This window comes from Alteribacter populi (assembly GCF_002352765.1).
In the GTDB taxonomy this organism is placed as follows: Bacteria; Bacillota; Bacilli; order Bacillales; family Salisediminibacteriaceae; genus Alteribacter; species Alteribacter populi.
On sequence record NZ_KZ293963.1, the window covers coordinates 4,102,643 to 4,217,985 of the forward strand.

At 40.4% G+C, this 115,343-nt stretch carries 105 protein-coding genes, 1 pseudogene and 2 riboswitches (2 of these 108 running past the window's edge); of the genes and pseudogenes, 82 read left to right on the top strand and 24 right to left on the bottom strand.

Going from position 1 to position 115,343, the window contains the following annotated elements:
* The 8 genes from CDZ94_RS18940 to CDZ94_RS18975 form a co-directional block, all read left to right on the top strand.
* Positions 1-2,012: the 3' portion of a ribonucleoside-diphosphate reductase subunit alpha gene (locus tag CDZ94_RS18940; protein WP_425352547.1), read on the top strand. It extends 184 nt beyond the left edge of the window; 2,012 of the gene's 2,196 nt are visible here — the last part of the coding sequence; its start codon lies off the left edge, out of view; the stop codon is at positions 2,010-2,012.
* A gap of 22 nt (positions 2,013-2,034) precedes the next feature.
* A complete protein-coding gene (locus CDZ94_RS18945; protein WP_096439800.1) occupies positions 2,035-3,075 on the top strand; it encodes a ribonucleotide-diphosphate reductase subunit beta in 1,041 nt (346 codons plus the stop codon).
* A gap of 367 nt (positions 3,076-3,442) precedes the next feature.
* The gene (locus CDZ94_RS18950; RefSeq protein ID WP_096439802.1) at positions 3,443-4,987 is read left to right on the top strand and encodes an AbgT family transporter; all 1,545 of its coding nucleotides are present in this window, start codon (positions 3,443-3,445) and stop codon (positions 4,985-4,987) included.
* A 240-nt stretch (positions 4,988-5,227) separates the two neighbouring features.
* Positions 5,228-6,436 (top strand): M20 metallopeptidase family protein, encoded by a 1,209-nt coding sequence (locus CDZ94_RS18955; RefSeq protein ID WP_096439804.1) that lies wholly within the window; start codon positions 5,228-5,230, stop codon positions 6,434-6,436.
* Positions 6,433-7,779, top strand: a complete 1,347-nt coding sequence (locus CDZ94_RS18960) for an amidohydrolase (protein WP_096439806.1) — start codon at positions 6,433-6,435, stop codon at positions 7,777-7,779. Before CDZ94_RS18955 ends, CDZ94_RS18960 begins: the two co-directional genes overlap by 4 nt.
* Complete coding sequence (locus tag CDZ94_RS18965; RefSeq protein ID WP_096439808.1) at positions 7,763-9,010, top strand: M20 family metallo-hydrolase; 1,248 nt, start codon at positions 7,763-7,765, stop codon at positions 9,008-9,010. Before CDZ94_RS18960 ends, CDZ94_RS18965 begins: the two co-directional genes overlap by 17 nt.
* A 2-nt stretch (positions 9,011-9,012) precedes the next feature.
* Positions 9,013-10,317, top strand: a complete 1,305-nt coding sequence (locus tag CDZ94_RS18970; protein WP_096439810.1) for a helix-turn-helix domain-containing protein — start codon at positions 9,013-9,015, stop codon at positions 10,315-10,317.
* Between the two features lie 627 nt (positions 10,318-10,944).
* Complete coding sequence (locus CDZ94_RS18975; RefSeq protein WP_096439812.1) at positions 10,945-12,570, top strand: glutathione ABC transporter substrate-binding protein; 1,626 nt, start codon at positions 10,945-10,947, stop codon at positions 12,568-12,570.
* 428 nt (positions 12,571-12,998) lie between these two features.
* Here the strand turns inward: CDZ94_RS18975 and CDZ94_RS18980 are convergent, their stop codons facing one another.
* On the bottom strand, positions 12,999-14,189 hold the full coding sequence (locus tag CDZ94_RS18980; RefSeq protein WP_096439814.1) for a M14 family metallopeptidase: 1,191 nt from the start codon (positions 14,187-14,189) through the stop codon (positions 12,999-13,001).
* A gap of 275 nt (positions 14,190-14,464) precedes the next feature.
* Positions 14,465-14,923, bottom strand: a complete 459-nt coding sequence (locus CDZ94_RS18985; protein ID WP_096439816.1) for a hypothetical protein — start codon at positions 14,921-14,923, stop codon at positions 14,465-14,467.
* Positions 14,924-15,107: 184 nt separating this feature from the next.
* Between CDZ94_RS18985 and CDZ94_RS18990 the strand changes: the two genes are divergently transcribed.
* From CDZ94_RS18990 to CDZ94_RS19005, 4 genes are all read left to right on the top strand, one after another.
* A complete protein-coding gene (locus tag CDZ94_RS18990) occupies positions 15,108-15,707 on the top strand; it encodes a YpjP family protein (protein WP_096439818.1) in 600 nt (199 codons plus the stop codon).
* 185 nt (positions 15,708-15,892) lie between these two features.
* Complete coding sequence (locus CDZ94_RS18995) at positions 15,893-17,023, top strand: NAD(P)/FAD-dependent oxidoreductase (protein WP_096439820.1); 1,131 nt, start codon at positions 15,893-15,895, stop codon at positions 17,021-17,023.
* A 179-nt stretch (positions 17,024-17,202) separates the two neighbouring features.
* On the top strand, positions 17,203-17,970 hold the full coding sequence (locus CDZ94_RS19000) for a MerR family transcriptional regulator (RefSeq protein WP_096439822.1): 768 nt from the start codon (positions 17,203-17,205) through the stop codon (positions 17,968-17,970).
* Between the two features lie 136 nt (positions 17,971-18,106).
* Positions 18,107-18,967, top strand: coding sequence for an MBL fold metallo-hydrolase (locus CDZ94_RS19005; protein WP_096439824.1), 861 nt, complete (start codon positions 18,107-18,109; stop codon positions 18,965-18,967).
* Positions 18,968-19,188: 221 nt separating this feature from the next.
* Here CDZ94_RS19005 and CDZ94_RS19010 read toward each other — a convergent pair whose 3' ends face one another.
* Positions 19,189-20,478, bottom strand: coding sequence for an acyl-CoA thioester hydrolase/BAAT C-terminal domain-containing protein (locus tag CDZ94_RS19010; protein ID WP_096439826.1), 1,290 nt, complete (start codon positions 20,476-20,478; stop codon positions 19,189-19,191).
* Positions 20,479-20,902: 424 nt separating this feature from the next.
* On the opposite strand from CDZ94_RS19010, the gene CDZ94_RS19015 reads away from it, so the two are divergent.
* Together CDZ94_RS19015 and CDZ94_RS19020 are read left to right on the top strand one after the other, a co-directional pair.
* Entirely contained in the window at positions 20,903-21,214 is a 312-nt protein-coding gene (locus CDZ94_RS19015) for an antibiotic biosynthesis monooxygenase family protein (protein ID WP_096439827.1), read from the top strand.
* Positions 21,215-21,389: 175 nt separating this feature from the next.
* Entirely contained in the window at positions 21,390-21,872 is a 483-nt protein-coding gene (locus CDZ94_RS19020; protein WP_321196098.1) for a DUF5366 family protein, read from the top strand.
* A 443-nt stretch (positions 21,873-22,315) separates the two neighbouring features.
* Here the strand turns inward: CDZ94_RS19020 and CDZ94_RS19030 are convergent, their stop codons facing one another.
* Positions 22,316-23,323, bottom strand: coding sequence for a transglycosylase domain-containing protein (locus tag CDZ94_RS19030; RefSeq protein WP_425352571.1), 1,008 nt, complete (start codon positions 23,321-23,323; stop codon positions 22,316-22,318).
* Entirely contained in the window at positions 23,265-23,693 is a 429-nt protein-coding gene (locus tag CDZ94_RS21445) for a transglycosylase domain-containing protein (RefSeq protein ID WP_100832138.1), read from the bottom strand. The genes CDZ94_RS19030 and CDZ94_RS21445 overlap by 59 nt, the downstream gene beginning before the upstream one ends.
* Before the next feature lie 164 nt (positions 23,694-23,857).
* Here CDZ94_RS21445 and CDZ94_RS19035 point away from each other — a divergent pair, with 164 nt between their 5' ends.
* On the top strand, positions 23,858-25,753 hold the full coding sequence (locus tag CDZ94_RS19035; protein ID WP_096439833.1) for a PrkA family serine protein kinase: 1,896 nt from the start codon (positions 23,858-23,860) through the stop codon (positions 25,751-25,753).
* A 73-nt stretch (positions 25,754-25,826) separates the two neighbouring features.
* On the opposite strand, the gene CDZ94_RS19040 is transcribed toward CDZ94_RS19035, so the two are convergent.
* Entirely contained in the window at positions 25,827-26,420 is a 594-nt protein-coding gene (locus tag CDZ94_RS19040) for an exosporium glycoprotein BclB-related protein (protein ID WP_096439835.1), read from the bottom strand.
* Positions 26,421-26,900: 480 nt separating this feature from the next.
* On the opposite strand from CDZ94_RS19040, the pseudogene CDZ94_RS22015 reads away from it, so the two are divergent.
* The 3 genes and pseudogenes from CDZ94_RS22015 to lepB (CDZ94_RS19055) form a co-directional block, all read left to right on the top strand.
* Positions 26,901-27,251: pseudogene (locus CDZ94_RS22015) on the top strand (YheC/YheD family protein); the annotation flags it as partial.
* 32 nt (positions 27,252-27,283) lie between these two features.
* Positions 27,284-27,655 carry a YheC/YheD family protein gene (locus CDZ94_RS21770; protein WP_245415760.1) on the top strand — a complete coding sequence of 124 codons (372 nt, stop codon included), beginning with the start codon at positions 27,284-27,286 and terminating at the stop codon, positions 27,653-27,655.
* A 355-nt stretch (positions 27,656-28,010) separates the two neighbouring features.
* Positions 28,011-28,610 (top strand): signal peptidase I, encoded by a 600-nt coding sequence (lepB, locus tag CDZ94_RS19055; RefSeq protein ID WP_245415761.1) that lies wholly within the window; start codon positions 28,011-28,013, stop codon positions 28,608-28,610.
* 183 nt (positions 28,611-28,793) lie between these two features.
* Here the strand turns inward: lepB (CDZ94_RS19055) and CDZ94_RS19060 are convergent, their stop codons facing one another.
* Positions 28,794-30,302: a glycine betaine uptake BCCT transporter gene (locus CDZ94_RS19060; RefSeq protein ID WP_096439841.1), complete on the bottom strand. Its 1,509-nt coding sequence runs from the start codon at positions 30,300-30,302 to the stop codon at positions 28,794-28,796.
* Between the two features lie 531 nt (positions 30,303-30,833).
* Here CDZ94_RS19060 and yhbH point away from each other — a divergent pair.
* The 8 genes from yhbH (at position 30,834) to CDZ94_RS19105 (ending at position 38,311) form a co-directional block, all read left to right on the top strand.
* Positions 30,834-32,000, top strand: a complete 1,167-nt coding sequence (gene yhbH / locus CDZ94_RS19065; RefSeq protein WP_096439843.1) for a sporulation protein YhbH — start codon at positions 30,834-30,836, stop codon at positions 31,998-32,000.
* Between the two features lie 224 nt (positions 32,001-32,224).
* On the top strand, positions 32,225-32,608 hold the full coding sequence (locus tag CDZ94_RS19075) for a DUF2188 domain-containing protein (protein WP_232735799.1): 384 nt from the start codon (positions 32,225-32,227) through the stop codon (positions 32,606-32,608).
* A gap of 265 nt (positions 32,609-32,873) precedes the next feature.
* Positions 32,874-33,761, top strand: a complete 888-nt coding sequence (locus CDZ94_RS19080) for a phosphate/phosphite/phosphonate ABC transporter substrate-binding protein (RefSeq protein WP_096441012.1) — start codon at positions 32,874-32,876, stop codon at positions 33,759-33,761.
* Between the two features lie 416 nt (positions 33,762-34,177).
* Positions 34,178-34,954 (top strand): phosphonate ABC transporter ATP-binding protein, encoded by a 777-nt coding sequence (gene phnC / locus CDZ94_RS19085; RefSeq protein ID WP_096439847.1) that lies wholly within the window; start codon positions 34,178-34,180, stop codon positions 34,952-34,954.
* Positions 34,951-35,769 carry a phosphonate ABC transporter, permease protein PhnE gene (phnE, locus tag CDZ94_RS19090; RefSeq protein WP_096439849.1) on the top strand — a complete coding sequence of 273 codons (819 nt, stop codon included), beginning with the start codon at positions 34,951-34,953 and terminating at the stop codon, positions 35,767-35,769. Before phnC ends, phnE (CDZ94_RS19090) begins: the two co-directional genes overlap by 4 nt.
* Positions 35,769-36,581, top strand: coding sequence for a phosphonate ABC transporter, permease protein PhnE (phnE, locus tag CDZ94_RS19095; RefSeq protein WP_232735798.1), 813 nt, complete (start codon positions 35,769-35,771; stop codon positions 36,579-36,581). Before phnE (CDZ94_RS19090) ends, phnE (CDZ94_RS19095) begins: the two co-directional genes overlap by 1 nt.
* Before the next feature lie 98 nt (positions 36,582-36,679).
* The gene (locus CDZ94_RS19100) at positions 36,680-37,483 is read left to right on the top strand and encodes an inositol monophosphatase family protein (RefSeq protein WP_096439851.1); all 804 of its coding nucleotides are present in this window, start codon (positions 36,680-36,682) and stop codon (positions 37,481-37,483) included.
* Positions 37,484-37,771: 288 nt separating this feature from the next.
* The gene (locus CDZ94_RS19105) at positions 37,772-38,311 is read left to right on the top strand and encodes an LOG family protein (RefSeq protein ID WP_096439853.1); all 540 of its coding nucleotides are present in this window, start codon (positions 37,772-37,774) and stop codon (positions 38,309-38,311) included.
* A 69-nt stretch (positions 38,312-38,380) separates the two neighbouring features.
* On the opposite strand, the gene CDZ94_RS19110 is transcribed toward CDZ94_RS19105, so the two are convergent.
* Positions 38,381-38,623: a hypothetical protein gene (locus CDZ94_RS19110; protein ID WP_096439855.1), complete on the bottom strand. Its 243-nt coding sequence runs from the start codon at positions 38,621-38,623 to the stop codon at positions 38,381-38,383.
* A gap of 411 nt (positions 38,624-39,034) precedes the next feature.
* A complete protein-coding gene (locus tag CDZ94_RS19115) occupies positions 39,035-39,679 on the bottom strand; it encodes an SDR family oxidoreductase (RefSeq protein ID WP_096439857.1) in 645 nt (214 codons plus the stop codon).
* A gap of 161 nt (positions 39,680-39,840) precedes the next feature.
* On the opposite strand from CDZ94_RS19115, the gene CDZ94_RS19120 reads away from it, so the two are divergent.
* The 16 genes from CDZ94_RS19120 to CDZ94_RS19190 all read left to right on the top strand — a co-directional run bounded on the left by CDZ94_RS19120 (position 39,841) and on the right by CDZ94_RS19190 (position 59,085).
* A complete protein-coding gene (locus CDZ94_RS19120; RefSeq protein ID WP_096439859.1) occupies positions 39,841-40,731 on the top strand; it encodes a DUF1028 domain-containing protein in 891 nt (296 codons plus the stop codon).
* 282 nt (positions 40,732-41,013) lie between these two features.
* Positions 41,014-41,592, top strand: coding sequence for a hypothetical protein (locus CDZ94_RS19125; RefSeq protein ID WP_096439861.1), 579 nt, complete (start codon positions 41,014-41,016; stop codon positions 41,590-41,592).
* Positions 41,593-42,138: 546 nt separating this feature from the next.
* Positions 42,139-43,374, top strand: coding sequence for an NCS2 family permease (locus CDZ94_RS19130; protein ID WP_096441016.1), 1,236 nt, complete (start codon positions 42,139-42,141; stop codon positions 43,372-43,374).
* Between the two features lie 197 nt (positions 43,375-43,571).
* Entirely contained in the window at positions 43,572-44,516 is a 945-nt protein-coding gene (locus tag CDZ94_RS19135) for a polysaccharide deacetylase family protein (RefSeq protein ID WP_096439863.1), read from the top strand.
* Between the two features lie 548 nt (positions 44,517-45,064).
* Positions 45,065-46,399: a short-chain fatty acid transporter gene (locus tag CDZ94_RS19140; RefSeq protein ID WP_096439865.1), complete on the top strand. Its 1,335-nt coding sequence runs from the start codon at positions 45,065-45,067 to the stop codon at positions 46,397-46,399.
* 90 nt (positions 46,400-46,489) lie between these two features.
* Positions 46,490-47,083, top strand: coding sequence for a class I SAM-dependent methyltransferase (locus tag CDZ94_RS19145; protein WP_096439867.1), 594 nt, complete (start codon positions 46,490-46,492; stop codon positions 47,081-47,083).
* 23 nt (positions 47,084-47,106) lie between these two features.
* Positions 47,107-47,268 (top strand): hypothetical protein, encoded by a 162-nt coding sequence (locus CDZ94_RS21450; RefSeq protein ID WP_157911786.1) that lies wholly within the window; start codon positions 47,107-47,109, stop codon positions 47,266-47,268.
* Between the two features lie 263 nt (positions 47,269-47,531).
* The gene (locus CDZ94_RS19150) at positions 47,532-49,376 is read left to right on the top strand and encodes a PAS domain-containing sensor histidine kinase (RefSeq protein WP_198520865.1); all 1,845 of its coding nucleotides are present in this window, start codon (positions 47,532-47,534) and stop codon (positions 49,374-49,376) included.
* A gap of 137 nt (positions 49,377-49,513) precedes the next feature.
* Positions 49,514-49,942 carry a hypothetical protein gene (locus CDZ94_RS19155; protein WP_210421734.1) on the top strand — a complete coding sequence of 143 codons (429 nt, stop codon included), beginning with the start codon at positions 49,514-49,516 and terminating at the stop codon, positions 49,940-49,942.
* Between the two features lie 308 nt (positions 49,943-50,250).
* On the top strand, positions 50,251-51,336 hold the full coding sequence (gene eutH / locus CDZ94_RS19160) for an ethanolamine utilization protein EutH (protein WP_096439873.1): 1,086 nt from the start codon (positions 50,251-50,253) through the stop codon (positions 51,334-51,336).
* Positions 51,337-51,873: 537 nt separating this feature from the next.
* A complete protein-coding gene (locus tag CDZ94_RS19165; protein WP_321196094.1) occupies positions 51,874-52,524 on the top strand; it encodes an ABC transporter permease in 651 nt (216 codons plus the stop codon).
* A gap of 17 nt (positions 52,525-52,541) precedes the next feature.
* On the top strand, positions 52,542-53,507 hold the full coding sequence (locus tag CDZ94_RS19170) for an ABC transporter ATP-binding protein (protein ID WP_096439875.1): 966 nt from the start codon (positions 52,542-52,544) through the stop codon (positions 53,505-53,507).
* Between the two features lie 14 nt (positions 53,508-53,521).
* A complete protein-coding gene (locus CDZ94_RS19175; RefSeq protein WP_096439877.1) occupies positions 53,522-54,259 on the top strand; it encodes an ABC transporter permease in 738 nt (245 codons plus the stop codon).
* A 151-nt stretch (positions 54,260-54,410) separates the two neighbouring features.
* Positions 54,411-55,334, top strand: coding sequence for a glycine betaine ABC transporter substrate-binding protein (locus CDZ94_RS19180; protein WP_096439879.1), 924 nt, complete (start codon positions 54,411-54,413; stop codon positions 55,332-55,334).
* Positions 55,335-55,558: 224 nt separating this feature from the next.
* Positions 55,559-57,682: a PAS domain-containing sensor histidine kinase gene (locus CDZ94_RS19185; protein ID WP_096439881.1), complete on the top strand. Its 2,124-nt coding sequence runs from the start codon at positions 55,559-55,561 to the stop codon at positions 57,680-57,682.
* A gap of 14 nt (positions 57,683-57,696) precedes the next feature.
* Positions 57,697-59,085, top strand: coding sequence for a sigma-54-dependent transcriptional regulator (locus tag CDZ94_RS19190; RefSeq protein WP_096439884.1), 1,389 nt, complete (start codon positions 57,697-57,699; stop codon positions 59,083-59,085).
* Positions 59,086-59,207: 122 nt separating this feature from the next.
* Here the strand turns inward: CDZ94_RS19190 and CDZ94_RS19195 are convergent, their stop codons facing one another.
* The gene (locus CDZ94_RS19195; protein WP_096439886.1) at positions 59,208-59,495 is read right to left on the bottom strand and encodes a hypothetical protein; all 288 of its coding nucleotides are present in this window, start codon (positions 59,493-59,495) and stop codon (positions 59,208-59,210) included.
* Between the two features lie 272 nt (positions 59,496-59,767).
* Here CDZ94_RS19195 and CDZ94_RS19200 point away from each other — a divergent pair, with 272 nt between their 5' ends.
* The 5 genes from CDZ94_RS19200 to CDZ94_RS19220 all read left to right on the top strand — a co-directional run bounded on the left by CDZ94_RS19200 (position 59,768) and on the right by CDZ94_RS19220 (position 66,236).
* Positions 59,768-60,784: a LacI family DNA-binding transcriptional regulator gene (locus CDZ94_RS19200; RefSeq protein WP_096439888.1), complete on the top strand. Its 1,017-nt coding sequence runs from the start codon at positions 59,768-59,770 to the stop codon at positions 60,782-60,784.
* Between the two features lie 239 nt (positions 60,785-61,023).
* On the top strand, positions 61,024-63,111 hold the full coding sequence (locus CDZ94_RS19205) for an amylo-alpha-1,6-glucosidase (protein WP_096439890.1): 2,088 nt from the start codon (positions 61,024-61,026) through the stop codon (positions 63,109-63,111).
* Between the two features lie 41 nt (positions 63,112-63,152).
* Positions 63,153-64,415 (top strand): ABC transporter substrate-binding protein, encoded by a 1,263-nt coding sequence (locus CDZ94_RS19210; protein WP_096439892.1) that lies wholly within the window; start codon positions 63,153-63,155, stop codon positions 64,413-64,415.
* A 66-nt stretch (positions 64,416-64,481) separates the two neighbouring features.
* Positions 64,482-65,384, top strand: coding sequence for a carbohydrate ABC transporter permease (locus CDZ94_RS19215; RefSeq protein ID WP_096439894.1), 903 nt, complete (start codon positions 64,482-64,484; stop codon positions 65,382-65,384).
* A 27-nt stretch (positions 65,385-65,411) separates the two neighbouring features.
* Positions 65,412-66,236, top strand: coding sequence for a carbohydrate ABC transporter permease (locus CDZ94_RS19220; RefSeq protein WP_096439896.1), 825 nt, complete (start codon positions 65,412-65,414; stop codon positions 66,234-66,236).
* Positions 66,237-66,369: 133 nt separating this feature from the next.
* Here the strand turns inward: CDZ94_RS19220 and thiO are convergent, their stop codons facing one another.
* From thiO to CDZ94_RS19245, 5 genes are all read right to left on the bottom strand, one after another.
* The gene (thiO, locus tag CDZ94_RS19225; protein WP_096439898.1) at positions 66,370-67,485 is read right to left on the bottom strand and encodes a glycine oxidase ThiO; all 1,116 of its coding nucleotides are present in this window, start codon (positions 67,483-67,485) and stop codon (positions 66,370-66,372) included.
* Positions 67,486-67,636: 151 nt separating this feature from the next.
* Positions 67,637-68,419: a thiazole synthase gene (locus tag CDZ94_RS19230; protein WP_096439900.1), complete on the bottom strand. Its 783-nt coding sequence runs from the start codon at positions 68,417-68,419 to the stop codon at positions 67,637-67,639.
* 5 nt (positions 68,420-68,424) lie between these two features.
* Positions 68,425-68,622, bottom strand: coding sequence for a sulfur carrier protein ThiS (gene thiS, locus CDZ94_RS19235; protein ID WP_096439902.1), 198 nt, complete (start codon positions 68,620-68,622; stop codon positions 68,425-68,427).
* A complete protein-coding gene (thiE, locus tag CDZ94_RS19240; RefSeq protein ID WP_096439904.1) occupies positions 68,623-69,255 on the bottom strand; it encodes a thiamine phosphate synthase in 633 nt (210 codons plus the stop codon). It abuts the gene before it with no gap.
* 97 nt (positions 69,256-69,352) lie between these two features.
* Positions 69,353-69,461: riboswitch (TPP riboswitch) on the bottom strand.
* Positions 69,462-69,576: 115 nt separating this feature from the next.
* Positions 69,577-69,975, bottom strand: coding sequence for a response regulator transcription factor (locus CDZ94_RS19245; protein WP_096439906.1), 399 nt, complete (start codon positions 69,973-69,975; stop codon positions 69,577-69,579).
* 647 nt (positions 69,976-70,622) lie between these two features.
* Here CDZ94_RS19245 and CDZ94_RS19250 point away from each other — a divergent pair.
* From CDZ94_RS19250 to CDZ94_RS19305, 11 genes are all read left to right on the top strand, one after another.
* Positions 70,623-71,714: a BMP family lipoprotein gene (locus CDZ94_RS19250; protein ID WP_096439908.1), complete on the top strand. Its 1,092-nt coding sequence runs from the start codon at positions 70,623-70,625 to the stop codon at positions 71,712-71,714.
* A gap of 168 nt (positions 71,715-71,882) precedes the next feature.
* Complete coding sequence (locus CDZ94_RS19255; RefSeq protein WP_096439910.1) at positions 71,883-73,412, top strand: ABC transporter ATP-binding protein; 1,530 nt, start codon at positions 71,883-71,885, stop codon at positions 73,410-73,412.
* On the top strand, positions 73,412-74,467 hold the full coding sequence (locus CDZ94_RS19260) for an ABC transporter permease (protein ID WP_096441020.1): 1,056 nt from the start codon (positions 73,412-73,414) through the stop codon (positions 74,465-74,467). Before CDZ94_RS19255 ends, CDZ94_RS19260 begins: the two co-directional genes overlap by 1 nt.
* Positions 74,468-75,430 carry an ABC transporter permease gene (locus CDZ94_RS19265; protein WP_096439913.1) on the top strand — a complete coding sequence of 321 codons (963 nt, stop codon included), beginning with the start codon at positions 74,468-74,470 and terminating at the stop codon, positions 75,428-75,430.
* An 818-nt stretch (positions 75,431-76,248) separates the two neighbouring features.
* A complete protein-coding gene (locus CDZ94_RS19275) occupies positions 76,249-76,713 on the top strand; it encodes a chemotaxis protein CheX (protein WP_096439917.1) in 465 nt (154 codons plus the stop codon).
* 219 nt (positions 76,714-76,932) lie between these two features.
* Positions 76,933-78,468, top strand: a complete 1,536-nt coding sequence (locus CDZ94_RS19280; RefSeq protein ID WP_096439919.1) for a bifunctional GNAT family N-acetyltransferase/carbon-nitrogen hydrolase family protein — start codon at positions 76,933-76,935, stop codon at positions 78,466-78,468.
* A 134-nt stretch (positions 78,469-78,602) separates the two neighbouring features.
* On the top strand, positions 78,603-79,067 hold the full coding sequence (locus tag CDZ94_RS19285; protein WP_096439921.1) for a hypothetical protein: 465 nt from the start codon (positions 78,603-78,605) through the stop codon (positions 79,065-79,067).
* A 266-nt stretch (positions 79,068-79,333) separates the two neighbouring features.
* Positions 79,334-79,897, top strand: a complete 564-nt coding sequence (locus CDZ94_RS19290) for a glycerol-3-phosphate responsive antiterminator (protein ID WP_096439923.1) — start codon at positions 79,334-79,336, stop codon at positions 79,895-79,897.
* A 248-nt stretch (positions 79,898-80,145) separates the two neighbouring features.
* Positions 80,146-81,882: a phospho-sugar mutase gene (locus CDZ94_RS19295; protein ID WP_096439925.1), complete on the top strand. Its 1,737-nt coding sequence runs from the start codon at positions 80,146-80,148 to the stop codon at positions 81,880-81,882.
* 254 nt (positions 81,883-82,136) lie between these two features.
* Positions 82,137-82,328, top strand: a complete 192-nt coding sequence (locus tag CDZ94_RS19300; RefSeq protein ID WP_096439927.1) for an aspartyl-phosphate phosphatase Spo0E family protein — start codon at positions 82,137-82,139, stop codon at positions 82,326-82,328.
* 150 nt (positions 82,329-82,478) lie between these two features.
* Positions 82,479-83,081, top strand: coding sequence for a pentapeptide repeat-containing protein (locus CDZ94_RS19305; protein ID WP_096439929.1), 603 nt, complete (start codon positions 82,479-82,481; stop codon positions 83,079-83,081).
* A gap of 391 nt (positions 83,082-83,472) precedes the next feature.
* Here CDZ94_RS19305 and CDZ94_RS19310 read toward each other — a convergent pair whose 3' ends face one another.
* On the bottom strand, positions 83,473-85,017 hold the full coding sequence (locus CDZ94_RS19310) for a peptide chain release factor 3 (RefSeq protein WP_096439931.1): 1,545 nt from the start codon (positions 85,015-85,017) through the stop codon (positions 83,473-83,475).
* A gap of 146 nt (positions 85,018-85,163) precedes the next feature.
* Between CDZ94_RS19310 and CDZ94_RS19315 the strand changes: the two genes are divergently transcribed.
* From CDZ94_RS19315 to CDZ94_RS19350, 8 genes are all read left to right on the top strand, one after another.
* Positions 85,164-85,421 (top strand): hypothetical protein, encoded by a 258-nt coding sequence (locus CDZ94_RS19315; RefSeq protein ID WP_096439933.1) that lies wholly within the window; start codon positions 85,164-85,166, stop codon positions 85,419-85,421.
* 24 nt (positions 85,422-85,445) lie between these two features.
* Complete coding sequence (locus CDZ94_RS19320; RefSeq protein ID WP_096439935.1) at positions 85,446-85,697, top strand: hypothetical protein; 252 nt, start codon at positions 85,446-85,448, stop codon at positions 85,695-85,697.
* 245 nt (positions 85,698-85,942) lie between these two features.
* Positions 85,943-86,341 carry a GntR family transcriptional regulator gene (locus tag CDZ94_RS19325; RefSeq protein WP_245415762.1) on the top strand — a complete coding sequence of 133 codons (399 nt, stop codon included), beginning with the start codon at positions 85,943-85,945 and terminating at the stop codon, positions 86,339-86,341.
* Positions 86,334-87,224: an ABC transporter ATP-binding protein gene (locus CDZ94_RS19330; RefSeq protein WP_096439937.1), complete on the top strand. Its 891-nt coding sequence runs from the start codon at positions 86,334-86,336 to the stop codon at positions 87,222-87,224. Before CDZ94_RS19325 ends, CDZ94_RS19330 begins: the two co-directional genes overlap by 8 nt.
* Entirely contained in the window at positions 87,221-87,925 is a 705-nt protein-coding gene (locus CDZ94_RS19335) for a hypothetical protein (RefSeq protein WP_096439939.1), read from the top strand. The genes CDZ94_RS19330 and CDZ94_RS19335 overlap by 4 nt, the downstream gene beginning before the upstream one ends.
* 329 nt (positions 87,926-88,254) lie before the next feature.
* Positions 88,255-89,718, top strand: coding sequence for a SulP family inorganic anion transporter (locus CDZ94_RS19340; RefSeq protein ID WP_245415763.1), 1,464 nt, complete (start codon positions 88,255-88,257; stop codon positions 89,716-89,718).
* 17 nt (positions 89,719-89,735) lie between these two features.
* Positions 89,736-90,155 carry a universal stress protein gene (locus CDZ94_RS19345; protein WP_096439943.1) on the top strand — a complete coding sequence of 140 codons (420 nt, stop codon included), beginning with the start codon at positions 89,736-89,738 and terminating at the stop codon, positions 90,153-90,155.
* Positions 90,156-90,373: 218 nt separating this feature from the next.
* Entirely contained in the window at positions 90,374-91,453 is a 1,080-nt protein-coding gene (locus CDZ94_RS19350) for a M42 family metallopeptidase (protein ID WP_096439945.1), read from the top strand.
* A 191-nt stretch (positions 91,454-91,644) separates the two neighbouring features.
* On the opposite strand, the gene mgtE is transcribed toward CDZ94_RS19350, so the two are convergent.
* Entirely contained in the window at positions 91,645-93,006 is a 1,362-nt protein-coding gene (gene mgtE / locus CDZ94_RS19355) for a magnesium transporter (RefSeq protein ID WP_096439947.1), read from the bottom strand.
* Positions 93,007-93,239: 233 nt separating this feature from the next.
* A riboswitch (M-box (ykoK) riboswitch) is annotated at positions 93,240-93,401 on the bottom strand.
* Positions 93,402-93,540: 139 nt separating this feature from the next.
* Between mgtE and CDZ94_RS19360 the strand changes: the two genes are divergently transcribed.
* The 3 genes from CDZ94_RS19360 (at position 93,541) to crcB (ending at position 96,898) form a co-directional block, all read left to right on the top strand.
* Positions 93,541-96,012, top strand: coding sequence for a penicillin acylase family protein (locus tag CDZ94_RS19360; protein ID WP_157911787.1), 2,472 nt, complete (start codon positions 93,541-93,543; stop codon positions 96,010-96,012).
* Between the two features lie 108 nt (positions 96,013-96,120).
* Entirely contained in the window at positions 96,121-96,525 is a 405-nt protein-coding gene (locus CDZ94_RS19365) for a fluoride efflux transporter FluC (protein WP_096439951.1), read from the top strand.
* Positions 96,518-96,898, top strand: a complete 381-nt coding sequence (gene crcB / locus CDZ94_RS19370) for a fluoride efflux transporter CrcB (protein ID WP_232735795.1) — start codon at positions 96,518-96,520, stop codon at positions 96,896-96,898. Before CDZ94_RS19365 ends, crcB begins: the two co-directional genes overlap by 8 nt.
* Before the next feature lie 61 nt (positions 96,899-96,959).
* On the opposite strand, the gene CDZ94_RS19375 is transcribed toward crcB, so the two are convergent.
* Complete coding sequence (locus tag CDZ94_RS19375; RefSeq protein ID WP_232735794.1) at positions 96,960-97,664, bottom strand: YczE/YyaS/YitT family protein; 705 nt, start codon at positions 97,662-97,664, stop codon at positions 96,960-96,962.
* A 26-nt stretch (positions 97,665-97,690) separates the two neighbouring features.
* A complete protein-coding gene (locus CDZ94_RS19380) occupies positions 97,691-98,107 on the bottom strand; it encodes a MarR family winged helix-turn-helix transcriptional regulator (RefSeq protein ID WP_096439953.1) in 417 nt (138 codons plus the stop codon).
* Between the two features lie 197 nt (positions 98,108-98,304).
* On the opposite strand from CDZ94_RS19380, the gene CDZ94_RS19385 reads away from it, so the two are divergent.
* Together CDZ94_RS19385 and CDZ94_RS19395 are read left to right on the top strand one after the other, a co-directional pair.
* Complete coding sequence (locus CDZ94_RS19385) at positions 98,305-99,738, top strand: SpoVR family protein (protein WP_425352548.1); 1,434 nt, start codon at positions 98,305-98,307, stop codon at positions 99,736-99,738.
* A gap of 618 nt (positions 99,739-100,356) precedes the next feature.
* Positions 100,357-101,340 (top strand): S66 family peptidase, encoded by a 984-nt coding sequence (locus CDZ94_RS19395; protein ID WP_096439957.1) that lies wholly within the window; start codon positions 100,357-100,359, stop codon positions 101,338-101,340.
* Positions 101,341-101,820: 480 nt separating this feature from the next.
* Here the strand turns inward: CDZ94_RS19395 and CDZ94_RS19400 are convergent, their stop codons facing one another.
* Positions 101,821-102,027 carry a hypothetical protein gene (locus CDZ94_RS19400; RefSeq protein ID WP_096439959.1) on the bottom strand — a complete coding sequence of 69 codons (207 nt, stop codon included), beginning with the start codon at positions 102,025-102,027 and terminating at the stop codon, positions 101,821-101,823.
* Between the two features lie 221 nt (positions 102,028-102,248).
* Between CDZ94_RS19400 and CDZ94_RS21455 the strand changes: the two genes are divergently transcribed.
* Complete coding sequence (locus CDZ94_RS21455; protein ID WP_157812030.1) at positions 102,249-102,422, top strand: hypothetical protein; 174 nt, start codon at positions 102,249-102,251, stop codon at positions 102,420-102,422.
* Positions 102,423-102,687: 265 nt separating this feature from the next.
* Entirely contained in the window at positions 102,688-103,155 is a 468-nt protein-coding gene (locus tag CDZ94_RS19405) for a hypothetical protein (RefSeq protein ID WP_096439961.1), read from the top strand.
* Between the two features lie 109 nt (positions 103,156-103,264).
* Here CDZ94_RS19405 and CDZ94_RS19410 read toward each other — a convergent pair whose 3' ends face one another.
* The 3 genes from CDZ94_RS19410 to CDZ94_RS19420 form a co-directional block, all read right to left on the bottom strand.
* On the bottom strand, positions 103,265-103,444 hold the full coding sequence (locus CDZ94_RS19410; RefSeq protein ID WP_096439963.1) for a small acid-soluble spore protein H: 180 nt from the start codon (positions 103,442-103,444) through the stop codon (positions 103,265-103,267).
* Between the two features lie 502 nt (positions 103,445-103,946).
* The gene (locus tag CDZ94_RS19415) at positions 103,947-104,390 is read right to left on the bottom strand and encodes a CBS domain-containing protein (RefSeq protein ID WP_096439965.1); all 444 of its coding nucleotides are present in this window, start codon (positions 104,388-104,390) and stop codon (positions 103,947-103,949) included.
* Between the two features lie 94 nt (positions 104,391-104,484).
* The gene (locus CDZ94_RS19420; protein ID WP_096439967.1) at positions 104,485-105,810 is read right to left on the bottom strand and encodes an N-acetylmuramoyl-L-alanine amidase; all 1,326 of its coding nucleotides are present in this window, start codon (positions 105,808-105,810) and stop codon (positions 104,485-104,487) included.
* Between the two features lie 181 nt (positions 105,811-105,991).
* On the opposite strand from CDZ94_RS19420, the gene CDZ94_RS19425 reads away from it, so the two are divergent.
* Positions 105,992-107,317 carry a S8 family peptidase gene (locus tag CDZ94_RS19425; protein ID WP_096439969.1) on the top strand — a complete coding sequence of 442 codons (1,326 nt, stop codon included), beginning with the start codon at positions 105,992-105,994 and terminating at the stop codon, positions 107,315-107,317.
* Between the two features lie 70 nt (positions 107,318-107,387).
* Here CDZ94_RS19425 and CDZ94_RS22020 read toward each other — a convergent pair whose 3' ends face one another.
* The gene (locus CDZ94_RS22020) at positions 107,388-107,705 is read right to left on the bottom strand and encodes a CBO0543 family protein (protein WP_425352572.1); all 318 of its coding nucleotides are present in this window, start codon (positions 107,703-107,705) and stop codon (positions 107,388-107,390) included.
* Positions 107,706-107,710: 5 nt separating this feature from the next.
* On the opposite strand from CDZ94_RS22020, the gene CDZ94_RS19430 reads away from it, so the two are divergent.
* The 8 genes from CDZ94_RS19430 to CDZ94_RS19465 form a co-directional block, all read left to right on the top strand.
* Positions 107,711-108,676 carry a sensor histidine kinase gene (locus tag CDZ94_RS19430; protein WP_096439971.1) on the top strand — a complete coding sequence of 322 codons (966 nt, stop codon included), beginning with the start codon at positions 107,711-107,713 and terminating at the stop codon, positions 108,674-108,676.
* Positions 108,673-109,305, top strand: a complete 633-nt coding sequence (locus tag CDZ94_RS19435; protein ID WP_096439973.1) for a response regulator — start codon at positions 108,673-108,675, stop codon at positions 109,303-109,305. Before CDZ94_RS19430 ends, CDZ94_RS19435 begins: the two co-directional genes overlap by 4 nt.
* A gap of 193 nt (positions 109,306-109,498) precedes the next feature.
* Positions 109,499-110,431 carry an ABC transporter ATP-binding protein gene (locus tag CDZ94_RS19440; protein ID WP_096439975.1) on the top strand — a complete coding sequence of 311 codons (933 nt, stop codon included), beginning with the start codon at positions 109,499-109,501 and terminating at the stop codon, positions 110,429-110,431.
* 14 nt (positions 110,432-110,445) lie between these two features.
* Positions 110,446-111,717, top strand: coding sequence for an ABC transporter permease (locus tag CDZ94_RS19445; RefSeq protein WP_096439977.1), 1,272 nt, complete (start codon positions 110,446-110,448; stop codon positions 111,715-111,717).
* A 2-nt stretch (positions 111,718-111,719) separates the two neighbouring features.
* Positions 111,720-112,826, top strand: coding sequence for an ABC transporter permease (locus CDZ94_RS19450; RefSeq protein ID WP_096439979.1), 1,107 nt, complete (start codon positions 111,720-111,722; stop codon positions 112,824-112,826).
* Between the two features lie 456 nt (positions 112,827-113,282).
* Positions 113,283-113,678 carry a VOC family protein gene (locus CDZ94_RS19455; protein WP_096439982.1) on the top strand — a complete coding sequence of 132 codons (396 nt, stop codon included), beginning with the start codon at positions 113,283-113,285 and terminating at the stop codon, positions 113,676-113,678.
* 154 nt (positions 113,679-113,832) lie between these two features.
* On the top strand, positions 113,833-114,447 hold the full coding sequence (lepB, locus tag CDZ94_RS19460) for a signal peptidase I (protein WP_232735793.1): 615 nt from the start codon (positions 113,833-113,835) through the stop codon (positions 114,445-114,447).
* Positions 114,448-114,750: 303 nt separating this feature from the next.
* Positions 114,751-115,343, top strand: the start of a protein-coding gene (locus CDZ94_RS19465; RefSeq protein ID WP_096439987.1) for a methyl-accepting chemotaxis protein. The gene runs 1,411 nt beyond the window's last position; the window shows 593 of its 2,004 coding nt (coding positions 1-593); it begins with the start codon at positions 114,751-114,753; its stop codon lies off the right edge, out of view.

Consider the following 115,343-nt stretch of genomic DNA (forward strand, 5'->3'; position numbering starts at 1 on the left):
ACCGTTTACACGAATTATACGGATCCATTGCAGACGAGCGTAACTGCACAGTAGATGACATCTACAACCGTTTTCCGGAAATGATCGAGCGTTTAACTGCTGAAGGGATATATGATCCGCGGCTATTACAAACGTATAGTTACGAGGAACAACAAGAATTCATGCAGGCCATCAATCCGAAATTGGACGAGCAATTTAGCTTTTTAGGATTACATACATTTATTGACCGTTATTTGGCGAAAAACTTTGCTAATGAACAAGTGGAACTTCCTCAAGAACGCTTTATGGTTATCGCGATGATACTCATGCAAAACGAGCCAAAAGCTAAGCGGGTCACGCTAGTTAAAGAAGCCTATTGGGCAATGGCTAATCTTTATATGACAGTAGCAACACCGACGCTTGCTAATGCCGGAAAAACGCACGGTCAGCTATCGAGTTGTTTCATAGATACGATGGATGATAGTTTGCGAGGGATTTTTGATTGTACGACAGATGCGGCAACGCTTAGTAAAAATGGAGGCGGTATCGGTATTTATCTCGGCAAAGTCCGCTCGAAAGGATCTTCTATTAAAGGGTTTAAAGGAAATTCCTCCGGTGTACTTCCGTGGATGAAGCAGCTAAACAACACCGCAGTGAGCGTCGATCAATTAGGTCAGCGTCAAGGTGCGATTGCTGTATATTTAGACGTTTGGCACAAAGATATTTTCTCATTTTTAGATGCGAAGCTTAATAATGGTGATGAAAGAAAACGAACGCACGATTTGTTTACAGGTGTTAGTCTCCCGGACTTATTTATGGAAAAAGTTGAAGCGCGTGAAGATTGGTATTTGTTTGACCCTCACGAAGTCCGGCGAACGATGGGCTTTTCATTGGAAGATTTTTATGATGAAAAAAGCGGAAGCGGAAGTTTTCGTGAAAAATACGAAGCATGCGTGAACCATTCAACGCTTTCAAAAGAACAAATACCGGCCATCGAAATTATGAAACGGATCATGATTTCCCAGCTTGAAACAGGGACACCGTACATGTTTTATCGTGATGAAGCAAATCGAAAAAATCCGAATGCTCATAAAGGGATGATTTACGGATCGAATCTGTGTACTGAAATTATGCAAAACATGAGTTCGACAACTGTTAAAGAAGAAGTGACTCAGGATGGCAACATTATTATCACAAAAGATGCCGGTGATTATGTGGTCTGTAATTTAAGCTCGATCAATTTGGCAAAAGCCGTTCGGGAAGACGTGTTGCAAAGGTTAATTCCTGTCCAAGTAAGAATGCTAGATAACGTGATTGATGTGAACGACCTTGAAGTACCCCAAGCACGTTTGACAAACGAGAAATATCGGGGGATCGGCCTCGGAACATACGGATGGCACCACCTTCTAGCTCTTGAAGGAATCCGTTGGGAAAGTGAGGAGGCTGTCGCCTATGCTGAAGAGGTCTACGAAAAAGTCGCTCAGCTTACGATTCAAGCCAGTGCAGATCTAGCAAAGGAAAAAGGAGCTTATCCGGCGTTTCAAGGGTCTGACTGGTCCAAAGGAACTTATTTTGAAAAAAGAGGCTATGAGAGTGAGGCTTGGCAAAAAATCGCTACCGATGTACAGCAAAGTGGCGTTCGAAATGGATATTTGATGGCAGTAGCGCCGAATTCATCAACAGCAATTATTGCGGGTACGACAGCATCCATCGATCCGATTTACCGAAAAGAATATGCTGAAGAGAAGAAAAATTTCCGAATCCCTGTGACAGCTCCAGACTTATCAAGTGAAACGACGTGGTTTTACAAATCAGCACATGATATCGACCAGCATTGGAGCATTCGACAAAATGCAGCCCGTCAGCGCTACATCGACCAAGGCATTTCGTTTAATTTGTACGTCAAAAATACAATTAAAGCGAAGGAACTGTTGTCACTACATTTGGACGCCTGGCATGAAGGGTTAAAAACAACGTATTATGTCCGTTCGACTTCAAGTGAAATTGTAGAATGTGAGAGTTGCTCAAGTTAAACGCCAAAAGGAGTGAGTTGTGATGGACAAACCATTACAGGAAAGAAAACTTTATGATGCATCAGCACCCAACGCATCTACTGGGATTATCAACGGGGAAAGTTCCAATGTTTTAAACTGGGACGATACGCGCTTTACTTGGGCGTATCCCCTTTATAAAAATATGCTCGCAAACTTTTGGACGCCATTTGAAATCAATATGTCTAATGATGTGAAGCAGTATGAGACGTTATCTGAACAAGAAAGGGAAGCCTTTAACAAAATCATCGGCTTACTCGCTTTTCTAGATAGTATCCAAACGGATTACTCTATGCACGTAGCCCGTTATTTAACAGATTCAAGTTTGTCAGCGCTCATGACCGTTCTTTCATTTCAAGAAGTTGTCCACAACCAAAGCTATTCGTACGTGTTATCAAGCGTAACGGATAAAGCGAAACAAGATGAGATCTTTGAATACTGGAAGCACGACCCTGTTCTACGGGAACGGAACGATTTTATTGCAGAAGGATACGAGGCTTTTGTAAACAATCCGACGCCGCAAACATTTCTCGAATCGATTGTGTATGATGTCATTTTAGAAGGATTGAATTTTTATTCAGGCTTTAGCTTTTTCTACAATCTTGCACGAAATCAGAAGATGGTTTCCACTTCTACGATGATCAATTATATTAACCGGGACGAGCAGCTGCATGTACATTTGTTTGCGAATATCTTTAAGGAATTGATGAATGAGTATCCGGAGCTAAATTCGGAAAAAAATCATCGGTTCGTCCAGGAAACATTTGTTAAAGCAGCAGAGCTTGAAATTAACTGGGCCCGCTACTTGTTTAAAACGCCAATAGATGGGATTCGTCTTGAAGATCTCGAGGATTACATCAAGTTTATGGCTAATAAACGTGTAAACGAACTTGGGGTTGAAAGGCCGTTTGAGGGATATCGAAAAAATCCAATGCGTTGGATCAAAGTTTATGAAGACGTAAACAGCGGTAAAACAGACTTCTTTGAACAAAAATCCCGCCAGTACACAAAAGTCGGTGCTGATAATGGGTTTGATGATTTATAAAAAGAAGAAGAGAGACTCTTGGTGGTGAATGAAATTTCTACGTTAATTGTGGAGAAAGGAAAAGTAGTATAGATATAACGTTCAATAAACCAAAAATCATCTTAAATGGAAAAGCTTGAGGCCAAGGCCCCTCAAGCTTTTTTTGCATGTAAATTAATGTGTGATTGATGCTATACTTTCTCAACAAACAGGTCTCAGCTCAATTAACATAAGAGACTTTATCACACCACCGTAGTGGGGGACTGTCCCCTGAAAATTTCTGAAAATATAAAATATATCGTTTACTTTCGACATTTCATGTGGTACTTTTTCTATAACGGTATATATAAAGAAAATGTCCGAAAATAATAAAGGGAGTGATTTTAGTATGAGTGTCTCTCATGGGAGTCAGGAGAAAAAGGGATTTTTCACAAAATTTCTTGATTTGGTTGAGCGTGCAGGAAATAAATTGCCTCATCCTTTTATGTTGTTTGTATATTTAGCCCTTGGGGTTATCGGATTGTCAGGGATTATTGGATTATTCAATGTCTCATTTGAACATCCTGGTTCAGGAGAAACGGTGGAAATTCAAAGTATGCTTTCAGCAGAAGGGGTCGAATATATTATTTCGTCCATGCTCGGCAACTTTACTGGTTTTGCACCATTAGGATTAGTTCTTGTGATGATGTTCGGGATTGGTCTTGCTCAAAAAGTGGGGCTAATTGAAACATTTATGAAAAAGACTATTTTGAATGCTCCTAAGAAACTTGTAACGTACGCCATTATTGCTACTGGTATCATGGGGAACTTAGCTTCTGACGCGGCTTTTGTTATTGTTCCACCACTTGCAGCAATGGTATTTTATGCATTAGGACGACACCCCTTAGCCGGTATGGCAGCAGGGTTTGCTGGTGTTGGAGCCGGTTTTACAGCAAACGTTATTATTACGGGAACCGATGCACTACTTTCTGGAATATCAACCGAAGTGGCAACCTCAATCAATTCTGAGGCACTCGTCACTCCAGTCGATAACTGGTTCTTTATGATATTCTCTGTATTAATGCTTATGTTTGTTGGAGCTTGGGTTACGGAAAAAATTATTGAGCCAAGACTAGGGAAATATGATCCTTCACTTGGAGATGGAGAAGTAACAAAGCAACAATTAGAAGAAATTACTCCGGAAAAAAATAACGGACTACGTAACGCTGGACTTGGAGGCTTAGTTTATCTTATTTTAGTTAGTTTTCTAATTGTACCGGAAAATGCAATCTTAAGAGGTGAAGGTGGCGAGATTGTACCATCTCCATTTTTAACTAATATCGTCCCAATTATATTATTTTTCTTCATTGTCGTTTCGGTTGCATATGGTTTAACTGTCAAAGCGATTAAGTCAACGAGAGATGTACCGGAGTATATGGCTGATGCGATGAAAGATATGTCAGGCTACATTGTGCTGATTTTTGCAGCTTCACAATTTATTGCTTATTTTGAATGGACAAACCTCGGAGCATTCATTGCCGTTTCAGGTGCCGAAACGCTTACGAACTTAAACTTCACAGGATTGCCGGTCATTGTTGGGTTTATTTTGCTCACTGCTGTGCTCAATATGTTTATCTTTAGTGGATCCGCTCAATGGGCGCTTATGGCTCCTATCTTTATCCCGATGTTTATGATTCTTGACTACAATCCGGCATTCGTACAGCTTGCCTATCGTATTGCCGATTCGTCAACAAACATCATTACACCATTAAACCCGTATGTTCCAATGGTCCTTGCGTTTATGAAACGATATGACAAAGGAGCAGGGTTTGGAACGCTATTTGCAATCATGCTTCCGTATGCGTTGATTTTCCTTGTTATTTGGATTGTCATCTTCATCATCTGGACGCTAATTGGGTTACCGATTGGCCCTGGTGTAGGCCTGAATATTTAACTTAACGAAATATGAGATGATGGGGAAAGGTAGTTTTAATCGGCAGAGTACTCTTTCCTCTTTATTTGGATTTTCAGTTTCACTTGTGCCCTGGGGTGAAAGCGTCCGCCTGTATTGAATTCGAACGAAGATTTTATCTTATCAAAAAACAATAATCTTTTTAGGAAACTGCTTTAACAAAAGACCGCTATGCAGTTTTTTTTATAACAGGTAACTTTACAACAGAGGAGTCGCTTTAAAATGGAGATAACGATTAAAGGTCGCGGAAAAAAAATTGAAGAGACGTTAATTTATTATCGAAGGCATTTTCATCAATATCCTGAACTAAGTCAAGAAGAAAGTAAAACGTCTAAAACAATTCAAAACTTCTTAAAAGAGGAAGGCATTCCTTTTGAGACTGGTTTTGCAGAACATGGTGTTCTTGCGATTATTGAAGGAGAAAATCCTGGTAAAACAGTCGCTTTACGTGCTGATATTGATGCATTGCCGATCAAAGAAAAAAATGATGTTGCGTATGCTTCGAAAGTCAATGGGAAAATGCATGCATGCGGCCATGATGCTCATACTGCGATGTTAATGGGAACAGCCCTGCTATTAAATAGTATGAAGTCAGAGATACCTGGAAAAGTCTTACTTGTATTTCAACCTGCCGAAGAAATGGCCCCCGTAGGAGGGGCAGGTCAAATGATGAAAGACGGTTTGTTTACGAAGCATAAACCGGATGCTATTTTTGCTCAGCATATGTGGCCGGACCTTGAGGCGGGAGAAATCGGAGTCAAGTCAGGCGCTATTATGGGGAATTCTGATCGGTTTACGGTAATAGTTAAAGGAGCCGGTGGGCACGCAAGTATGCCTCATCAAGGAAAAGACGCGATTGTTATCGCCGCTCAAGTTATCAATCACCTGCAAACGATTGTAAGTCGAAATGTCGATCCGATGCAATCAGCCGTTGTGACGTTTGGTGAAATTTCCGGCGGGGAACGCTATAACGTTATTGCTAGTCATGTCACTTTAGAAGGAACAGTTCGAACGAATGATGATGAGGTTAAGAAAAAAGTAAAAGCCCGTTTAGAAAAAACACTCTCTGGATTAGCCGGTGCAAACGAAGTGACAATTGAATTAGATTACAAAGATGGTTATCCCGCAACGATTAATTCTGAGGAGTGGGAAGAAACGGTAAGAGCATCTGCGCATAAATTACTTGGTGAAAATTCCACACCACGAGTTAATTCGAGCTTGGGCGGCGAGGATTTCGGAAGATTTTTACTTGAATATCCAGGGTTTTATTTTTGGCTCGGAACGGCAATACCGTCCCGAAAATTACAAAAACCACTTCACGATGCCGAATTTGATATTAACGAGGATTCCTTAGCCATCGGAACAGAGATGATGACGCAGCTTACGTTTGATGCTTTGGAAAAGTTAAATAAAGAGGAGAACAACTCATGATAAAACGTCCCAAAATTAATGTAGATGAGTGGGCTGAGGACATGTTTTTGAAGCTGGTGGAATGGAGGAGATTGTTTCATCAGGTTCCCGAAGTAGGTTGGACCGAATATGTAACGACAGATCGCATTTACAAAGAGTTAGCTCAGCTTGGTTTTACACTTTATACAGGAAAAGATGCTATCGATTCGGAAGCACGGATGGGCGTACCAGAACAAGAAGAGCTTGAGAAAGGGCATAAAAGGGCAAAACAATACGGCGTTGCTGATCATTTACTAGAAAAAATGACAGCTGGTCATACCGGGGTTGTCGCACAACTAAATACAGAACGTCCTGGCCCTCATATCGCATTTCGTTTTGATATCGATGCTCTGCCTATACATGAGGCAGAGCTTTCATCTCATTTCCCTAAATCTGAAGGCTTTACTTCAACGGAAAAAGGGAAAATGCACGCATGTGCGCATGACGGACATACCGCCATAGGATTAGGGCTGGCTACATTTTTATCTGAGCACAAACAAAGTCTCTCAGGTAAATTTACATTGCTCTTTCAACCGGCAGAAGAAGGGAGCCGAGGAGCGAAAGCAATGGTGAGTAAAGGCTGGCTCGACGATGTAGACTGGTTTTTAGGTGGACACATAGGGATTGAAGATTTGAAGGTAGGGCAAATTGCGGCTACGACGAATCATTTTTTGGCAACAACAAAATTTGATGTTTCTTTTTCTGGTGTGGCTGCTCATGCCGGGAAAAAACCTGAAGAAGGAAAAAATGCGTTATTAGCAGCTGCTACTTGCGCTCAGCACTTGCATAGTATTTCTCGTCATTCTGATGGCACAACGCGGTTAAATGTCGGGACGCTTCAAGCAGGAACCGGAAGAAACATTATCCCTGATAAAGCGTCTATGGCTGGTGAGACGAGAGGAAAAACAAATGAGCTCGATGACTTTATGTTTGGTGAAGCCAAGCGAATAGTGAAAGCATCAGCTGCACTTTATGATGTTACAGAATCAATATCAGTAGCAGGTCGCGGGATTTCCGCTGATTGCGATCCAGAGTTTAAAGAGCTGGTGAAGCAGGCAGTCAAGTATTCTGATCAATTATCCGAGCCTATTGATGTCCTTCCATTGGGAGCTTCAGAAGATGTGACACATATGATGAAAGCGGTGCAGAATAATGGTGGAAAAGCAACTTATCTGATTTTTGGCACCCCATTAGCAGCAGGGCACCACCATCCTTCTTTTGATTATGATGAAAAGGTATTAAAAACTGCAGTCATTTCTTTATCGTTGATGTTGCTAGAAATCTTATACCCAAAGGAGGGACCGAAAGATGAAATCATGGCTTAGTCATACATTAAATCGTTTGAATTTAGTTGAATCGATGGATCAACCAGAAGGTTTTACCAGATTAAGTTATACTAAAGAAGAATGGGAATCGATGGGTGTTTTTAAAACAGTTGCTGAAGAACTTGGTCTTCGCGTAAGACAAGATCAGGCAGGAAACGTGATAGCCCGTTTTGAACCTGAAGATTTTAGTTACGATAAAGCAGCAGTTGTTGTTGGCTCTCACTTGGACACGGTGGCAAATGGAGGCGGTTATGATGGCGTGGCTGGAGTGCTTTGTGGACTAGCCTCTGTAAAACAATTAATAAACGAAGGCTTTCAACCGAAGAGGCCGATCGAAGTCATTTGTTTTGCCTCAGAAGAATCAGCACGTTTTGGTGTGTCCACGATTGGTAGTAAAGCAATGACAGGTTTATTAGATCCAGCTGCTGTAGAGCATATTTCTGATGTAAATGGCGTTACAATCAAAGAAGCGGTTGAATCCAGAGGGCTGAGATGGTCTGAAGTGACGAAAGCAGAACGTTCAAGAGAAGAGATTCACTCATTTTTAGAGCTTCATATTGAGCAAGGTACGCGAGTGGAAAATGCCAAAGCAGACTATGGGGCAGTTACGGCAATTGCCTGTCCGATCCGGTTGATTCTCCACATTGAGGGAAATGCAGGTCACACGGGGACAACGCCAATGGACCGTAGACAAGATGCACTCGTAGCAGCGGCTCGGATTATTCACTATATTTCTGAACGTGCTGAAAGACTCTCACAAAAAGGGGATTATCCTGTTGTTGCAACAGCGAGTACTATTGAGCTTAAACCGAATGTTATGAATGTTATTCCAGGAGTGGTTGAATTAGGCGTTGATATTCGTAGTGTAGATGATGCCTTAAAAGAAAAACTCGAGGATGATATTTACACAGAGTGCAGCCAGGTTGAAGCGCGGTATAAGGTTTCTATTCAATCTGAAAAACTAGTACACAATCCATCGATCACGCTAGACCCAACTGTCCATGAAGTATTAACAGAGGTTGGTAAAAAAGAAGGTTATACGCCATTTACGCTTGAAAGTGGTGCCGGTCATGATGTGATGAATACGGCTGTAAAATGGCCTTCTGGATTGCTATTCATCCCTTGTAAAGACGGGTTGAGTCACCATCCTAAGGAGGCAGCAAGTCTCGAAGACCTTGAAAAAGGGGTTCATGTCATGACGGCATATTTACGTAAAGAAACAGGTGATTAAAGATGAAAATTCGATTAGGAGCTGTAGGGCCAGAAGATTCGATACGAAAAATAGAAAAAGTGGCCAGTAGGTTTCCGGATTTACGAGTAATATCATTCCCTTATGAAAAAACGGAAGAAACAATGCAAATTATTGAAGATAACCAAGGTAAAGTTGATCACTGGTTTTTTTCTGGACAAGCTCCTTATTATTTTGCAGAGTCTCAAGGTCTTGTTAAAAATTCTGAGGCAAGCTACCCACCATTATATGGATCAAGCCTTCTTGGAAAGTTATTGGAAGCTCAATATGAGCAAGGAAAATTATTAACGAGCATTAGTCTTGATACGATTAGTAATGATGAGGTGGACTCCTTTCAGCAAATGCTTTCAACTGAAGTGTTGTCAATTCACAACTATCCTTATGAAGGGTACTTGCCCGCGAATGAAATGGTTAATTTTCATGAAAAGCTTTATAAAGAAGGGGAGATTTCAGTTGCTTTTACCGGAATTCGAGCTGTTTATTCAGAATTGAAAAAGCGTGGGGTCCCTTGTTATCGAGTGACTCCAACAGATCTTGCAATTCAACTGGCGATGAAATACCTTCGTGAGCACATTCACTCTTATTTGTACCGAAAATCTCAAATTGCTATTGTCGGTATTCAAAGAATTACCTGTCCGGATCAGACTCAAGAGGATTACTACTCTTTTAAAATGAAGCATCGTGAATTGGATATAAAACGGCTTATTCTTCAGTATGCAGAAAAAGTCCATGGATCAAATATTCAAATGGGAGATGAGTTGTTTTTCATTTACACCACTCGTGGTGAACTGGAGCTTCAAACGTACGAGCCTCTCTTTACTCTTATCAATCAGTCTGAATTGCAAACGGGGTTAAGGCTTCGAACTGTAATCGGGTACGGGCGTACAGCCATTGAAGCAGAACAAAATGTTCGAATTGCTTTTCAGGAGGCTAAAAACACAAAAGAAAGAGTGATTATGAGTGTAGACGAAGATAAAGAAGTTCATCAGATTTCGGAGTCAGAAGGCGAAGTAACCTTTAACCAACGGCAATGGGGAGAAAAGTGGCTTGAAAAATTTAAAGCTGCTCAGATAAGTCCGGGTATCGTTTCAAAGATCCAGTCGATTTCAGAATACTATAGCCAGACTATCGTTAGTGCCAAGGACATTTCCACCTGGTTAAATAGTACAGATCGGAATGCCCGGCGGATTCTCACCGCATTGGAGGAAATGGGACTTGCCAAAGTCACAGGTGAAGAACAACCAGGACAACGTGGCCGTCCAAGAAAAGTGTATAAACTTACATTTTAAAAAGCACCATTACCGGTGCTTTTATTATTGTCAAAGAATCTAACCCACGTCAGCCCTGAAGTCGGGAATAAGGCATGCAAAGACGGGAGAAAAGCTTGAATTCGAGATTACGACTAAAATCGATGATTTGCTTTGCTAACATAATGTTAGGGTTTACTGTTGGTTGAATGGAAGAGGAGGGAATTTAGGTTAGGCTGTAGGAATGATCCCCACAATCTTACAGGTTTTATGTAATAAATTTCAATTCTCCCATTACTTTTGTACGGAGAGATATTTATGAAATATAAGAAAAAAGTAAATATTAAAATAATTTGTTCTTTACAATGTTTGTGAAGTATAGTAGTTTTATAATTGAGCTTTTACGAAATCTTTCGAAAAATGTAATAAGAAAGAATTTGTAGAAGAGACAGGCTTTTTACAAATGCTAACTGCCATTTTATTTTGTTTAATAAGATTATGAAACAATGCATTCATCAATAAATAGGCAGAGTTGGAAGTACGCCAGTATGGCTTTCTTTTATCTAGCAGAACCGGACATAGTAGACTACAATTATTTTTCAGAATTTATAGTTTATTAGGTGTATTATGTAAATAGCCTGTTAGATATTATTAAAGGGGGAAATCAAGATGTTCAAGCGAAAAAAATCCTTTAAAGCAGGTGCTTTCTCACTTGCTCTGGCTCTTACTGTTGCAGGTTGTGCCAGTGAACCTGATGAAGCTGCTGACACCGGAACAGACGGTGACAATGGCGAGGACAACGGAGAAAGCGTAGAAGGCCAGGAAGGTGGGGATCTGATCATTGGCGTTCTTTCTGACATAAACTCAATGGATCCTCATACGTCTAATGATGTACCATCCGGTCAGATTCAAACAAACCTTTATGAGACGTTGGTAAAGTTTGATGAAGACATGGAACTAGAACCATACTTGGCAACAGATTGGGAAATGGTCGATGACCTAGTATGGGAGTTTAATCTTCAAGAAGGCGTTACATTCCATGACGGCTCAGATTTCAATGCAGAAGTCGTAAAGGCTAATATTGATCGAATCAATGACGAAGAAATTGGCTCACCTCGTGCGATCCTTTTTGAAATCATTGAAGAAGTTAACGTGGTAGATGATTATACGGTTGAAATTGTGACGGAAGATCCATTTGCACCACTTCCAGCTCACTTTGCTCACTATGCTTCAAGTATGATCAGTAAAGAATCTATTGATGGCGATTATGCTGCTATGGAAGATGGCGATCAGCCTGGTGACTATATTAACCAGCACCCATCAGGAACCGGATTCTTTGAATTTGAAGACAGAGATCCAGGGAATGAGGTTACTTTAACGAATTTTGAAGGCTACTGGGGAGATCATGCCAAAGTAGATAGTGTTACGTTTAAAGTTGTGCCTGAAGACTTAACACGTATTGGTGAATTAGAGTCAGGTGCAGCTCATATTATCGATCCAGTAACACCAAGTGACCTTAACCGTGTAGAAAATACGGATGGTACGAATTCCTATATGAGAGATGCTGCAAGTATTACCTATCTAGGATTTAATATGGAAAAAGAGCCGTTCGATGATCCGTTAGTGCGTAGAGCTCTATCAATTGCACTAGACAAAGAGTCGATGCTCGAAGCCACCCTAGAAGGCACGGGTGAACCTGCAAATGGTCCAATCAACGATACACAGTTTGGTTATAGTGAAGAGGTTCCTGTGCAAGAGCAAGACTTAGAAGAAGCAAGAGAATTATTAGCTGAAGCAGGCTACGAGGACGGTTTTGAGACAACGATTTGGACAAATGACAGCCGCGAGCGTATTGATATCGCGGAAGTAGCGCAAGCCAATTTTGCAGAAATCGGTGTTGATGTAGAAATTGAAGTCGTCGAGTGGGGCGCGTATCTTGATAGTACGGGCGCCGGCGAACATGATATGTTTATCCTAGGTCTATCCCTCGGAACTGGTGATGCTGATTATCCAATGCATATGCTGTTCCACTCAACTAATGCAGGACCATCAGGAAACCGTTCATTCATGCAAGACGAAGAATTTGACCAAATGCTTCACGAAGCACGTGTGGAAAGTGACGAAGAAACTCGTTTAGCGATGTATGTTGAAGTGGTTGAATACTTGAACGAACAAGCTCCTATGGCGTTTTTATATCACCCATCTCATATTATGGGATACAGTGATAGTGTTGATGGATTCTGGGCTGACGGTTCTGGACTTTATCAATTGCAAGACGTAACAATTTCAGAATAAAATATCGTAATAAAAGTATAAATAAAACACGTCAGGTATAGTGAAACATGCCTGGCGTGTTTTTATTATAAGCGGATAAAAATTTTTGTTGGTTTAGGAAACAATTCTAAAAAAAATCAGGGTTTATTCTACGGTAAAACAATTGAATGAATTGCATTATTCTGAGCTCAGGAGGCTTGGCAGTTCGTCCGCGGAAAGCGAGCAGATGCAGGCCAACGGAGCAACATAAAGTCCCTCTTAATTTAACACCAAGCAAGTTGGAGACCGTAGCCTAGTTGAATTGCGTTTAAAAGGTCTCTTAATAAAAAATGAGAAGAGATATTATTTTGAAGTTGTGTGCTTTTTTAAACAAATGAATGATGAAAGTGATTCAATTAAATTCTAAAAAAGTTTATTCTACCTTGAAGCAATTCCAACCCCAACTGAACTTACATATATAAGCTTGCGAGAAAGATGCCGAGATTATCCTGGTAGATTTCATCAAATTGTTCAATCGGTAAAGGGTTTACACCCCTGCCTAATTCGACTGTAAAACCTGGCTTTTGAAACTCCTGGATAAACCAGTCTTTATAGCCAGCATAGCTGTCTACATACTGAATAGGCTCAAAACCGCTCACTCTGGCAAACTCATTTACAATCGTTTCTGACTCTTCTGGCTCAAGCCCTTGAAACCCCCAGAAGATCACTTCTCCTTGCGTGTGATAAGCGAGAACCCGGTCAAAGTCAGATTCGATGGCTAAGTCTGCCATGGCGATCGCCTCGGGTTCAGTTAAAGGTTCCTCGCCCGGAAAGTCTCTTGGAGAAGGCTGACCTGGTTTAACTGCTGCTTCTTCCACCCAAAGAGCAGGGTATTGATTATTTAAATCCACGCCTCTAATGTTAGCTTTCCACCCAGAAAAGTCAGTGCTTTCGTTGTTTATCTCTAATACCTCGCTTCTATATGGCTCTTCTTCTGGTAGACCGCGAACAACTAAATCAACACCATCAGGATTCACATTCGGTACAACAGATAATAGGACACTTTCGTAATACGGGGAGAGTTCAAGGCCTCTAACCGGCTCTTGATTTGTTAATGCTAACAAATATTGATTTAACGTCTGCATGAGAATGGGAGTAGTAATCCATTCATGAGCATGGAACGACCCGTTCATATGCACTCTTTTTGTACCACGTCCAACACGCAATTCAATCAGGTCCTTCCCCATAACAGAGCTACCGATTGTTCGGGAAGTGATGAAAGGATATATAGTAACGAGTTGACGAATATCATTTATCATCGCTGCAAAATCATAGGCTCTTTTTCCTTGGACGATAGGCATGTGAACTCTTACAGGAACATTAATTGTTTGACCAGTTTGGAGGTTAAAAGGACTTAGAGTGGGATTGAGCAGTTGGATCATATCAGAGTGAACACCGAGGCGATTAGCAATCATCCAAAATGAATCACCAGGTTGAATTGTATAAAAGTTCACAAAATAACCGGGAATCCGAACGACCTGACCAACTTGCAACGCTTCTGAATTTTCAGCTGGGTTTGAGTCGATAATTAAAGGCATGGGAATCGCAAAGAGTTGACTATAGTACCAAAAACTATCTCCTTGTCTTACGCGAATATTCATAGGATTTATCCCCTTTTTCTTGGTTATTGTTCATTTTTATGAAAGAGAAGAGAGGAATATTAGTTGAAGGTTTTAAAAAACTGTTTTCATTAAAGTTTGTTGCTTTTTCCAAAGCAAATGATGATACGGAAGAATGAATGAGCCCGCAACGATGTCACACTTCAACAAACAAATCGCAACAACCTTTTTTAAAAGGAGCCTTAAAACAATGTAAGGATCTGTTCTCGTTAGGTTGAAAACAGATCCTTACATTGTTTTTAGTATACAGATAGTGTTTAGATGCGAGTGAATCCTTCTTCATCCAAATATTGTGCCGCTTCATTGTAGGAGTTAAAGGTGCCATCTAAGTCTGTATCAGCGTAGACATTCCATTGTTCATTTTCTTTTACTAGTGTAAGTGTCTGAGTGTATTGATTGATCCAGATTTCGTCTTCAAATGTACCTTGATCTTCTTCGCTAGGGGTCAGTGATGAAATCGCCTTTTCAATGACAGACCTTAGTGCCTTTTCAGTAAAATTGCGAATGTTGACCATTCCTTTATCATTCACCTCATATCCGGTTAGCTCACCGGCGTAAACAAAGCCGTTTCCATTCGGATGCAAATGATAAACGACATTTAACTTATCAATTGTACTCTCAGGGTAATGAAAATTGACTCGCCCCATCGAAACATTTCTTCTTTCTAATTCGGGATAAGACTCGATAATCGCTAATTTTTGTTCAAAAGTTAACATAAATCCTCCAAAATGTTTTGCAGTATTTTCGCTTGCTTATTATACCAATGTTCTCATCAAAATAAAACGTTCAACGAAGACACAAATTGTTCACTGAAATTTATAAGAATAGTCAAATAGTTTAGTAGATTTATGGTTCCAACATGATAAAATAAAGGTAGTATCTTAAAGGGAGCGTTAGACGATGAAACTTTGGTTTAAAAAAGTATCAATAATCCTAATTACATTTATGACGTTAGGGATGTTTATCCCACCTACATATTTAGATGCAAGTTCTGAAGCGGAAGATTTTATTTCTTCTTCAGATTCGAATGATTCACTACCACCGGATGCTGAAGACGAGTTTGATTTTGAAGAGGATCTGGCAGATGATGAATCGATTGACGATGTCATTGAACGGATCACGGAAGAAGCAAAGGAGCAAACGCTTCGTAAGTTAGGACCGAAGATTGCTAAGCAAGTAGAACCTGATGTTTTATCTGCGATTATGCCAAACATTGAAGACGTGATAAATGAACTCATTGAGCAGGCTGGGGAGGAAAAAATCCCATATTTTACGGTGTCTGAACAACCATCCTCAGGTTATGGTGAGCGGATCTTTAATATTTTCGACAATGAAACAAATGAAGATGTAGCGAAATTTCATGTAAGACGTGACAATCGGCCGAGAGATGGGTATTGGTTTAATTTTCACTATCATTTAAGTCAGGATGGTTTTGAAAAACATCATCAATTAGGGGAAATCTATTGGGATAAAAATATGCCACCAAAGTGGATGTCATAGTAAAAAGTGTGAGCTGCTCGTTTTAGAGTGGCTTTTTTTATTGTTTGAGAAAATTATAGTTGTTAAGGTTGTGGTTTTAAAATTTGATAACATACGGACCGAGTGATTGAATACAGATGGAAGCTTTAGTAGAATGATTCCCAGAAGAATGAGAGGAAATTCAAAAATTAGAAAAGGTGTTTTTTATGAAATCATACATTGTAGTAGGTGCGGGGATTCTCGGAGCTTCAACGGCTTATCACCTCGCCAAATCAGGAGTGAGCGTAACAGTGGTTGATCGTAAGGATGCAGGACAAGCTACTGATGCTGCGGCGGGAATCATTTGTCCATGGCTTACTCAGCGTCGGAATAAAGCATGGTATCGCTTGGCAAGTGGGGGAGCTGCGTTTTATCCAGCTTTAATTAAAGAGCTCGAAGCTGAAGGTGAAACGAACACAGGCTATGAGCAGGTTGGTGCGATCAGTCTTCATACAGACGAAAGCAAGTTGGAAAAAATGAAAGAACGAGCTCTTAAACGCAGGGAGGATGCACCGGAAATTGGGGAAGTAGTTCTCTTAACGCCTACTGAAACAAAGAGTTTATTTCCTGCATTATCTGCTGAGTATGGATCTGTTTATGTAAGTGGTGGAGCCCGTGTAAATGGAAGAGCCCTTCGGGATGCTCTCATGAATGCTGCCCAAAAGCATGGTGCCGTTTTTCGTGAAGGCAATGGGGCTCTTGATTTTGAGCATGATAAGGTAACTGGAGTGATGCTTGATGGTGAGGCATTGAAAGCTGATGCCGTGATTGTAACTGGAGGGGCCTGGGCAAAAGAACTTTTTCAACCTCTAGGTTTTGAGTTTATGGTCACTTCACAAAAGGCACAAATTGTTCATCTGGATTTACATGGTACAGGCACAAGCAAGTGGCCTGTCGTCATGCCACCGAACAACCAATACCTACTCACTCTTGAAGATGGGCGCATCGTTGTCGGAGCGACACATGAAGATGAGGCAGGAGCCGAATTTGACAAGCGTGTAACTGCAGGAGGAGTGCATGAAATACTTGACAAAGCGTTAACGATAGCTCCCGGGTTAGCTTCTGCCACTTTTCTTGAAACGAGAGTTGGATTCCGGCCATTCACTCCCGGATTCCTTCCAGTCATCGGTCCATTACCAGAATACAAGGGCCTCTTTGTAGCAAACGGACTAGGTGCTTCTGGATTAACATCGGGTCCATTTCTTGGCGCCGAACTAGCTAAACTAGCATTAGGCGATTCGAACAAACTAAACATCAGCGACTACGACATAGCAAAAGCGATCCAAAAATCCAAGTAATGGCTCAGAATCCTATTCATCATTACAACAATGTTGCCCTAAGGCAAAGGGGTCTGACCCCTTTGCCTTAGGGCAACATTTTTAACGCTGTTTTTAGTGACGGCGTTAGCTTTTCCACGTTTTTTCGTATTGACTTTGACGTTACGTTATCCTTTATTGTTAGAGTTGAGGTGATCACCGTGTATCAGATTAAAGAAGTCGCGAAGCTTGCTGGTGTGAGTGTGCGCACACTCCACCATTATGATCATATCGATCTGTTGCCCCCGAGTTCGGTAAAAGAAAACGGTTACCGGTCCTATGCCGAAGCTGATTTGGTAAAATTGCAGCAAATTTTATTTTTCAAAGAGCTCGGTTTCTCTCTGCAAGAGATAAAAAAGCTGATTGAAGAACCAGGCTTTGATCGGCGAAGGACTCTAGAACAGCATAAGAAAGTGCTAGTGGAAAAAAAGCGGCGATTAGAAAAAATTATTGCGTCTGTTGATAGGACGATCGATTCAATAGAAGGAGGAGAACCGATGTCGAAAGAAGAAATGTTTGAACCATTCGATATGAAAAAAATAGAAGCCCACCAGAAAAAGTATGAAAAAGAAGTGAAACAAAAGTATGGCCACACTGATGCTTATAAAGAATCACAAAAAAAGACGGCAGCTTATAAGGAAGAAGACTGGCACCGCATTCAGAAGCAATGGGGAGAGGTGTACCGGAAGATTGCTGCGCGCATGGACCGAGGTCCTAAAGATCACGAAGTACAACAATTGATCAAAGAGTACCATGACCTGATCAATGACAATTTTTATCAATGCCCGCCTGAAATGTTTCGGGGATTGGGGGAACTTTACGTGAATGATCCAAGGTTCACGAAGAATATTGACAAACATGGAGCGGGCCTATCAGAATTTTTACGAGCGGCAATGGCTTATTACGCTGACCAATTAGAAGACAATTAATAAAAATGGAGGATGCTCAGTATAACGAGCATCCTCCATTTTTTAGCTGAAAAAGAAACGTTAAACCGCTGTTCTTCCTACATATTTACTTTGAATGTATATAACACTAAGAAGGTTAGAAGGGAGAAATGAAATTGTGAAAGAAGAGATGAGTCATAGTAAAGACAACAAGTACATTCCAGCTTTAACAGTCACCAGTGGTAGTGGAAAAGAGGTCGCGAGTGATCTTTATTGCTATACGGTTGGCATTGTCAACGTATGTTTTTTTGGAGAGTCCGATAATAGTGATGAATGGATTTTAATTGATGCAGGTATGCCCAAATCCGCTGAAAATATCATTACGAAAACTGAGGAACGCTTCGGATCAGGAAGTCGCCCGAAAGCCATTGTATTAACACACGGGCATTTTGATCATATCGGTAGTGTTATTGAGTTAGTAAAGCATTGGAATGTCCCTGTGTTTGCTCATGAATTAGAGCTTCCTTATTTAACTGGAAAAGAACGATATCCTCAGCCAGATTCTTCAGTTGAAGGTGGATTTCTCGCTAAAATATCTCCTTTATTTCCGAATGAACCGATTGATTTAGGGAGTCATGTTCAACGTTTACCATCTGACCAATCTGTTCCTGGGATGCCTGGTTGGCGGTGGATACATACTCCTGGACATACACCGGGACATGTATCTTTCTTCAGAGAAGCAGACCGGTTGTTAATTGCAGGTGATGCCTTTATTACTGTCAAACAAGATTCGCTATTTAAAGTTCTTACACAAAAACAGGAAATCAATGGTCCACCACGGTATTTTACGCCAGATTGGAAGGCCGCCTGGGAATCTGTGAATGCGTTGGAAAAACTGAAGCCCGAAATTGCCGTTACAGGACACGGATTGCCGGTTTCAGGTGAGGCGCTGAAAGAAGGGTTAGAAAAACTTGCAAATGAGTTTGACCGCCTTGCAATCCCGGATTATGGTACCTATGTTGAAGGGAAGTTGCATTAGCATACTTGATTTGGAAATACTTATTTCTTTTAGGAAGCACGGTTTTTGAAAAGGGGACAGCTACTTTCACGCCGCTCGTCTCAAGAGATAAACCGGCTTCAAACTTAAAAACATGAAGTGGAAGCTAACGCTGTTTTTAATAAAGGCTGATTTCGTAAAGTTTGTTGTATATGACAAGGAAAACGAGCTTGGAATTCCAAGCTCGTTTACTCATCATAAGGTTATTTTTGTAGCATTACCGTTTCGACTTTTGGCTTAACAGGGTGAAAGTGTCGGCTTAAAAATGCGAGAATCTCTTGCCAAGCCTTCTCTCCGGCTTCTGCATTTGCTCGTTCTGTTCCACCGAGTTCAAAGGGAACGTCCGCTGGTAGAATGGATGGGAGATAAGGAAGCGGTAATACATGACCAGCTTTTTCGAAATATAGATGTTTTTTTTCATAAGGAAAGGTGTGCGCATCCAATCGCTCCATAATTGACTCACACATTGAGCCTGATGGCCATAAAGCATCTTCTCCACCGCTCAAAAGGAGGATTGGACCGTTGATTTTTTCAACTCGGATTACAGCTTCATTGGATTCACTCCGATATTTTTCCAAACTATGACGATACATAGGCTCTAACGACTGAGGGCGTTTTCGGATGATGTTTATCATTGATTGTAATGTTATTGAGACTGAATATGAATAAGGCACATACGGAACAGGATTACCTTCAATTGTCCAGGAAGAGGATTTCCATTTTTTTCGATCTATGCTTTGAAATACATGGCTTGCCGGAACCTCGCCGATAACCGCATGAATGTTAGGGTTGTGAGCGGCTGCTAGTAAGGCAAGCTCTCCTCCTTTTGATGTCCCCATGCAAGCAATTTCATTTTGATTTACAAACGTTTTTTCTTGAAGCCATTCGACCGCATGATCAACAGTTTCTACTGGTACTTCATGTAAAGTTGCGGGCAGGTTCGTTTCTCCAAAGTAAGCAAGAGATAATACAGCATAGCCTTGGGCTGACAGAAGTGCAGCCGATTCTTCATATATACCACCTTCAGAGCCACCGAGCATAATTATTGCTGGTACGGACGTTTCTTCTTTGGGGTAAAAAAATGTGCCGTGGCACTCTGGAGTCCGAACCACTTCCCGCTCAATATGATCCTCTATAAATAAGCGAGTTAGGGTTCGTTCAAGGACGACTTCATTTGCTTCATTCACGACCGTAATCGTCATGTCGATTGGGGTGAGTGAAGTTTTCTGAAGCACAGATGAGTGGTATGAAGGGTTGGCAGGCTTTAAATTCCAAAGGAGTGATTGCAGGTTGGTTTCGGAAGTTTCGTCAGTGAGTTGAATTTTTCCATTAGCATCAGATTTCACAAAGATCGTTGACTGCCAACGTTGTTCGGTTGTGTCAATCCACTTCGCTTTTATCGTTATTTTTTCATGAGGAGTAAATCCGTCCATGTGCAGCAAGACGGGTTCATCTACTCGGCCAATATCTGGATAAAGAAAACATGTCATCATCGTCACCTGCCATTTGAGTTTACTGGCGAAGCTTCTGATGTATGGACGAGGGTGAAGGACTGTTCTTCGCTTGTTTTATATATATTCGCTAGCAAAGCAAAAAACACATTCTTTTTTGTGGAAAAGGAGCGAAAAATTCGGGTGGGAACGAAAAAAGCTGTTTTCCTCAAGTGGAATACAGCTTTTTGACGCCAAACGTCAAGTTTGAATTATTTTCGGTTCGGATTATCGTTATAGCCGCCTGTAAAAATTGCAGCAAGAAAGGCTACACATACGCCTAAGATCAAAAGCAAATTCATGTTCTTGCCCCCTTCAACATCTCTACCAATCAATATACCATGAATTTTATTTGGATGCACGTCCAATTTCTTTTCTTATAAATTGTTCTCAAGTATAATAGTACCCAGAAAAGGAGGTTTTCATAATGTACGTAGTGATGAATGAATTACACGTGCCGAAAGAAGGTCGTGAAAACGTTGCCGCGCGCTTTGGAGCAAGTGCTGAAAAAATGAAGCAAGTACCGGGTTGTCTCGATTTTATGTTTTTAAATCCTTCAGATGATGACAACTATCAAGTTGTTTATACTAAATGGGAATCAAAGGATGACTATGAAGCTTGGGTGAACAGCAGTGCTTTTAAGGATGCGCACAAAAAACGCAAAGAAAATGCTGATAAGGGTGAAAGTCCGGCATCCGGAAACAAACTTTATGAATATGAAGCTAAGCATCACCTTTAAACCGAGTGGATTCCACTCGGTTTTTTTCAATAGGCTGCTATCATAGGTACCCGCTTGCCTAATGCTCAATAAGAGAAGTTTCTTTTAATAGCTCCTGAATAAAGGCTTAATAATCTTGTAAAATCCACCGATAATTAAATTGAAGTACCTTCCGAGTATTTAAGGAGCTGCCGTTATGAAAAACACCTACTTAACCAGTCACTTTCCGCTTATTTCAATTTTACTCTTCAGTTTATCGCTTTCCTTATATAGTGAAAGGGTAATAACCGATTCTCTAATTAATGTTGGCCTCTATAAAGGAATGACAGAGGTATTCAGCGATCAGGGGATTAAACTGACACTCCTCTTTCTCCTTCTTTTCTTGTTCTTCATGCTGTTTTCTGCTCTTAAACTGATCGCGGATACGATAAATGAAGTCTCGCTTCTGTTTTTTTCAAAAGATCGAGAAGGTGACGATCTGCAAAAGATTCGTGGCGGGGTGTGGGTGTTTTTAATCGGGAGTATTGTATCGATCTTTATATCCTTTAATTTGTTATTCGTTGTTGGAAGTATCGTGATTACGAGTTTTGTTTATTTTGTTTTTTTCGTCTACCGGCTCGGAGACTCTCTTTCATCGCCCTCTCTTATCGGTATGATATTCTTTCATCTGTTCTTCTAGTTCTCCCTTATCGCAAGTGTAACCTACGCTCTCTTAAAGCTTTATAACAGCTTTATTTCCAGCTTGCCGATATAGTTTTGGGGACTGTCCCCGCACAATTTTGTGTAAAATTGTGGGAGGGGTTTGGATTTTGTTACATAAAAAGAGATGCCTGATCACGTGAAACCAGGCATCTCTTCTTTCTAATATTCCATTATTTGCTTCCATAATTGGGTGTGGTAGGAGCTTTCGCTGGCGTAGCGAATGGATCCGGGCTGATCTTTGCCTAACCATAAACCTGTTGTGTAGTGGTCATCGAGGCCGACAAACCAGAGGTCGTAGTAATCACTGGACGTGCCCGTTTTTCCGCCTGCGTAGCGGTTGCCAGATAGCTGTGCTTGTCGGCCTGTTCCTTCATCACTAACGCGCTTCATGAGTTTACGCATCTCAACGTTTGTTCGTTTTTACCATACTTCTGCAGAGCCATCATCCCATTCGTAAAGGACACTTCCGTTACGATCTTTTACACTCCGGATGACTCTTGCTCGCTTAAACTGTCCGTCGTTAGCAAACGTTGTATACGCATCAGTCAGCTCTAGAACAGACATGTCCATAGTCCCTAAAGCGGAGGGAAGGATGTAATCTTGACTAGAGACGCGCGAAAACGAAAACGGTTCCAAGTAACGGAAGGCTTTTTCAATGCCAATTTGATCGAGCATCCGAACGGCTGCTGTATTATAGGAATGTTTGAATGCCGTTTCGATAGGTACGCGCCCGTAAACACCCCCGCCGAAATTAGCTGGGGAGAATCCACTTCGCTCAAAGGGGCTGGCATCAATGGTCGATAATTCTGATACACCGGTAAACTCTAAATATGGCACAAATGACAACAACGGTTTAATCGCTGACCCTGGTTGATTGTATGCTTGATATGCCCGGTTAAAATTAAATTTTTGATACTGCTTACAACCTGAAAGTGCAATAATTTCGTGCTCACGATGGTCGATCATGGTAACACCTGCTTGCAGCTCACCATCACCAAGAAAAGCATCCACTTGTTCTGTAACGTGACGTTGTTTCGCAGAATCCAATGCTGTGTGTATCGTAACCCCGCCAGCTAAAACGTCATCTACTTGCTCATTCCATTGCTCTTGAATTGACTCCTGCGTTTCATCACTCACAGCCTGCTGAAGCTTATCTTTAAAACCATCCTGCTTTCCAATGAGGTCCTTTAACTCGTCGTGAACATAAGTCACGTAATTAGGATGATGGTCGATTTTTTCCGTAATTGATAACGTAATCTCCTCTTCAAGAGCCGTAGAATAAGCTTCTTCTGTAATGAAATCAGCTTCCTTCATTTTTTTTAATACCCATTCTTTCCGTTGGTGCGTGTTCTCTTCATTTTCCAGTGGGTCATATAAAGAGGGACGGTTCGGGATCGTAATGAGAAAGGCCGTTTCGGCTAATGTCAGTTCCTCTGCTTTTTTTTGAAAATAACACTGACTCGAGTAGAGCCCGAGTAATACCTTGGACGTCAAAGCCTTGATGGTCAAAAAAAGTTTGGTCTTCCACAGCAACGAGAGCTTCGAGCACGAAAGAAGGAATATGCTCGTACGATAAATTGATTCGGTTTTCAACATCGTAAAGATCAGATACCACCTCATCGGTACGATCGACAATGCGGCTGTTTTCACGAAGAGCCGTTTCTTCTAGCGGCAGTGACTCATCAAGCACGTCATGAAGTGAATGGGCCTTTTGATATTCAGTTAATCCTCCTATTAAAAGGAAAGAAAAAATTCCCATTAAAAGGAGAATGCAAAACGTTCCTGTCGCTGCACGCATAATCCGGCTCCTTCAAGTATGTTGTCTCCATTTTAATAAAATCTGTCGAAATTTGGTAGGCTTTCAATGTATGTCTTTTCAAACATGGCGAATCATCCTAAAAGTCCATGCATAAGATGAATCAAGGTGTCTGGATGTTTAACCAGTAATGGGAGGAGGCCCACATGGACATTTTAAATAAGGTTCAGCAGTACCGGGAAGAAGAGGAAGGCCTAAAATGGGAAGGGACATTCGCGGAGTACTTGGACATATTAAGAGAACGCCCGGAAGTGGCACAAACCGCCCACTCCCGTATTTATAACATGATTAAAGATGCGGGTGTGGAAGAGGTGGATGGAAAAAAACACTACCGTTTCTTTGACAATCAAATTTATGGATTAGAGGATGCACTTGAAAGGTTAGTAGAAGAGTATTTTCACTCTGCTGCTAAAAGACTCGATGTCCGTAAACGAATTTTATTACTAATGGGTCCCGTAAGTGGAGGAAAGTCAACCCTCGTAACCATGTTAAAACGCGGCTTGGAAAAGTATTCAAAACACGAAAACGGCGCTGTCTATGGAATAAAAGGCTGTCCGATGCATGAAGATCCGCTTCATTTAATTCCGCAACATTTACGCGATGAATTTAAAAAAGAAACGGGTATACGCGTTGAAGGTAACTTGTCTCCATTAAACCTGATGAGACTGGAAAAAGAATATGGTGGGCGGATTGAGGATGTAATGGTTGAGCGAGTGATTTTCTCAGAAGACCGCCGAACCGGGATCGGAACGTTTAGTCCTTCGGATCCGAAGTCACAAGACATAGCAGATTTAACTGGAAGTATTGACTTTTCAACAATTGCCGAATACGGTTCAGAGTCGGACCCTCGGGCTTACCGTTTTGATGGAGAACTTAACAAAGCAAACCGTGGGCTCATGGAATTTCAAGAGATGTTAAAGTGTGATGAAAAATTTCTGTGGCATTTATTATCTCTTACTCAGGAAGGAAACTTTAAAGCAGGTCGATTCGCACTTATTTCAGCAGATGAAATGATCGTCGCGCATACAAACGAAGCTGAATATAAGTCGTTTATTTCCAATAAGAAAAATGAAGCGTTGCACTCTCGGATTATTGTGATGCCCATTCCTTATAACTTGAAAGTGAGTGAAGAAGAGCGGATTTATGACAAAATGATTAGAGAAAGTGATATTTCAGAAGTCCACATTGCGCCACACGCATTGAAAATTGCAGCGATCTTCACTGTGCTTACACGGCTAAAAGAATCGAAGAAAAATGGTGTGGATATCCTGAAAAAAATGAAGCTGTATGATGGAGAAAATGTCGAGGGCTTCAATACTCAGGATGTAGAAGAACTGAAAAAAGAGTTTCAGGATGAAGGGATGAACGGCATTGACCCCCGTTATGTGATTAACCGGATCTCCTCTGCGATTATCCGTAAACAGCTTACATCGATTAACGCGTTGGATGTACTACGTTCGATTAAGGATGGTCTTGACCAGCACGCATCGATTTCCAAAGAAGATCGAGAACGTTACTTGAATTACATTTCAGTAGCCCGAAAAGAATACGATGAAATCGCCAAAAAAGAAGTGCAAAAAGCGTTTGTATACTCATACGAAGAATCTGCCAAAACTCTTATGGAAAACTACCTTGATAACGTTGAAGCTTATTGTAATAAAAATAAGCTGCGTGACCCCCTTACCGGTGAGGAGATGAACCCGGACGAGAAGCTCATGCGCTCAATTGAAGAGCAAATTGGGATTTCGGAAAATGCGAAAAAAGCATTCCGTGAAGAGATCCTCATTCGTATCTCAGCCTATGCACGAAAAGGGAAAAAGTTTGATTATCAATCGCACGAACGATTACGCGAAGCGATTCAGAAAAAACTGTTCGCCGATCTTAAAGACGTCGTCAAAATCACGACATCTACGAAAACACCAGATGAAAACCAACTCAAAAAAGTCAACGAAGTCATCGCTCGTCTCATCGAAGACCATGGCTACAACTCCACATCCGCAAATGAACTGCTCCGCTACGTCGGAAGCCTGCTAAACAGATAAAAGTTCGGGGGACTGTCCCCCGAACTTTTTTCGTTTTGCTAGACAGGTAAAGCAAGTCGGTCATGGTGTACTTTTAATCGATGCTAACGCCAGCGCTTGCATACCCTGCAACAACTGTAGCGATATCAATACCTTCTGTAACTTCCGCAGAAAATACCATCAAGAGACGGGTTTCAGGAGTTACCGGTATATTCAACCCTGAATTAATACCATTGCTTGTTTCCCCCAGCGTTACTAGACCAGAAAGAGGCGGGTCTAATGTTACTGAAGCTCCTGGAATTGGCGTAAAGGTATTATCTGGCGTTTCAGAACTAAACAATTGAGCTGTAATCGATACGGTTGAGCCAACAAGCTCCAATGCTGCTGTAGTACTAAAGTACGCTGCTATTGATGTGATGGTTCCTTCACGGGGCACGGAAAACGCGAAGTTAAGAAGTGTCCCGCCAGCCCCTGTAAGGTCTATAGTATCTCCAACTAATTCCACACCTGGTACTGAATTCCCAAACCCAACAAGACTAGTTGTACCAGCAACTCCACCTAAAACTGTAGTAAGTGTAGTAGGAATTCCTGATGTATAAGGGATTATTGCGCTTGCACCAGGAGGTCCTACTGGCCCTCCTGGTCCTTCTGGTCCAGGAGGTCCAGGAATACCGTTATTTGTTCCCATTAAATCACTCCTTATTATTTTTACATTACATCTTATTACCTATATAAAAGCAATATTATGTAAATTGATCATATTTTTCAAAAATTAATTGAATTGACTAGCTTGACTATGAAATATATGCATTTACTTATACCAACTGGTACTGCCCTTCATATACTGAACTAGACTTTTAAAATAGAGGTTGTGAGGGTATGAATGGGAAAAAAGTATTAGGTATATTAGTCCCGAGTAAGCGTAGAAGGAAAAGATACTACAGACTTTATAAAAAATATGTGCCTGAAGGCTGTCAACTAGTGTTTTTTCACCTCGGTCTGTTTTGTGGAAAGATCGAAAGGTTGTAGCTCTATTTAAACAAGAAAAAAAGTGGATGGAGAAGAAGGTTCGATTTCCTGATGTTATTTATAACCGTACTTATATTAAAGGGGATGTTTATCTAAAAGGTTTGAATCAATCATCGGTGAAGGTCATTTCTTTAATTCTATGAACCAACTGAATAAATGGCGTACGTATCTCATTTTATCGACTGCTAAAATGAGAATTGCGATTCCCAAAAGTTACATTTTTAATCCGGAGGCCTTGATTAGCCAACTTGAACAGCATTCTGTATTATTTGGTAAACCAGTGACAGGGCATAAAGGTAATAATGTTTATAAATTCGAAAAAACTCCTGAGGGTTTTTTTCATATCTCCTTCCATAATGAGGCACCCATGTTCATTACAAAGGATTCAAAGGCTTTTACTTTGGAAGTTCAAAAATTAATAAAACACAAAACCTATCTTGTACAAGAGAAAGTACCACTCCCACGAATCGACGGACGTGTTTATGATATTAGGGTTCTTATTCAAAAAAATGGAACAGGAAAATGGACGACCGCTGGAATCGTCTCCCGGTGGCTTACAATGGGTATTACAATACGAGCATGTATGATTATTCAATTGAAACGGAGAAGCTATTCGCAAAACAATTCTCTTCGAAAAAAAGTAAAATGTTGCTTCAAATGGTTAAGGAAAGTGGAATAGGAACAGCAAAGATCTTGGATGGACCATTGGGGACCGTAGCAGAATGCAGTGTTGACTTTGGCATGGACTATAATGGAATGCTTTGGCTAATCGAAGTAAATGGTTTCCCTCAAAAAGCGCTATACGATGACTTCCCACAAAAGGAGAGGGAAAGAATTTTTAAAAACCCCATTCTATATTCCTACTATATAGCTAATAAGAAAGTAGATTCCTAAAAAACACCAAAGGGGTCTATCCCCGAACGCTTGCTCAGATATTAGAATGTAAATAGTGAAAGCAATTCAGAAAGACTTCTTTTTCCTTCGAGGTTCTCCGTTTTTTCCCTCATCACCTTTTCATAAGATTATACATTATCATTTAAGGTCGCTATTATCATCTCTACTCTTTTGCAGAGGATTTTCATAAATGAAAGCAATTTACATGAAACCTTTTACCCGAAGGCTTATTTTAGCTATTAAATATTACATCTCACTAACAATTATTACTATTACTTAATATTAGTTTAAAACAATGGTGCTATGGTTACTATTTTAATAGTAAAGTAACAAACAAATGGAGGAGAACAGAGGGATGAGTTCCAAACTAGGATATAGCATAACTGAAATGGATAAATCTATAAAACGTAAAAACTGGAGGCTTAAGTTTTGGAGTTGGGCGAAAACATTAGCTGTTGTTTTCATTATCATTGCTATGGTTCGTGGTTTCATGTTTACGAACTATGTCATTCACGGGCAGTCGATGATGCCGACGATAAACGATGGCGATAGAATCATTGTCAATAAAATCGGTTATGAAATTAGTGAACCTAACCGCTTTGACCTGATTATATTCCACGTAACGGAAGATACCGATTACATTAAACGGGTGATTGGCTTACCGGGTGATCAGATTCGGTACGAAAAAGATATTTTATATATAAATGATGAACCCCACGATGAAGATTTTCTTAATCAATTTAAAGAAGAAAACGGCGGAGGAGTTTTAACTGACGATTTTACTCTCGAAGATATAACGGGAGAAATGACGGTTCCTCAGGACCATATTTTTGTGCTCGGTGACAATCGGCAAAACAGTATCGATAGCCGTCAAATTGGTTTTGTTTCAATGGAGCATATTGTCGGACGAGCAAATATGGCTTACTGGCCCATTCAAGAATTACGTATTTTTTAAAAGGTAAACTTATAAACGGAAAGCCACATTCATTCCGCTCGTCACAAGGGAAAAGCATCCTTGAGACTGTAAAACATGTGGCGGAGCTAACGGTGTTTTTAATAGTAGACCGCTATGCGGTTTTTCTTAAAAGAATGTAGCTAGCTGTTTTTGAGTTGAAAAAAGCGCACAAAAAGCAACAAACTAAGATTGAAGGTTTCTTTTCCTCTTCCTCGGCTTTTTCTCTTCTTGCCGCAAAGCTTTGATCAAAGAGAATGTCATTAACAACATAATGACCGAAAATGGCAGCGCAGCAATAATTAATGCATTTTGAAGGGCTTGTAGACCTCCGGAATAAAGAAGGATGGATGCTGTAGCTGAAAGCATCACACCCCAAGTTAGTTTTACAACACGTGGCGGTGTTAAGGATCCGTTGGTTGTTTGCATCCCTAAAATAAATGTTCCAGAATCGGCAGACGTAATAAAAAAAGTTGAGATCAAAAGGATCGCAATGATCGACATTAATGTGCCGAGTGGAAATTCAGCAAAAACTCCAAAGAGTACTTCCTCTGTAGCGAGTTCTGATATAGTTGCAATCCCATTGCCTTCTAAAAAGATGGCGGAGCCCCCAAAAACAGAGAACCACATGAATCCAACGATTGAAGGGACAAGTAATACCCCGAGAACAAATTCCCGAAGTGTACGCCCTTTGGAAACACGAGCAATAAAAGAGCCAACAAACGGTGACCAGGCAATCCACCATGCCCAATAAAAAATTGTCCAGCCATTGATCCACTCCCTGTCTTCTGCTGAAAGAGGGCTGATGCGAAAGCTCATACTTGGTAATGTTTGTAGATAAGTGCCTAACGTGTTTGTAAAGAAATTTAATGTATAAAGCGTAGGTCCGACAATGAGCATAAAAATAAACAAAAGCGAAGCTAAGATCAGATTTACATTACTTAATATTTTAATCCCTTTGTTTAATCCCGTGTAAGCTGAAATCATGAAAAGCACTGTAACGACAGCGATGATAGCTAGTTGAATCCAAAAATTATTACCAATGGCTAATAAGTAATCCAATCCACCGTTAATTTGTACAGCACCAAAACCAAGTGTGCTGGCTACTCCAATGACAGTGGCGGTAACAGCAATAATATCAACAATGTGACCGGATGTTCCGGTTGAATATTTCCCCAAAATAGGTTCAAGTGTGCCGCTTATTAACCCAGGAGCGTCTTTTCTAAATTTGAAATAAGCTAAAATCAAGGCGACGATAGCATAAATTGCCCACGCATGAACTCCCCAGTGGAAAAAAGTAAAACGCAAAGATTCAAGTATCGCTTCATCTGTTCCAGGTTCTGCCGTAGGTGAGGATATCATATAGTGAGAAATAGGTTCCGCAGCACCCCAAAAGACAAGGCCAATTCCCATACCAGCACTAAAAAGCATTGCAAACCAGGTGAGATAGTTGTAATCAGGTTTATCATCTGGTTTCCCGAGCTTAATTTTACCGTATGGGCTTACAACAAAAAACAAACAGACAATTACAAATCCAGTTACAACCAATAAGTAATACCAGCCAAGTGTATTGGTGATCGTCATTTGCATGGAACCTGTTACGCTTTCAAGAGTTTCAGGTGCAATGAATCCAAATCCTACAATAAAAAGTAAAATTATTAGTGCTGCCCAGAATACGATCGTTAATTTTTTCATGAAATCCTCTCCTCGAATACGAATGGTCACCTTTCTATAATCTCTAATTAGTTATAAAAACATGTCCCTTAAGAGGAAATTTCCTGAAATATTATTAAGGAGAAACAAAAACCTTCTATGATGCCTAAAGGGATAAGGATTTTGGAAAAATAGCGGAGATCAATTCCAGAAGCTTGTCCTTTATGAAAGTGTAATTTGATGTAGGGACTTGTATATTTATCGGATTTTTTTGTCAACTAAGCGAGCCCTCTGCATAGGATAAAGTAAGCTATTAAAAAAAGAATAGCGTGTCGGCCTATCAATGACTGTTTGCCATGCATCGTCACTTTTAATGTATGTGAAACAGAAAACGAATGTGCCTGTCTAAAAAAAATTAAAATAAGTAATTTAAAAGTCCAAGGACAATGACGCCTCCTTTTTATCGAATGAACCGTTACGAGAAAGTGACGATGATTTTATTTATAAGATCAGAAGTGGCTGTTCTAGACGCGGTTAAAATGGAACTGAAAAAATGAAGGAGGGAGTAAGACAATGAAAAATTACGTTGGCAAAAATTATGTTGTCTCTCAGGATAATTGGTCCCTCCACCGTAAGGGATATCAAGACCAGCAACGTCACCAGGAAAAGGTACAGGAAGCGATCAATAAAAATTTGCCCGATTTGGTGAGTGAAGAAAACATTGTCATGTCCAATGGCCGTGATGTGATAAAAATTCCAATACGATCTTTAGATGAATATAAAATCCGCTATAACTATGATAAAAACAAACATGTGGGTCAAGGAGACGGAGACAGTGAAGTTGGTGACGTGGTAGCCAGAGACGGTAATCCTCAGCAAGGTGCAGGTCAAGGTGAAGGGGCTGGTAATCAACCTGGGGAAGATTATTATGAAGCAGAAGTAGCGATTTCTGAGCTTGAAGAGTTGCTGTTCAAGGAATTAGAGCTTCCGAATTTACAGCAAAAAGAAGAAGACAATATAGTCATTGAGGATATCGATTTTAATGATGTACGTAAAAAAGGTCTTATGGGAAATATTGATAAGCGTCGTACAATCATTCAAGCAATTAAACGAAATGCTATGGATGGCAAAAAAAGCATTATGCCGATTTACAATGATGATCTTAGATTTAAAACCTGGAATGAAAAAGTAAAGCCAGAATCAAAAGCTGTCGTACTTGCGATGATGGACACGAGTGGAAGTATGGGACGCTGGGAAAAGTACATGGCGCGCAGCTTCTTCTTTTGGATGACCCGTTTCTTACGCACAAAATATGAAACCGTCGACATTGAATTCATTGCCCATCATACAGAAGCAAAAGTCGTAACTGAAGAAGATTTCTTCATGAAAGGTGAAAGCGGCGGAACGATCTGTTCTTCAGCCTACAGAAAAGCATTAGAATTGGTTGACGGAAAATATTCACCTGAACGCTATAATATTTACCCTTTCCACTTCTCTGACGGTGACAATTTGACGTCTGATAATCAACGATGTTTAAGGTTGGTAAAAGAGTTAATGGATCAATCAAGCTTGTTTGGTTACGGGGAGGTCAATCAGTATAACCGGCCGTCAACATTAATGAGCTCCTACAAAAACATTCGCGATGAACGATTTAGACACTATATCTTGCGTGAAAAAAGTGACGTGTATCAATCATTGAAGTGGTTCTTTAGAAAAGAGGAAGAAGGTGCTATCCATTAAGTAAATTGTGCGGGGGCAGTCCCCGCACAATTTTTTACATTTGATTCACTTTCATCATTCATTTGTTTAAAAAAGCACACAACTTCAAAATAATATCTTTTTCCATTTTTTTGATTACTACTTATTGTAAAAAGCGTATCTTTATGTAGCTCCGTAGGCCTGCATCTGCTCGCTTTCCGCGGACGAACCGCCAAGCCTCCTCGGGAAAAGCGCCCTGTGGGGTCTTGGCTGGTCCGTTTTTCCGCAAGAGTCTCACAGATTCCGGCCAACTGCGTAGGGGGCTGGAAAAGGATGTTCAGCATAAAGCTATCGAGATTGCCAATTCTTTACTTGAAGACGGTTACGAAGAGGGACGAGCAATCCCAATAGCCATTGCGCAGGCGAAAAAGGTACGGCCAAAAAGTAATGTTACGTACCAAGTAGCCCCAGTGGATGGTGATAATCAGTGGGAAGTGAGAAAAGAGGGGGCGGACCGGGCGACAAACGTGTTTAATAAAAAACAAGAAGCACTCGACCGTGCGAATGAACTGATCGATTCACAAAATGCAAAGGTGATGATTCATCGTCAAGACGGAACAATGCAGGAAACAAAAAAAGCAAATAATTAGTAACTGGATCAGCACCGTTAAGTCGGGAGAAAAAATCGCAAAGTATGTATCCAAAAAAAGGAGTATTCATGTGTAAAGCTCCCTACTTTTCAGTGTGACATAATCTATGATTAGTTTATAAATTTCGTAGACATTTTTTACATAAAATTATATACTTATAACCGTTCAAGTTGTTAGACAACTGGTTTTTAATCTAGCTAAGTTGTGAGACTTGAAATAGTATAACACATTCTTTAGGGGGGGAATTTTTTTGTTCAAGAAGAAAATGCTTTCGGTTACTTTAGGTTTGGGTTTAGCGGTTGCAATGACTGCATGTGGCAGTAACGCTGATGGTGGAGATGAAGAGATTGAAAAATTAACAATGGGTTTCATTCCTTCACAAGATGCAGATGAACTTGCAGATACGGCACAACCTCTTGCAGATCAATTATCAGAAGAACTGGGCATTGAAGTTGAAGCCGAGCTAATGATGGATTTTGTTGGGTTAATTGAGGCAATGAGAACACAACAGGTTGATATTGGTTTCTTAAATCCATTTGGATTTGTACAAGCAGAGGACCGAGCAGATGCGGAAGTTATTTTGAAGTCAGAACGAGACGGTGAAACATCATATCTTGCACAATATAGTGTGCCAGCTGACTCCGATATTGAAAGCATTGATGATTTAGTTGAACAAGAAGGACTTGTTTGGGCGTATGCCGATGACTTGTCTACTTCAGGGTATTTATTCCCTGCATCTCAATTGAGAAATATGGGTGTAGAAAATCTTGATAACCACTTCAATCGTTTCACTGTAGGTGGACATGACAATGCAATGATTGCTTTATTAGATGGACAAGCTGATTTTGCAACAACCTTTGAAGATGGGCGTGACAGCGTAGCAGACGAGTTCCCAGATGTTTATGATGATATTAGAGTTATTGGATATACAGATCCGATTCCAAATGACACAATCTCAGTGCGTAGTGATTTACCAGAAGAGATGAAAGAAGATATCAAACAAGCTTTCTTAAATTTTAACGATGACGAAGAAATGTTAGAAGTACTATATGATATTTATACTTGGACTGGTATTGCGGAAGCAACATCTGAAGAATATGACATTGTACGTGACGTCTTTGAAGAATTTGAAGATGAATTGACTGAAGAATAGTGATCAAAATTCATAACTTTTTGAACAACCTTTTATAAACGATTTTAAATTATACCTTATTAGAACTGTGCCTAAGGACGAGATAAGTTTGAACTTCGTATCGAACCTTGGGCTCAGTATAAGGACTTATTTTCTATTATACCTTGATGGATCCGAATATTTATTGACACTAGCGACCTATTAAATGAACATAGTATTAATGTTCTAGGTCGTTATCTTTTTGAAAAGGAAGAAGTGGGGGACGAAGATACCACTCTGTTCGTCTTTTTCAACTAGCTTAAAAGATTTAAAATTAAGCTTTTGATTTGCTGCAATAGATTCGCTAGTGCAATCTATGTAAAATAAATTCACACTTTTGTGACATAGTTGAACATATCAAACGATGAAATGATTAAAGATTGAGGAAGGAGAACACAATGCTAGAGTTTAAGAATGTATCTTTAGTTTATCCAAATGGCCATCAGGGGTTAAAAGATGTAAACCTCAAAATCAATGATGGTGAATTTATTGTGGTTGTAGGAATGTCAGGAGCCGGTAAATCAACGTTAATCCGTAGTATTAACCGTCTGGTCACACCAACAGAAGGGGAATTGCTATTAGATGGTGAGAATATCCTCAAATTTAATGAGAAAGATCTGCGAAAGCTACGAACGAAGGCTGGTATGATCTTTCAAAACTACAACCTAGTAAACCGGATGTCCGTTCTCCGTAACGTATTAGCTGGAAGGCTCGGCCACATTGGTACGATGCGCAGTCTGTTAGGTTTGTTTCCACAGGAAGATGTGCAATTGGCTATGAACAACCTTCAGCGAGTCGGTATTGGTGAAAAAGCATACGAGAGGGCTGACCGTTTAAGTGGTGGACAGCAGCAACGTGTGAGTATTGCTAGGGTTATTACTCAAAAGCCATCTGTTATTTTAGCGGATGAGCCTGTAGCAAGTCTTGATCCTCCAACTTCCCATGTCGTTATGAAAGACTTAAAGAGAATCAGTCGTGAAGATAATTTAACAACACTGGTAAACCTTCACTTTATTGATATGGCTCAAGAGTATGCCGATCGTATTATTGGATTGCGAGATGGGGAAGTCGTTTTTGATGGTCCGGCCAGTGAAGTGACTGAGAAAACATTTGAAGAAATTTACGGCAGACCGATCAAAGAAGATGATCTACTCGGGGGAGATGAGAAAGAATGACCAAAGATAAGAATCTAACGAAAGGAAAAGAAGGACGTATGCCTGTAACTCCTAGAGGGTTAAAGTGGTACCTTTCCAGTATCCTCTTTTTAGTAGTGAGTTTGTATGTACTATCTGCATATCAGACACAAGCTTTTCCTAACCGTATTATAGAAGGATTTCCAATCGTCTATTATTTCGTTATTGATGACTTAATTCCACCTAACTGGGGATATGTTAATACCGTTTTCTTCAGTTTGCTTGAAACATGGAATATTGCCTTATTAAGTACAACATTTGCAGCCATTCTAGCGATTCCTTTCAGCTTCCTAGCAGCTGCGAATATTAATACCAACAAGTACTTTTACCAGTTTATTCGAATGTTATTAAACTTGCTACGAACGATTCCGGAAGTTATCCTCGCCGTATTATTCGTGGCTGTTGTTGGTATCGGTGCGCTATCTGGGGTATTTGCCCTTACTATATTTTCACTTGGGATCCTTGCGAAACTCGTCAGTGAAACGGTCGAAACCATCGACCCGGGTCCCCTTGAAGCGATTCGTGCTTCAGGAGGAAATGTATTTCAGGTTATCGGGTATGGTGTCGTTCCTCAAGTCATTCAACAGTACGCTTCCTATACTCTTTATGTATTAGAAATTAATGTTAAGGCTTCTGTTGTACTAGGTTTTGTTGGCGCTGGTGGTATCGGTCTTATTTTACGTCAGCAACTGAATATGTTTAACTATGCAAACGTATCCACAATTATTATCCTGACTTTTGTTACGATTACAATTATTGATTTTGTTAGTAATCGCGTAAGGGAGGGGCTGGAGTAATGAAGACTGATATGAGTAAAAAGTCAAATATACCAATGCAGAAGCCTAACCGTACAAAATTTCGTGTGCAGTTCCTGATAGCGCTTATTATATTAAGTGGACTTTACGTGATAGCCTTTATGTTTACTGATTTTCAAGCAAGAGGCTCATCTTCTTCTGCTCTTGAGACTTTAAGAAGACTGTTTCTAGCACCGTTATTTGATGCAGAAACTCGAGCAGAATTTCCTGTGTACGTAGGCTATATGCTTGAAACGATTGCCATTGCATATGCCGGTCTATCAATTGCAGCCATCCTGGCCATTCCAGTCGGATTTTTAGCAGCAAGAAACATGACGAGATTTTCTTATGCTGGAAAATCAATTTTAAATGCAATTCGTGCCATTCCTGAGCTGATTTTTGCGATAATTTTCGTTGCAGCTGTTGGTATGGGTCCCTATGCAGGTGTTTTAGCGATCAGTATTAATTCTATTGGTATGCTAGGAAAATTATATGCAGAAGTGATTGAGACAATTGATATGTCAAAGGTAGATGCAATAAAAGCAAGCGGTGGAAATCGAATTCAAGCAATGTGGTACGGTGTGTTACCACAGGTTCTACCAGAGTTTTCTTCCTATGCGATCTATCGTTTTGAAATTGATGTTCGTGCATCGACGGTGTTAGGTATTGTTGGAGCCGGCGGTATTGGTACACCATTACTATTGGCAACGCACCAACGGAACTGGGAAGATGTCGGGATGATTTTGATTGTCGTTGTTATTTTTGTTAGTGCAATTGACTATCTTAGTGGATTCATCCGTAAAAAAATCGTTTAATCTATAGCCTATCAATATCGCTATACTATTACAAACTGTTACCGACAATCGGTAACGGTTTGTTGTATAGTGTGAATTCTATGTGGGGGTTACTAATAATGAATAAGACAAAAGAAATATATGAAGTAGCGTTAAAGTGGACAAAACAAGCAGGAACGATGTTGAAAAATACGTTACAAAACTCTCTTCATGTTGAATATAAAACGTCTGCTGCTGATTTAGTGACAGAAAAAGACCGAGAGATCGAACAATTTTTTGTGCAAAAAATAAATGCGACGTATCCGAACCATTTTATTTTAGGAGAAGAAGGGTCTGCTTCAGAACAAGCTAAATATGACCCTATGAAAGAGACTGTTTGGATCATTGACCCTATTGATGGAACGACGAATTTTGTTCATCAAAAGCGGAATTTTGCAATTTCTGTTGGGATATATGAGAAGGGCCAGCCAGTTATCGGTATTATTTATGATCCCATTTCTGATGAGTGTTTCCATGCACAAAGAGGAGAAGGCGCGTATTTAAATGAACAACAGTTACCTTCTATTACAGGGGGAAATTTAGAGGAGTCTTTGGTGGCGATGAATTCTCTCTGGTTAACACCAAATAACCATCTAGACCACGAAAGGCTACAAGCAATGGTTAATGAAGTGCGAGGCGTCCGTTGCCAGGGGTCTGCCGCTTTGGAATTGGCCTATGTGGCATGTGGTCGATTAGATGCTTCGATTGCAATTGGATTGGGGCCATGGGATTTCGGTGGCGGTTATGTACTCCTAAACGAAGTCGGTGCAAGCATAACGACTGTGGATAACCAACCAATTGATCCATTTCATCCTTCCTCCGTTTTTGTAGCGAAGCCTGAGATCCATCCAATAATCCTTGAAAACTATTTGTTTAGGAGATGATCAAATAGTTTGGGAAAAATAACTTGCGCGACTTAGAGGACGTTCGATGAAAGCAGGCTTTTTCACGAGTTAAGTATAAAAATCTACATTTTTGTATCTAGCTTCAGGCGCCATCGGCACGTGTCAAATAACCTGCCCGATTAAAAGTAAAAAGAACTTTTATCGGACAGAACATTTGCATGTCACCGAAAAGTGGCGCCTTGCGCTTTTCTTGAAAAGGCTGCTTTTCAATTTGCTAAGTTGTGCTAGAGTAAAGATATAATGAAAAAGCGCTTGGAGGAGGATGTTATGAAAAAATGTGCAGTTTTCTGCGGCTCTCGAGCTGGGAATCATCCGGAGTATTTAGCTTCTGCCCGTAAATTAGGCCACGCTATGGCAGAGCGGAACATTGACCTCGTTTACGGAGGTGCCAGCGTTGGTATTATGGCCGCGATTGCAGATGCTGTTCTTGAACGTGGAGGAAAAGTAACCGGGGTATTGCCAAAGTTTCTTAGTGATCGTGAAATAGCCCATGAAAAGCTTACCGAATTGTATATTGTTGAAACGATGCACGAACGTAAGCGGATGATAGCGGAACTTTCCGATGGCTTCATTTCATTACCAGGTGGAATCGGTACGATGGAAGAGTATTTTGAAATGCTTACGATGGGGGCACTGGACCAACACAAAGGAAAGAGTGGACTTTTGAATGTAAATGATTACTATACACCGCTTATTCAATTTTTTGATCATATGAAAGACCAGGGATTTATAGACCCTAGCAGTCGAAAAGCAATGATCGTTGAGGAGGACCCAGAAGCGATCCTCGATATTATTTTTTCAGAATGAAGAAGGTGGGCATTAAATAGTCTAAAAAAACCTACTCAGCACTCCTGTAATAGGAGGCAAATGAGTAGGTTAATTTGTTTTTATCCTTTTTTTGGGAAAACCTAAAATAAAATTAATGATTTGATAGACTGAAAATAAAAGTAAGCCGGTAACTAGTGATCCTGCCATATAACCTGCTGAAAAGTTTGCGGAAGTGAACCAGTTTGTATTGTTGCCAATAAACAGACCTGCTATTATCGAAAGGAAAAAAATGACTCCAACAACGATTTGTTCTGTTTTTTCTTCTTTTGACACATTCTTAAATTTAAACACGAAGCTTCCCACCTTTCACTGGATTATCCCTACTCAAATTATACGATTAAGTTGCGGTTCTGGCAATGGGAGAAACTGTCGCTTGCATTTTCATTGTTCTTCTTTTGTTAATAGGCTTGGTGTAGAGGAAAGGGAAATCTCGAAAAAATCCGAGAATTCCCTTTTTCTTTTATAAGTGCGTGTTCAAAAGGAGGAAAAAAAGAGCCGAGTAGGTCGAGTCTCGACGGATATTCTTCGTTGCTTAATTAGCAGCGAAAGAGACATCTGATGTTAATACGTGGGGTGCGAGAAACAAGCCAACGAGCTTTCCCAGGATGAGGTGACTACTGCGTTCGCCACAGGACGTGAGGGTATATAGCAGGAGGTCATATTATACGACAGCTATTTTTAGCGGACTTTTTTGAATATCCTCTATAAGTTTTTTAATGCTGTACCAATACTTGTTTCACCGGAAAGAAGTTCAAAGGCCTTGTGATACGTTTCCTCGATCGTTAAGGCATTTACTGCCGTAGCTGCGACATCTTCGCGAGGAATGTCACCCGACTTATTTTCTAGGAGTTTCGCGGCAACAATGGTTCCTTTTGCCGGTTCGTTTGTTAATAACCCAGGGCGGAGGATCGTGTAGTTAAGCTTACTTTTTACAAGAGCTTCATCAGCTGCTGCTTTCGCTTTCATATAATGCTGGATCCCCTCTGGTGTAGCATCAGGGTTATTAGCTCCCATCGTACTTACCATGATATAGCGGGCAAGACCGTGCTTTTCTGCTTGTTCAATAGATCGAATTGCAGCGTTTCGGTCAATGACGTCTGTTTGTTCTTTAGACGTATGTCCCCCAGATCCAGCCGTAAAGATGACCGCATCGGCGCCTTCATAGGCATGTGAGAAATCATTTTCTAGGTCTGCAATGACAATTTCATCTACCCTAAGATTTTCCATTGTCCTTTTTTGTTCTTCAGAGCGAATCATCGCTTTTACATTATGTTCTGTGCTTAAGCCAAGCATCTTTACTATATGCTGACCTACGTTTCCATTAGCGCCAATCACTAATATATTCACAACGATCACTCCTATATCATTTAATTTAACATTTATCTTATCCCCTTTAAATGAAGGAGTCAAACCTGGTGAATCAGGTGCTCTGACTCTAGCTACTTCTTGACTCATAAAGTTCAGAATATTAAGATGATAAATAAGGAAATTGAAGGAGGAAATTAGACATGAGTCATAATAAAGAACCGCTCGTAGCTACGTTTTCGATCGTTGGGTACGATCCTGAAACCAAGGAATGGGGGATCGCGGTCCAATCCAAATTTCTAGGAGTAGGGGCTGTGGTTCCTTGGGCAAAAGCAGATGTAGGTGCGGTGGCGACCCAGTCTTTTGCCAATACGTCGTTTGGACCAAAGGGACTTGAGCTCCTAGCAGAAGGATATAGTCCCGAAGTAGTCGTAGAAAAGCTAGTAGCAGAAGATGAGGAACAGGGGCTTCGCCAATTTGCGATCATGGATGCTAATGGGAATACAGCAGGCTTTACCGGAGCTGACTGCTATGATTGGGCTGGGCAGCGGGCTGGTCGTTATTGTACAGCTCAAGGGAATATTTTGGTGAGTGAAAAGACAGTAAACCGTTTAGTTGATACCTTCGAACAAACAAATGGAACATTGGCAGAGCGTCTTTTAGAAGCGCTTGATAAAGGACAAGCAGCAGGGGGAGATTCCCGTGGGAAACAGTCTGCTGCTCTTTTTGTAGTGCAAGATAAAGGTGGATACGGGGGATATAACGACCGTAAGTATGATCTGCGAGTGGATGATCATCCCGATCCCATTAGAGAATTAAGACGTGTTTTTGAGCTGCATACCTTGTATTTTTCAAAGCCAAAGAAAGAAGAACTTCTTACCATTGAAGGTGATGTTCTGGAAAAAGTACAACTTATTCTTCAAAAAGAAAAGCTGTTAGATGATACTTATGATAGTTATAATTTAACGGTAAAAGAAGCGTTAAAGGCTTATTTTATGAAGGAAAATTTTGATGAGCGCTGGCAGGAAGAAGACCAGGTTGATCCGTATGTTTTGGCCTATATGAAAAGGAAACCATCCCTTACAGTCCGTTGATATTCAGGTTGAAATCAAGAGAAAGGTAGATAACAAGCAGGTCTAAATTACCTTGCTGTAACCCTTATTTTTTTGAATTTCCTCTTAGTAGCAACGGTTCTTTTTGCGTAAAAGCATTTTATAGGTCTTAAGCCGACGGTCCTTCGTCGGCTATTCTTATGTAAGGAATGTAAGCTATAATTTGGGAATAAATGTTGTGTTTTGTCTTGGGTGAGCTGGCAGCATTTCGGGTATAGATAACAAGAGATTTCTATTGAGGGATAAGGTAAGGAGGCATTGCAGGTGAAACGAGATAGTCGAAAAGGAACAGGCTTATACATTTCCTTTTTTGTATTGGTTATCGCCTCCATTGTTGGTTGTACATCAGCTGAAGATGTGGAGGAAACAGCAGAAGCAGCCAAGCCTCTCGTCGCTGAAACACAAACAGGGGACTTTTTGTTGCGTTTAGTGTCTATAAAAGAAAATTATGAAGAGGGTGAGGATGTTGAAATTACAGCAAAACTAAAATATATCGGTGACCAAGAGGAAGTCAGGATTCTTCATTCCTCATCACCATTCTGGTATCGTATACAAGAGGTCACACGTGGAATTGAAATTCCTTATTTTATGGAGGATCCAAGTCTTGAAACTACTCTCAAACGGGATGTCTGGTATGAGGAAAAGTATTTGAAAACAGGGGGCTACCGGGATGGTGAAGACGAGGAAAGTAAAGAATTTGTCCAATCATTTGTGGAGAGTGACGATTTTCCAGAAGGTGAATATGAAATAGAATTAAACTCTGATTTTTATTTAGTTAATGAGGACGGAGAAGATCAAAAGCAACATGTATCTACAGGAATTATTATAACAGTAGAAAGATAAGAACGAAGGCTGTCTCAAGTAGAAGAGGCGGCTTTTTATCGTTTAGGAATTTATATTGCTTAGGTTGTGGGTTTCTTTTTAGTAATTGGAGTAACATTAATAAGCTGCGAGTTGCTCGGGCGGATACACATCGAGGCATTACGAGGAGAGGAAGAGATAGCTACGAGGTCATTTTAGCCCGTCAGAAAAAGCCAGAAAGCGACTTCAATCCGCCGGTCGAAAATGCTTGCACTTTCTGTATAAAACCATTTTCTTATGAAAGTACAAACTAAGATTTTCGCCTTTTTAGGCGATAAGTCAAGTTTCCTATGTCGCACGATGCCAAGGCGCCTTGCGCTTTTCTTACGATCTACGGGTAAATACAGCGCATATGAGGATCTCATGTTATAATATTCTTTTGGTTCTTATATTTGAATCATCATCTTAGTGTCTATAGTGACATTAAGAGGTCGGGCGAGGGGCTATTATAAAGGAGAAGATACGTTGCACCAACGATTAAACAATTGGTTTCAGATCGATCAGCATCACTCTACATTGAAGCAGGAAATGATGGCAGGAATGATAGCTTTTTTTACGATTGTTTATATTGTCATCGTAAATGCCGCTATTTTAGCTGATGCAGGCATACCACTTGTAGCTGGAATTATTGCGACAGTGTTTGTTTCATTTGTAGGAAGCATGATCATGGGTCTCTGGGCAAATGCGCCAATACTACTTGTGCCTGGGATGGGTATCAATGCTATGTTTGTCTATACATTTGTACATTCCATGGGTCTGCTGTGGCAAGAAGCACTTGCCGTAGTGGTGTTATCTGGTGTCCTTTTTAGCATCATCGCTTTTACGAAACTGGCACATGTGATTACTCAGTCGATCCCTTCTTCATTAAAAGAAGCGATTGCAGTCGGGATTGGCATTTTCTTAACGTTTATTGGCTTACAGCAAGGTGGTTTGGTTATAGCAGACGAATCAACTTTTGTTACATTAGGTAGTTTTACAGATGCGAATGTAATTGTAACGATTGTGACGTTAATGGTCGCTGTAACATTATTTATCCGCCAGGTTGCAGGTAATTTTCTAATAAGTATTTTGTTTGGAACTGTATTGGCCTTTTTCCTTGGGGGAATTGAAACGTCTAATACAACACCACTTTCGTTTCAGCCATATTCTGAGGTATTCCTAGGTTTCTCGTTTACCAATATCGCATCAGTTGCGTTTATGGCTGCAACTTTTTCGCTAGTGATGGTTATTGTATTTGAAAATATCGGCTTAATTCACGGTCATTTAAACATGGCCGGAAGCCCTGAAAAATATAACCGCTCACTGCAAGCGAACGCCATTTCGGTCATTTCCAGTGGGTTTCTAGGCACAAGTCCAACCGTCGCTACAGTAGAAAGTGCGGCTGGTATTGCCGCAGGAGGTCGCACTGGCCTAACAACAATTACAGCAGGCGTTATGTTTCTTCTATCCCTGCTTTTTATTCCGTTTATTACAATGATTCCACAGAGTGCCATCGCGCCTGTGTTAATCATTATTGGCGGACTCATGATGCAAAATGTACAAAACATTAATCTCAATGACTTTTCAGAAGGTTTTCCAGCCTTCTTAGTGATCGTTCTGATTCCACTCACGTATAGTATTGCTGATGGGATTGCATTTGGATTTGTCGCTTATCCGGTATTAAAAATATTACTTGGAAAGCATAAGGAACTTACCAAGCCACTTGTCATAATCTCAGCACTATTTTTCTTGAATTTTGTGCTGCAAGTGTGGAATGGGAGTTAATAGTTCAAAAGCCACAAAAGTTCAGGGGTCTGTCCCCTGAACTTTTGTTGTTTTAGGTTGACTTTTTTTGAAGTGTGTAAAATTTTATTATGAATGAATTCTCTATGAAGATGACATACTATTAAATGTGATTTGGTAATTATTAGTTTATACCATTACATAATGACAAATAGTGTTGTTGGAGAGGTGACTTTAAAATGATGTACAAATGGAGCGCAACAAATTTTTGGATGAGGTGGATTTTGTGTTTAGTTCTTTCTGCCTCGGTATTATCTTCGTGCATGCCAGCGCAGGATGAATCACAACCTAATCGTGAAAACGTAGGTATTCAAGGTGACATGGAACCGATTTATCCAGCCGCAGGGACAACCGCTCAATTGGCAGGGGGGCCGGAAGCGGCCCACAGAGTCGAAATGGAACCTGATTCACCATCTGTTTTTTCGGGTCAAAGTGAAGGTGATATTTCAAATGAAGGTTTGGAAAACGTAGGTTTTGGTGATCTGCAAAAAATGTTCCCTGATACCGTCGTTTGGCGTGGAAATACCAATGAAAAACGGGTAGCACTTACATTTGATGACGGTCCAGACCCGAGATATACCCCCGAAATTCTTGACATATTAGATGAACATAATGTTAAAGCCACTTTTTTTGTAATGGGTGCTCGAGCTAAAGGGCATCCAGACATTTTACGACGCGCTAGTCAAGAAGGACATGTAATTGGTAACCATACCTACTGGCACCCAAACTTAAGCGGGGAATCCGTGGAACAGCTTCGATGGGAAATGCAACAGACGAATGATGTGATTGAGAACCTCATCGGTTTTCAACCGCGTCTCTTCCGTCCGCCCTACGGTATTTTTGGAACCGCTCATACTGAAAGTTTAGTGGAGAACGAAGAAACTGCTGTATTCTGGACAGTAGATACGAAAGATTGGGATGGACCTAGTTCAGAGGAAATCCACAATTCTGTGATAGAAGAAACGAATAACGGATCGATCATTTTAATGCATGATGGAGGACATTGGACCTCAGATTTGAGTTCCACAGTTGGCGCACTGGATTCAGTCATCTCCGAATTAAAAGAAGAGGGTTATCAATTTGTTACCGTCCCTGAACTTCTCAACACTTCAGCTCACAAATAAAAGCTCAGTGTTCTGCCGCTCTACTTTATAAAAAATCAAGAGGATATCCCAAATTGTGCGGGGACTGTCCCCGCACAATTTTAACTCGGCTTCTGGCCGGGTTTTTTGTTTTTTTGAAGTATAGATACTTTTCGACAAGCTTTTAACATGTCATAATATGAATGTCCTACATTTCGAAAAATATAAACAATACTGACAATTTAATATTGAAAGAAAGGAGATAGTGGAAGCTCAGTGTAAAACGAGTCTTTATCTTAGAAAGGAATACTAGAATATTCACTTTTAAGTGGACAGCTAACTTCAGAACTCTCGTCTCAAGGGAAGGCCACCTTTGAGACTTAAGAACATATGCGGGAGCTAAGCCGTTTTTCTTAAAGAGTTACGAAAGTGCCACGTTTCGATGTCTAGCAAGGCGCCATCGTCTCGTATCAAATAATCTGTCCGATTAAAAGTAAAAATCACTTTTATCGGATAGAACATTTGCATGTCGGGTACACGGGCGCCTTACGCTTTTCTAATTACATGAGAGAGGAGTGCAATACAAAGATATGAATGCGCTTACAAATTTTTCGACAAAAATCATGCAACGCTATTTACCGGATCCTTTTTTATTTGTTATCGTTCTTACATTTGTAGTTTTCGGCATGGGGCTTTTTTTAACGCCAAGTTCGCCAATGGATATGGTCTCTTATTGGGGGAATGGCTTTTGGGATTTATTGGAGTTTGCCATGCAAATGGTTCTTATTTTGGTGACGGGCTATGTTTTGGCATCGAGTCCGCTTTTTAAAAAGCTGCTGCAAAAATTAGCAACATTGGCCAAATCTCCTGGTCAAGCAATCGTGGTCGTTACCCTTGTGGCGTTGTTTGCTAGCTGGGTAAACTGGGGTTTTGGTCTTGTCATCGGTGCGTTATTTGCAAAAGAGCTTGTAAAGCAAGTACCAAAGGTTGATTACCGCCTGTTAATTGCGAGCGCTTACAGTGGTTTCGTTGTTTGGCATGGTGGATTGGCAGGGTCTATCCCTCTGACTGTTGCTACGAGTGGTCACTTTTCCGAAGATATCATTGGACTTGTTCCTACAAGTGAAACGATCTTTTCCCCGTTCAACCTGGTGATACTCGCAGCGCTATTTATTACGGTTCCGATTCTGAATCGTCTGATGATGAACGAAAAGAATGCTGTGACGATTGACCCGGCGCTATTGGATAATGATGAAAGTGCAGCTACTGTCGAAAATGACGACCTTTTGGGGTCAGATGAAGATACTCCAGCAAAACGATTTGAAAGAAGTAAACTTATCTCATTGTTTACGGGTATTTTAGGAATTGTTTTTATCATTTACTACCTTGGTATGAATGGATTCGATCTCAATTTAAATATCGTAAATTTCCTATTTTTATTTTTGGGAATTCTTTTCCATGGTAAACCGCAAAACTTCCTTATTAGTGTAGGTAATGCGGTAAAAAATGCAGGCGGAATTATTATTCAATTTCCGTTCTATGCAGGAATTATGGGAATGATGGTTACATCAGGACTTGCAGTCGAGTTTTCACAATGGTTTGTTTCTATTTCTAATGGGACGACATTCCCACTCTTTGCATTCCTCAGTGCTGGTATTGTCAATTTCTTTGTTCCATCAGGCGGAGGACAGTGGGCAGTGCAAGCACCAATTATGTTATCAGCAGGTAGCGAGCTAGGTGTTGATGCTGCAAAAACGGCTATGGCTGTTGCATGGGGCGATGCGTGGACGAACATGATTCAACCGTTTTGGGCCCTACCCGCTCTGGCAATTGCGGGCTTAAAAGCACGTGATATTATGGGGTTCTGTGTTATTGTGCTGTTCTTAAGTGGAGTTATCATCGGTCTAGGTTTAGTACTATTATAGAGAAGTATCATATACAAAATGCGGGGATCTGTTTTCTAAACGACGGCGACGCTTAGGGAAAGATCCCGTATTAAATTGGAGTGAATGTAGATGAGTGGGAACTTATACGAGCAAACGGCGAGGTACTATGACTTGGATCCAAGGCCAATCGTTAAAGAAGATTTGGCGTTTTATGAACGTTATGCAAATATACAAAGTGGTACGATTTTAGAACTTGCTTGTGGTACAGGACGGGTATTGCTTCATCTTGCACAAAAAGGTTATGACGTGACTGGTATTGATTTGTCTGAAGCGATGCTCAGTGTCCTTCATGAGAAGCTAGCTATTTTAGAAAACGAAGTCCAAAAACGGGTTAGGACTTCACATCAATCAATGACTATGTTTTCATTTGATACGACATTCAGCCTTATCACTATTCCGTTCCGATCGTTTCAAGTATTACATACCCGTAAAGAACAAAAAGCGTGCTTGACGCAAGTGCATAAGCACCTCGCAGCGGATGGGCGGTTTATTTTACACGTATTCCGTCCTTACAGGACCCTTGATAAATCATGGTCTTTCCAGAACGCATTCAGTGGCAAGCGACAGACCCTCAAGCAAACTGTCTCGTCACGAAAACCGATCGCGGAGTGTCGATCGACATTGAAGACCAACTTCTTGTTGCTGAACAAGTCTATAAAGTGAAATGTTCAAATCGAGAGGAAGAAGTGGTAACAAAACAGCAGTTGTCGCTCACCTATTTTTATGAAGAGCAAATTCGAGCGTTACTCAATGAATGCGGATTTAAAATCGTTGAGTTTTTCAGTGGTTTTCATGAGGAAAAACCGCAAGTGGGTAACGAAATGGTTCTCGTTTGTAAAAAGAAATAATAAAATTAACCGCTTGATGCTTAAAAAATTTTGTATTCTAAAGTTATATCATTCTGGATTTTGAAAAGTACCTTTTGTTTTGAGAATGGTGCTTTTCTCATTCAAATTTTTATATTGCTAAAATAAAATAAGAATTTGTGGGCTATATTTCTCGGTGATTTTACACTATTTTTCATAAAAATCAAAAAAGTTCCGGCAAAGAATCAATTTTTTGATAAACTAAGGGAAAGACCAATTTAGTGTAAAGATATGAGGTGGAAAAATTGACGGATCGAGTTTCTAATAAGTTGACTGACGAAAAATCAATCACTTTGCCGAGAGAAGGGCAGGATCAACCATATGAGTCCGTTTCGTTAATTTTTGATCGATTAAGCGATGCGATTCTAGCTGTTGATGAACACTATTTTTTTACATATGTAAATAAGGCAGCTTCTCATCAGCTGCAAAAAAGTAAAGAGGAATTGATTGGTCACTACTTTTGGGGAGTTTTTCCAGAAGCGAGGGATACGAGAATATACGATGCATTTACGCAAGCGATGGAAGAACAAAAACCAACTGAATTGGAGTTTGAATATTATTCTCCTCTGAAAACATGGTTTAATATTCGCGTATATCCTTCTGAGAGTGGACTAACCGTCATCTTTAGAGATTTCACTTACCGACAACAAGCACTGCTCGCAGTTAAACAAAGCTACCGAACGTTATTTGACGAGCACCCGGATGCTGTTTGTTCTTTTGACTTAGATGGTTACTATCTTGCTGTTAATAAATCATATGAAGAAATGTTTAATCTTAAAGAATCCGATATAATTGGACAGCATTATCAGACCAAGTTAGATAAAAAACATTTTGACAGAGTAGAGCAATTGTTTAAGGCGGCTCACGAAGGTAGACGCTTTTCTCTTGAATTTAATCTCACCAAAGAAGGAGAGAAACCGTTTATCGTTCAATGGACAATTCTCCCTATTACCGTTCAATCAAAAATTATCGGTACATATTGTATTTTTAAAAATATAACGGATCACCAGTTCAACATCCAGGAGCTAAAGCGAATCAATCATATGAATAAACTCATTCTCGAATCTGTGCAGGATGGTATTTTAGGCATTGATAAGGATTATAATGTGGTGATGTGGAACGAAGCGGCGGAACGAATTACCGGCTTTAAAGTAGAAGAATTAAATCCAGATGTTTTTAATCAACTGATTTCAAATTTATATGCTGATGGGTTGGGGGACGTAAATTCCGTTCGCTCGCTAAATGAACAGCTATTGAAAGAGGATGGGATTAGAACGACAGATGTGCCCCTTTATCGTAAAGATGGTACACCTTATATTGCTGAGTACTCTGTTACCCCTATGGTGTCGGACGAAGGAGTAGTAGGGAGTGTGTTTACTTTTCGGGATATAACAGAAAAGAAAAAGTCTGAAGAAATGCTTCACCAATCTGAAAAACTATCTGCCGTTGGACAATTGGCTGCGGGAATCGCTCATGAAATTCGAAATCCGCTCACATCTTTAAAAGGATTTTTACAGTTAATTGAAGTAAATGGAAACCAAAAGAAAGAGTATTTCGACATTATGAAATCCGAGTTTGGACGAATTGAACAGATTCTGACTGAGCTTTTAATTCTCTCAAAACCACAAACACAAGAAAGAGAAATTTGTGATATTGATGAACTACTTGTACATATAAGTACATTACTCGAAACCCAAGCTATCATTAAAAATATTGAAATCGTGAAAAATTTTAAAGCTACCGGGTTAAAAGTAACATGCGCTCAACACCAAATTAAACAAGTGTTTGTAAATTTACTCAAAAATGCGATTGAAGCAATGGATAATGGGGGAACGATCCGTCTCTCATTAGAAAAAGTAAACCATACAGCTATCATTAAGGTTATTGATGAAGGGTGTGGTATTCCACAAGAAAAGTTAAATCGAATCGGAGAGCCGTTTTACTCTACAAAGGAGACGGGGACTGGACTTGGTTTAATGGTGACTTTTAAAATTATTGAAGAGCACGGTGGAACTATTCAAGTAGATAGTCAGGAAGGTGTAGGGACGACTTTTATCATTACTTTTCCTATAACAGGAAAAGGAGAGTAGAGAGGGGAAGTCATAAGACTCCTTCTCTTTTTTGTTGAGCTTGTAATCGTAAACTTTGTTGCTGACTTTTATTCGTAGTAAAATCCATATTAGAATGGAAAATTTAATTTTGAAGTTAGAAGAAGGAGAAAATCATGTTGAAAAAAAGTAAAAAGTTTTTTATCCCGTGGGCATTCGCTCTTGTTTTATTAAGTGCGTGTAATTCTGCAGAGGAAGAAGCTCAGCTAACCTTTGAACAGTTTATCATTGCACTGGACGATGCCTCAATCAGTGACATTACTGATCACGTAACTGAAGATTTTGTTGAACGAGAGTTCGGTGTCACCATGGATGAATTCGAAAGCGAGTCCGAACTGATTGATGAACAAATGGGAGAGGTCCTTGCAATGTTCAATTACGAAATCCAATCATTCGAAGTTAATGAGGAAAGCGAGAAACGAATTGAAGCGACCTATGTAATCACAATTACTGAGGAGGAAGAAGGCACGGAAGAAACTGAGGCAGGAAGCGTCGTTCTTATCCATAGTGATAATGACGAATGGCTTATTGACATCATGGACGATTAAGAGGCTTTGCCCTATACAATTTTGTTTGGAAAATCTGGTGTCTAATGATTTTACTTACTGTAATTGGGGAAGATTGCATACCTTTCATGAACTGCAGTTTTATGGTGTGAATATTTTGTTGCTTCACAAATGAAGCGTCCGGTAACATTCTGATTTATAGCTTGATCTGGCACCGATAACCCGAATGAGGTTTTTCAAGCGCTGGTCAATGAAGGAGCCGATGTTCATGCAGGGTAAAAGTAAGGTTTTACAGCGTGGATCTCGTACTTCATTAATGAAGCACGACAACATAGATTGAGGCGATACGGATGTGGATGAATGATGTGATTGTATGGATTGTAGTGTTTTTTGCCATTGTAGGTGCTCTGGATCGGATAGCTGGAAACCGATTTGGGTATGGGGAGTCATTTGAGAGAGGGTTTATGGCTATGGGGCCGGTGGCATTAGCAATGATTGGAGTTATTTCTTTTTCACCAGTGTTAGCTGATTTACTTAGGCCATTTATCACTCCGTTGTTTCAGGCAATGGGAGCGGATCCTGCTGTTTTTGCGGGAATGCTGTTTGCCATTGACATGGGCGGTTATCCGTTGTCAGTTGACTTAGCTGAATCGACGGAGGTCGGTTTATTTTCAGGAATTATTCTGGCAACAATGGTCGGGCCTGTCTTTGTATTTACAATACCAGTAGCCTTGGGGATTATCGATAAAGCAGACCACCCGCTGTTTGCAAAAGGGATTTTAATTGGACTCATTCCTGTTCCAATTGGTGCTTATATTGCCGGACTAGTTGCTGGATTTTCTCCAACTCTATTAATAGTGAATCTTATTCCAGTGGTATTATTTTCTCTTATTATTGCAATTGGTCTTCTAGTATGGCCAGGTCATTTCATCAAAGGATTTATTGGGTTTGGTAAGGTTATCATAGCATTTCTAACGCTGACAGGAGCAGTAGTCATCTTTGAAACATTAACTGGATCGGTTCTCGTACCAGGTACTGCCCCGTTTGTTGATGCTATCGAAATTGTCGGTCTCATCGCGATCACGCTGGCGGGTGCGTTCCCACTCGTTCATTTTTTGCGAACAGCGTTCCAGCGAGTCATCGAACCTGCTGCAATACGTCTTGGGATTAAACAAGTGTCGATTGTTGGCCTTCTTTCTTCATTAGCACATAGTATTCCAATGTTTCAAGTGCTCAACGAGATGGACGAGCGAGGAAAAGTGATTAATGTAGCTTTTGCTGTTAGCGGGGCATTCGTATTAGGGGGGCATTTAGGTTTTACTGCTTCAGTTGAACCAGAGATGATTACAGCGATGATGTCAGGTAAGCTGACCGCTGGCATTCTTGCTTGTGCTATTGCCTTTTTTACGGTGAAAACAATTAAATATAGAGGATAAACGGCATCCTTCTTGAAACTAAAGTAAGGTAAAGCAGTAATATAGGATTATTGTAATTTGAAAGATGTAAAAATTTTATGGATTACTAGATTTTATTTTTCGATGTTCATCTAATTAGCAGCCTAAATCATATCGTGATTTAGGTTTTTTTCTGATCCATGTGATATTAACAATTATTGTAACGGGCAGGTTAGTACAAGGAGAAATGAGATTTATAACATCTAAATTATTCAAATCAAGTTCTTTTCTTAGTCTTTTTATATGATTATTTTCGTGCGGGGACTGTCCCCCGACAATTTGTTCGGGGGACAGTCCCCGCACGAATTTGTGACAATTATTTTGACGATTCGTCAAAATTTTTTTACGTTTTCTGGCTTACTAATTTTTATGAAGGACGAATAGGGTGAGGGGACCTGTTATTCATCCTTGGTGTAGAAGCTTTTTGTAGTTGGTTTGAAACTTGGCACGCAGCTTGCATTAATACTACTTGGGTGCAAGACGCGAAATCGTTTTATTACATACAGGAGGTGCTAGATTGTGGGAGCTTGGCAATATTTTACGAATAATATGGATTATATTTTAGAGCTGTCCGTGCAGCATATTCAGCTTGTAGGATTGGCCGTAATTATTGCAATTTTAATTGGTGTACCTATAGGTATATATTTGACGACGAATGATGATTTGGCTGAAGCTGTTTTACAAGTTGCAGCAATTATCATGACAATTCCGAGTATTGCTTTGTTTGGAATTATGATTCCAATTTTATCAATTATCGGTCATGGGATTGGTTTTTTACCTGCGCTCATTGCTCTGATTCTATACTCACAATTACCGATCATTCGAAACACGTATGTAGCAATTAATAATGTAGACCCAAACATGCGTGATGCAGCAAAAGGGATTGGCATGACGCCGTGGCAGCGATTAAGGAAGGTGGAAATTCCAATTGCGATGCCTGTGATTATGGCAGGTGTAAGAATGGCTGTCGTTCTTAGCATCGGAATTGGTGCAATTGCGGCCTTTATAGGTGCAGGTGGATTAGGTGTCCTCATCGACCAGGGAATTTCAAGAACAAACCGGGATATGGTTCTCGTAGGTGCGGTTGCTGTTTCTGTTTTATCTATCATCATTGATACGTTACTCGGATTATTGCAACGTTGGTTAACACCAAAAGGAATTTCGTCTTAACTTGAGGAGGGACTTTTATGATAGAGTTTTCAAATGTAACGAAAGTGTACGAAGGTGATGTGAAAGCGGTAGATGATGTTAGCTTTGCAGTTCCGGAAGGTAACATCGCGGTATTTCTTGGACCTTCCGGCTGTGGAAAAACGACATTGCTTAGAATGGTAAACCGATTGGTTCCATTAACAGACGGGATGATTTCGATAAATGGTGAAGATACAGGCTCTTTGAATGAAATTCAACTCCGTAGAAAAATCGGCTACGTGATCCAGAGCAACGGACTTTTCCCAAATATGAATATTGAACAAAACGTCCTTGTTGTACCGAACTTGCTAGGCTGGGACCGAAAAAAACAGCGGGAACGCTTCAACTATTTAATGGACCTTGTTGGACTAAATCCGGACGAATATCGTAATCGGTATCCAAACGAGCTATCAGGAGGTCAACAGCAACGAGTCGGTATTATTCGTGCGATGGCAGCGGATCCGCCAGTTATGCTGATGGACGAGCCATTTGGAGCACTCGATCCGATCATTAGAAATCGCATCCAAAATGAGTTTTTACAAATACAAAAAGAAGTACAAAAGACAATCCTTTTTGTTTCTCACGATATTGATGAAGCGATCAAAATGGGGGATCAGATTGCGATCTTTAAAGATGGAAATCTCATGCAATATAATACGCCATCTAAACTTCTCGCCAATCCGAAAAACAACTTCGTAAGGGAATTTGTAGGTACAGACCGGGCGATTAAAAGCTTGAGTCTTTACAACATCTCGGATTTATTAGAAGAAAAACAATTGAAGCCTATGAATGTGGAATCCCGTCTGCGGGTGAAAGCGAATATGAACTTACGTGAAACGATCGCAATCTTGTTTACGGAAAAAGAAGATGAACTTCTTGTTGTAAACGATGCGGATGAACCGATTGGTTTACTTTCGATTGATGAGATTCAAGAATATTTACAACAGTCGATTGAATGTGTGTAAAGGGGAGTGAGAAGATGAATGCAAACAAGATAATCGCTTTCGCTTTTAAAGGTATTTTTTGGCTACTGATTGCTTACTTTTTTTTCTGGGCCATCTCGAACGGATACTTCGGGTTCATCTTTGATCAAACCGAAGAATTTCTATCTTTATTGAGACAACACTTACTTCTTGTTGGCCTTTCGTCTTTGCTGGCCCTACTTATTGCTATTCCGGTCGGGGTCTTTGTGACCCGCCCGCAGTTTAAAAAGACAGAGTGGTTTTTTATGAATGCGGCGAACTTAGGACAAACCCTCCCGACGATTGCCATTCTCGCACTAATAATGTCTTACCTCGGAATTGGCTACCAGTCTGCTGTGTTTGCTTTAACGGTATTTTCAATTTTGCCGATTCTGAGAAACACAGTGGCTGGCATTAACTCCGTTGATGCAGAAGTCATTGATTCAGCAACAGGGATGGGGCTTACTCCATTTCAAATTCTTTATAAAGTAGAGTTACCGAATGCCAGTTACCCGATTATTGCTGGAATCCGCACTGCAATTGTTATGAACGTTGGCGCGGCAGCCCTAGCTTATCTTGTCGGAGGCGGTGGGTTAGGTGATTTAATTTTCACGGGAATCGTCCTTCGAAGTAATGAGTATTTGTTGTCCGGTGCTGTACCGGTCACGCTTCTTGCGATTTTAATTGATCAGCTTTTAAGACTTATGGAACGCGTCATTGTACCACGAAGCTTAAGGCCAGGTTCGGGATCTTAATGTAATGATCTTTTATAAAGGCTGTATTCGTAGTCGAATCCTTGCATAGCGTGACGTTCTTTCAAAAAACTCAACATATTATGTATAACGTTTTTAATAACAGACCAAATGAAAAACAAACATTATTAAATAAAAGATGGGGGAATTTACAATGAAAAAAATGATGACAGCACTTTCAGCAACAGCTTTACTTGCGTTAGCGGCGTGTGGAAATGGTGAAAGTGAAGCCGGCAGCGATTCAAAAGGAGACATCGTTGTTGGGGGGAAGAATTTTACTGAACAGTATGTTTTAGCGAAAATTACGTCGATATACCTTCAGGAGAATGGCTACAATGTGGAAGAAGCAGTGAACATGGGAAGTGAGGTTGTTCGTGAAGCACTTGAAAATGAACAAGTTGATTTATATTGGGAATACACTGGAACTGCTCTTGTAAACTATTTAGGTCAAGAACCCCTATCTGAAGATGAAGAGGCGTATGAAGTTGTTAAAGACATGGATCTTGAGGAAAACCAGATTGTATGGCTAGATATGGCTGATGTTAATAACACCTATACATTAATGATGCGTCAAGAAGATTCTGATAAAATGGGTATTCACAGCATGACGGACCTTGCTAGTTTTATAAATGAAAATCCTGATGAGTTAACCTTCGCGTCAGATGCTGAGTTCGCTACTCGAAGCGACGGTTTGCCAGGTGCTGAAGAGCATTACGGTTTTGAGTTTGGATCAAATAACGTAAACCGAATGGATGCAGGCCTTACATATCAAGCGCTCCGTGACGGCGATGTAGCTGTTTCTATGGGATTCGCAACGGACAGTCGAATTAAAGGCTTTGACCTTCTTAACTTAGAAGATGACGAAGACTTTTTCCCAGCATATAATGGTGCCGTTACGGTTCGGGAAGAAATTCTTGAAGAGCACCCTGAATTAGAAGAATTGCTTCAACCTCTAGCTAAAAGTATTGACACCGAGACAATGACCGAAATGAACTATCAAGTGGATATCGAACAACGTAACGAGTCGGAAGTAGCTCGCGAATGGTTAGTAGAGAATGGCTTGATTAATAAAGAATAACTAGAAAAAATCTGTGCAGAGTTCATGCTGCGCAGGTTTTTCATTTAAAGGGAAGAATTTAAGAGGGAAGGTTTGGCGCTGTTTCTTAAGTTCCGGAAGTGAGATAAATGATGAGTTAACGTACGACTCTATCATTTTCTAACCTATCCAAATGTGGTACGCCCCCTTATTATTGCTTGTTTCGTGTTAAAATGACAAAAGACGACGAAATGGAGTTGTAAACGATGAAATGGCAATTGCCCCGGGGGCTAACGAAGAGATTTATTTTTTTAGGGTTATGGATCTTTTTATTGCCGATGACGCTGATTTTCACATTGGCAATTTTTTTGTCACAACAAACACTTGAATCTCAATCAGACAGGCAAACGTTTGAAGCGGCTAAGTCATTATCTAACCAAACACGACAAGTATTTAATCATCAGATAGACGTGCTTGAAACGTTTGTTCTTGATTATCGTAACGATCAAAACCTTCAACGCTTAAGTGAGCGGGCTGCAGAACATTCTTTACGCGAACCACTATTTTCAGAGCTTGCGTTCTATGATCAAAACGGTGAACCTGATATCACTGACGAGTTAAGAACAAACGTGGACGCCATAACAGAAAAAGTTTTCGAGGAATCTGTTTGGCGTCGTTCGAGCTTTGTTAAAAGTAAAACGGTAGAAAACGGCCACGTGTCCGTCTTTATTTCCGTTCCCGTTCAAGAAGAAGATCATGCCGCCATCCAAGGCGCGCTTATTGGAAAAGTGAATTCATCTTACTTATATCATCTTATTCAATCGAGTACGATAGGCAGTGAAGGGAGAAATTTATTAGTTACAACGGATGGGGTTGTGTTTACCGATACACTAGGAAATCGTTTCCGAAACGAATACCTTCAAGATGAAGCGTTTTTTTCCCTTCTTGATCGTGGAAAAATGGGTTCATGGCGAGGTGACTTCTTAAATGAATCTCAAGTGCTAGGCTACATGCCGGTGGACCGGCTACCGTTTTATGCCATTACGACACAGCCAAAATCCCAAGCATCCGCTCCAATATCCACATTACAACGTGTATTATCGTCAGGGTGGATGCTCTTATTTATTGCAGGAATCATCTTACTTGGCATTAGCGCGAAATGGATTGTGAATCCGGTCCGTAAACTCACGGACCAGGCAATGAACTATGCAGAAGGGGAAAGCTGGCACTTGAAAGTCCTTGAGGAGAAAGATGAAATTCGCACACTCACCAAAGCAATGCGCTATATGGCAGAAGACCTTCAAGAAAAAGAACGTTTTCTACAACGAATCCTTGAGTCCTTTCCTTATGGTGTGATTTCAACAGATTCTGATGGATTAATTACCTCGGTGAACCGGGAAGGAGCCGAACTTTTTAATGAAAAGCGGCAAAACTTTATTGGAAAGCCGATTGAGGCGATTCCGTCGAAAGGATTGAGCCGACATGTGCGTACGCTTTGCCAAAAACTCAAGCCTTTAAGCAAAATAAGTGAAGAATTTTCTTTTATCAATTATGAGCAACAAAAATTGATCATTAAAGTGTCCTCAACGCCATTATTAAATGAAAATCGCGAGATCATTGGAGTGCTAACAACCTTCTGGAATCATACGGAATACCGAAAACTTGAACAGCACCTGCAACGCTCAGAACACTTAGCTGCCATTGGACAAATGACAGCAGGCCTTGCTCACGAGGTGAAAAATCCATTAGGCACGATTCAGATGGCTGGTGATGTGATTGAAGCCGAGATCGATGAAATTAGACATAAGTATCAGCTCAACACGCCAGGGGTCGTCATGATTGGAGAAGCCTCTTCAGATATCCAGGAAGAATCGAAACGTTTAAATGAACTTGTGACTCGTTTTCTAAAAATGAGCCGACCTCACAAGGGTGAAGAAACCTCAATTAATATTGGTCAGCTTATCGAAGAAGTCTCTAAACTTGTTTCCCACCAAATGAAACGGGCGGACATTGAATGTATTGTTCATCAGCAAGAAGAAAATTTGACGGTTGTGGGAGATCGTAATCAACTATTTCAAGCGTTTTTAAATCTCTCGCTTAATGCTCTAGAAGCGATGAAAGAAAAGGAAAATGGAATGTTGTCAATCACGGTAAGTAGAGTACGAGGTTCGGTGAAAATATCGTTTCATGATAATGGTACAGGCATTCCTTCTGGGAAAATAAAACGTATTTTCAACCCATTTTTCTCTACAAAGCAAGAAGGTACAGGCCTCGGTTTAGCAATTACTCATGACCTGATTAATGAACATAAAGGAAGTATTGAAGTCGAAAGTGAAGTAGGGAAAGGGTCAGAATTTATTGTTCGACTCCCTCTGCAAAAGGTTAGGTGAATGGGGGATACGAAATGACGACACATATTCTTCTTGTAGACGATAATTCAAAACTAAGAAGATTAATGAAATTAACTCTTGAAAAAGAGGGGTACGATATTAAGGAAGCAGAAGACGGCGAAGTTGCTAAAGACCTCTTCGTGGAACATCATTTTGATATTGTATTAACAGATATATTATTGCCGGATACTACTGGAATAAAACTTCTTGAAGAATGGAAAGAAAAAAAGCCAAATGTCTGTTACATTTTGTGTACTGCATATGGGGATGTAGAAGATGCGGTTCAGGCGATGAAACTAGGAGCTTTTGATTATTTGACAAAACCAATTAAAGCTGAAGAATTGAAGGTAGTCATTAAGCGGGCTGTGGACTGGGTACGCTTGAATGAAGAAAATCATTATTTGAAGAAAGTATTTAAAGAAAAGCGTCAGCTTCATGATATGGTCGGCATTAGTGAGAAAATGAAACGTGTATTTGATATGGTGCATAAAGTTGCCAATCAAACGATTACTGTTCTTTTACAGGGTGAAAGCGGTACAGGAAAAAGTCGCTGCGCCCAAGCAGTTCACCTTGAAAGTGACCGAAAAGAACAGCCTTACATTGAAGTAAACTGTGCAGCTATTCCGGACCAGTTATTAGAAAGTGAACTGTTTGGTTATGCGAAAGGAGCTTTTACAGGGGCAAACCAATCCCAAAAAGGGAAATTTGAAGCTGCTCATAAAGGGACCTTGTTTCTTGATGAAATTGCGGAAATATCTCTAGAACTTCAAGCTAAACTTCTTCAAGTGACGCAAAACAAAACGTTTTATCCGCTTGGAAGCAATGAACAGAAGCAGGTAGACGTTCGGCTCATTGCTGCAACGAACAGTGACCTATGGGAGATGGTTCAAGGAGGGACGTTCAGAGAGGATCTCTATTACCGATTAAACATCATTGGCATTCATATACCCCCACTCCGTGAACGGACTGAGGATTTACCACTATTAATTGAGCAAATGATCCAAGAAATCAGTGAAGAACAAGGGCAATCATATCAGTTAGAATCAGGCTTATTAAAACAGCTTAGCGAATATAGTTGGCCAGGAAATATCCGGGAACTCTACAATGCGATTGCAAGGGCGGCTGTTTTATCTGAGGGGAATATATTAAAACTAGAAGATTTTCCAAACGAATTTAAACAAACGGTCAAAAGCGATAATGCACAAGAGACGGGGGAATTGCAAGACGAGGCACAGCTAGGAGAAGACTTTTCATTGACAGACCGACTTCAAAGCTATGAACAAACAGCCATTGAAGAAGCTTTGAGACAGGCCCGCGGCAATCAAGCTCAGGCTGCCGAACTCCTGGGGATATCCCGACAAAGCCTCTTGTATAAAGTAAGGAAATATCAAATCGAACGGTAAAGACGTACTCGCTAAACCGCGAAATTAGACTTTCATCAAAATTATTTTGTTTTCCATTGCGAATGCTAATTTGACGACTCATAGTAAAGCTGAAGGGTAGGACAAAACCTTCAGCTTTTGTGTTATTCATGTAAATTTACTTTTTTCTTAATCGCTTCCAAACGTAATTTTACTTTTGTCATAAAAATCTGGAATCTTGACTGCTTTACTTCATTATTTTTTGGAGTACTTGAACGATCAGGAGCAGGCGACTCTTCCCATTCTAGCAAAAGCTGCTTATGAGACGCCGCTTTTTCAGTGTGTCGTTTTGCACCATAGTAATAACCTTTGGTGAAGTGCCAACGATACCGAAACCGATGCCAGTGTATGCGGAACGAGCGATTTCTGATAAGTAGAATTCGTTGTCTCATAGTAACCCCCCTTTCGATTTGTATAAACCTTATGTAAGTAGTACGATAGCTGTCAAGTTCCCTTTGGTAACTTCTCAAAAGTGCAGGACAGTGCTTATTTACCTATATTTCTTTTACCCATAATATTCTTATGAGTAAACGTTTATTCATTGAGGCTTTTCATTCACGAGTTACTTGATCTTACAATTGACTGAATTTTCTCTTGAAATCGCATACAAAGTTGTGTAAAGTTTAAGTTGAAAGGTTTACCGAAACGTTTTGGAGGGTACTTAATGGCTACAATTAAAGACATTGCAAAAGCTGCAGGCGTTTCTGTGACCACAGTTTCACGAGCGCTGAATGGTTACGATGATGTAAATGAAAAGACAAGAAATCGAATTAAAAGTATTGCTGATGAGTTAAAGTATAGTCCGAATGCAGTGGCTCGAAGTCTCGTCATGAGTAAAACGAAAACTATTGGACTTCTCGTATCCGAACTTAATCGATCTGGTGCTAAGGATATGTTTACTTTTGAGGTTATGTGTGGCATCAATGATTCTTCTTCAGATGAAGGCTACGATTTAATTCTCTTTAGTACCAATTCTGTCAAGCAACAGTCTAAAAGTTATTCACAACTTTGTCGTGAAAGACAGGTTGAAGGCGTAATCATGCAAGGAGTGAAAACGGACGATCCGTATTTAGAGGAAGTAATTGAAAGTAACATTCCATGCGTTCTTATTGATGTCGAGCTTGAAGGTGACAACGTAGGTTATGTAACGACCGACAACGTGTTTGGTGCGCAAATGGCAATTAAACACCTAATTAATCTAGGGCATAAACATATTGCCATGATCAATGGACACGATCAAGCACTCGTAAGTCAACGTAGATTAAGCGGTTACCTAAAGGAACTCGATGAAGCGTCCATTCCATTTCGAGAAGAATATGTTCTCAATGGAGAGTTTTTAGAACCCAAAGCTGAAACGGTTGCTTATGAATTTTTACAGAAAAATCCAGAAGTAACAGCCATTTTCTGCGCAAGTGATTTAATGGCGTTAGGGGCTATGAGGGCTGCTCAAAGGTTAGGGAAAAGGATACCTAATGATTTGTCGATCGTAGGTTTTGATGATATTACGCTCGCACAATATGCTAATCCGCAACTTACCACAATTGCACAAGATAAATATCAAATGGGTTATGAGGCGGCTAGATTATTAACAGCTATGCTTCATAAAAAAACGTTGCAAAGAAAAATGATTTTAGATAATCAACTAATCGTAAGAGGATCGACAACAGCGCCAAGAAACTGAAATGTCCTTCCTCTTTTTTTGAAAATAACCGAAACGTTTCGGTTATTTGTTTAAAGATAAATTTATAAGACGACAGCTACCTTCACGCCACTCATCTCAAGGGAAAAGCATTCTTGAGACTTTAAAACATACGGCGGAAGCTAACGCTGTTTTTAATAAAAGACCGCTGTGCGGTTTTTCTTAACTAACGACCCGAAACGTTTTGGTAAACTAGCAACCTAGAATTGGAGGCATTAACTATGAACTATCGAGTTATTAAAGAGAATGATTTGTTTTTGCTCACTGATGAAAAAGGAAACATTCCTGAAAATCATCCATATGGGCCAGGACTCTATACGAAAGATACCCGTTTTTTAAGTAAGTTTGATCTAAAGATCAATGATGAAGAGCCAATTTTACTTTCTTCTGAAGCAGAAGAAAATTATGCAGCTACGATGATATTAACAAACCCACATCAGGAGAAAGGCGGCGAAGTAAAGTTATGGCGTGAATCGGTTGAGCTTAAGAGAAAGCGCTTTATTTTTGATGGGGTGTGTTACGAAGCTATCACAGCTAAGAACTACAACCCTAAGCGGACAGCGTTTCAAATTAGTTTACATGTAGATGCCGACTTTCACGATATGTTTATCGTCAGAGGATTTCAAGATGGAAATGTAGGTAAAAAAGCTGCAAACAAACTTGAAAAAAACCACCTCCTTTTAACTTATGACGGTGCTGATGACATAAAAAGACAAACAAAAATTGAGTGGAGCTCGGAGCCTTCCCACGTAACAGAAGAAGGAGACATTCGATTTAATCTTGATCTGGATCATGAGGAAGAAAGAACGATTGTTTTTACATTTGCTCCTATTGTAGGTAACGAAACGCTTGTTGTTTATAATCCACAGGAAGCTTTAAAAAAATTGCAGAGCTCTTATGAAGAGTGGATAGGTGAGACAACGAAAGTTAAAACGGATAATCCGACGTTACAACGCCTTATCGATAGGGGGATTGGCGATTTACGGGTTCTCCTAACCGATTTAGGATATGGGAAATTTCCTGTAGCAGGTCTTCCGTGGTTTGGGGTTCCCTTTGGACGAGATAGCTTAATTGCAGCGCTACAAATGCTACCATTTAATCCAGAAGTAGCAAAAGGAACATTAAAAACGATGGCGAGTAAGCAGGGGGAAGCCAAAGATAGTTGGCATGACGAAGAGCCAGGAAAGATCATGCATGAAATACGCTTTGGAGAGCTTGCCAATACAGGACAAATTCCTTTTACACCTTATTACGGAACGATTGATGCTACACCACTCTTCTTAGTTCTATTGAGTGAATACGTAAAATGGACAGGGGACCTTGTATTTTTTACAGAACTTGAAACAAATGTGGAGCGTGCACTTACATGGATCGACAAATACGGCGATCGTGATGGCGACTTATTTGTCGAGTATCATCAGGAGTCATCAAAAGGCATTGCGAATCAGGGGTGGAAAGACAGTGGAGACTCGATCGTCCATAGGAACGGTGACTATGCTAAAACACCGATTGCCTTATCCGAAGTTCAAGGCTATGTATATCAGGCAAAAGAGAGTATGGCAGCAATTTATGGGAAGCTAGAAAAATTAGAAAAAGCGGATCGATTGCGAAGGGAAGCTACCAAACTTAAGGATGCCTTTGAAAAATCCTTTTGGATGGAAGACCAAGGCTACTATGCTCTTGCTCTGGACCAGGATAAAAAGCAAGTCGGTACGGTTACTTCCAACCCTGGGCATGTGCTCTTATCCGGACTGCTTAATCAAAACCGTGCAAAAACAGTGAGTGACATGCTAGTGTCTGAAAAAATGTTCTCTGGCTACGGGATTCGCACGATGGGTAAAGGTGAAGCGGGGTATAATCCAATAAGCTATCACAACGGAACCATTTGGCCCCACGATAATAGCCTAATCATTCTCGGAATGAGCAAAACGAAGAACCATGTACAAGCAGCAACGGCTATGAAAGGTTTAATCGATTCAGCTCTGTCCTTTGAGTACGATCGCTTACCTGAATTGTTCTGTGGATATGATGCTAAAGGAAAAGCAGTGAAGTACCCAGTTGCCTGTTCTCCACAAGCATGGGCAGCTGGAACACCCCTACTGTTTGTCCAAGCTATGCTAGGACTTTTCCCGGATAGTTTAAACGGTTCAATCGAGTATTGCCCTCAGCTTCCAGAAGGTGTAAATGAGGTTGAAGTGAAAGATATGAAGATTGGAAATGGCAAATTATCTGTTCGTGTCGTAAAAGATGGTGAACAGTTCCGAACGGAGATTTTAGAAAACTCAACCGGACTATTGATCAATTCTTGATTTTACGATGAAAATCCTTAACGAATGAAAGGGGAAGAAAAATGAAAAAAAACAACTGGTTGAAGGTACTTGGATTAGGGTCACTCGTTACAATTGGAGGCATGTTAGCTGCATGTGGAAATGGTGATGGTGGAGCTTCTGGAGATGAAGATAGTAGTGAAGAAGAAGTAACGATTCGCTTAACGGGCTGGCAATCTTCGCCTACCGAGCAGCGCTATTTCGAAAATACAATTGCTGCATTTGAAGAAGAGTATCCACACATTAATGTCGAAGTGGACACGATCGCTGATCAGTATATGGATGTTTTACGTACCCGTTTAATCGGTGGAGAAGCAGCGGATGTGTTCTTTTTAGAGGCTTTTGAAGCACCAGGTCTAATCGAATCAGGTGTTCTCGAACCACTTGATGACTACGTTACTGATGAGTTTGACATAGATGATTTTCAACAGCCTCTAATTGAAGCATTCCAACGAGACGGACAGCTTTGGGGTCTTCCTAAAGACACGTCCACACTTGCTCTGTTCTATAATGAAGATCATTTAGAAGAAGCAGGATTTGACAGCCCTCCTGAAACATGGGATGAGCTTGAGGTAATGGCTAGAGAGCTTACTGTTGATAACCGCTATGGCTTTGGTGTCGTTACTGACCTGGCCAGGCTTATGTTTATTGCTGAATCAGGTGGAGGAGAAATTACAAAAAATAACCTAGCCAATTTCTCAGACCCAAGTGTGTTAGAAGCTCTGCAACCTATAGTTGATATGAGAAACGAGAAAGAAATTGCCGCTTCTCCTTCAGACGTAGGTGCTGAGTGGGGAGGAGATATGTTTGGTACGGAACGCGCATCTATGATTATTGAAGGAAACTGGATGCTGCCATTTATGGAAGACGCATTCCCGGATGTTAATTTCGGAGTCACTGAAATTCCGATGATTAACGATGAGAAAGGGTCGATGGCATATACAGTGTCCTATTCAATGAATAAAGCCTCTGAACAAAAAGAAGAAGCGTGGCAGCTTATTGAATATTTAACAGGTAAAGACGGGATGGAAATTTGGACGTCGAGTGGTCTGGCACTACCTTCACGTGAGTCGGTTGCTGAACAACTAGACTACGCAGATGACGACATTTATGTACCATTTATTGAAGCATCTTCTTATGCAACTGTTTGGTCGGATGATACAAACTTGCCAATCATAAACTCGAACTTTGAAAACCAGTTTTCTAGTGCATTCCTTGGAAATCGCTCGCTTCAAGAGGCGTTAGAGGAAGCTGAACGTGTAGCTAATAATGAGATACAAGACTAGAGTTAGATTGAAAGGGGGAGGATTCTCCCTTTCTGCTTTCCATGCAGGAGAAAGGGGTTATCCACCATGGCTAAACGAAAATATACAAAGAGTCAACTGAGAGAAGCTGGTCAAGGTTACTTGTTTATGTCCCCTACGATTCTCACACTTCTTGTTTTTTTAATTGGGCCTATTATTTTTGCGGTTTTTTTATCTTTCAACCGTGTTCAATTATTAGGGGACACAAGCTTTACCTTTGCAGGCTTTGATAATTTCAGTCGTATGATTGAAGACGACCGTGCGATCATTGCTTTGAAAAATACGGCTGTTTATGTAGCTGTCGTTGTTCCAGTTCAAACGGTCCTTGCCTTGGTTCTTGCTGCAACACTTAATGCAGGAATGAAAGGAGAGAAATTCTTTCGCATCGTCTATTTTCTGCCGACTCTAACGTCATCAGCAGTACTTGTCATGATTTTTATGTGGATGTATCGTCCAGACGGATTTATAAACACCATTCTTGGGAGTGTTGGATTGCCAACTTATAACTGGATAAACGACCCGAACATCGCTCTTATCTCAATCATGATCATGAATATTTGGGCAACAGCACCGTTTTTTATGGTGATCTATTTAGCTGCTTTACAGGACATACCTGAGTCTCTTTATGAGGCTGCTGACTTAGATGGAGCCAGTGGCATTCAAAAGTTTTGGTATGTAACGGTTCCGATGCTCCGCCCGGTAACAGCTTTTGCGGTTATTATGGGTATTATCGGGACATTCCAACTTTTTGACCAATCTTACATGTTCTCTGGGGGCTCAGGTGGACCTGACAACTCTACCTTAACCGTCGTTCTTCTCGTCTATCAGTATGCATTTGCGACTTACGATCAAATGGGATATGCGGCAGCGTTGGCAGTTATGTTAGCGATTGTGATCTTAAGTGCGACATTGATTCAGCGGAAGCTTCAAAAAGACGAGCAAGTGTATTAGAAGACACGAGGAGAGGAGGAGTCTTTAATGAGACAAAATAACTTTGGAAAAATGGTATTATATGCAATTTTAACAAGCTATGCCATTGTCACGATGATTCCATTCATTTGGGCACTATCTGCGTCCTTTAAACCACTGGGGGAAATTTTAGCGGGAGGCTTAAACTTTATTCCAGAAAATTTTACATTCGATAACTATACAACGATCTTTACAGAACAAGAACTGTTTCCGCGTTGGCTTTTAAACAGTGTTATCGTTGCGGTCGTCGGTACAGCATTGAACTTAGTTTTTAACTCTATGGCTGGATATGCTCTGGCTAGACTTAGTTTTCCTGGGAAAAAAGCATTGTTTATTACAATATTAGCCGTTCTCATGATACCAGCACAGGTAACAATGATTCCGAACTTCTTGATCCTAAAAGAGCTAGGCTGGTTAAATAGTTATCAAGGTCTCATCGTCCCTGGAATGGTCAACGCAACGTTTATCTTTATGATGCGTCAATTCTTCATAAATTTCCCGCGTGAGGTTGAAGAAGCAGCAGCTATTGACGGGCTCGGCCGGTTCGGTACTTTTTTTCGGATCGTCATGCCAATGGCAAAGCCTGCATTAGCTGCCCAGGCAATCTTTGTTTTTATGGCATTCTGGAATAACTTTATGGCACCTCTCATTATTATGACTGATGCATCCATGTACACACTGCCGGTTGGTTTGAATGCTTTTCAGTCTGATTATGCGACGTATTGGAACTATATTATGGCAGCTTCCATGGTCTTTACGTTACCCGTGCTTATCATTTACATGTTCTTTAACCGTTTCTTCTTAAAAGGGTTATCCTTTAGAGGAGATAAATAAAATTTAGAAGAGGGTACCCATAAAAGTTAAAAGAACTTTTAGGGCACCCTCTTTTTTTACGGCTATTTTCTATAGTTTGCTTTTTGATAGTTAACCAGAAAGTATAAAAATCTACGCTTCAATGTCAAAGGGTCTAGATGAAACTAAATCGTTCTGGTTTAAAAGATGCTAGAGGGGCATACTCGTTTTTCCCGTCAAGTAAATCAGCTACGGCAAATGCTGTCATTGGACTAAGCAATATTCCATTTCGATAATGACCTGTAGCAAAAACAATATGTGAATGCGTTTCAAGTTTTCCGATTAGCGGGAAGCCATCCTGCGTTGCTGGCCGTAAACCAGCCCACGTGTGGAATGGGGCTTTTGATGTCAAGAAAGGTAGTACATTCTTGTTCCAGTTTGTTAAACGGGCAATCCCTTTTTCAGTGACTGTAGTTTGAAACCCTGCCATATCCTCTGAGGCACCGTTTACTAACGTCTCGTTTGTTTTGGGTACTAGGTAACCTTGGCTTGTATAAATAATATGATTCACTTGCTCGTCACCGAGTTCGTAGGCACAAATCTGACCGCGAATCGGAAATACTGGTATTCGGATCCCGAAGATTTTCTCAAGCTCGTTGGACCAGGCACCAGAGCAGACAATTAACTTGTCTCCAGAAAATATGCGGCCATCTTCAGATTGAAGGGAAAGTCTGTCTTGCCATTCGCGGACGTCGACTTTTGAAAGCTTCTCTTCAATTGTTACTCCGTTTTTCTCACAAGCAGATTTTAATGCTTTTACGTAGTCCGGAGAAAAAACGTGAGATTCCTCAGGAGAATACAATGCTGCAATGACAGAATCAGAGAGATGGGGCTCCATTGCATGTAGTGTTTTTCCTGTTATCAGTTCTGCTTTTGAGCCAAACTTCTTTTGCCAGCTTTGACGAGTTTCAAGTGCTAGAAGATCAGCTTCATGATAGACCGCATGCAGACTTCCGCTTTCGGTGAAGTCAAAATCAGTTTCCGCTACTTTTTTTATTTCATTTTGCCAGTTTTTGAACATCAGTAAACTGTCACGACAAAAGGTGAAGAAGTCATCTGGGTCCTCACCGATTTCTGAGAAGGGGGCAAGCATTCCTGCTGCAGCTCCTGAGGCTTGACCTCCGCATGATGACTTTTCAACTACAGTAACCTCGTAATTACGTCTACTTAGCTCAAATGCTGTAGCCAGTCCAATGACGCCACCACCAAGAATAAGAATCCGTTCATTCATTCATCTTCACCCCGTTTTTGATTATGCGTGTTCAAGGTGTTCAAGGTGTTCAAGGGACAAAAAGAGTGGTTATTCCTTAAGGAGTCAGGCAGGACCGCTCATTCTGTCCGTCCGCCGGCTTTTTGTTCCCCGACCATTTGAACGTCCTCTGCTAGTAAGAAATAAATGAAGGCAGTCCGCTGCTAGCCGTGGCGTATTTCTTTTTTGGAATCCGTCCTGCTTCATAAGACAGTCGGCCTGCATGAATGGCATGCTTCATAGCAAGCGCCATTTTAACAGGATCTTTTGCCTTTGCGACAGGTGTATTCATTAAAACACCATCAGCTCCAAGCTCCATTGCTTGCGTGACATCCATCGTTGAACCGAGGCCTGCATCTACAATAATCGGAACGTTTGCTTGTTCAATAATGAGCTGCAAGTTGTAAGGATTTAAAATACCTAAACCAGTCCCAATAGGGGAGCCACCTGGCATAACGGCAGCCGCACCTGCTTCTTCTAGCTTTTTACAAAGAACAGGGTCGTCAGATGTATAAGGGAGGACGGTGAACCCTTCATCTACAAGGATTTCTGTCGCCTTTAAAGTTTCAATTGGATCTGGAAGTAATGTTATCTCATTTGCACTGATTTCTACTTTTATCCAATCGCTGAGCCCGGATGCTTTGGCAAGTCGTGCGATGCGAACAGCTTCTTCTGCTGTTTTTGCTCCAGATGTATTCGGCAGGTAAGTAAATGGAATGTCATCATCTAAATGCTGTAATATCGCATCTTCTCCGGGTGCTTCTAAGTTTACTCTTCGGATGGCAAAGGTTAGCACCTCTGCTTCAGATACACGAATGGCCTCATTTTGAACGAAAGGATTTGGATATCTTCCAGTACCTAAGAAAAAGCGGGAAGATAATTCCTTACCTGCAATTGTCAATTTTTTTTCTAACATTTTTATCAACCCCCTCCAATAAATTGTACAAGTTCGATTTTCATATCTGCTTTAGTCGTAGTGTCCGACCAATCATCTCTGTCAACAATGTTCCCGTCAACTTCTGCTACGACAAGCTTAGGCTCTAATTGGAAGTGAGAAATGATTTCAGAAAGTGATGTAACCTCCAGATGATGTTCTTCCCCATTGATGAAAAGGCGCATTCACTGTCCCTCCCTAGTACTTAATAACTTTTTAAATGTTGAACAAGTTCCTTTGATATCGTCTGCACCGACAATTTCACTGATCATGCACAGGCGAGTAGCGCCTGCGTCTAGTACTTGGTCAACATTATGGAGTTTGATGCCTCCGATGGCAACATAGGGGATGTCGATTTCAGCAGTAACCTGTTGAATATAGGATGTCGTCACTGGTTCAACAACATCCACTTTACTATTGGTAGGGAAAATCGGTCCTACACCGATGTAATCGGCTCCACCAGCTTCCGCCTTACGAGCTTCATCAATATGATGCGTGGAAATCCCAATAATCATATCTGGTCCTACGATTTTGCGAGCTTCAGAGAGTGGCAGGTCATCTTGGCCAAGGTGAATGCCATCCGCATTAACGGCAAGTGCGACATCGATGTGGTCATTAATGATGAATAAAACATCGTGGTCTTTCGTTAATCTACGTAATTTCTTCGCTTTCTCTAAAACATCAACTTTGCTACTTGTTTTATCACGAAGCTGAATAATATCAACGCCACCGTGAATGGCTTCTTCCATGACTTCGATTAATTCACGACCAGCATGAAACTCCTCACCTGTAATCGCATATAAATTAAACTCTCTCATTAAAAATCACCTCTCTGTGTTGGTTAAATAAGATGCCTATGAAACACCCAAAAAAAGCCGAATTCCAACGATTGATGGAATACGGCTGCAAAAGAAACTCTTGTTGTACCGACTTCCCTACGCTGGTTTGAGCCAGATCAGGTTCGAGGGTAAAAGGAAACTACCTTTTTCTCAGTCTATTTTGATAGACACCCCTAGTCTAAACGCTTGATATGTTAAATGTGATAAGAGAACTTACACATTAAATCATAAACGATTAAAAGCTAGATTGAAAGGATACAAAGTGAGTTTTTATAAAAGTCATTTTGCCAGACATGGTATTTAGATGTGGTTACTACTCTTCCTCGTGTTATTTAGAGCCTTATAAATAATGTCACGTATTACAACTTCGCTGATTGGTTTTTGGATTGTTGCAAAAGCTCCCAATAGAATTGTCTTTTTTAAATGGCTGTGTGTACCGGCAGAGGATGCCATAATGACTTTAACCCCAGAATCTGATTTCGATATTTCCTTTAATGCTTGTATACCGTCTTTTACTGGCATTATGATGTCCATAATGACAATTTGAGGGCGGTGTAAACGAAATGATTCAACGGCTTCTTGTCCGTCTTTAGCTTCAAAAATCTCCAGGGCGCCGATCAACTCTACCGTTTCACGTAGATGCTTTCTTACCATTCGGGAATCATCACAGATTAAAATTGAAAATTGTTCACCTTTCATAAAAAGCACCTCCCATTTATCCAAGCGTTATTCCGTAATCATTACTGAACTTTAAGAGGGTGTTTAAAAAGTTCGCTCTATCTTTTGTTCCTTCTAATTATGAACGATTATATAAAAAACATTCTAACACATTTGTCGGAAAATAAAGACAGTTTACGCATGAATTAATCGATTTTTCTTTACAATAATGTTATAAAAGGCCGTTAAGCTGTCGAATCCCTGAGTTGACTTGCTTCTCCGTCTCGATCTATTAGGCTCTTTTTTGCGGCTCCTTTTTGAATGGCAAAATTATCAAAGGTTATGAGAGAACAGTGGTTAAATATTCTTGTTTTTCCTATTATGACAAACTGATAACACAGGGTTTAAAAAATATGTTCTAATTGTAAAAAAACTATTTATTCCTGTGACCATAAATGATATATTTAATTCGATTCATGTAACTTAATTGAGAGGAATATTATGTACTTTCTAGTTGTCTGACATCGTACAAGTGTTTTCTCATAAATGAAACCGCTTTTAAGTGATGTTAATAACTTAGTTATGTCATAATATTGATAACGGTTCCATCTACTTTTCTATGACAAAAGGAAAGGGGCTCGGCTCAAAAGTTACACAATGATATTTAGGAATTCAGGGGGGATTTTTAAGTGAAGAAGAAATTTTCATTTTTACTTACAACCGTACTTGCTGCAGGTACGCTATTAGCTGCATGTGGACAAGATGACGGTGATGCTGATGAGGCTCAAGGAGATAATGGTGCTGAAGGGGGTTCATTCTCTGCAAAGATGGTAACGGATACAGGTGGAGTTGACGATCGTTCATTCAATGAATCTGCTTGGGATGGGTTAGAGCGTTTTGGTAATGACTTTGATGATGTAGAAGTAGATTATATTCAATCGGGTGATGCAAGTGACTATGAGCCAAATCTAAACCGTCTTGCACGTGAGGATACAGATATTGTTTATGCCATTGGTTTCTTAATGGAAGATGACATCCGTACAGTCGCTGAGCAAAATGATGACAAGCAGTTTGCTATTGTTGATACTGTTGTAGAAAACGAAGATGGCGATACTTATGAAAACATTGCAAATATAACATTTGCTGAACACGAAGGATCTTTTTTAGTCGGTGCAGTTGCCGGGCTTCAAACAGATGGTGACCACGTTGGGTTCATCGGTGGTGTTGAAAGTCCATTAATCAAGAAGTTTGAAAACGGATTTAAAGCAGGTGTTAAAGCAGTAAATCCTGATGCAGAAATTTCAATCCAATATGCACAAGATTTCAATGATGCTTCTCGCGGACAACAAATTGCTGACACAATGTATGGAAACGGTGCTGATATCATCTACCATGCTGCCGGTGGAACAGGAAACGGTGTCTTTACTGAAGCAATCGACCGTGCCCGTGGCGGAGAAGACGTATGGGTGATTGGAGTCGACCAAGACCAGCATGAACAAGGTGCCTATGATGACGGAAATGTAACATTAACATCTATGGTCAAACGAGTAGACGAGGCAGTTTACCAAGTTTCTGAACAGACGATGAACGGAGAGTACCCAGGAGGGGAAATTATCGAGTTTGGTTTGGATGATAACGGTGTTGGTATCGCTGAATCACAAGAAAATGTTTCCGAGGAAAGCCTGCAAGCTGTAGAGGAGTACAAAGAAATGATTCTTAATGGGGATGTAGATGTGCCACAAACTGATGAAGAGTATGAAGAGTACGAAAGTAACCTTTAAATAAGGAAATCAAATAGTCTAGGAACCAGAACCAAGAAGCTTTGGCTCTGGTTGTCCTCCTATTTGAATCTTTATTGAAGCTGAATTTAATTAATCCCAACAAACAAAGGCTAGTGCTGCACTAGCCTTTGTTCATAGGGGGAAGCGAAAGGGTAAGGGGTGTTCGCGTTGGAATACGTAATCGAAATGAATAACATTCGTAAAGAATTTCCTGGTATCGTAGCGAATGATAATATCACACTGCAAGTCAAACAAGGCGAAATTCATGCGCTCCTAGGTGAAAATGGAGCAGGTAAATCGACGTTGATGAACGTCTTGTTCGGCTTGTATCAACCTGAAAAAGGTGAAATTAAAGTCCGGAATGAGAAAGTGAATATTACCGACCCGAATGTGGCGAATGACTTAGGTATTGGAATGGTTCACCAACACTTTATGTTAGTTGATAAATTCACAGTAACTGAAAACATTATTTTAGGCAGTGAACCGACAAGAGGACCCAACATCAACCTGCGAAAAGCAGAAAAAGATGTCGCTGCAATTTCCGAACAATACGGTTTGCGTGTTGATCCTAGAGCGAAGATTGAAGACATTTCTGTTGGGATGCAGCAACGGGTAGAAATTTTAAAAACGCTTTATCGTGGAGCCGATATTCTTATTTTTGATGAACCTACAGCTGCGTTAACTCCACAGGAAATTAAAGAACTCATTGAAATTATGAAAAATCTTATAAGTGAAGGCAAATCTATTATTTTAATTACCCATAAATTAAAAGAGATTCTGGCCGTTTGCGATCGCTGTACTGTTATTAGACGGGGGAGAGGCATTGGCACTGTTGATGTTGCTGAAACAGACGAAAACAAACTAGCGGAGATGATGGTCGGTAGAGAGGTGAATTTTTCGGTTGAAAAAGCAGCAGCTAAGCCGAAAGATGTCGTTCTATCGGTGAAGGATTTAGTTGTGGAAGATGCTCGCGGTGTGAATGCTGTAAACAACTTGAACCTAGACGTGCGCGCAGGTGAGATTCTTGGTGTGGCCGGTGTTGATGGCAATGGACAAACTGAGCTCATTGAAGCGATTACCGGATTAAGAAAGGCAACCAATGGTTCGATTTCGGTTAGTGGACAAAACATTACTGGCATTAAACCGAGAAAAGTAACAGAATCTGGTGTTGGTCATATTCCTCAGGATCGTCATAAGCACGGTCTTGTTCTTGATTTTACAATTGGTGAAAATATTCTCCTGCAAACTTACTATCAAAAGCCATATTCGTCGAATGCTATTTTAAGTTATTCAAAAATGTATGAAAAAGCTCGTGCATTAATCGAAGAATATGACGTACGAACGCCAAGTGAGCACACACTTGCTAGAGCCCTTTCTGGTGGTAACCAACAAAAAGCGATTATCGCCCGTGAAGTTGACCGCTCTCCGGATTTGTTGATTGCCGCTCAACCTACTAGAGGATTAGATGTAGGGGCGATTGAGTTTATTCATAGCAAACTGATTGAAGAACGAGATCAAAAGAAAGCGGTACTGCTAGTTTCATTAGAACTTGATGAAGTGTTAAATGTAAGTGATCGCATTGCGGTTATTTATGAAGGACAAATTGTTGATATTGTAGAAGCCGACCAAACGAATGAAAAAGAGCTTGGATTATTGATGGCAGGCGGGAAAAGAAAAGAAGTGGGTGAAAGGGAATGATGCAAAAACTATTAAAAAATAAATTGTTTGGGCTTGTCATTCCACTGATCGCCATAGCATTTGGTTTCTTAGCCGGCGGCGTCATTATGCTTATTAGCGGAAATAATCCTTTCTTAGGATATGGTGCCCTTCTTCAAGGGGTTTTCGGAGAACTTTATTATTTTGGTGAAACTTTGCGAATGATGACACCGCTCATATTTTCAGGTTTGGCTGTTGCCTTTGCATTTCGAACTGGGCTATTAAATATCGGTGTCGAAGGTCAGCTCATTGTCGGTTGGTTAGCAGCAGTTGTTGTTGGGATCTATGTGGACGGACCGATGGCACTTATTTTAGCGATTATAGCTGGTGCGCTTGCTGGAGCTGCATGGGGATTCGTACCTGGCTTCTTAAAAGCTAGGTTCCAAGTTCACGAAGTTATTGTCACGATTATGATGAACTACATTGCCCTTCACGTAAGTAACCATTTTATTCGTAATTATTTATTAGCTAGCGGGCAACGAACAGACTATGTTAATGATTCTGCTTCCTTATCCTCTCCGTTTTTAGAGAGTTTAACAGACTTTTCGCGATTACACTGGGGATTTGCGATTGCGATTATTGCCTGTGTGGTTATGTGGTTCATCCTATGGAAAACGAGCAAAGGCTATGAGTTGCGTGCTGGCGGTTACAACCCGAATGCCTCCTCTTATGCTGGGATGAATGTAAATAGAAATATCGTTCTTTCCATGGTTATCTCCGGGGGATTTGCCGGAATTGGTGGAGCAATGGAAGGGCTTGGAACATACGGTTATGCACAAATTTTATCCGGATTCACGAACCTGGGCTTTGATGGAATCGCTGTTGCCTTGCTTGGTGCAAGCACGTCCATCGGTATTTTCCTTGCCGCGTTCTTATTCGGTGGACTGAAAATCGGAGCATCGAATATGCAATCAGCAGCGGGAGTCGCCCCTGAGCTTGTAGAGATTGTGATTGCGTTGATCATTTTCTTTGTCGCTTCAAGTTACCTGATTCGCTGGGTTCTTAATCGTCTGCAGCAGAATAAGGAGGGGAAATAAATGGAGATCATTTCGATATTAAACACCATTATTCCAGCTGCACTCATTGCAGCTACTCCTCTTATCTTTACGGCATTGGGCGGTTTGTTCAGTGAACGTTCAGGAGTTGTCAACATCGGACTGGAAGGATTAATGGTTATTGGTGCCTTCAGTGGGATTCTTGCAACATTATGGCTCGAAACACTTGGATTTGGAGCTGCTTCACCTTGGGTCGCATTACTCATTGCAAGTATTGTTGGAGCTGTATTTTCACTGTTCCACGCTGTAGCTTCGATCACACTGAAAGCCGATCAAATTGTAAGTGGTGTCGCATTAAACTTCTTAGCTGTCGGATTATCGGTTTTTATTGTCCGGGAGATGTTCGGACGCGGCCAAACTGACTATATTAGTGCTCGTATATACCGAAGCGACATTCCAATTTTAAGTGATATCCCGATTATAGGTGACTGGTTCTTCAGTCGTATTTACGTAACAACGTACGTGGCGGTGATTTTAGCTGTGATTGTTTGGTACGTAGTGTTTAAAACGCCATTTGGTTTACGGTTACGTTCGGTTGGGGAACATCCAATGGCAGCGGATACGATGGGAATTAAAGTTAACCGGATGCGTTATATTGCTGTGATGCTCAGTGGAGCTTTTGGAGGAATTGGCGGAGCCGTTTTTGCGATAACGACTGCAGGTAACTTTGCTGGAAATACGATTGTCGGACAAGGGTTTATGGCATTAGCTGCCTTAATCTTTGGTAAATGGCACCCGTTTGGAGCTTTAGGAGCTGCGCTTTTCTTTGGTTTAGCCCAATCGCTAAGTGTTACTGCTCAACAAATTCCTGCTTTAGATCAAGTGCCGCAGGTGTATCTGATGATTGCTCCATACGTATTAACGATTCTGGCATTAGCAGGTTTTGTCGGAAAAGCAGAACCACCAAAAATGCTCGGAAAAGCCTACGGGAAAGGCAGTCGATAGTGAACTTGTTTCAAAAACCTTTGGTTTAAATTCAAAAAAGAGAAGAATTAGACACGATACCTATACCTGCCTGGGCCTTTTTGCCCGGCGGGTATTTTTATATTCCAAAGTCATTCAAGGTCTTTTATACTATAAAAAGAGAAGCTTGCCGAGTCATGGGGAAATCAACATATCTATAATATCTGAATGTTTATAAAAGGCTCTGATATCAAAGAATGTTGCTATCTCTTATTTGAATTGAATGAATTTCATAATTCTGAGCCCAGGAGGCTCAACGGTTCTAAGACATGAAAAAAGGAGCAGCTCCCCAAATGTCGGATTTAGTAAGTGACCAAACAAAAGAAAGGGGAGAAAACCCCTCATGTCTATAGTACGACAAGAGAGCCTTTTTAGCTCCCAACGGAGCTCCATAAAGCCCCTCTTAATTTAACACCAAGCAAGTTGGATACCGTAGCCAAGTTGAAATGTGTTTAAAAGGTCTCTTAATAAAGAAAGATCTTCTGCGCAGTTGTCCGGAATCTGCGAGACTCCTGCGGAAAAACGTACCAGCCGAGACCCCGCAGGGCGCATTTCCCGAGGAGGCTTGGCGGTTCGTCCGCGGAAAGCGAGCAGATGCAGGCCAACGGAGCTGCAAAAGGTACGATTTTTTCAAAAAGTAATAATCCAAAAAAGAGAAGAGATATTATTTTGAAGTTGTGTGCTTCTTTAAACAAATGAATTATGAAAGTGATTCAGTTGAAAAAAACGCGCAAGAAGCAATAAACTTTTTGAAAACAGCCTTATAAATAGAGAGTAAAAAGCCGAAGGGAAGAGAAGGCATGAATGTAAAACATGTGAATGCGGTATGTCGTGCAACAAAAGGAATTTTAGCCACTCACTTTGGAATTGAGGTCAATCACCAAAGCCCGAAAGCAGGGCAGGCCACCATTCCGTCTAATGACGTTTCTGTTGTATTAGGCGTTAACGGCGAAGTGAATGGGCAAATCATCTGTTCGATAGATCAAAAAACAGCAAAGAACATCGTTGGAGTTATGATGGGCGGAATGACAATTCAAACGCTAGATGAGATGGGATGGAGTGCGATTCAAGAATTCGGAAACTGGGTTGCAGGTTCAACTGCTACTGAGCTTTCTAAAGAGAACTGTATCATAGACGTGACTCCTCCAATGGTCAATGATGGAAAATCCCATTATCGAACGAATGATATGTTCCTGACCGTTCCATTAGATAGTTCACTAGGGATGATTGACGTTCATATCTCATTAAAAGAAAAGGCAAGTTAAATCGTTACTGGAGAAACGATAGTCAAAAAGGCTGTCGTTTTTAATTTTGGATCTAGTTAAAAGGGAATGGGATCTAGTCAAAGAGGATAGGAATCTAGTCAAACAGAACACACTAAACCGCTCATTGCTTTTCTACAATTTTCGTAATAAATTGAGTACAGGTGGGACAAGCTTGTTGTAATTTAAAAAAGAAAAGGGATTCCGGAAAGGGCGACGTGTATGGCACCTTTAGATATCTCGAAATTTGAAAAAAAACTCATCATTCGAAATATTGAAGAGCGCGATATAGATAAAATTATTCAGTTATCAAAACTGTGTTTTCCAAATATGGAAGCATGGAAGCGTGAACAGTTAAAAAGTCACTTAGACGTATTCCAGGAAGGACAGTTTTGTGTCGAGTATGACGGTGAAATTATCGGATCTTGCTCGAGCTTGGTCATTAATTTTGATGAATACGACGATCAGCATACGTGGGATGAAATTACAGATGAAGGTTTTATAACAAACCACGATTCGGAGGGTTACAATCTTTATGGTATCGAAATCATGGTAGACCCTTCCTACCGCCGGATGAAGATCGGACGAAGACTGTACGAGGCACGAAAAGATTTGGCTCGGAAGTTGAACTTGAAGAGTATCATAATCGGTGGACGAATTCCAAATTACAGTGAGCATGCTAGCGACATGACACCGAGGGAGTTCGTAGAAGAGGTTATGCGCCACAATGTCTATGACCCGGTGCTGACTTTTCAAGTTATGAACGGCTTTACTTTAAAACGTATTAATCGTAACTATTTAAAAGACGATAAAGCATCGATGAAGTATGCAACACTCATGGAGTGGAATAACGTTGACTACCAGCCGACAACGAAGCGGCATTTTAAAACGTCATTTCCGGTTCGCATTTGTGTGATTCAGTACATGATGAAAAAAATCAATTCATTTGAGGAATTTGCTCAACAGTGCGAATACTATGCAGATGTTGGGGCGAGCTACAGCTCAGACTTTGTTGTCTTTCCAGAAATTTTTACTACACAGCTCTTATCGTTTATTGAAGAAAAAAGTCCGAGCCGTGCGATTCGCCGTTTAGCCGAGTTCACCGAAGATTACATCCAGGTGTTTACTGATCTTGCTGTTAAATACAATGTTAACATTATCGGCGGCTCCCATTTTGTCGAAGAAGAAGGTGATATTTATAATATTGCCTATTTGTTCCGAAGAGACGGGACAATCGAAAAGCAATATAAAATTCATATTACCCCAAATGAGCGCAAGTTTTGGGGGATACGTGGCGGAGATAAAGTCGAAGTGTTTGATACCGACTGTGGTAAAATTGCAATTCAAATTTGTTATGATATTGAATTTCCTGAGCTTGGGCGCATCGCTACTGAAAAAGGTGCGAATATTATTTTCACTCCTTTCTGTACGGATGAACGTCAAGGCTACCTCCGCATTCGCTACTGTGCTCAGGCAAGAGCCGTGGAAAACCAAATTTACACAGTCATCAGTGGTACAGTGGGTAATTTGACACACGTAGAAAACATGGACATCCAATATGCCCAGTCAGGTATCTTCACACCATCGGACTTTGCATTCCCCCGGGACGGGATCGTTGGCGAGTGTCATCCGAATATTGAAACCGTTGTTGTTGGCGATGTTGATACAGAGCTTATCCGCCGCTCACGAAAGTCTGGAAACGTAACGCAATGGAAAGACCGTCGCAAAGACTTGTACGACATTAAATATGATTGTTAATACGCCCTCCCCTCTTTTTGAAGAGGGGTTTTATTGTTACTTTACGAAAACAGCCTCCTTTAAAACGGTTTGTCTTCGGTGAAGTTTAACTGGAATGGATTTTGTCGATGCTGAAGTTGAAAGGGGAGACTACCATGAGTGAAACAACGCCTCAAAAGCAAAGACTGCCAGCTTGGAGACTACCTACAGTCATTGCGATGGTTTTTTTGTGGATTACAACCGCATTTTTTCTTTGGTTGCCAGGCCAGATTGAAGTTGATGAAGCAACCGAGCCTGATTGGACTGTCCAGGTGTACACCCGGGAAAACCCATTAAGAGAAGGGGGCAGAATGACGCTGCAAGTTTTTGTATATGATAAACCCTCAGGCGAACCGATCCGGGAAGCAAGTGTGACGTCCACTTTTTCGAATGAAGAAGTAATGACTCTTCATCATTTGGAAGCGGGTCTCTATGAAGGTGAAACCCGTGTAATGAATCAGCCTCTCATCTCAGGAGAGGTGAGAGTAAGTTACGATAATCAAGAAGCGACGAGATCATTTGAGTATCCGGTTGAACCCTTTGGTGATCAATGGACTTCTTTAGTCCATTCCTCATCGTAACTAAAATTAGGGGTCTTCAGTATGCCTTTAATCACCATACTTTATAAACCGTAATGCGGCTTCCAAAACAAGAGAAGCCGCTTTGTTTTTCCTCAATTTTCTAGTCTGGCACTCTCGTTAATATTTCACGTACCTTAAATAAGTTCTGTAATCAACACCTGTTTTGAACCATCAAAGTGGCCAATTGTAATAATTTCTTTTACAAAAGGAAAGCTTTTACACATCATAATAAAATGAGGTAAGATTATAGAAATGGGGGTGCTGCAATGAAAACGAATAAGCAAACACTTTTCCCAGCAATTCGCCAGTTAAAGGATTTTGATTGGGTATTGGATAGTCCTTATGAGACAATCATTTTGCTGGAGAGCCACGTCGGTCAATTACGAAGCCTCGTTAGAACGGCAAAACAAGCAAACAAGAAGCTTTTTATTCATGCGGATTTAGTTCATGGCTTGAAGAGTGATGATTATGGAGCTGATTTTTTATGTCAGGACATAAAAATAGATGGGCTGATTTCGACACGAAAGAACATGGTGTTAAAGGCAAAAAAACAAGGGATTTCAGCTATACAACGAATGTTTTTGCTCGATTCACTGGCACTTGAGACGAGCTTCCACAAAATTGAACAGACTGGACCTGATTATATTGAAGTGTTGCCCGGTGTTGTCCCTCACATGATTAGGGAAATTGCCGATCGAACACAAGTACCCATTATTGCAGGAGGACTCATTCGAACCGTTGACGACTTCAAAACAGCTCTTCAAGCAGGGGCATCTGCTGTAACGACATCCAATAAAGACATATGGAAACATAATCTATTATCAGGTTAACACTAGAGTTCATAGGTATCTATCGATTAGTGGAGGGCTTGCGACTTTAGGTTTCAAGTACCGATCGTTACTAGACTCAAGAATAGCACCGCGGGAAGAAAAAGTTCAACAATAATCCATAGAGTAGCTTGGTTTTTTTTTTGCTGACTCGTATAATAAAAGGAACGTGTAATCCTATCACGGCAGGATGATAGGGTTTTCTCTTTCAAAAAGAAAATTATAAGAACAACGATTAAGAGGAGGAGCCTATGAATTGGAGAGGGCAATTTGAACGTTGGAAGTCATTTGACTCCCTGCGACAGGATTTACGTGAAGAGCTAATTAAACATGAAAACGATGAAATGTACTTAGAGGACAGCTTTTATAAGAATCTTGAATTTGGTACTGGTGGAATGCGTGGTGAGATCGGTGCAGGTACGAATCGAATGAACATATATACGATTCGCAAAGCTGCTCAAGGGTTGGCTGAGTATATGAAAGCAGCGGGCGAAAAAGCACTGTCTCGGGGTGTGGTTATTGCTCACGATAACCGAAGATCATCTGATGAATTCGCATTGGAAGCGGCTTGTACTTTAGGGGCGAATGGTATTAAGACATATTTGTTTAAAGAGCTTCGCCCAACTCCTCAGCTTTCATTTGCAGTAAGACACTTACATACTCATACCGGAATAATGATTACAGCCAGTCATAACCCTCCTGAATACAATGGTTTTAAGGTTTATGGGGAAGACGGAGCACAAATGGTTCCGGAGGACGCTGACCGGTTGATCGAAATGGTGAATGCCGTTGAAAACGAATTGACCATTCAAACTGCTAAAAAAGAGGAGCTTATCAACCAGGGCTTACTCGAATATGTGCTTGATGAAATAGATGAGTCATACGGTAACGCCCTCACTTCTGTAACTGCTGACAAAGAGCTTGTAGCTTCTGTAGCGGATGATTTGTCCATTGTATTTACACCATTACACGGTGCGGCACAAAAACCGATGATGGACGGTTTTAAACGCGTAGGATTTAAAAATGTTCATTCTGTTTTGGAACAAGCCGTTCCAGATACGGAGTTTTCAGCTGTAACTTCACCGAACCCCGAAGAACATCGAGCCTTTGACAGGGCGATTTTACTAGGAGATAAACGGGATGCTGACTTGTTAATTGCTACTGATCCAGACGGAGATCGTGTCGGGGTAGCGGCTAAAAATAGCGAAGGTCAATTCACGGTGTTAACTGGTAATCAAACGGGTGCTCTTATGCTCGATTATTTACTAGGTAAGAAAAAAGAGACGAATAATCTTCCTGAAAATGGTATCGTTCTTAAAACGATTGTTACCTCGGAAATGGGACGGCGAATTGCAGGAGAATTTGGCATTGAAACGTTAGATGTACTTACAGGCTTTAAATTTATAGGTGAAAAAATTCGTCAGTTTGAAGCAAGTAAGGAGCGTACTTATTTATTTGGTTATGAAGAAAGCTATGGTTATCTGATTGAACCCTTTGCTCGTGATAAAGATGCGATCCAATCGGCATTACTTGCTGCAGAGGTGGCAGGTTACTACAAAAAGCGTGGCATGACGCTTTATGACGGCCTTCTGGAGTTATATTCTCGATACGGCTACTACCTAGAAGACTTAGAATCGTTTGTATTTAAAGGGAAAAGCGGAGCTGAAACGATGTCACAAATGATGGAAGCTTTCCGAAAACAACCTTTGAAAGAGCAGGCTGGCCAAAAAGTAAAATGGATGGAAGATTATTTAGAAGGTACACGCGTGAATGTGCTGGACGGTAGCTCCGAAGCGATTGAGTTCCCATCTTCTAATGTAATTAAAGTTGTTTTAGAAGATGGTTCTTGGTATTGTCTACGTCCGTCAGGAACAGAACCGAAAATCAAATGTTATTTTGGTGTTCGAAAGGACTCTCTAGAAGAGAGCAAAACACAATTGGAAAAGCTCAAAGATTCTGTACTACAAAAGGTGAATGAAATGTCCTAAAAAGTACTAGGAAAAAAGCACGTTGTTCTCGGACGATGTGCTTTTTTCTTTCTTTTTTGTGTGACTTTATCTATAATTGAATTAACAAATTCTGTGATATTTGTCAGACAAGTTCTAACCTTTCGTATTTAAAATATGGGACAAATAAAGAGAAACTCGAGTAATACAATGATAGTGAAAATGCTGCACGTAAAGCTTATTCTCATTTAGATAGTAAGTTTTTTAATGATTCTAAAGTTGGAGAAGTGAAAACCATGGTACTTTTACACGACTTAAAACAATATGTGGAAGAAAAACGTCAACTTATGATCCGCTCTGCTAGTTTAAATGGATTCACGTCAGAGGAAACAGTGAGGTACAGTCAAGAGCTGGATGAGCTGTTAAATTCCTATCAACAATTAACCAACCGGCAAAACATAAACAAAAGCGTTGAGGAACAGGCATGAGTTCATGAACTCGCTACCTTGAAACCTCGGCGCTTTTATCGATATGACTCAAAAGTATTGAAACGTGATACGGTGTTTAACTAAGGTAAGATGTGCAGTAAAATTGAGATGTGATGTGTTGTCGAGAAACTCACAGGAAGAGGTGCTTCGGTGACTAGAGATGAACATGTTAAGCGTGTTGATTTTGGCGGGGAACAGTGGAACAGCCGGACGTTTGAAAAGTGTTCGTTTGTTGAATGTAGCTTTAAAGGAGCTGACTTACAAGCAATTGAAACTGAACGATGTATATTCGATCGTTGTGACTTTTCAGGTGCGAAATTAAATGATTCCAAGCACAGGGCTTCTGCTTTTATAAACTGCACATTTAGAGTAGCCAACTTATGGACAACTTCTTTCCATCATTGTAAACTTACGGGGTCCACTTTTGAAGAAGCAACTTTAGTTGGAGTGACCATTGAGGAAGGGGATTGGTCCTATGTTAACTTTAGAATGCAAGACCTATCTAAACAGACCTTTCAACATACACAACTAAAAGAAACGGATTTCTACGGAGCTAACCTAAAGGGTGCAAACTTTTCAGGAGCTGATATGAAAGGCGCAAAGCTTATGAAAGCCCAGCTGGAAAATGCGAATTTAAGAGGTGCTCTCGTTGAAGCAATTAACTTTTCAGAGCTCTCACTTAAAGGTGTCCATCTCGATTGGCATCAAGCAGTTCTTGTTGCTGAAAGTTACGGAGCCAAAGTCGAAGCATAGCGCTGGTGAGGGGTTAACCCGTGGAATAAACATCGTGATAATTATCAGAATTATCTAAAAATAATAGTTCCTTTTCTTGAAAAACTGTGTATAATAGTAAAAAGAAGAAGAAAGCGGTGATAACATAGTGGCCATCATTTACATTTGTAAACAATGTAATGGTTCTGGTCAGGTTGAAAGGAAAATTTGGTTTTTGATGAGAAGGGTTCCCTGCCGCTATTGTGAAGGGAAAGGGAAGCAAAAAGTTACAAAAGAAGAAGTATGATAAGGTGTCTGCGCCATTCATAAGGTGCGGGCTTTTTGTTTGCGTTAAATCAAAGTGTGGAGATACGCCTTCAAAAGTAATATTTATCTCGCAAAAAAGGAAAGGCCACGGCCTTTCCTTATCGGTTTATTCTAAAATTTCCCAACCAGTAGAGAGCTTTAAATCAGGGAATTTATCTTGGAAGAACCGGAGAGCAAATTCATTTTCAAAGAGCAATACAGAGCGTTCCTGTTGATCTTTTACGAGCATTTTACGACTATCTGTCATATTGTCTGTCACTTCCCCGCCAGTAACCCAGCGCGCAAGTTCGTGCGTCATATGCTGAAACTCGATATCGACTTTGTACTCGTTTTTCATACGGTACTCAAACACTTGGAACTGAAGTTCACCGACAGCACCGATAATGTAGTCGTCAAAATATGGTGTACGGTAAAGCTGAATTGTTCCTTCTTGAACGAGCTGTTTCATCCCTTTATGGTATTGCTTATGCTTTAAGGCATTTTTTGCAGTGACTTTAGCGAATTTTTCCGGCGGGAATTGTGGCATTTCTTCATAGCGATAAGCTTCACTGCCACTAACAAGAGTATCTCCAACTTCGAAGTTTCCGGAATCATAAAGGCCGATAATATCACCTGGCATCGCATCATTTACAGTTTCGCGATCAGATGCGAAAAACGAGTGAGATTGAGAAAGCTTAATTTTTTTACCGGTACGGGAAAGCATGACTTCCATTCCCCGGTTAAATTTCCCTGAGCATACACGTAAAAAGGCGATTCGGTCTCGGTGATTTGGGTTCATGTTCGCTTGAATCTTGAAAATAAACCCAGTAAACGTCTCACTGTCAGGATCAATCAAGTCACCAGACGCTTTTCGTGGTTGAGGCGGAGCAGCAAGATGAACGAATTCATCTAGAAATGACTGTACACCAAAACTGGATAAGGCACTCCCAAAAAAGACTGGCGTTAGCTCTCCGTTACGGACTTTCTCCGTTGTAAACTCATTGCCGGCTTCATCTAAAAGCATGATGTCTTCTTCGAGTTTTTCTTTCTCGAAGTTTTCGAGTATCGTTTGTTCTTCGTAATCGACAGTGACACGCTCATGACTGGCATTGTGAACTTCGATTTTATTTTTCTCTCGACTGTAGATACCTTTGAGTGTTTTACCCATACCGATCGGCCAGTTCACTGGATACGTTTCCATTTCGAGAACTTCCTCGATTTCAGAAAGTAAATCTAAAGGTTCTTTTCCTTCTCGGTCCAGTTTATTAATAAATGTTAGGATTGGAATTCCCCGCATTTTACAGACCTTAAACAGTTTAAGAGTTTGTGCTTCGATTCCTTTTACGCTATCGATCACCATGACTGCAGTATCTACAGCAGTCAACGTACGGTACGTATCTTCACTAAAGTCTTGGTGACCTGGGGTGTCCAATATATTGATTTGTACGTCGTTATAAATTAGCTGCATCACACTGGATGTAACGGAGATTCCCCGTTGCTTTTCAATTTCCATCCAGTCAGAAGTAGCGAATTTTCCGCTCTTCTTTCCTTTAACCGTCCCTGCATCACGGATACTTCCACCTAGGAACAACACTTTTTCAGTGAGCGTTGTTTTACCAGCATCCGGGTGAGAGATGATTGCAAACGTTCGTCTTGGTAATTCGGTTGTCATGTACATAACCCTTTCTCGAGCAAAAAATTAAAACTCCATTCCCTCATTATATACAACTTAGCCGGAAGAATCACTCTCAAAATGCATGGTTTTCCTTACGAACGGGAAAATAATTCGTAAAGGCGCAGAAGGAGAGGAGAATCAAGATGAAAAAAGAGAGCTTATGGTATCTCTTGATGTCGAGTATCTTTGGGATTGTAACCATTGCCAGTGTCATTTATGTGTTCGATTTAGCAGCTCAACGGGAGTTAAATTTCCCCAACCATTTATTGCTTATCGGTATTGGCTTGGGTATTTGGAGTATTTTTCTTTGGAGACGAAAATCGTATCCTTTTGCGTTTGTTTTAAGCTTATTTTCAGGGTATTCGTTACTGTTGGTCGTCTTTACGATGATGGCTATGTAATAAATGACAACAGGAGTTCACAACATGAAAAAACGAGGATGGATTTGGCTTGTTAGCATACTATTAGTGCTGATCGGCGGTGTTCTTTTGTGGAATACCGTTGAATCACCTACACTACTCTACTCATTGCCATATCACTTACTAATTATAGCTGCGATGTTTGCCGTCTGGGGTGTTTTTGAGTGGAAGCGAGAGAAAAGGAAGCTGGCTTATGTTTTTATCGGGTTAGCGGTATTTTCACTATCAGTGTTTTGCTTTACAACCCTTGTATTTTAGTGAGAAGCTGAGGAAACTTGCGGATTGAATTTTGAGGTAAAGCATTACTTTATGAAAGGCGGAGTCTTCGCAGTAAATATGGCATGGAGAAATTGTTCTCCATGCCATATTTTTATATTTTAACAAGCGCTTCGCTAATTACCTTATAATGCATTTTCCTAGAAAAAATAATTGACTTCCAATCTCAATGAGTGTAGTATATTGGTTAATTAGTTGAGTAACTAACCGATTAAGGGAAGCATAGAATGAAAGTAAAGTTGGTGATCAATATGAAAAAAGCATTAGACGAAAATCGTCCGATCTTCCACCAAATTAAAGAATGGATTGAAGAAGACATTCTTGATGAGGAGTTGAAAGAGGGGGAGAGAATTCCTTCTACTAATGAACTTGCGAAATTTTACAGGATCAACCCAGCAACAGCTGGTAAGGGAGTTCAAGCACTTGTAGATGAAAAACTTATTTATAAGCAAAGGGGAATTGGCATGTTTGTGGCAGAAGGGGCAAAAAAGCTGCTAATGGAAAGGCGGAAACAAGAGTTTTTTGATGACTTTGTTAAACCGCTAGTAAAAGAAGCACACAGAATTGGGATGGAGCCTGAAGAGCTCACCGAGCTATTGTCAAAAGGAGTGAAGGAAAATGAGTGAAAGAATTGTACAAATTCAGAACCTGACTTTTTTTCACAGCAAGGACAAAAAAGGATTACATGATGTGGACCTCACAATTGAAAGAGGAAAGGTTTATGGGTTGTGGGGAAGGAACGGAGCAGGAAAAACAACATTAATGCGCGTGTTGGCTGGGTTTTTATGGCCTGATAACGGAGAGGTCCGAGTTTTCTCAGACGTTCCCTTTGAAAATCGAAACGTTATAAAACGCATTTGCTTTATCCAGGAAAATCATCCGCTAAATCGTTTGTGGCGAATTAAAGACGTGATGAAAATTGCCGCCGACTTTTACCCGAATTGGGATGAAGCGTTTGCTGAGCAAAGTTTAAAAACATTTTCCTTAGATCCGGAAAAACGAATCAAAACACTTTCAAAGGGGATGAAAACAGCGGTAGCATTAACTGTCGGTCTTGCAAGCCGTGCAGAACTGACAATCTTTGATGAGCCGACGAACGGATTGGACGCTGGAGTACGGGAAAAGTTTTATGAGCTTCTCATGAATGAGCTTGATGACGGGGAAAGAACAATCATTTTATCTACTCATTTTATACAAGAGCTTCAAGCTTATATTGAAGAAATGATCGTGCTGCATGAAGGGTCACTAGTTGTGCAACGTTCGATCGAGGAGATTCGTGAGCAAGCGGTCTATGTTACAGGATCAAAGGAGATCCTTGGACAGTATCAAAACCATGATGATGTGTTAGAAGTGAAGACACTAGGTACGACAGTTTCTATTCTTATCGAAAAAAATAGTGAAGTATGGGATGGTGTTCGTAGCCTCGACATAGACATGGAGACACCGAGTTTACAAGACTATTTGTTAAGAAAAACAGATTTTGAACAAGAAGAGGGTGAGAAATTGTGAATGAAGTAATCGGGATTTGGCGTATTATTTGGTTAGAAATGAAACAATCGTTTGTTATTTTTTGGTCGATATTGATCGGTACGACTCTATTGGGATTACTGGGGACAGTCATTTTTCAACTTGAAGAGATCATCTTCGTGACTAATGTACCTTTGTATATTTATTTTACTATTATCGGTGCTCAGCTTTTTCGACTGGCTCTTACTTATGGAACATCGTTTGGAAGCACAAGAACTCAGTTTTATATAGGAGCGATTACTGGAGGTGCATTTCTTGTACTATTAGGAAGTGCCATCCATGCCCTTGTTTATCTTGGACTAAATACGTTAGCTTTTACATTCGTTCCAGCTTTCGAAATTAAACACTTTTTTCCGTTTTTACTTACTATGGGTGATGGAGTCTTTCCTAATTTTCTCGTAGATAGCTTGTTTAGCCTGATGGTGTTGTCGATTGGATGTTTCTTTTCAACACTCTATTATAGATATGGTTCTCTCCCTTTGTATTTAAGCGGTGCGTTTCTTGTCCTAACAGGGGTTTTCCCGGTAACTCATCAATATTGGCAAAATTTTTTCCGGTTTCTTTATACAAGTAGCTTATTCGAAGTGCTTAGTGCTTTTTTTATTATCGCTCTGGTTGCGTTTTTAATACCATTAATGTTTATCAGAAAGTTCAACATTTACAGAAAGGGGAATGCCTCATAACGTAATTACGCTTAAAGGTTTTTTCCGTTTTTTTAAAACAACAAGATTCGTTAACCGAAATATAAAAAGAAGGCCGTCCTGGTTGAAGGGGCGGCCTTTTAATGAAACACTAAGATTGGAAAACGCTCCACAAAATTGTGTCGAATTTATGAATAAGCTAGTAAATTAGAGAAAAACATCGATAAATGTAGAAAAACATATATATTATACGCTTTCATGACGATTTTCTTTCTCTATTAATTCTGTTACAATTCAATATGTTTGCAACGGCCCCGACTTTCGTGAGAGTCGAAAGTCATATTATAAAGCTAATAGGAAGAGGTGCAACATTGAGTTACACAGAAAAATTGAAAAATGAATGGTTTGGCAATGTGAGAGGAGATATTCTTGCAGGTGTTGTTGTTGCTTTAGCTCTCATTCCAGAGGCGATTGCGTTCTCGATTATTGCAGGCGTTGATCCTATGGTAGGGCTTTATGCTGCTTTTTGTATTGCGGTTGTCATTGCTTTTGTAGGCGGAAGACCGGGGATGATTTCCGGTGCTACAGGTGCGATGGCGTTACTAATGATTACACTCGTGGCGGATCACGGGTTGGAATATTTACTCGCAGCGACGATTTTAACCGGTATTATTCAAGTTCTTTTTGGTGTTTTCAAGCTGGCAAGTGTAATGAAGTTCGTGCCACGTTCCGTTATGATCGGCTTCGTAAACGCCTTGGCGATCTTGATTTTTACCTCACAGTTACAACACTTTGTTGGAGAAACCTGGATTATGTATAGTTTAGTGGCTTTAACATTGGCGATTATTTACATTCTCCCACGTTTTACAAAAGCAGTACCGTCACCGCTAGTGGCGATTATAATTGTCAGTGCTGTTGCCATTATGATGAATGCGGGCGTACGGACAGTTGGAGATATGGGGGCACTACCTTCGACACTTCCAATTTTTGCATTGCCAAGTATTCCGTTAAACCTTGAAACACTCATGATTATTTTGCCATATTCACTTGCTCTAGCTATGGTTGGTTTACTAGAGTCGCTACTCACAGCTTCAATTGTTGACGATATGACCGACACGGATAGTGATAAAAACAAAGAAAGCCGTGGTCAAGGAATTGCGAATATGGTTACAGGCTGCTTTGGTGGTATGGCTGGTTGTGCAATGATTGGACAAGCCGTTATTAACGTAAAGTCAGGTGGTAGAGGACGACTATCCTCTTTAGTTGCCGGTGTGTTTTTGATGTTCTTAATTCTTGTGCTGGGCAATCTTGTTGTTCAAATTCCAATGGCTGCATTAGCTGGAGTTATGATCATGGTCTCAATCAGTACATTTGACTGGAGTTCTCTCATGAATATCCACAAAGTTCCTCGTACCGATGCTCTTGTTATGATCGTTACAGTGGGAACGGTTGTCTATACGCATGATTTATCAAAAGGGGTATTTGCCGGGGTCATACTGAGCGCCATTTTCTTTGCTGCTAAAATTTCTAAGGTAAAGGTAGAGAAGCAGCTCGATGAAAGTTCCTCAAGTCTGACTTACCATATTGATGGTCAGATATTCTTTGCTTCTGTGACAGAATTTCTCGCAAAATTTGACTATGATGTGATTGTCGATGAAGTAATCATTGATTTGAGTCGGGCTCATCTTTGGGATGACTCTGCAGTCGGTGCTATAGATAAAATCGAGGCGAAATACGAGTCACGCGGAATCAAAGTGAAAATTGAAGGATTGAACAAAGAAAGCTCTATACTCATGGACCGCATTGGCGGCTTGAGTAAAGCTTCAGGGCACTAAAAGGTCGGTGACATTCTATGTTTGAAAATATTCTATTAGCTGTAGACGGTTCCGAACACTCTCATCGTGCTACAATAAAAGCAATGGAGCTAGCCAAACTCTCAAAAGGCTCTACGATTGAAATATTGTATGTGGTGGATGCAAATACGTCCAAATCAGATGTACTAAAATATGGAGATTCTGACACAGCTGCGTATAAACGCAAAGAAATGTTGCAAGCATTTGAAGCGAAGGTTTTTAACAAAGGAATTGACTACGAAGTCACAATTCTGCACGGAACGCCAGCTGAAACGATTATTGAATATGTGAACGATGGCGATTACGACTGTCTCGTTATGGGAAGTCGCGGCCGCAACGAATTACAAACCTTCATATTAGGTGGCGTAAGTCATAAAGTGATGAAGCATGTAAAAGCACCGATTATGATGGTGAAATAAAACAATTGAGCTGTCTCTTTTTAGAGGCAGCTTTTAATATTTGTGAAGGTTCTGTCGTTATTTATCGAATGATCGATATCTTGAACATTTCCGCTGATAAAAGTAATATCGTAAAGGTTTGTTGTAGCACAATCTATAAAAAAAGTATTATTCAAAGGTCACCTCATGTCCGCTAAATTTTTGTACATACTAAACGTGAAAGAGGTGACGACACGATTATGGATGATAAAACCTATCAACTCATGAAAGAACTAACCGAAACAGAAGGTCTTCCTGGCTTTGAAGACCGTGTTTATAATTTGATGAAGCGGGAAATTAAAACCATTACTAACGAGACGACCACCGACAATTTAGGAAGCATCGTAGGGAAAGTTGGCGACAGCGGACCGAAAATCATGCTCGCCGGACACTTAGATGAAGTTGGCTTTATTGTAAGCAATATTACGAAAAAAGGATTCTTGAAGATCAAAGCCCTAGGCGGATGGTGGGGACACGTCATGCTCGCTCAACGGGTGAAGGTCCTCACAAGTAAAGGTGACCTCACAGGGGTTATTGGTTCTAAGGCGCCCCACGTCCTCAGTGTAGAAGAGCGAAAAAAAGTACTTAAAATTGATAAAATGTTTATCGATATTGGGGCTTCAAGTGACGAAGAGGCGCGATCATTCGGCGTTGAAGTCGGGGATCCAGTGGCAACGATTTGCCCGTTTGAGGTCTTACCTAACAAAAAAACACTTTTAGCCCGTACATGGGATAACCGTGCTGGTTGTTATGTGGCGCTGAAAGTTTTAGAAAAACTACAATCAAGTTCGCTTCCGAACCAGCTTTTCTCAGGTGCAACCGTTCAAGAAGAAGTAGGTCTACGAGGTGCCCAAACGCTCGCTCAAACAATCCTACCGGATATTTCTTTTGCGACAGATGTCGGTGTGGCAGGGGATACACCAGGAATGGACCAGGATGCGGCAAATCTGGAGCTTGGAAATGGACCCATTCTCGGTTTTCTTGACCGTTCAATGGTTCCACATCGAAAACTGCGCGATTTTGTCGTTAATATCGCAAAAGAATATAACATTCCCTTTCAACGTGAGCTTATGACAGGTGGAGCAACAGACGGAGGTAAATTCCACCTTGCAGGAAGTGGTGTCCCGACACTCGTCGTAAGTGTTCCTTCCCGTTATATTCACAGTCATGTGTCTATGGTTCACCTCGATGACTTGAATAACGCCGTTGATCTGCTTGTTCAAGTGATCAGTGCATTAGATGAACAAACGGTGCAAAAGATTAAAGGGTTAGAAGGTTAATAAAAAAATCGAGTAGCACATAGTCTACTCGATTTTTTATAGTTCAGAAATATAAAAATTTACGTTTGTGTCTAGCTCCAGGAGCCATCGTGTCAAATAACCTGCCCGATCAAAAGTAAAAAGCACTTTTGATCGGACAGAACATTTGCATGTCGTCGGGTAAAGGAGCCTTGCGCTTTTCTTGTCATATTTTAAAGTAAATGGAGTAATGTCGTGGCAATGGAAAAATAAATAAGCAAACCGATAATATCGTTAACTGTTGTAATAAACGGGCCTGAAGCAATCGCAGGATCGAGCTTCATTTTATTAATGATAAGCGGTACAATCGTACCAATTACAGTAGCAATACTAAGCGAAATAAAGATTGAAACACCTACAATAAAGGCTAGCCAAACGCTACCGTGAAGGATTGGCACAATAATCATTAAGACAGCAGCACACATTAATCCGAGCATGATTCCTGTGCTAAACTCACGAAGAATCATTTTACCGATACCTTTACGCTCGAGTGTGCCTAAAGCTAGGGAACGTACTGCAACAGCTAACGACTGTGTCCCTGTGTTCCCTGAGGAGTCCATTATTAATGGGATAAATCCGGCTAAAAGCACGACGGCTTCTAATGTTTCTTCAAATTGTCCGATAACATTGGCGGTAATCATGCCAAAGAACATAAGCAAAATGATCCATGGTGCTCGTTTTTTAGCTGCCGTAAAGGGAGAGAGCGTTATGTCTGTAGCACCTCGTGATGCAGCAAACTCACCAAGGTCTTCGGTAGCCTCTTCTTCAATAACATCAATAATGTCATCGACCGTAATAATGCCTACGAGTGTGTTATGGGAAGTGACGACTGGAACTGCTAGGAAATCATATTTTTTAATCAAGTTCGCCACGTCTTCTTGATCATCTCCTGTTTTTACAGAAACGACACGAGAACTCATCACGTCTTCCACTTTCGCATCAGGTTCTGCGATGATCAAGTCACGCAAGGAGACAACGCCTGCTAACTCGTGCTTCATGTTCACCACATACAAATAATAAATGGTCTCCGCATTGGGCCCTTTCTTACGCAATAATTTAATCACATCTCGTATCGATGAGTCCGCTGAAATGTTGATAAACTCTTTAGTCATGATTGCACCCGCGGTTTCCTCTTCATAGCTGAGAAGTTCGCGAATGTCTTTAGCGTCTTTAGCCTCAAGTCCTTCGAGGATGGCATTGGATCGTTTAGTTGGGATCTCGCCTAAAAAGTCGGCTACATCATCGGCAGACATTTCACCAACCATATCTTGAGCGTAGTGCTGATTGAGTTCTTCAATGATTTGCTTCTGATCTTCTAAATCAAGTTCCTGGAAAATCTCAGCAAATTCTTCTGCTGAAAGGTATTCGTATAAATTTTGACGCTGTGTATTATTTAAGTCTAAGAAAAAATCCAGTTGATCCTGTGGATGAAGCTCTAAAAATAAATCGCGAAACTTTTGAATATCCGCTGTATTTAATGCTTGCAAGACAAACTGAGCGTATTGTTCGCGATTTTGCTCGGTTAATTTAACCATAAGGTCAGCCCCCTTTTAGCAAGGTCAGCCGTTACCGGTGGGAACGGTCCTTGCTCTTATTTTATTATTTCTTAATTGGATAGTGACAAAACGCCTATATGATATGGGCACGGGGTCCATTCCACACCACCTCCTGGAATTTTTATATACTTTATAACTTCAAATAAAAAACACCTTCATTCATTACGAACGAAGGTGTTACATGCATAGCAAATAACGTTGTGTTTTGGGTCACTAACCTCCATTCGTAGAGCTTTAGCACTGTACGGCATAGGCATGCCAGCTACATTAGGAAACACCTTATGTCGATGATTCCAGTTGACCCATTGGCGTCTTTGGACATTTTTGGGCAGTAGCGTATCTCCGTACAGGAGCCTCACCTAACGAGGAATGAATTTTTTAAGCTGTTTGCTATGATAAAGGATATGTTCCCTGCCTGTCAACATGAAAATGATTTTTTCTCCGAGTGAAAAGGAGAAACGGTTCTCCAAATCGAATGATAACAAGATCAAAATGTTTATACAGGGGGAGAAAATGGAACGTGGAATAGTACTCGAAAGAAAGAGAATGCCGTTGTTTCAAAGACGTTGGGTAAAAATCGTCGTTGTACTTGTAGGAGTGCTTCTTTTTTTATCCATAGTTGCACTTGGAACAGGGTACTGGTTTATTACTAAAAGTCACCCCGTTTTAGAAGGAGAAAAACAGATGAATGGGCTAACACAAGAAGTAACGGTTCTACGAGATGAACGAGGTGTAGCACAAATTAATGCGACTGATTTAGAAGATTTGTTTTACGTGCAAGGTTACGTGACTGCTCAAGATCGTCTTTTTCAAATGGATATGACCCGTCGCCTTGCTGGTGGGCGTTTAGCTGAAGTGGTTGGAGAAGCGGCTCTAGATAGCGATCGTTTTTTCCGAACATATGGCATGCACCGTTATATTGAGGCTACAATCGAAAAGTTCGACGATGAAACTTCCAGAGCGGTTGATGCTTTTTCAAAAGGTGTGACGGCTTATATTGATGAAGTATTCCCTGAGGGAAACCAGCCTCTTGAGTTCCGTATTCTCGGTTATGAGCCTGACCCCTGGACACCAGAGGACTCAGCGATTGTCGTCAAGTATATGGGATATACCTTAACGGGAAATCATCGAAACGAAATCGAGAACTATCAGTTTGTTCAAGCTCTAGGTGATGATGCGCAGTTTTTGTTTCCGGAATATCATGTTGACGACCATTTTCCAACAATTTACGAGCAGGTGGATATTGAAGATATGCCTTTTGAAAGTGGCGCGCTAAATTCACTGAAAGCTTTTGCACCATCCGAGTTTAATGGAAGCAATAACTGGGCAATTAGTGGAGAACATACCGAATCCGGTTTCCCATTAGTAGCTGATGATCCTCATTTAGGATTGGAAATTCCGAGTGTATGGTATCAAACTCACCTAAACTTAGAAGGTGACTTTCATTCAGTTGGCGTCACTGTACCCGGCGTTCCAGGTGTCGTGTTAGGGCATAATGACGAGCTTGCGTGGGGTGTGACTTCGATGTCGGTGGACCAGGAAGACTTGTATTTAGAAGAGGCCCACCCCGATCAAGCTCATCACTATTTATATGACGGGGAATGGGAGGAAGCCGAAGTTATCGAAGAAGTGATTGCAATCGATGGTGGTGAATCTCATGTTGAACAAGTTGAAATTACCCGAAATGGACCAATCATGAGCCATCTGTTTCATGATAAGGAGGAGGGCGAGGAGCCCGTTATCAATTCAGAAGCTCTTTACCATGCAATGAGCTTGCGGTGGACTGGCCGTGAAGCCGGTGAAGAACTGAACGGTGTCTTAAAGTTGAATCGTGCAACGAATGTAGATGAATTTATGAATGGTCTAGATGAGTTTGTAACACCAGCGCTAAGCTGGGTGTTTGCAGATCGAAAAGGGAATATTGGCTACCGCGGTCAGGCCCGGTTACCTAACCGGCAAAATTCAGATGGGCTCCTTCCTATCCCAGGATGGGATCCTAATTATCAATGGGACGGTTTTATTCCAATCGATGAATTGCCGCAAATTGTTAATCCTGAATCCGGATACATTATGACTGCAAACAACAAGCCGGTAGATGATGAATATCCTTACGAAATTGGGCGCAGCTTTTACCCATACCGAGCAGAGCGTTTGGATGAAATGATCCAAGAACAAATTGTTTCCGGAGAACCGTTTACGTTGGAGCATGCAAAGGAAATGCAGCACGACTTTTTAAACACTCAGGCTCGCTCTCTTTTACCCTTACTGGTTGATGAGATTGGTGATTCAGAGTTGACTGAGTTAGAATTAGCTGCCCTCGAACTTCTAATGGAATGGGATTATGTTGAGAGTGCTGACTCTGGAGCTGCTCTCGTCTGGCATCAATGGTATAACCAATTTGGTGAGAGAATGTTTGAAAACATTGTCGATTTTCCGTACTCAAGCGCACTCGTTATTCACGACACGATTCACAAAGCGGCGCACGATGAAGAAGGGAGGATGTTTGCTTTTTTAGATGATGAATGGCATCGAGACTTCACGGTGTTTGTCGAGGAAACCTTTTCGGATGCTGTTGCTACCGTAAAAGAGATACAAGGAAGTAGGGTAGAGCAATGGGCGTGGGGTGACTGGCATAAAATGACGATCACCCATCCATTAAGCGGGGTCTGGCCTCTCAATCATTTATTTAATTTAGGCGCATGGGAGGTGGGCGGAAGTGGAGCTACACCAGGAGCGCATTCCTATGATGAAGAAACAGGGCGTGTTCGCCACGGAGCTGGATGGCGCTTTGTCGCTGACTTAAGCTTTGAAGAGCCAGCCCAGGATATCGTCATGCCTGGTCAGTCCGGTCAAGTTCTCTCCCCTCACTACGATGATCAAATTGAAACGTGGCTTGAAGGTGACTTATACCCGGTGATTTATGAAAAAGAAGAAGAGGATGCCGGAGTAAATGTAATGCGTTTTGTGCCAGCCGAAGAGGAGTAGATTTTGATAGCCGGCTCTCTGTGAGAGTCGGCTAATTGCCTTCCTCTTGAAAACCTCTGCCTAATTTTATAAAGTTGAAACAGAAAGATGCTTGGCGAGGAGAATGAAATGAAGATTAATTGGTATTTAATCATCGCAATATTTATAGGCGGTGCCCTCGGAACAACGGTCCGCTACTTCATTAACGTCCAGACGATGTTCACACTTTATCCAATCGGTACGTTGACCGAAAACATCATTGGAAGCTTTTTATTAGGCGTCCTCACGCGCTACTTGATTCACCGCAAATCACATGAAGTATGGAAAGCCGGACTGGGCGTTGGCTTCTGTGGCAGTTTAACGACAATGTCAACACTCGCTGCTGATGCTTATGCTTTAGCAGGTGACAACTCGATGCTTAGCGCTGCACTTTATACATCGCTATCTTTATTTGGCGGTTTACTCGTTGCCATGATTGGTTTTGCCTTAAGTGATGCCTATGCGAAACGAATGGGGGCGGTTGAAAATGATTAATCTCTTTCTCGTTTCTATTGGGGGTGGACTAGGAGCCGTTAGCCGCTACTTGCTTGGCTTGAAAATACAGCAGCAATATCCTAAATCACCGATTCCTATAGCCATGCTTATCGTTAACTTACTCGGATCTCTTGGGCTTGGTGTTTTTTTTGGTGCCCTTTTCGGTGGTATCCCGATGTTCGAATATGACAATCCATGGTTTTTACTATTAGGCATCGGTTATTTCGGTGCTTTCACGACGTTTTCTACATTTAGCGTCGAAGCGACTACACTTATTCATGAGCAAAAATACAAAAAAGCTTTTATATATATTGGGCTAAGTATTGTTGGATCATTTGTGATGTTTTTACTTGGTATCTTCTGGTTTGTTTAAATGAGGTGAGCGTGAGTAACGTAGCAATGTGAGAAAAAAATAAAAAGTCTCCCATAAAAAACTATGACCCACTCGCTTCTTGCCTCTCTGTAGCTTGTGGGTGCAAGGGAACCAAGCTTTGTTCCACTATTGATAGGCGCCTTCTCCAAAATCTTAAAGAAGCTTGCAAAACTGGACCAATTAAGATGATAGACAAAAATGAACCAGCTGCCACTGGCCCCCCTAAAAGCCAGCCTATTGTTAAAGCAAGTAACTCAAGTACTGATCGTACAAGGCGAATGGAAAGCCCGGTTTTCTCAGCCAAAGCAAGTGTAAGACCATCCCGAGGTCCTGCACCTAAAGTAGACGCAACATACATTCCAGCTCCAAAGCCCATTAAACAAACGCCGAGGAAAAGAAAAGTCGTCCGTTCCCACAACGGAAATACCCCATTGAAGAAGGGGATGGCTAAAATAAGGTTGATAAAAAAACCAACAAGGATTACATTAACAAAGGTACCTAACCGAGGCCTTTTCTTTTCAATCAAGTACGTAAAAAGAACCATAAACAGCCCGAGAATTTGAACACATAAACCTATTGACCATGGGGTATTATAGGACATTCCGATGTGAAGGACATCCCAAGTCGCTGCGCCTAGAGCTGATATAATCATCAATGAGGCGCCAAGAGCGAGAATAAAGATTCCAGACAAAAATACCAACCATTTAAGTAAACTAAAATACACTCTGTTTCGAGCTTTCATGTCACTAAACCTTAATTTCCCCACTCTAATCCTTCTTTCTCTAGTTAATCTTAGTCGCGGTCTAAGTTTTCATTAATTTGCTTGAGCACACGTCTGAAAACCGTTAAATCATTTTCATTAATACCAGAAATAGCTTCTCTTTCCATGTTATGTGAAGCATGAAGCCAGTCTTGATAACGTAATTTTGCTTTTGGTGATAGCATAACAAAACGTTCACGCCGGTCTTTTCCAGCCTCTCTCTGAATCCAGCCTTCCTCCTCAAGTCGAGTCAAAGTCCGTGTAATCGTTGGTGCTTCCACGTTTAGATACTCGCTGATTTCTATCTGTGTTACTTTTTCCTTCTGTGCTAAATAAAAAATAATTCCCCACTGAGAGCTAAAAAGTTCAAGAGGAGAAAGGTGTTCATTTAATCTTTTCTTAAACTTACGAGCCGTTTGATTCACTAGATGACCATATAACAATGTCACAACGATCCCAACCTTCGCATCATCACTAATTTTTTTACTTACCTAAGTAAGTATATATCGAATTGCATGCCAATTCAACATAAATGTCTTCAAAATAGGTGCTGAATAAACAACAACTGAACACTTGCCATCATTTCATCATCCTTAAGCCTATTCGCACATAAACTGAAGTAACGAGGATATAGGAGGGGAACTACATGAGTGATCATGATCGCGATAGAGTGCTAATGAGGACGATTGATGAAATAACGGAAATAGCGGATGGTTTCGGTTTAGATTATTACCCGATGCGCTATGAAATTTGCCCAGCTGATATTATCTATACTTTTGGAGCCTATGGTATGCCGACGCGCTTTTCTCATTGGAGCTTCGGAAAGCAGTTCCATAAAATGAAGCTTCAATATGACTTGGGTTTGAGTAAAATATATGAGCTTGTGATAAACTCCGATCCTTGTTACGCGTTTTTACTCGATACAAATACGTTAATTCAAAACAAACTGATCATTGCCCACGTTTTAGCACACTGTGATTTCTTTAAAAATAACGTCCGGTTTTCTAACACACGACGAGATATGGTCGAAAGTATGACAGCCACAGCAGAGCGTGTAGCTCACTATGAAATGGTTCACGGGCGAGAAGAAGTAGAACAGTTTCTGGATGCTGTTATGGCGATTCAAGAACATATCGATCCAAGTCTTGTAAGACCCAAGCTCTCATGGTCTAAAGAGGACATCTGGTTAGATGAAGATGACGATGATCCGAAAGAAAGTCCGTATGACGACCTTTGGACACTTGACGAAGCTGAAAAAGTGAAGCCAAGCCGACGAGAGTTAGCTAAGAAAAAGAAGAAGCTACCTCCACATCCCGAAAAAGATATACTTCTATTCATTGAAGAATACAGTCGTGAACTTGAGGATTGGCAGCGTGATATTTTCACGATGATGCGTGAAGAAATGCTATATTTCTGGCCACAATTGGAAACGAAGATCATGAACGAAGGCTGGGCGAGCTATTGGCATCAAAGGATTATTCGCGAAATGGATCTCACAGAGGAGGAAGCAATCGAATTTGCCAAACTGAACGCAGGCGTCGTTCAGCCATCAAAAACGCAGATCAATCCCTACTATTTAGGGATAAAAATTTTTGAAGATATCGAAGAGCGATACAACAATCCAACAGAAGACATGCGTGAATTACAAGGAGTTAAGCCAAACAGCGGTCGGGAAAAGATGTTCGAGGTGCGGGAGATTGAATCCGATATTTCCTTTATACGAAACTATCTCACAAAAGAGCTGGCAAGTCGCGAGGACATGTACTTGTTCCAAAAGAAGGGACGCGACTATAAAATTGTCGATAAAGAGTGGGAAGCGGTCCGTGATCAGCTTATCTCCAGTCGTGTAAATGGCGGATTTCCTTACATTACAGTGACTGACGGAGATTATCTTAAGAACGGAGAGCTTTATCTGACTCATTGGTATGAGGATATTGAACTGGATACAAAATATCTGGAGAAAACTCTCCCTTACTTACATCAGCTATGGGGAAGATCGGTGCATTTGGAAACGGTGCTGAGTGAACGTGAAATTGTCTTTACGTATGACGGGAAGAAGATTCATAAGAGGTATTTGTAAGTCATAAATAATATGAAACGCATGAGCTTCTCAAAAGTTCTTGCGTTTTCTTTTATTTTGTAACTCGGATAAATAAATTATCAACTCTATTCCATCTGTTATGTAATAGTCGGTTTGTTTTTATTGCCAAAGAATTCAGAAAAGCTTATTGTAAGAATAATGGACATCCAAATATTTTACACAAAATGCTATTCATGAAGAAGGATGGGGAGATCCGACTATAAACGATGTTACCAATCTATAAAAGAGCATGACACTTTTGCTTATTCTTACACTCAGATTCCGTTTGCGAAATGAGTTTAAAAGTGAGCAGCTTCTTAAGAACGAAATAAGGGATATAGTTAGTAACGAAGGGCTCTATCAACGGACTAATATTGGATGGCAGGATATCATACAAGTGTACGACCATCCAGATATGTTTCGTTTATATCTATCAAAGAACAAAGCTATTATACTAACAATGGCTTTTATAAAACAAAAGAGCATGCATAAGTAAGTTTCTCACAATAAAATTAACGCGGGATAAACTTAGATGTGTAAAGTGTCGATAGGTATACTTGGACTTAGATATATTAGCAGTTTAGGTTTGAAATAATCACACTAAAGGAGTGAAGAGTAGTGACGATTCCCTCAAAGTTACAAGCAGGAGATGAAGTACGGGTTGTTTCTCCAGCCACTAGCTTAGCTGTTATTAGTGACCATGATCGTAATTTAGCAGTAAAACGTTTGCAGGCGCTAGGTTTAAATGTAACATTTGGCCGGTACGCAGACGAGTCAGATAGGTTTCATTCTTCTTCCGTGGAGTCACGTTTAACGGATTTGCATGAAGCATTTGAAGATCCGAATGTGAAAGGCATTTTGACAACGCTCGGGGGGCTAAATAGCAATCAGCTTCTCCGTGATTTGGATTACGACGTGATCAGACGGAATCCAAAAATTTTGTGCGGATACTCTGATATTACAGCGTTAAGTAATGCGATTTATACGAAAACAGGGTTAATGACATATTCTGGGCCTCATTTTTCTACGTTCGGGATGAAAAAAGGAATCGACTATACATTGGAATATTTTATACGGTGCATGTTTGAGTCAGTTCCGTTCAAGGTCAAACCCTCAGAAAGCTGGAGTGATGACGATTGGTACCTTGATCAGAATAACAGAACGTTTATTGGAAATGATGGCTTTCAAGTCATTACGAAAGGTAAAGCAGAAGGGAAAATCATAGGCGGTAATCTTTGTACGTTGAATCTACTTCAAGGAACAGAGTACATGCCGGATTTGGAAGGAAGTATCCTTTTTCTTGAAGATGACAATGACGTTTCGGCACAGACATTTGACCGGGATTTGCAGTCACTCATACACTTGCCTGCATTTAAAGGCGTGAGAGGGCTAGTCATTGGCAGGTTTCAAAAAGCTTCTGAGATCACTCTCGTAGACATGATGGCAATTATCGGATCGAAGCCGGAGCTCGCATCTTTTCCAGTTGTATCCAATGTTGACTTCGGACACACGACGCCGCACATCACGTTTCCCGTTGGTGGGACTGCTAAATTGGAGGCCATATCCGAAGAGGAAATAAGCATAGATGTCGTAGAACATTAAAAGGTAGAAGTAGAAGCGGCGAAAACTTCTGCCTATGCAGTGGTGTTGGCACACTTCAACCTTAAGGTTTGTTCGAATTAGAAAAAGCCTAAGTACGGTTAATCACCTGTCTGTCGATAATCTAGCTTGAAATGAAAAGGCTGTTGAGAAGGGTTTCTCAACAGCTTGAGGCCGGCCATTGAGGCTGACCTCTTTTCTTGATACAGGTAACAGCTTTAATAACCTGCTTTTGGAGTATTAACAAACTTTTCGATAATCATTATAAAATGACCAAAGTTAAAAGTGAAGAACGAATAACGATTGAGGAAAATGTTTCTTTATCTGAAAATCTCGGAAATTTTTCAGTATGATGTAAAGAAATTAATAAGCGGTTTATTTTGAGCGGAAGTGTGATTTAGGAAAGAATGTATAAAAAAGAGAAATGTTTTATCATTTATCACAAAGTGTAAAAGGAACATATGTGCAGTTTATTTTACCCGTTTATGAAGAACGCTGGACCCCAGAATTAGGGTTAGTATTGGAGCTAGAATAGCTTTGAACCATTTTGTGTAAATCTTTGTGAGCTTCTCTTATTTCAAGGGTTTGATCAAGGATTTTTTGAAAACCTTGCAAGTCTTTATCAGATGCATTTAATACCGACTTAGGAATATCTTCAGCGATTTGTTGTAAAGTTAAATCTCGCTTCATGAATAACGACCTCCTTCCCTTTTTTGGACTTTTGTCTTGTCCTCTTTATTAATTTTTGAAAGAGATGTTATTTTCCTGCAAACTGTCACCAAAATTTATCTACAAATATCATCAGAATTCTGCGTAAAAAGTGTACAATTATGTATAAATCAGAGCAAAAGATACACTCTATTTATTTAGGTGGGTTACCCTTCACCTAGATTAAACAAGGAGGTTTTCAAATGGTTAATCAAAATTTTGAGAAATTTAATAAAATACAACAAAAACACAAAGCCGATTATCCTGGTGGGGAAAACGCTGGAAAATCACCAATGGGAAGATCAAATGATACGAATGATCGAGATAGTTCAATATCGGTAGGAGCAGAAGGGCGAGATATACCTTCTAAAAAGTGATTGATAAAAACAGGGACCTGTTACGATAGGTCCCTGTTTTTATGACCTTCTAAATGTTTTACGTTTGTTTCCTCTTTTTCGATTGCTTCCAGACCATTTTGTTTTTTATATTAAATAGTTCACCTCCGCTAATGTTTTGTTATTTAGTATGTGAGAGTTCGTTTTATGATAAAGGGAAGGTTTTAGTGAAACGATTGAATTTTTAGAGGCAAATATCAATAACACACATAAGGTATAATAATTTCATTTTAAGTGGGTGAATGTAATGAATTATTATCCTTATCGACAGCAGTGGTCTTCAGTTTTAGAATTATTAAATCAGAGTCTACAAGGTGAAAAAATGGTTTGTTCACTAAGCACACAATTATTTCACATTTCAGCAACAGAAGATCTAGAAGGCAATCCCGAAATGCATGAACATCTTGTTCCGGCTTCTTATCATCGCGTAACAGCAGTCGGTTCTGCTCAACGTTTACAAAATGGTGAATACCATGACTCAATAATTAATACGTTGATTTCGTGTGTAAATAGTGGACTTAGAGAAGACCAGGAAGTAATGAAATGGCTACAAATTATGCTAGACAATGCACCGGATGGATTTGAATCTTTTATACAAAACATTATTAATTGGCAACAACAAACAGAACAAAGTTTATCTTCTGCTCTACAGCTTATAGGACAAATGGACTATGATATTGAAGATATAAACAATAATGGCATAAATTATTATTAAGGGTTAACAGTTTGGGCATTTAGGAGCAAAACATAAAGCTGAACTATATCATCGTTCAGCTTTACATAAAATTTCTTTCAATATTAAAAAGAAGAAAGAGTGGCTTTAATTATTGTTCCTTCAAGTTAGATAAAGGAACGTCTTGTTCATTTTGTGGTTGGTCAAGAGGGTAGATTCTTGCTGTTTCATTATTATCATTCACATTTTGAATATAAATCGGCACTTCATTATAAGTTACATTAGCCATAACGGGTGAAGAAGCAATTTCATGTGCTCGTTGTTTGTTCATTAGAAGGACCTCCTTTTGATTAGTAAACATTTATAGTGTTTACCTCAAACTTCATCAGTATACCAACTATTTAATATGGTAATCTTGAATCATTTGGCTATCATCACTGAGTTATTTTTCACGTAGGTTGAAAAGAAGTTGCTTAATTCTAAAATGGTGAACAATGGTCATTATGATGATAATTAAATTTAACACAGTCGACAGAATCGTACTCCCGGTGAGGAGACGGTTTGTGTTATATCGGAACATACTAATCACACCTTTTCCCCTTATTATGAAACAGTCACTAAAATATATTCTGTACTAACTAATCTCACCTTGAGAGAATCAATATTTTCGATTCAATTCTGCACTGAGGTCTCATCGGGATTAGCGATCCAAACATCATGTGGTGGATTTTTGCTTTAACCCATTAACGTGGTGGGGGTCAGGCACCAAAATGGGCACCAAATCGGTACCATAATAAAAACAACCGTTCGGGGTTGAACGGTTGTTTAAATGGTTATTGTGGGTTTTGTTGGTCAAGGTGTGTGTGAATAGAGATATTACTAAGTGCCTGACCTGCTTCGTTTTTGTAGATATCTTGTGTTGCTAAATCGCCAATTGAAAGCATGCCTACGATCTGGTTGTTATCGACAACAGGCAAGCGTCTGATTTGATTTTGTGCCATGAGCTGGGCTGCTTGGTGAATATCCATATCGGCGTTGGCGACAGTAAGAGTACCACTCATACACTGTGAGCATGGGGTGTTGGATTGTAAGTTGTGTGCTGTTGCTCTAAGAGCAAGGTCTCTGTCTGTTATGATTCCTCTAACTTGTCCGTTTTCAACAACTGGAATAGCACCACAATCATTCTGTTCCATTAAAGCAGCAACTTCTTGAATACTTTGTGTTGGTGTTACAGATACGACATTTTGACTCATTAAACTTCGAATAGATTGATCCATGTATTTTTCCACTCCTTTACTATTTAGAATGTGACAAAGGAGTGAAAACATGCATGGAGTATAAATGGAATTTTGTACATCATGTTTGCTGACATTAATGCTCGATTCTATTCGTTAACTGTTCAATTGCAAACTCTACCATGGACTGATACAGACTTAAAATCGATTGTCCGTAGGTTGTTCCAGGTACAGCCCATTTTCCGTTTAATCCGACCCAAGTTGTTGCACTACCCCTTTCAACCAAGCCAAAACGGGGATCGACTAATGGGTATCCTTCTGGTATTGGATGTGTGGAAGCATAAGCATATAAATGCTGTATATGGGCATGAACCCCCTCTTCTGGTGTTTCAAAGCTAGCCCCTGGGTTTTCAGGATCTGTGGCACCAATTCCAGCGAAGTTATTTTGTTTTTCTTTTACGATTCCGGTAAATCTGAAATAATCTGTCTCGTGTAATGCTTGAGCAAACGCGATATCGCTGCTTATGCCATATGCTGTTCCATATTGAATGTAGAATTGACCTAATGATGGTGCTTCTGGATTAATCGTTCTTACAAATTGATTTAAATACGCGGCGGATAGGTGAATGTCTCCTAATATTGGTTCCCCTTCCTCGTTATCCTCGATTTGCTCAGTTAAAATATAGGCATCTGTGATTCCTACATCTTTTACGACCTGTAAGTGTTTTTCTGCATTCTCTTGATTTTTAAAGGCACCTGATTGAACGCGATACATCGTTTCTTCATTTATTTCTACAGAGAAAACAAAGGATAGAATACCATTATTTTGTAAAAAATCAACTCTCTTATTCGCATTTTCTCTATTACTAAAGGCGCCTGCAATGATTTTGTGGATTTGATCATTTTGCTTTTTAACTGTAAGCGACAATGCATTAGCCATACCATCAGCAATGGTCTTTGCCACATCAGTAATAAAATGGTGATTCTGAAGCAGCTGTAAATCCTGATCGTTATCAACAAATAGTCCCTCTAGAAGAGAGGCTGACATTTCTGTTTCTCGCAAAACGTGAAAGTTAGCATTTTTCTTTCCCTGATCGTTAACAACTGTTTTTTTACTAATACCATCCATTATATGATCGTGAAGTTTAGAACGAATCTGTATCGTTTGTTCAGGAACGGTACCGTTATAAATATAACTTTCAAAGCCAGTACCACCACCGATATTATTATGAATAGAACAAAAATAATCAGCTTGATTGCTATTTGCTATTCTTGTTCTTTCACTTAAGCTTACTGTTGTATCTGTCGTTCTTGTCATGATAACGTCTGTTAAATAGTTTGCTTTTAAATAATCTCGTACCAGAATCCCGATAGTTAGTGCGATATCTTTTTCTTTAAATCCTTGGTATGTTGCACCTGAATCAGTACCACCATGGCCTGGATCAATGACGATCATTGTCATGTTTTCACCCCCTACTAAAACAGTATGAAAAATATAGAAAAATGTTTTTGCTTATATCCTTTTAAAAATAAATTGGATTTTTTCTTTTTAAAGTAGGTACTACTTCTTGGCGATACGCCGTTACTAGTATTCTTCCATTTTCATAGTTTATTAAAGAAACTAGAGGAAAGGAAGAATCTTGATGTTTAACTACAAAATGATCAAGCTGCTGCGTTCAAGAGATAAAAAGTTAGACTACCCTTTACGACAAAGGGCATTGCAACTTCATAAACCTTTTAAGTGGATGCCTTGCTTTTTTCACAGCATGTATGAAAGATTTATCAATAAGACGAAAAAGCTGTCTGTCATTATAGAGTATGACCAAGGACAGTGTGAAAAAGGTATTCACGAAACAGGGACAATCTTAAACGGGCATATGAGATGCAAAATGAGAAAAAGATTTTTAAGAGTATCTTGCTGCAGTGCAGAGGTGACTCCGGTGGCATTAGAAGATATGCTATCAAAGTGTTCACACATTAAGAAAGTGCATCTGAACCGAGAGGTCAAAGCATTGCTCGACACAGCGGTTCCTGCTTCCAATGCACAAAACATTACGAGAAATGATACCGTGCTAACAGGGAGTGGTGTTACTACAGCTGTTATTGACACGGGGATTTATCCTCATGAAGATTTATCTGGAAGAATTGTAGGGTTTGCAGATTTTATTAATGATAGGACGGAACCATATGATGATAACGGTCATGGAACCCATTGTGCAGGGGACGTTGCTGGAAATGGTTCTGCATCTGATGGACAATACAAGGGTCCGGCCCCTGAGGGGAATGTAATCGGGGTAAAGGTATTAGATAAAATGGGAGCCGGCTCGTTGGAAACTGTGATGGAAGGCGTAGAATGGTGTATAGAACACAACGAACAAAACCCTGAGCATCCTATTGATATTATTAATATGTCTCTAGGAAGTACTGCTCAAAGGTATGAAAATGAAGAAGATGACCCGATGGTGAAAATCGTAAACGAAGCTTGGGATCATGGGATTGTTGTTTGTGTGGCTGCTGGAAATGAAGGACCCGAATCTCAAACGATCGCGAGTCCCGGTGTTAGTGAAAAAATTATCACGGTTGGTGCTCTTGATGATCAAAATACAGTACCTAGAGATGGTGATGACGTTGCAAGCTTTTCCAGCCGTGGCCCGACCATTTATGGAAAGACAAAGCCGGACATCTTAGCTCCAGGTGTCGATATTGTTTCATTACGCTCACCAAACTCTTATCTTGATAAGATGCAAAAACAAAGCAGAGTAAGTGATGATTATATCTCCTTGTCCGGCACCTCAATGGCTACCCCAATTTGCGCTGGAATTGTTGCATTATATCTTCAGCACAATTCCGAAGCTACACCTCAACAAATCAAAGATGCGTTACGTGACGGAGCCGATTTATGGAGAGACAGAGATCCGAATGTTTATGGAGCAGGGTATATCAATGCAGAAAACTCAATAGAAGAATGATTTAACCTCCAGTTTTTACTGGAGGTTTTCTAATCTGGATAAAAAGGACGTCATGCTTGGGCAAAATAGACTAAAGAACGTTCAACTTTTTAAGCTTTTTGTAATAGCAAAAACCGAGGAAATAAGCGAGTACATATGAAGCGAACGTCCAATAAATATTCCACCCGTTTCTATATTTAACTCTGCCTGCTCCTACAAATGACAGTTCAAAAAGTGTCATAAGCAAACTAAAAAGAACGATGAGTAAACTCGGTCTTTTATTTCTTTGCAGGTAATAAGTGAAGTAGCCTGCTGATACTGGATAGGCGCCTAAGTCAACAGGTAAAGAGGATATCAGTTCAGTTTTATACGAAGGGCGACTTCGCCAGAACTTCGCTTGACCTAAAATATCTTATGAGTGCTGCTGCAGTTTTAGTTGTCATTGTTCTATGGCCAGAACGAGGGATCGATCCAAATCCATATACCTTACTTGTTTTTTCTTTTTTTGCTGGAAAAGCTGCTTATCGATTAGATTGGCGGCAGGTAATGTTCGTTGGTGCCATTCTTTTATTTGGTGCGCTTGGCCCGACATTTGCCGGTTATCCAATTTTTCCACCAGTTTTTATCATTTTATATTCAGTCATGCTAGCCATTGCGCTAGTCGTTTTTCGAAAGGTGTCAGAGGATCTGGAAGAAGGATTGGAGAGGAATGAAGCGTTGCTTAGTGAATATCGTAAAATGAAGCGGCGCATTGCATCGGGGGAAAAACAGGCAAGGCAGGAGGAACGCACCCAAATTGCCAGAGATATTCATGATTCAGTCGGTCATAAATTAACCGCCCTTTTAATGCAGTTGGAAGTTTACCGGATGCAAGCGGGGGATGAAAAAGATGAAAGACTGCAAGAATTGAAAAAACTTGCCAAGGATAGTCTTGAGGAAACGAGAAGTGCAGTGAAAACGTTGAAACAAGATGAAGTAACCGGTGTATCTGCAATTATTGCCCTCATTCGTAAACTTGAAGCAGAGAGCTTTATCCGAATTCAGTTTTCTGTGAAGCATGGTGCTTTTTCTGCTCACCTTGGCAATGAGCAGGCGATCGCTGTATACCGGGTTGTACAAGAGGCGTTAACTAATTTAATGCGACACAGCCAAGTGAGAGAAGCAGAGATTGTTTTTGAAGCCCCGGCAGGAGGAGTGTTCCGTTTTGAGGTTTCAAACCCATTGACAGAAGAAATTTCATTTCGAGAAGGGTTCGGGGTGGCTTCCATGCGAGAACGGATTGAACAGGCAGGTGGTCATTACGAAGTGACTCAATTTGACGGTAGATTTACCGTTCGAGGAACGCTGCCATTACTTAATGAGGAGAGGGTGCAAGAATGATTCGAATATTGTTAGCAGAAGATCAGGGGATGGTTCGCCAAGGTTTAAAAATGATGATCGAAACAGATGAGGAAATGCGCGTCACAGGAGAGGCAAGCAATGGAAAAGAAGCAGTGTCACTGTGTGAATCTCACCACTTTGACATTGTTGTGCTAGATATTCGAATGCCTGTCATGGATGGCTTAGAAGCTGCGCGTATTATTCACTCACGTTGGCCAAGCAGGAAAATTCTCATGTTAACAACGTTTAACGATGATCAATATGCACTTGAAGCATTGAAGAGCGGAGCGAGAGGATATATGCTCAAAGATGCAGAACCACAGGAATTAATCCGGGCGATTAGAAGCTGTTTGTCTGGAGGAATCACTTTACAGGATCATGTTGCAGCGAAGGTGATGCCGAAGCTGATCAAACACACAAAAAATGAAGAAATTGATCCGTCAATTACACCTCGTGAACTGGACATTATCCGTCGAATTGGTGAAGGTCGCAGTAATAAGGAAATTTCTGATGAACTTGGATTGTCGGTAGGTACGGTAAAAAATCATATTAGCTTAATCTTAGATAAATTAGCACTACGTGACCGAACACAATTGGCTATTTATGCGATTAGACACAACATTGTATAAAAAAGTGACTCAAGTCATGGTGAAAATCATATTTAGTGACGGAAGACAGTGGGAGCACTGTCTTTTTGTATATATACTTTGAAGTACACACGAAGGAATGGAACATAAAACAATGCAATCTGCAAAGCATATTTGACTTATTAGCCGTGTTCGTTTTGGGACAGAGGTAAAATTTAAAGAGGAGGCATGCTACATGCTGGAAACGAAAGATTTGCAAAAGGTGTTTAAAGGAAAAACAGCTGTTGATGGTATTAATTTATACATCGATAAAGGTGAGTCAGTTGGTTTGCTTGGACCAAATGGTGCTGGGAAGTCATCGACGATATCAATGATCTCTTCGCTTATTAAACCAACATCAGGTGATGTCATGTTGCATGGAAAAAGTGTGGTGAAGGACCCGAGAAGGATTCGTCACGTACTCGGAATCGTCCCGCAGGAAATTGCACTTTATCAAGAGTTGACGGCCTATGAAAACCTGAAGTTTTTTGGAAGAATTTACGGCCTTAAGGGAAAGAAGCTTGAAGAAGAAATGCAATCAGTATTGAAAATGGTCGGATTAGAGAGTCGTCAAAAGGAAGTCGTCAAAACGTATTCTGGAGGAATGCAGCGCAGAATTAATATGGCAGCTGCGATGCTGCATGAACCAGAAGTTCTCATCATGGATGAACCGACAGTAGGTGTTGATCCACAGTCACGTACGCATATTCTCGAGACGGTACGCGAATTAAACCGGGAGAATGGTTTGACAGTTTTGTACACGAGTCATTATATGGAGGAAGTTGAACGTCTTTGCGACAGAGTGTACATCATGGATCATGGCCGGATTATTGCTTCAGGAACTAAAGATGAGCTCAAGAACATTTTATCTGGTGAAGAAACGGTTTGGATCGAGTTAGACCGTCCTCATCCAGCCCTTGTCACGGAATTACAATCACTTGAAGGTATCCAGAAAGCAACAGAAACAGAAAAAGGGTTAAAGTTAATTGTTCCTAAAGGAAGCAGGCTACTTGGGAAGGTGTTTCAGGCAGCTGAGCGTCATGATGCACAAATAGTAAATGTCAATGTCCAATCGCCAACCTTGGAAGATGTGTTCTTACACTTAACCGGTCGTACATTAAGGGATTAGGGAGGTGAAAGCCGGTGGGTACATTTATCAAGAAGGATATCCTCGTTCTAGTTCGAGATCGAGCAGAATTAATCGTTCTCCTGTTAATGCCATTTATTTTAATCGCAATCTTAGGATTTGCATTAAGGGGGGTAATGGAAGGAGAAACCGAAGCGCTAGATATGCAGGTTGCTATTGTACAGGAAGATCATGAGCAGCAAGGGATAAGTCAATTCACAAACGAGTTAGAAGAACGTAATTTTCCGGAAGAAGCAGCTGCTGAAATGCAAATTACGGCAGAGGCAATCAGCCCTTATTCAATGTTGAAAGACACGTTAAGCAGTAAAGAAATTAGCAGTATGGTTGAAACTGTCGATATGGATGCTACTGCAGCAGAACAGGCATTGGAAAAACAAGAAGTTGATGCTATTTTGACAATACCGGAAAACTTTACGTACGACTCCTTGCAACGGCTTCTTTTAGATGAAGGAGAAGGCAGTGAACTTCAAATGACCTTCGATGAGCATGCATCACTTCAGGCGAGCGTGTTTCACGATATTGTCGACGGGTTTGTTCGGACATTTAATTTTGAAACAGCCATTTCAATGTCATTAGGAGACGGTGCTTATCAAATGAATGGGGAAGTACAAGGACTTGGTGGTATAGAAACGGTCTCTAAAAGCGATCCTATCAGTTCTATTCAGTACTATACAATAGGGATGGCGGTGATGTTTGTCCTCTTTGTAGCAGGGACGATTTCTGGAAAAGCTTTTGTAGAAAAACAGCAGCACGTGTTTAATCGCATTTTACTATCTGGAAAACATCCTTTCATTTATTTAGGGGGAAAAGTCGTTTCGGCAGCATTCATTTCTTTTGCTCAATTTGTTATTTTATTTAGCTTATCAACACTCATATTTCGAACATTTTCTGGAGAAACACTGGAATTTTGGCTAGGGATGGCCCTTATATCGATAGTGTTATCACTCTGTGTCGGTGGACTTGCAGCAATGCTTACAGCTCTCTCTCTACGGTTCAATAGTGTAGCTATCTCATCTGTTTTTTCTACTGGGATTGTATCGATCTTCGCATTTGCCGGAGGAAGTTTCTTTCCGACTTCTGGGTTACCTGAGATCATTGAAACAATTGGAAATTGGACGCCAAATGGTGCCGCTTTATCTGCATACATTCAATGGCTACAAGGATTTGGGATCGATGTGTTAATTACACCATTGAGTCGAATAGCCGGAATGGCCATCTTATTATTGGTGCTTAGTGTCTTCATTTTTCCAAAAAGGAGGTCTGTCTGATTATGAAATCTGTTTTTTTATTACAATGGCAACGCTTCCGCAGAGCACCTGTTTTAGTTTTATCTATGATGATTTTAACGATTGCATTTGTGGCTGTACTTGGCGGGTTTGGTTCAGTGAATACACTGACTGTGCCGACATATTCAGATACCTCATTGTCGGAAGAAGAGAGAGAATTTTGGCTTGATCGACTAAATGAATCGGATAGTTTTGAGTTTCGGTGGACTGAGGGGGCGGAGGCAAAGCAGTCAGTTGTTGAAGGGAGTACGAGTGTTGCTGTCCAGATAATGGAAGACGATTATCGAATGCTTGTGGCGGCAGACGATCAGAATCGATATTTAGTCGAAGGGTACGTCAATCAAATATATTCTGAAGAGCTTCGCTTAAAGGAAGCAGAACAATACGCTGTTGAAAGTAGCTTTCGTGAGGAAGTAGGAAGCTACATGGAGGAGCCAGCTATTGCGGTTGTAACAACTTCTGTGGAAGGGGAAGAAGGTACTTTCCAGTATAATGAACAATTGCAAATGTTGTTTGGAATGACGTTGTTCTTCTCTATTTACACGATTATGTTTAGTTTATTAACGATCGTTGAAGAAAAGCGAGGGGGAACCTGGAATCGTCTCATTATCTCCCCACTTCACAAATGGCAAATTTATTTAGGGCACCTGTTGTACTGCTTTATAGTTGGTTATGCACAAATAATACTCATAATCGTGTTTTTTCATTATGTGTTCGGCTTTGATATTGGAGATCGTTTCGGTACTATTTTAATTATTACGGCATGCTATACGTTTGCAATTGTTGCATTAGGTATGCTCCTCATGGGGCTAGTAAACTCAACTCAACAGCTTCAAGCTGTGATTCCGATTGTTTCAACTGCCATTGCGATGCTTGGTGGAGCGTTTTGGCCGATTGAAGTGGTTACAAACGAGATCATGCTCGCCTTATCAAAAGGGGTACCCATGTTGTATGCGATTGATGCCTTGAAAGGGGCGGCAATATATGATCGTGGCTTGCTCGAACTTGGTGAACCTCTATCAATTATGTTGCTCTTCGGTGTGATCTGTATGGGTGTAGGAATAAATTTAATGGAACGTCGCAGTGTGTGACTTGTGTCAAACCGTCCTAAAGGGACGGTTTTTTTAAAAGAATTTATAGAGCGACCGCTACCTTCATACCGCTCGTCTCAAGGGAAAAGCATCCTTGAGACTTTAAAATATGCGAGCTAAACGCTGTTTTTATAAAGGTTCTTTTCGCATAGATTGTTGTTTTTTATTGATAAATCGAAGGAGCGAAAGGCGGCGACTCCCTGCGGGAAAAGCAACAATGGTTTTCTTGCGACGAGGAACCACAGGAGCAGCTGAAGACCCCGCAGGGTGGTTTTCCCGAGGAGGCTTGGCGGTTCGTCCGGTTATTGCAAATTAATAAGAAAAAATGAAAGAAGAATATCATTATGAAGTTGTATGCATTATTAAATAAATGAATTATGAAAGTGATTCAAGTAAATATGCTAAGATGAAAAAGTGAGATAATGGAAAATGTTATATAATAAAGGAGATGTAATAATGAAAAGAGTCATTCCACACATCATTATTGAAAATTGTAAAGAGGCAATTGAGTATTATCAGGAGATTTTCGGCGGTGAAATAAAAAATGTTCAATTGGCAGATGGTATCGAAATGTTTAAGGGACATGAAGGAAAATATATTCACAGTGAACTATATATAAACGGTGGTTGTATTATTTATTTTGTTGACGTATTTAATCAAAAGCTAAATCAAGGCAACAACATCCAATTTGCTTTAGAGCTTGACAATGAAGTGGAGATTAACAAATTATACGATTCCTTATCTAAGGAAGGACAAGTTAAAATGGAGTTACAAGACACCTTTTGGAATTCTAAATTTGCAATCGTCACGGATAAACACGGTATTACATGGGAGCTAAACTTCCCGAAATAACTTATAATGAAATATGAATGCTATGGGATAGACCTCCATTAATACTGGGGGCTTCTTTTTTCTAGAATCCAACTTTTGAAGTAATTGTTAAATTGTATGTGATAGGAAGACACGTTGTAAAGTAAATACAAAAAAATAAATTTGGGGTGAGATTTTGCAGACTAAAATAATCACAACCATCATTAGTTGGGGGAACGCTTTACTATTGGCATTCACGATTTCTTTATTAATCAGCATCTTTATCGTTCAGCCATATACAGTGAGCGGTAGTTCAATGGAACCTACACTTGAGGGATCAGACCCTTTAAATGAAGCTAAGACAGCCGACCGTGTTATGGTCTTTAAAAGTTCTTCTAAGTTTGGAAGTGAACCAAAAATTGGCGATGTTGTCATTGTTGATAGCCAAGTAGAAAAGACAAGAACCTTAAAGGATGATTTACTTGATAACCCACTTGTTGGAATATTCACTAATTCAAATGAAGAAAAGAAAAATTGGATTAAAAGAGTAATTGCAATATCAGGAGACAAGGTAGAGTTCAAAAACGGGAACGTATACCGTAATGGGGAGAAGTTGGAAGAATCATACATAAAAGAAGAAATGGATGTACCATTTGAATCACTTGTCATCCCAGAAAATCATGTATTTGTGTTGGGGGATAACAGAAATAATAGTAGCGATAGCCGAGATATTGGGCCTGTTCCGGTTGAGAACGTTGTCGGGAAAGTTATTCTGAGATTTTACCCTTTTGATAAACTAGAAATATTTTAATTAGGACATCGGAGGAGAGCTGCTGATAAGAAAGGTCTTGGTCTGAGATTTAAATGGGCGAATAATGAAGAGTGCTGGATCTTGAAAAGTGAGTTATTTGAATAGTAAACATTAGGTGTTTCCTTATTAAGGAGAGACCTTCTTTTATATTGTGGGAACTATCTGTCCATTTGTGATTGGTTTGGAACCTATAAAATTAGGCAGAAAAGCACTAGTTGAAATGAAACTAAATGCAAAACGAATATGATAAACTATTTTTTGTGACTAATGTCATGTTTCGACAAAAAATAAGGGGGAATAGACATGTTTCGTAAAATTAGCACAAAGTTAATTGTTAGTTTTACTATTTTAATTGTGTTGATTTTACTAACTGTATCCACAGGTACATACTTAGTTAGTAAACAATCAATTGAAGACAATGCCAGAGAGCAAGCTACTGGAAGCATCCAAGAAATGAAAACCATTACAGAGCTTTATCTGGATCAATATAGTAAAAGTGTTGACCGTTTTAGTCGTCAATATGATGTAATAGAATACCTCAGAAGCGATGAAAATGAAGTGGTAAGTCAGACTGAAGAGAATTTACAGCGAGATTTTGAGAGTTATTTGGAGAATTATCCGAATATTAGCTTGTCTTACATAGCCGCTACGGATGGTAGAGACATGTATACCGTGCCGGAAATTGATTTGCCGGATGACTTTGACCCTACGTCCAGACCTTGGTATGAGGACGCAGTTGCTGCACCTGGAGAAATCATCTATACAGAACCTTATATTGATGCAAGTAATGGTGAATATGTGTTAACTGTTGCAAAAGCGATTATCGATCCACAAACGGATAATCTTCTTGGCGTTGTCTCTAACGATATAAGTCTAGATGCTTTAGATGCAATTAT

What these genes read in the sequence shown, in the direction of transcription:
- CDZ94_RS18965 (WP_096439808.1), top strand. Translation starts at nt 7,763, where the DNA reads ATGAAATCATGGCTTAGTCATACATTAAATCGTTTGAATTTAGTTGAA.
- CDZ94_RS19430 (WP_096439971.1), top strand. Translation starts at nt 107,711, where the DNA reads ATGAGTGCTGCTGCAGTTTTAGTTGTCATTGTTCTATGGCCAGAACGA.
- CDZ94_RS19410 (WP_096439963.1), bottom strand. Translation starts at nt 103,444, where the DNA reads ATGAACAAACAACGAGCACATGAAATTGCTTCTTCACCCGTTATGGCT.
- crcB (WP_232735795.1), top strand. Translation starts at nt 96,518, where the DNA reads ATGATTAATCTCTTTCTCGTTTCTATTGGGGGTGGACTAGGAGCCGTT.
- CDZ94_RS19405 (WP_096439961.1), top strand. Translation starts at nt 102,688, where the DNA reads ATGAATTATTATCCTTATCGACAGCAGTGGTCTTCAGTTTTAGAATTA.
- CDZ94_RS19310 (WP_096439931.1), bottom strand. Translation starts at nt 85,017, where the DNA reads ATGACAACCGAATTACCAAGACGAACGTTTGCAATCATCTCTCACCCG.
- CDZ94_RS18950 (WP_096439802.1), top strand. Translation starts at nt 3,443, where the DNA reads ATGAGTGTCTCTCATGGGAGTCAGGAGAAAAAGGGATTTTTCACAAAA.
- CDZ94_RS19145 (WP_096439867.1), top strand. Translation starts at nt 46,490, where the DNA reads ATGAGTGGGAACTTATACGAGCAAACGGCGAGGTACTATGACTTGGAT.
- phnE (WP_232735798.1), top strand. Translation starts at nt 35,769, where the DNA reads ATGAAGACTGATATGAGTAAAAAGTCAAATATACCAATGCAGAAGCCT.
- CDZ94_RS19175 (WP_096439877.1), top strand. Translation starts at nt 53,522, where the DNA reads ATGAATGCAAACAAGATAATCGCTTTCGCTTTTAAAGGTATTTTTTGG.
- CDZ94_RS19120 (WP_096439859.1), top strand. Translation starts at nt 39,841, where the DNA reads ATGAGTCATAATAAAGAACCGCTCGTAGCTACGTTTTCGATCGTTGGG.
- CDZ94_RS19420 (WP_096439967.1), bottom strand. Translation starts at nt 105,810, where the DNA reads ATGACAATGATCGTCATTGATCCAGGCCATGGTGGTACTGATTCAGGT.
- lepB (WP_245415761.1), top strand. Translation starts at nt 28,011, where the DNA reads ATGAGTTCCAAACTAGGATATAGCATAACTGAAATGGATAAATCTATA.
- CDZ94_RS18970 (WP_096439810.1), top strand. Translation starts at nt 9,013, where the DNA reads ATGAAAATTCGATTAGGAGCTGTAGGGCCAGAAGATTCGATACGAAAA.
- CDZ94_RS19320 (WP_096439935.1), top strand. Translation starts at nt 85,446, where the DNA reads ATGAAAAAACGAGGATGGATTTGGCTTGTTAGCATACTATTAGTGCTG.
- CDZ94_RS21455 (WP_157812030.1), top strand. Translation starts at nt 102,249, where the DNA reads ATGGTTAATCAAAATTTTGAGAAATTTAATAAAATACAACAAAAACAC.
- CDZ94_RS19385 (WP_425352548.1), top strand. Translation starts at nt 98,305, where the DNA reads ATGAGTGATCATGATCGCGATAGAGTGCTAATGAGGACGATTGATGAA.
- CDZ94_RS19020 (WP_321196098.1), top strand. Translation starts at nt 21,390, where the DNA reads ATGAAAAACACCTACTTAACCAGTCACTTTCCGCTTATTTCAATTTTA.
- yhbH (WP_096439843.1), top strand. Translation starts at nt 30,834, where the DNA reads ATGAAAAATTACGTTGGCAAAAATTATGTTGTCTCTCAGGATAATTGG.
- CDZ94_RS18985 (WP_096439816.1), bottom strand. Translation starts at nt 14,923, where the DNA reads ATGTTAACTTTTGAACAAAAATTAGCGATTATCGAGTCTTATCCCGAA.
- CDZ94_RS19400 (WP_096439959.1), bottom strand. Translation starts at nt 102,027, where the DNA reads ATGAAGCGAGATTTAACTTTACAACAAATCGCTGAAGATATTCCTAAG.
- CDZ94_RS19010 (WP_096439826.1), bottom strand. Translation starts at nt 20,478, where the DNA reads ATGATGACATGTTTTCTTTATCCAGATATTGGCCGAGTAGATGAACCC.
- CDZ94_RS19245 (WP_096439906.1), bottom strand. Translation starts at nt 69,975, where the DNA reads ATGAAAGGTGAACAATTTTCAATTTTAATCTGTGATGATTCCCGAATG.
- phnC (WP_096439847.1), top strand. Translation starts at nt 34,178, where the DNA reads ATGCTAGAGTTTAAGAATGTATCTTTAGTTTATCCAAATGGCCATCAG.
- CDZ94_RS18975 (WP_096439812.1), top strand. Translation starts at nt 10,945, where the DNA reads ATGTTCAAGCGAAAAAAATCCTTTAAAGCAGGTGCTTTCTCACTTGCT.
- CDZ94_RS19135 (WP_096439863.1), top strand. Translation starts at nt 43,572, where the DNA reads ATGATGTACAAATGGAGCGCAACAAATTTTTGGATGAGGTGGATTTTG.
- CDZ94_RS19180 (WP_096439879.1), top strand. Translation starts at nt 54,411, where the DNA reads ATGAAAAAAATGATGACAGCACTTTCAGCAACAGCTTTACTTGCGTTA.
- CDZ94_RS19220 (WP_096439896.1), top strand. Translation starts at nt 65,412, where the DNA reads ATGAGACAAAATAACTTTGGAAAAATGGTATTATATGCAATTTTAACA.
- CDZ94_RS19330 (WP_096439937.1), top strand. Translation starts at nt 86,334, where the DNA reads ATGAGTGAAAGAATTGTACAAATTCAGAACCTGACTTTTTTTCACAGC.
- CDZ94_RS19080 (WP_096441012.1), top strand. Translation starts at nt 32,874, where the DNA reads ATGCTTTCGGTTACTTTAGGTTTGGGTTTAGCGGTTGCAATGACTGCA.
- CDZ94_RS19205 (WP_096439890.1), top strand. Translation starts at nt 61,024, where the DNA reads ATGAACTATCGAGTTATTAAAGAGAATGATTTGTTTTTGCTCACTGAT.
- CDZ94_RS19040 (WP_096439835.1), bottom strand. Translation starts at nt 26,420, where the DNA reads ATGGGAACAAATAACGGTATTCCTGGACCTCCTGGACCAGAAGGACCA.
- CDZ94_RS21445 (WP_100832138.1), bottom strand. Translation starts at nt 23,693, where the DNA reads ATGCGTGCAGCGACAGGAACGTTTTGCATTCTCCTTTTAATGGGAATT.
- CDZ94_RS19280 (WP_096439919.1), top strand. Translation starts at nt 76,933, where the DNA reads ATGGCACCTTTAGATATCTCGAAATTTGAAAAAAAACTCATCATTCGA.
- CDZ94_RS19035 (WP_096439833.1), top strand. Translation starts at nt 23,858, where the DNA reads ATGGACATTTTAAATAAGGTTCAGCAGTACCGGGAAGAAGAGGAAGGC.
- CDZ94_RS19185 (WP_096439881.1), top strand. Translation starts at nt 55,559, where the DNA reads ATGAAATGGCAATTGCCCCGGGGGCTAACGAAGAGATTTATTTTTTTA.
- thiS (WP_096439902.1), bottom strand. Translation starts at nt 68,622, where the DNA reads ATGCGCCTTTTCATCAATGGGGAAGAACATCATCTGGAGGTTACATCA.
- CDZ94_RS19200 (WP_096439888.1), top strand. Translation starts at nt 59,768, where the DNA reads ATGGCTACAATTAAAGACATTGCAAAAGCTGCAGGCGTTTCTGTGACC.
- CDZ94_RS19265 (WP_096439913.1), top strand. Translation starts at nt 74,468, where the DNA reads ATGGAGATCATTTCGATATTAAACACCATTATTCCAGCTGCACTCATT.
- eutH (WP_096439873.1), top strand. Translation starts at nt 50,251, where the DNA reads ATGTGGATGAATGATGTGATTGTATGGATTGTAGTGTTTTTTGCCATT.
- CDZ94_RS19435 (WP_096439973.1), top strand. Translation starts at nt 108,673, where the DNA reads ATGATTCGAATATTGTTAGCAGAAGATCAGGGGATGGTTCGCCAAGGT.
- CDZ94_RS19105 (WP_096439853.1), top strand. Translation starts at nt 37,772, where the DNA reads ATGAAAAAATGTGCAGTTTTCTGCGGCTCTCGAGCTGGGAATCATCCG.
- CDZ94_RS19130 (WP_096441016.1), top strand. Translation starts at nt 42,139, where the DNA reads ATGATGGCAGGAATGATAGCTTTTTTTACGATTGTTTATATTGTCATC.
- CDZ94_RS19300 (WP_096439927.1), top strand. Translation starts at nt 82,137, where the DNA reads ATGGTACTTTTACACGACTTAAAACAATATGTGGAAGAAAAACGTCAA.
- CDZ94_RS18960 (WP_096439806.1), top strand. Translation starts at nt 6,433, where the DNA reads ATGATAAAACGTCCCAAAATTAATGTAGATGAGTGGGCTGAGGACATG.
- thiO (WP_096439898.1), bottom strand. Translation starts at nt 67,485, where the DNA reads ATGAATGAACGGATTCTTATTCTTGGTGGTGGCGTCATTGGACTGGCT.
- CDZ94_RS19210 (WP_096439892.1), top strand. Translation starts at nt 63,153, where the DNA reads ATGAAAAAAAACAACTGGTTGAAGGTACTTGGATTAGGGTCACTCGTT.
- CDZ94_RS18995 (WP_096439820.1), top strand. Translation starts at nt 15,893, where the DNA reads ATGAAATCATACATTGTAGTAGGTGCGGGGATTCTCGGAGCTTCAACG.
- CDZ94_RS19215 (WP_096439894.1), top strand. Translation starts at nt 64,482, where the DNA reads ATGGCTAAACGAAAATATACAAAGAGTCAACTGAGAGAAGCTGGTCAA.
- thiE (WP_096439904.1), bottom strand. Translation starts at nt 69,255, where the DNA reads ATGAGAGAGTTTAATTTATATGCGATTACAGGTGAGGAGTTTCATGCT.
- CDZ94_RS19170 (WP_096439875.1), top strand. Translation starts at nt 52,542, where the DNA reads ATGATAGAGTTTTCAAATGTAACGAAAGTGTACGAAGGTGATGTGAAA.
- CDZ94_RS19345 (WP_096439943.1), top strand. Translation starts at nt 89,736, where the DNA reads ATGTTTGAAAATATTCTATTAGCTGTAGACGGTTCCGAACACTCTCAT.
- phnE (WP_096439849.1), top strand. Translation starts at nt 34,951, where the DNA reads ATGACCAAAGATAAGAATCTAACGAAAGGAAAAGAAGGACGTATGCCT.
- CDZ94_RS19425 (WP_096439969.1), top strand. Translation starts at nt 105,992, where the DNA reads ATGTTTAACTACAAAATGATCAAGCTGCTGCGTTCAAGAGATAAAAAG.
- CDZ94_RS19325 (WP_245415762.1), top strand. Translation starts at nt 85,943, where the DNA reads ATGAAAGTAAAGTTGGTGATCAATATGAAAAAAGCATTAGACGAAAAT.
- CDZ94_RS19285 (WP_096439921.1), top strand. Translation starts at nt 78,603, where the DNA reads ATGAGTGAAACAACGCCTCAAAAGCAAAGACTGCCAGCTTGGAGACTA.
- CDZ94_RS19450 (WP_096439979.1), top strand. Translation starts at nt 111,720, where the DNA reads ATGAAATCTGTTTTTTTATTACAATGGCAACGCTTCCGCAGAGCACCT.
- CDZ94_RS18990 (WP_096439818.1), top strand. Translation starts at nt 15,108, where the DNA reads ATGAAACTTTGGTTTAAAAAAGTATCAATAATCCTAATTACATTTATG.
- CDZ94_RS19315 (WP_096439933.1), top strand. Translation starts at nt 85,164, where the DNA reads ATGAAAAAAGAGAGCTTATGGTATCTCTTGATGTCGAGTATCTTTGGG.
- CDZ94_RS19060 (WP_096439841.1), bottom strand. Translation starts at nt 30,302, where the DNA reads ATGAAAAAATTAACGATCGTATTCTGGGCAGCACTAATAATTTTACTT.
- CDZ94_RS19100 (WP_096439851.1), top strand. Translation starts at nt 36,680, where the DNA reads ATGAATAAGACAAAAGAAATATATGAAGTAGCGTTAAAGTGGACAAAA.
- CDZ94_RS19290 (WP_096439923.1), top strand. Translation starts at nt 79,334, where the DNA reads ATGAAAACGAATAAGCAAACACTTTTCCCAGCAATTCGCCAGTTAAAG.
- CDZ94_RS19295 (WP_096439925.1), top strand. Translation starts at nt 80,146, where the DNA reads ATGAATTGGAGAGGGCAATTTGAACGTTGGAAGTCATTTGACTCCCTG.
- CDZ94_RS18980 (WP_096439814.1), bottom strand. Translation starts at nt 14,189, where the DNA reads ATGAATATTCGCGTAAGACAAGGAGATAGTTTTTGGTACTATAGTCAA.
- CDZ94_RS19015 (WP_096439827.1), top strand. Translation starts at nt 20,903, where the DNA reads ATGTACGTAGTGATGAATGAATTACACGTGCCGAAAGAAGGTCGTGAA.
- CDZ94_RS19230 (WP_096439900.1), bottom strand. Translation starts at nt 68,419, where the DNA reads ATGTTAGAAAAAAAATTGACAATTGCAGGTAAGGAATTATCTTCCCGC.
- CDZ94_RS19260 (WP_096441020.1), top strand. Translation starts at nt 73,412, where the DNA reads ATGCAAAAACTATTAAAAAATAAATTGTTTGGGCTTGTCATTCCACTG.
- CDZ94_RS19440 (WP_096439975.1), top strand. Translation starts at nt 109,499, where the DNA reads ATGCTGGAAACGAAAGATTTGCAAAAGGTGTTTAAAGGAAAAACAGCT.
- CDZ94_RS19455 (WP_096439982.1), top strand. Translation starts at nt 113,283, where the DNA reads ATGAAAAGAGTCATTCCACACATCATTATTGAAAATTGTAAAGAGGCA.
- CDZ94_RS18945 (WP_096439800.1), top strand. Translation starts at nt 2,035, where the DNA reads ATGGACAAACCATTACAGGAAAGAAAACTTTATGATGCATCAGCACCC.
- CDZ94_RS19360 (WP_157911787.1), top strand. Translation starts at nt 93,541, where the DNA reads ATGGAACGTGGAATAGTACTCGAAAGAAAGAGAATGCCGTTGTTTCAA.
- CDZ94_RS19365 (WP_096439951.1), top strand. Translation starts at nt 96,121, where the DNA reads ATGAAGATTAATTGGTATTTAATCATCGCAATATTTATAGGCGGTGCC.
- CDZ94_RS19415 (WP_096439965.1), bottom strand. Translation starts at nt 104,390, where the DNA reads ATGGATCAATCTATTCGAAGTTTAATGAGTCAAAATGTCGTATCTGTA.
- CDZ94_RS19275 (WP_096439917.1), top strand. Translation starts at nt 76,249, where the DNA reads ATGAATGTAAAACATGTGAATGCGGTATGTCGTGCAACAAAAGGAATT.
- CDZ94_RS19350 (WP_096439945.1), top strand. Translation starts at nt 90,374, where the DNA reads ATGGATGATAAAACCTATCAACTCATGAAAGAACTAACCGAAACAGAA.
- CDZ94_RS19190 (WP_096439884.1), top strand. Translation starts at nt 57,697, where the DNA reads ATGACGACACATATTCTTCTTGTAGACGATAATTCAAAACTAAGAAGA.
- CDZ94_RS19195 (WP_096439886.1), bottom strand. Translation starts at nt 59,495, where the DNA reads ATGAGACAACGAATTCTACTTATCAGAAATCGCTCGTTCCGCATACAC.
- CDZ94_RS18955 (WP_096439804.1), top strand. Translation starts at nt 5,228, where the DNA reads ATGGAGATAACGATTAAAGGTCGCGGAAAAAAAATTGAAGAGACGTTA.
- mgtE (WP_096439947.1), bottom strand. Translation starts at nt 93,006, where the DNA reads ATGGTTAAATTAACCGAGCAAAATCGCGAACAATACGCTCAGTTTGTC.
- CDZ94_RS21770 (WP_245415760.1), top strand. Translation starts at nt 27,284, where the DNA reads ATGGACGACCGCTGGAATCGTCTCCCGGTGGCTTACAATGGGTATTAC.
- CDZ94_RS19140 (WP_096439865.1), top strand. Translation starts at nt 45,065, where the DNA reads ATGAATGCGCTTACAAATTTTTCGACAAAAATCATGCAACGCTATTTA.